This window comes from Mangrovimonas sp. CR14 (assembly GCF_011764015.1).
GTDB classification, from domain to species: Bacteria; Bacteroidota; Bacteroidia; order Flavobacteriales; family Flavobacteriaceae; genus Mangrovimonas; species Mangrovimonas futianensis.
The window spans coordinates 80,362-195,704 of the sequence record NZ_JAAFZY010000007.1; the positions used below are offsets into that span (position 1 = coordinate 80,362).

Annotated in this window: 87 protein-coding genes and 1 pseudogene (1 of these 88 running past the window's edge); 32 read left to right on the top strand and 56 right to left on the bottom strand. The window is 36.2% G+C overall.

Features of this window, described 5'->3' with window-relative positions; translation table 11 throughout:
* The 11 genes and pseudogenes from GZ212_RS16090 to GZ212_RS14015 form a co-directional block, all read right to left on the bottom strand.
* Positions 1 to 878, bottom strand: a pseudogene (locus GZ212_RS16090) (hypothetical protein); the annotation flags it as partial.
* A gap of 203 nt (positions 879 to 1,081) precedes the next feature.
* On the bottom strand, positions 1,082 to 2,572 hold the full coding sequence (locus GZ212_RS13970; protein WP_166961476.1) for an aminotransferase class V-fold PLP-dependent enzyme: 1,491 nt from the start codon (positions 2,570 to 2,572) through the stop codon (positions 1,082 to 1,084).
* Between the two features lie 20 nt (positions 2,573 to 2,592).
* Positions 2,593 to 4,587 (bottom strand): protein-disulfide reductase DsbD, encoded by a 1,995-nt coding sequence (locus tag GZ212_RS13975; RefSeq protein ID WP_166961479.1) that lies wholly within the window; start codon positions 4,585 to 4,587, stop codon positions 2,593 to 2,595.
* A gap of 27 nt (positions 4,588 to 4,614) precedes the next feature.
* Complete coding sequence (locus GZ212_RS13980; RefSeq protein ID WP_166961482.1) at positions 4,615 to 7,569, bottom strand: pitrilysin family protein; 2,955 nt, start codon at positions 7,567 to 7,569, stop codon at positions 4,615 to 4,617.
* A 256-nt stretch (positions 7,570 to 7,825) separates the two neighbouring features.
* A complete protein-coding gene (locus GZ212_RS13985; protein ID WP_166961485.1) occupies positions 7,826 to 9,208 on the bottom strand; it encodes a TlpA disulfide reductase family protein in 1,383 nt (460 codons plus the stop codon).
* A 49-nt stretch (positions 9,209 to 9,257) separates the two neighbouring features.
* The gene (locus tag GZ212_RS13990) at positions 9,258 to 10,469 is read right to left on the bottom strand and encodes a TlpA disulfide reductase family protein (RefSeq protein ID WP_166961488.1); all 1,212 of its coding nucleotides are present in this window, start codon (positions 10,467 to 10,469) and stop codon (positions 9,258 to 9,260) included.
* Positions 10,470 to 10,573: 104 nt separating this feature from the next.
* Positions 10,574 to 11,548 (bottom strand): hypothetical protein, encoded by a 975-nt coding sequence (locus tag GZ212_RS13995; RefSeq protein WP_166961491.1) that lies wholly within the window; start codon positions 11,546 to 11,548, stop codon positions 10,574 to 10,576.
* A gap of 75 nt (positions 11,549 to 11,623) precedes the next feature.
* The gene (locus tag GZ212_RS14000) at positions 11,624 to 13,036 is read right to left on the bottom strand and encodes a RagB/SusD family nutrient uptake outer membrane protein (protein WP_166961494.1); all 1,413 of its coding nucleotides are present in this window, start codon (positions 13,034 to 13,036) and stop codon (positions 11,624 to 11,626) included.
* 33 nt (positions 13,037 to 13,069) lie between these two features.
* Complete coding sequence (locus tag GZ212_RS14005) at positions 13,070 to 16,699, bottom strand: SusC/RagA family TonB-linked outer membrane protein (protein WP_166961497.1); 3,630 nt, start codon at positions 16,697 to 16,699, stop codon at positions 13,070 to 13,072.
* A gap of 102 nt (positions 16,700 to 16,801) precedes the next feature.
* Positions 16,802 to 17,926, bottom strand: a complete 1,125-nt coding sequence (locus tag GZ212_RS14010) for a FecR family protein (RefSeq protein ID WP_166961500.1) — start codon at positions 17,924 to 17,926, stop codon at positions 16,802 to 16,804.
* Between the two features lie 120 nt (positions 17,927 to 18,046).
* The gene (locus GZ212_RS14015) at positions 18,047 to 18,604 is read right to left on the bottom strand and encodes an RNA polymerase sigma factor (protein WP_166961504.1); all 558 of its coding nucleotides are present in this window, start codon (positions 18,602 to 18,604) and stop codon (positions 18,047 to 18,049) included.
* A gap of 408 nt (positions 18,605 to 19,012) precedes the next feature.
* Here GZ212_RS14015 and GZ212_RS14020 point away from each other — a divergent pair, with 408 nt between their 5' ends.
* Positions 19,013 to 19,162 carry an AraC family transcriptional regulator gene (locus tag GZ212_RS14020; RefSeq protein ID WP_206080454.1) on the top strand — a complete coding sequence of 50 codons (150 nt, stop codon included), beginning with the start codon at positions 19,013 to 19,015 and terminating at the stop codon, positions 19,160 to 19,162.
* Between the two features lie 19 nt (positions 19,163 to 19,181).
* Here the strand turns inward: GZ212_RS14020 and GZ212_RS14025 are convergent, their stop codons facing one another.
* Positions 19,182 to 22,790, bottom strand: coding sequence for a metallophosphatase (locus tag GZ212_RS14025; RefSeq protein ID WP_166961507.1), 3,609 nt, complete (start codon positions 22,788 to 22,790; stop codon positions 19,182 to 19,184).
* A gap of 400 nt (positions 22,791 to 23,190) precedes the next feature.
* Between GZ212_RS14025 and GZ212_RS14030 the strand changes: the two genes are divergently transcribed.
* The 16 genes from GZ212_RS14030 (at position 23,191) to GZ212_RS14105 (ending at position 38,717) form a co-directional block, all read left to right on the top strand.
* Positions 23,191 to 23,571, top strand: coding sequence for a hypothetical protein (locus GZ212_RS14030; RefSeq protein ID WP_166961510.1), 381 nt, complete (start codon positions 23,191 to 23,193; stop codon positions 23,569 to 23,571).
* Between the two features lie 134 nt (positions 23,572 to 23,705).
* Positions 23,706 to 24,590, top strand: a complete 885-nt coding sequence (locus GZ212_RS14035) for a hypothetical protein (RefSeq protein WP_166961513.1) — start codon at positions 23,706 to 23,708, stop codon at positions 24,588 to 24,590.
* 109 nt (positions 24,591 to 24,699) lie between these two features.
* Complete coding sequence (locus tag GZ212_RS14040) at positions 24,700 to 25,431, top strand: phytanoyl-CoA dioxygenase family protein (RefSeq protein WP_166961516.1); 732 nt, start codon at positions 24,700 to 24,702, stop codon at positions 25,429 to 25,431.
* 136 nt (positions 25,432 to 25,567) lie between these two features.
* Positions 25,568 to 25,939, top strand: a complete 372-nt coding sequence (locus tag GZ212_RS14045) for a DoxX family protein (protein ID WP_166961519.1) — start codon at positions 25,568 to 25,570, stop codon at positions 25,937 to 25,939.
* 478 nt (positions 25,940 to 26,417) lie between these two features.
* The gene (locus GZ212_RS14050; protein ID WP_166961522.1) at positions 26,418 to 26,996 is read left to right on the top strand and encodes a hypothetical protein; all 579 of its coding nucleotides are present in this window, start codon (positions 26,418 to 26,420) and stop codon (positions 26,994 to 26,996) included.
* A gap of 4 nt (positions 26,997 to 27,000) precedes the next feature.
* The gene (locus GZ212_RS14055; protein ID WP_166961525.1) at positions 27,001 to 27,360 is read left to right on the top strand and encodes a VOC family protein; all 360 of its coding nucleotides are present in this window, start codon (positions 27,001 to 27,003) and stop codon (positions 27,358 to 27,360) included.
* 36 nt (positions 27,361 to 27,396) lie between these two features.
* Positions 27,397 to 30,015, top strand: coding sequence for a glycoside hydrolase family 3 C-terminal domain-containing protein (locus tag GZ212_RS14060; RefSeq protein WP_166961528.1), 2,619 nt, complete (start codon positions 27,397 to 27,399; stop codon positions 30,013 to 30,015).
* A 128-nt stretch (positions 30,016 to 30,143) separates the two neighbouring features.
* Positions 30,144 to 30,977, top strand: coding sequence for an AraC family transcriptional regulator (locus GZ212_RS14065; RefSeq protein ID WP_166961530.1), 834 nt, complete (start codon positions 30,144 to 30,146; stop codon positions 30,975 to 30,977).
* A gap of 85 nt (positions 30,978 to 31,062) precedes the next feature.
* Positions 31,063 to 31,659 carry a YceI family protein gene (locus GZ212_RS14070; RefSeq protein WP_166961532.1) on the top strand — a complete coding sequence of 199 codons (597 nt, stop codon included), beginning with the start codon at positions 31,063 to 31,065 and terminating at the stop codon, positions 31,657 to 31,659.
* A gap of 6 nt (positions 31,660 to 31,665) precedes the next feature.
* Positions 31,666 to 32,094, top strand: coding sequence for a DoxX family protein (locus tag GZ212_RS14075; protein ID WP_166961534.1), 429 nt, complete (start codon positions 31,666 to 31,668; stop codon positions 32,092 to 32,094).
* 99 nt (positions 32,095 to 32,193) lie between these two features.
* Entirely contained in the window at positions 32,194 to 32,781 is a 588-nt protein-coding gene (locus tag GZ212_RS14080) for an ester cyclase (RefSeq protein WP_166961536.1), read from the top strand.
* 27 nt (positions 32,782 to 32,808) lie between these two features.
* A complete protein-coding gene (locus GZ212_RS14085) occupies positions 32,809 to 33,333 on the top strand; it encodes a YceI family protein (RefSeq protein WP_166961538.1) in 525 nt (174 codons plus the stop codon).
* A gap of 12 nt (positions 33,334 to 33,345) precedes the next feature.
* Positions 33,346 to 34,191: an SDR family oxidoreductase gene (locus GZ212_RS14090; RefSeq protein ID WP_166961540.1), complete on the top strand. Its 846-nt coding sequence runs from the start codon at positions 33,346 to 33,348 to the stop codon at positions 34,189 to 34,191.
* Positions 34,192 to 34,217: 26 nt separating this feature from the next.
* The gene (gene ygiD, locus GZ212_RS14095) at positions 34,218 to 35,099 is read left to right on the top strand and encodes a 4,5-DOPA dioxygenase extradiol (RefSeq protein WP_166961542.1); all 882 of its coding nucleotides are present in this window, start codon (positions 34,218 to 34,220) and stop codon (positions 35,097 to 35,099) included.
* 167 nt (positions 35,100 to 35,266) lie between these two features.
* Entirely contained in the window at positions 35,267 to 36,781 is a 1,515-nt protein-coding gene (locus tag GZ212_RS14100; protein ID WP_166961545.1) for a family 43 glycosylhydrolase, read from the top strand.
* A 169-nt stretch (positions 36,782 to 36,950) separates the two neighbouring features.
* Complete coding sequence (locus tag GZ212_RS14105; RefSeq protein WP_240923822.1) at positions 36,951 to 38,717, top strand: glycoside hydrolase family 2 protein; 1,767 nt, start codon at positions 36,951 to 36,953, stop codon at positions 38,715 to 38,717.
* A 112-nt stretch (positions 38,718 to 38,829) separates the two neighbouring features.
* Here GZ212_RS14105 and GZ212_RS14110 read toward each other — a convergent pair whose 3' ends face one another.
* The 4 genes from GZ212_RS14110 to GZ212_RS14125 form a co-directional block, all read right to left on the bottom strand.
* Positions 38,830 to 39,252, bottom strand: a complete 423-nt coding sequence (locus GZ212_RS14110; protein ID WP_166961551.1) for a DoxX family protein — start codon at positions 39,250 to 39,252, stop codon at positions 38,830 to 38,832.
* A 32-nt stretch (positions 39,253 to 39,284) separates the two neighbouring features.
* The gene (locus GZ212_RS14115; protein ID WP_166961554.1) at positions 39,285 to 40,532 is read right to left on the bottom strand and encodes a TlpA disulfide reductase family protein; all 1,248 of its coding nucleotides are present in this window, start codon (positions 40,530 to 40,532) and stop codon (positions 39,285 to 39,287) included.
* A gap of 229 nt (positions 40,533 to 40,761) precedes the next feature.
* Positions 40,762 to 41,730, bottom strand: coding sequence for an amidohydrolase family protein (locus GZ212_RS14120; RefSeq protein WP_166961557.1), 969 nt, complete (start codon positions 41,728 to 41,730; stop codon positions 40,762 to 40,764).
* 289 nt (positions 41,731 to 42,019) lie between these two features.
* A complete protein-coding gene (locus tag GZ212_RS14125) occupies positions 42,020 to 42,796 on the bottom strand; it encodes a DUF6090 family protein (protein ID WP_166961560.1) in 777 nt (258 codons plus the stop codon).
* Positions 42,797 to 43,165: 369 nt separating this feature from the next.
* Here GZ212_RS14125 and GZ212_RS14130 point away from each other — a divergent pair, with 369 nt between their 5' ends.
* Positions 43,166 to 45,664: a sugar-binding domain-containing protein gene (locus GZ212_RS14130; protein WP_240923823.1), complete on the top strand. Its 2,499-nt coding sequence runs from the start codon at positions 43,166 to 43,168 to the stop codon at positions 45,662 to 45,664.
* Positions 45,665 to 45,746: 82 nt separating this feature from the next.
* Here GZ212_RS14130 and GZ212_RS14135 read toward each other — a convergent pair whose 3' ends face one another.
* The 17 genes from GZ212_RS14135 to GZ212_RS14215 all read right to left on the bottom strand — a co-directional run bounded on the left by GZ212_RS14135 (position 45,747) and on the right by GZ212_RS14215 (position 58,433).
* Entirely contained in the window at positions 45,747 to 46,670 is a 924-nt protein-coding gene (locus tag GZ212_RS14135) for a DMT family transporter (RefSeq protein ID WP_166961563.1), read from the bottom strand.
* Between the two features lie 11 nt (positions 46,671 to 46,681).
* On the bottom strand, positions 46,682 to 47,059 hold the full coding sequence (locus tag GZ212_RS14140) for a DUF2255 family protein (protein ID WP_166961566.1): 378 nt from the start codon (positions 47,057 to 47,059) through the stop codon (positions 46,682 to 46,684).
* Between the two features lie 8 nt (positions 47,060 to 47,067).
* Positions 47,068 to 47,295, bottom strand: coding sequence for a tautomerase family protein (locus GZ212_RS14145; RefSeq protein WP_166961569.1), 228 nt, complete (start codon positions 47,293 to 47,295; stop codon positions 47,068 to 47,070).
* 18 nt (positions 47,296 to 47,313) lie between these two features.
* Positions 47,314 to 48,030: an SDR family NAD(P)-dependent oxidoreductase gene (locus GZ212_RS14150; protein ID WP_166961573.1), complete on the bottom strand. Its 717-nt coding sequence runs from the start codon at positions 48,028 to 48,030 to the stop codon at positions 47,314 to 47,316.
* Positions 48,031 to 48,107: 77 nt separating this feature from the next.
* Complete coding sequence (locus tag GZ212_RS14155; protein WP_166961576.1) at positions 48,108 to 48,506, bottom strand: cupin domain-containing protein; 399 nt, start codon at positions 48,504 to 48,506, stop codon at positions 48,108 to 48,110.
* 30 nt (positions 48,507 to 48,536) lie between these two features.
* Positions 48,537 to 49,394 carry an aldo/keto reductase gene (locus GZ212_RS14160; protein ID WP_166961579.1) on the bottom strand — a complete coding sequence of 286 codons (858 nt, stop codon included), beginning with the start codon at positions 49,392 to 49,394 and terminating at the stop codon, positions 48,537 to 48,539.
* Positions 49,395 to 49,417: 23 nt separating this feature from the next.
* Positions 49,418 to 50,644 carry an NAD(P)-dependent alcohol dehydrogenase gene (locus GZ212_RS14165; RefSeq protein WP_166961582.1) on the bottom strand — a complete coding sequence of 409 codons (1,227 nt, stop codon included), beginning with the start codon at positions 50,642 to 50,644 and terminating at the stop codon, positions 49,418 to 49,420.
* 10 nt (positions 50,645 to 50,654) lie between these two features.
* On the bottom strand, positions 50,655 to 51,188 hold the full coding sequence (locus tag GZ212_RS14170) for a cupin domain-containing protein (RefSeq protein ID WP_166961585.1): 534 nt from the start codon (positions 51,186 to 51,188) through the stop codon (positions 50,655 to 50,657).
* A 329-nt stretch (positions 51,189 to 51,517) separates the two neighbouring features.
* Positions 51,518 to 52,174 (bottom strand): SDR family oxidoreductase, encoded by a 657-nt coding sequence (locus tag GZ212_RS14175; protein WP_166961588.1) that lies wholly within the window; start codon positions 52,172 to 52,174, stop codon positions 51,518 to 51,520.
* A gap of 15 nt (positions 52,175 to 52,189) precedes the next feature.
* Positions 52,190 to 52,651: a cyclophilin-like fold protein gene (locus GZ212_RS14180; protein WP_206080455.1), complete on the bottom strand. Its 462-nt coding sequence runs from the start codon at positions 52,649 to 52,651 to the stop codon at positions 52,190 to 52,192.
* Between the two features lie 68 nt (positions 52,652 to 52,719).
* On the bottom strand, positions 52,720 to 53,679 hold the full coding sequence (locus GZ212_RS14185; protein ID WP_240923825.1) for an alpha/beta hydrolase: 960 nt from the start codon (positions 53,677 to 53,679) through the stop codon (positions 52,720 to 52,722).
* A 95-nt stretch (positions 53,680 to 53,774) separates the two neighbouring features.
* A complete protein-coding gene (locus tag GZ212_RS14190) occupies positions 53,775 to 54,353 on the bottom strand; it encodes a DapH/DapD/GlmU-related protein (RefSeq protein WP_166961597.1) in 579 nt (192 codons plus the stop codon).
* 90 nt (positions 54,354 to 54,443) lie between these two features.
* Entirely contained in the window at positions 54,444 to 55,316 is an 873-nt protein-coding gene (locus GZ212_RS14195; RefSeq protein WP_166961600.1) for an AraC family transcriptional regulator, read from the bottom strand.
* 102 nt (positions 55,317 to 55,418) lie between these two features.
* Positions 55,419 to 56,522: an MBL fold metallo-hydrolase gene (locus GZ212_RS14200; protein WP_166961603.1), complete on the bottom strand. Its 1,104-nt coding sequence runs from the start codon at positions 56,520 to 56,522 to the stop codon at positions 55,419 to 55,421.
* A 172-nt stretch (positions 56,523 to 56,694) separates the two neighbouring features.
* Entirely contained in the window at positions 56,695 to 57,243 is a 549-nt protein-coding gene (locus tag GZ212_RS14205; RefSeq protein WP_166961606.1) for an NADPH-dependent FMN reductase, read from the bottom strand.
* The gene (locus GZ212_RS14210) at positions 57,240 to 57,740 is read right to left on the bottom strand and encodes a DUF2480 family protein (RefSeq protein ID WP_166961609.1); all 501 of its coding nucleotides are present in this window, start codon (positions 57,738 to 57,740) and stop codon (positions 57,240 to 57,242) included. Before GZ212_RS14210 ends, GZ212_RS14205 begins: the two co-directional genes overlap by 4 nt.
* 72 nt (positions 57,741 to 57,812) lie before the next feature.
* Positions 57,813 to 58,433: a superoxide dismutase gene (locus GZ212_RS14215; protein WP_166961613.1), complete on the bottom strand. Its 621-nt coding sequence runs from the start codon at positions 58,431 to 58,433 to the stop codon at positions 57,813 to 57,815.
* Positions 58,434 to 58,592: 159 nt separating this feature from the next.
* On the opposite strand from GZ212_RS14215, the gene GZ212_RS14220 reads away from it, so the two are divergent.
* Positions 58,593 to 59,219 carry a metalloregulator ArsR/SmtB family transcription factor gene (locus GZ212_RS14220; RefSeq protein WP_166961616.1) on the top strand — a complete coding sequence of 209 codons (627 nt, stop codon included), beginning with the start codon at positions 58,593 to 58,595 and terminating at the stop codon, positions 59,217 to 59,219.
* Positions 59,220 to 59,293: 74 nt separating this feature from the next.
* Here GZ212_RS14220 and GZ212_RS14225 read toward each other — a convergent pair whose 3' ends face one another.
* The 4 genes from GZ212_RS14225 to GZ212_RS14240 all read right to left on the bottom strand — a co-directional run bounded on the left by GZ212_RS14225 (position 59,294) and on the right by GZ212_RS14240 (position 62,844).
* A complete protein-coding gene (locus GZ212_RS14225; RefSeq protein ID WP_166961619.1) occupies positions 59,294 to 60,151 on the bottom strand; it encodes an HAEPLYID family protein in 858 nt (285 codons plus the stop codon).
* Positions 60,152 to 60,229: 78 nt separating this feature from the next.
* Positions 60,230 to 60,616: a hypothetical protein gene (locus tag GZ212_RS14230; protein ID WP_232405889.1), complete on the bottom strand. Its 387-nt coding sequence runs from the start codon at positions 60,614 to 60,616 to the stop codon at positions 60,230 to 60,232.
* A gap of 137 nt (positions 60,617 to 60,753) precedes the next feature.
* Complete coding sequence (locus tag GZ212_RS14235) at positions 60,754 to 61,905, bottom strand: iron-containing alcohol dehydrogenase (RefSeq protein ID WP_166961624.1); 1,152 nt, start codon at positions 61,903 to 61,905, stop codon at positions 60,754 to 60,756.
* Between the two features lie 66 nt (positions 61,906 to 61,971).
* Entirely contained in the window at positions 61,972 to 62,844 is an 873-nt protein-coding gene (locus GZ212_RS14240) for a helix-turn-helix domain-containing protein (protein WP_166961627.1), read from the bottom strand.
* Positions 62,845 to 63,091: 247 nt separating this feature from the next.
* Here GZ212_RS14240 and GZ212_RS14245 point away from each other — a divergent pair, with 247 nt between their 5' ends.
* Positions 63,092 to 64,696 carry a glycoside hydrolase family 43 protein gene (locus GZ212_RS14245; RefSeq protein ID WP_206080456.1) on the top strand — a complete coding sequence of 535 codons (1,605 nt, stop codon included), beginning with the start codon at positions 63,092 to 63,094 and terminating at the stop codon, positions 64,694 to 64,696.
* Between the two features lie 136 nt (positions 64,697 to 64,832).
* Here GZ212_RS14245 and GZ212_RS14250 read toward each other — a convergent pair whose 3' ends face one another.
* From GZ212_RS14250 to GZ212_RS14265, 4 genes are all read right to left on the bottom strand, one after another.
* Positions 64,833 to 67,187, bottom strand: coding sequence for a beta-glucosidase (locus tag GZ212_RS14250; protein ID WP_166961630.1), 2,355 nt, complete (start codon positions 67,185 to 67,187; stop codon positions 64,833 to 64,835).
* Positions 67,188 to 67,213: 26 nt separating this feature from the next.
* Entirely contained in the window at positions 67,214 to 68,107 is an 894-nt protein-coding gene (locus tag GZ212_RS14255) for an alpha/beta hydrolase (RefSeq protein WP_166961634.1), read from the bottom strand.
* A 2-nt stretch (positions 68,108 to 68,109) separates the two neighbouring features.
* Complete coding sequence (locus tag GZ212_RS14260) at positions 68,110 to 68,742, bottom strand: glycoside hydrolase family 3 C-terminal domain-containing protein (protein ID WP_166961637.1); 633 nt, start codon at positions 68,740 to 68,742, stop codon at positions 68,110 to 68,112.
* A gap of 128 nt (positions 68,743 to 68,870) precedes the next feature.
* The gene (locus tag GZ212_RS14265) at positions 68,871 to 71,120 is read right to left on the bottom strand and encodes a TonB-dependent receptor (RefSeq protein ID WP_166961640.1); all 2,250 of its coding nucleotides are present in this window, start codon (positions 71,118 to 71,120) and stop codon (positions 68,871 to 68,873) included.
* Positions 71,121 to 71,566: 446 nt separating this feature from the next.
* Here GZ212_RS14265 and GZ212_RS14270 point away from each other — a divergent pair, with 446 nt between their 5' ends.
* The 8 genes from GZ212_RS14270 to GZ212_RS14305 all read left to right on the top strand — a co-directional run bounded on the left by GZ212_RS14270 (position 71,567) and on the right by GZ212_RS14305 (position 82,902).
* On the top strand, positions 71,567 to 72,319 hold the full coding sequence (locus GZ212_RS14270) for an NUDIX domain-containing protein (RefSeq protein WP_166961643.1): 753 nt from the start codon (positions 71,567 to 71,569) through the stop codon (positions 72,317 to 72,319).
* Positions 72,320 to 72,504: 185 nt separating this feature from the next.
* Entirely contained in the window at positions 72,505 to 73,335 is an 831-nt protein-coding gene (locus tag GZ212_RS14275) for a cyclase family protein (RefSeq protein ID WP_166961646.1), read from the top strand.
* A gap of 153 nt (positions 73,336 to 73,488) precedes the next feature.
* Positions 73,489 to 74,988, top strand: coding sequence for an alpha-L-fucosidase (locus GZ212_RS14280; RefSeq protein WP_166961650.1), 1,500 nt, complete (start codon positions 73,489 to 73,491; stop codon positions 74,986 to 74,988).
* A 5-nt stretch (positions 74,989 to 74,993) separates the two neighbouring features.
* On the top strand, positions 74,994 to 76,856 hold the full coding sequence (locus GZ212_RS14285) for a glycoside hydrolase family 35 protein (RefSeq protein ID WP_166961653.1): 1,863 nt from the start codon (positions 74,994 to 74,996) through the stop codon (positions 76,854 to 76,856).
* Between the two features lie 2 nt (positions 76,857 to 76,858).
* Positions 76,859 to 78,349, top strand: a complete 1,491-nt coding sequence (locus GZ212_RS14290) for an alpha-L-fucosidase (protein WP_166961656.1) — start codon at positions 76,859 to 76,861, stop codon at positions 78,347 to 78,349.
* A gap of 8 nt (positions 78,350 to 78,357) precedes the next feature.
* Positions 78,358 to 81,048 carry a glycoside hydrolase family 3 N-terminal domain-containing protein gene (locus tag GZ212_RS14295; RefSeq protein ID WP_166961659.1) on the top strand — a complete coding sequence of 897 codons (2,691 nt, stop codon included), beginning with the start codon at positions 78,358 to 78,360 and terminating at the stop codon, positions 81,046 to 81,048.
* Positions 81,049 to 81,131: 83 nt separating this feature from the next.
* Entirely contained in the window at positions 81,132 to 81,734 is a 603-nt protein-coding gene (locus GZ212_RS14300; RefSeq protein ID WP_166961662.1) for a DUF4386 domain-containing protein, read from the top strand.
* 118 nt (positions 81,735 to 81,852) lie between these two features.
* The gene (locus GZ212_RS14305) at positions 81,853 to 82,902 is read left to right on the top strand and encodes a serine hydrolase (protein ID WP_166961665.1); all 1,050 of its coding nucleotides are present in this window, start codon (positions 81,853 to 81,855) and stop codon (positions 82,900 to 82,902) included.
* Between the two features lie 119 nt (positions 82,903 to 83,021).
* Here GZ212_RS14305 and GZ212_RS14310 read toward each other — a convergent pair whose 3' ends face one another.
* Positions 83,022 to 84,455, bottom strand: a complete 1,434-nt coding sequence (locus GZ212_RS14310) for an amidohydrolase family protein (protein WP_166961668.1) — start codon at positions 84,453 to 84,455, stop codon at positions 83,022 to 83,024.
* 164 nt (positions 84,456 to 84,619) lie between these two features.
* On the opposite strand from GZ212_RS14310, the gene GZ212_RS14315 reads away from it, so the two are divergent.
* Both GZ212_RS14315 and GZ212_RS14320 read left to right on the top strand, forming a co-directional pair.
* Positions 84,620 to 85,009 (top strand): iron chaperone, encoded by a 390-nt coding sequence (locus tag GZ212_RS14315; protein WP_166961671.1) that lies wholly within the window; start codon positions 84,620 to 84,622, stop codon positions 85,007 to 85,009.
* A 187-nt stretch (positions 85,010 to 85,196) separates the two neighbouring features.
* Positions 85,197 to 86,663, top strand: coding sequence for a hypothetical protein (locus tag GZ212_RS14320; protein ID WP_166961674.1), 1,467 nt, complete (start codon positions 85,197 to 85,199; stop codon positions 86,661 to 86,663).
* A 1-nt stretch (position 86,664) separates the two neighbouring features.
* Here GZ212_RS14320 and GZ212_RS14325 read toward each other — a convergent pair whose 3' ends face one another.
* Both GZ212_RS14325 and GZ212_RS14330 read right to left on the bottom strand, forming a co-directional pair.
* Entirely contained in the window at positions 86,665 to 88,224 is a 1,560-nt protein-coding gene (locus GZ212_RS14325; RefSeq protein ID WP_166961677.1) for a right-handed parallel beta-helix repeat-containing protein, read from the bottom strand.
* A 685-nt stretch (positions 88,225 to 88,909) separates the two neighbouring features.
* On the bottom strand, positions 88,910 to 89,992 hold the full coding sequence (locus tag GZ212_RS14330) for a S9 family peptidase (protein ID WP_166961680.1): 1,083 nt from the start codon (positions 89,990 to 89,992) through the stop codon (positions 88,910 to 88,912).
* Positions 89,993 to 90,239: 247 nt separating this feature from the next.
* Here GZ212_RS14330 and GZ212_RS14335 point away from each other — a divergent pair, with 247 nt between their 5' ends.
* Positions 90,240 to 90,596, top strand: a complete 357-nt coding sequence (locus tag GZ212_RS14335; RefSeq protein WP_166961683.1) for a PKD domain-containing protein — start codon at positions 90,240 to 90,242, stop codon at positions 90,594 to 90,596.
* Between the two features lie 133 nt (positions 90,597 to 90,729).
* Here the strand turns inward: GZ212_RS14335 and GZ212_RS14340 are convergent, their stop codons facing one another.
* The 12 genes from GZ212_RS14340 to xylE all read right to left on the bottom strand — a co-directional run bounded on the left by GZ212_RS14340 (position 90,730) and on the right by xylE (position 114,530).
* On the bottom strand, positions 90,730 to 92,691 hold the full coding sequence (locus tag GZ212_RS14340; protein ID WP_166961686.1) for a sialate O-acetylesterase: 1,962 nt from the start codon (positions 92,689 to 92,691) through the stop codon (positions 90,730 to 90,732).
* A gap of 5 nt (positions 92,692 to 92,696) precedes the next feature.
* Positions 92,697 to 94,205 (bottom strand): alpha-L-fucosidase, encoded by a 1,509-nt coding sequence (locus tag GZ212_RS14345; protein ID WP_166961689.1) that lies wholly within the window; start codon positions 94,203 to 94,205, stop codon positions 92,697 to 92,699.
* 9 nt (positions 94,206 to 94,214) lie between these two features.
* Positions 94,215 to 95,648: a cellulase family glycosylhydrolase gene (locus tag GZ212_RS14350; protein WP_166961692.1), complete on the bottom strand. Its 1,434-nt coding sequence runs from the start codon at positions 95,646 to 95,648 to the stop codon at positions 94,215 to 94,217.
* An 11-nt stretch (positions 95,649 to 95,659) separates the two neighbouring features.
* Complete coding sequence (locus GZ212_RS14355) at positions 95,660 to 97,906, bottom strand: glycoside hydrolase family 3 C-terminal domain-containing protein (RefSeq protein ID WP_166961695.1); 2,247 nt, start codon at positions 97,904 to 97,906, stop codon at positions 95,660 to 95,662.
* 37 nt (positions 97,907 to 97,943) lie between these two features.
* On the bottom strand, positions 97,944 to 100,817 hold the full coding sequence (locus GZ212_RS14360) for a TIM-barrel domain-containing protein (RefSeq protein WP_166961698.1): 2,874 nt from the start codon (positions 100,815 to 100,817) through the stop codon (positions 97,944 to 97,946).
* Positions 100,818 to 100,845: 28 nt separating this feature from the next.
* Positions 100,846 to 103,284 (bottom strand): beta-galactosidase GalB, encoded by a 2,439-nt coding sequence (gene galB / locus GZ212_RS14365; protein WP_166961701.1) that lies wholly within the window; start codon positions 103,282 to 103,284, stop codon positions 100,846 to 100,848.
* A gap of 150 nt (positions 103,285 to 103,434) precedes the next feature.
* Entirely contained in the window at positions 103,435 to 105,273 is a 1,839-nt protein-coding gene (locus tag GZ212_RS14370) for a hypothetical protein (RefSeq protein ID WP_166961704.1), read from the bottom strand.
* 23 nt (positions 105,274 to 105,296) lie between these two features.
* On the bottom strand, positions 105,297 to 106,901 hold the full coding sequence (locus GZ212_RS14375) for a RagB/SusD family nutrient uptake outer membrane protein (protein ID WP_166961707.1): 1,605 nt from the start codon (positions 106,899 to 106,901) through the stop codon (positions 105,297 to 105,299).
* A 10-nt stretch (positions 106,902 to 106,911) separates the two neighbouring features.
* Positions 106,912 to 110,043: a TonB-dependent receptor gene (locus GZ212_RS14380; RefSeq protein ID WP_166961710.1), complete on the bottom strand. Its 3,132-nt coding sequence runs from the start codon at positions 110,041 to 110,043 to the stop codon at positions 106,912 to 106,914.
* A gap of 46 nt (positions 110,044 to 110,089) precedes the next feature.
* A complete protein-coding gene (gene xylA, locus GZ212_RS14385; protein ID WP_166961713.1) occupies positions 110,090 to 111,415 on the bottom strand; it encodes a xylose isomerase in 1,326 nt (441 codons plus the stop codon).
* A gap of 4 nt (positions 111,416 to 111,419) precedes the next feature.
* Positions 111,420 to 112,913: an FGGY family carbohydrate kinase gene (locus GZ212_RS14390; protein ID WP_166961716.1), complete on the bottom strand. Its 1,494-nt coding sequence runs from the start codon at positions 112,911 to 112,913 to the stop codon at positions 111,420 to 111,422.
* A 6-nt stretch (positions 112,914 to 112,919) separates the two neighbouring features.
* Complete coding sequence (xylE, locus tag GZ212_RS14395) at positions 112,920 to 114,530, bottom strand: D-xylose transporter XylE (RefSeq protein WP_206080457.1); 1,611 nt, start codon at positions 114,528 to 114,530, stop codon at positions 112,920 to 112,922.
* A gap of 283 nt (positions 114,531 to 114,813) precedes the next feature.
* Between xylE and GZ212_RS14400 the strand changes: the two genes are divergently transcribed.
* A protein-coding gene (locus tag GZ212_RS14400) for an NUDIX domain-containing protein (protein WP_082316605.1) crosses the window boundary here: on the top strand, positions 114,814 to 115,343 show its 5' portion. The gene runs 193 nt beyond the window's last position; 530 of the gene's 723 nt are visible here — the first part of the coding sequence; the start codon lies at positions 114,814 to 114,816; its stop codon lies beyond the right edge, outside the window.

A 115,343-nucleotide genomic window follows, 5' to 3' on the forward strand; every position in this document is an offset into this window, starting at 1 on the left:
AGTTCGTCTAACTGTAATACTTCAACTTCTGTTGTAACGGTCTCTCCGCAAACATCCAATATCATTATCTGATAAGTCCCAGCGGCCAAAGGCATTATGTTTAGCTGCCCGTCTTCCAGACCAGAATTATAGCTCCAGCCGCCGCCCGGAAAGGATAAAGAAATGTTTTCTGCTGCACCGTTCCATTCCAGGTTTATGCTACCGGAATTGGATGCCTCTCCAAAACATATGTCATTTGAATAGGCTCCAGTAATGGCTAGTTCGTCTAACTGTAGTACTTCAACTTCAGTTGTAACGGTCTCTCCGCAATAATCCAATATCTCTATCTGATAGGTCCCAGCGGTCAAAGGCATTATGTTTAGCTGCCCGTCTTCCAGACCAGAATTATAGCTCCAGCCGCCGCCCGGAAAGGTCACCGATATATTTTCAGCATCACCCGTCCATTCAAGGTTTATGCTACCGGAATTGGATGCCTCTCCAAAGCAGATGTCATTTGAATAGGCAGAAACTATTTCTAAAGTTGGATTAGTAACTGTAACCGTTGCAGTACAGGTATCATCCCTACCCAAATCATCAGTAACTGTTAATATAACCTCTACAGGCGTACCAACATCATTACAATCAAAATCCGTTATATTTAAAGAAAGTGTCATTGAACTTCCATCATATACTGTAGATCCATTATCCAAATCGGCAGCCACAATGCTGACAGTTCCATTATTTCCCAATTGCACTGTAGCATCTTGACAAACTGCCGTAGGAGGTGGTCCAGCTTGACCATAGCTCACAAAAGTTCCTAATAATAAAAGCAATACCATTGCCATAGGTTTATATAAAAACCAAGACATGACATTACTTTTGAAAGTAATGTTTTTCATACTTAAAATAATTTTAATTAATAGCCAAATGTTATTTTACATAACAAAAATACCTAAATTGAGTTTATAATATCCTAAATTGAGATTATAAAATGTTGAGTACTTTTAATTTAGAATCAGTTTATATTATGATACATTTTCCTACATTAAAAATTAAGATTATGTTCATATTCCTAAACTAATAATATGCATTTATTTTCTACCTATATATCAAACCAATCATTGGTAATTAACTCTTCGGTATTCATGTTACTTACATGTAAAAATTCATTTTTGGAGGCGTTGTATGTATAATCCTTGCCCCACTCAGAAAAAGATTTGGATACTGCTTCAATGGCATCACATATACTTTCTAATTCCTCATTAGTCATGGTTGGATGAATGGACATCCTTACCCAACCTGGACGCTCCATAAGGCAACCCTCTAATATCTTCTGTTCTATGGCTTTTGAAGTCAACTGATCTACATGCAATAGGTAATGTCCATAGGTACCTGCACAAGAACAACCACCCCGGGTTTGTATCCCAAAGCGATCATTAAGTAACTTGACAACCAAATTGTAGTGCGCATTTTCAATATAAAATGAAAATACACCCAATCTGTCGGTGTGCTCTTCTGCTAAGATTGTTAGATTGTCAATTTTTGAAAGTCTATCAAAAACAATTTTATTGAGCTCGTGCTCTCTTTTCAAAATGTTTTCAACACCCATTTCTTCTTTTAACTGAATGGACAATGCGATTCTTATAGCCTGTAGAAACCCTGGTGTGCCACCATCTTCACGGGTTTCTATGTCATCGATGTAATCATGATCTCCCCACGGGTTTGTATAGGAAACTGTTCCGCCTCCAGGATTATCGGGCACTAGATTTTTATAAAGTTTTTTATTAAAAATCAATACGCCTGAAGACCCAGGTCCACCCAGAAATTTATGTGGTGAAAATGTAATGGCATCCAAATATTGCTCCTCATCCTCAGGATGCATATCAATAGCAACATAAGGTGCTGAACAGGCAAAATCAACAAAGCATAGCCCATTATTCTGATGCATCAATTTGGCAATATCATGATAATTGGTTCTAATACCGGTCACATTAGAACAACCTGTTATAGCAGCTATTTTTAAAGGAACCGATTGATGCTTTTTCAACAGTTCATTCAAGTTCTCCAAACAAGGCAACCCTTTTTCATCCGAAGGAATAACTTCTACCTTGGCAATGGTTTCCAGCCAAGAAGTCTGGTTGGAATGATGTTCCATGTGGGAAACAAAAATAACTGGTCTTTTCTCTGTTGGAACATTTGTGTGATCTTTCAGGTTCTCATTGAGCTTTATTCCCAAAATACGCTGAAATTTATTGATAGCTCCAGTCATGCCCGTTCCTGTCGTTATCAAAACGTCATCTGCAGAGGCATTGACATGCCTTTTGATAATCGTCCTGGCCTGATGGTAGGCCAAAGTCATGGCCGAACCTGTGATGGATGTCTCGGTATGTGTATTAGCCACAAATGGACCAATGTTATTGAGCAGTTTATCCTCTATTGGTCGATATAAGCGGCCACTGGCTGTCCAATCGGCATACAAGATTTTTTTCTTGCCATAAGGTGATTCAAATTCCTGATCATTGCCTACAATATGCTCCCTAAACTTTGAAAAATAAGCTTCAAGTTGCGTTGTATCTTTTACCTCTGAATCCATCTTTTAAAAATCCTTAAAAATTAACGCCTAATTTGTTTTTCAAAAACCTCTAATCCATTTTGCAGGAAAACCCCATATTCTTCTTCGCTTGGGGTATATCCCACGGGCTCTGTCAACACTTCATTTTTATTCGGATTGAACAAGACGTAGTACGGTTGGGAATTGGACTTAAAGAATTGGGTTTGAAAATTGGCCCATTTATGACCGTAATTTTTAAGTCGTCTTGTCCCCCCATTGACCCTGTTCACCTCTATTTGTTGATCCTCAGGAAGATCCTTTTTATCATCCACGTACAAGGAAATGAGTACGTATTCATTCCTTAAGTAATTGTCTATGTTTTCTAAAGGCCAAATATGCTCTTCCATCTTTCTACAATTCACACAGGCATATCCCGTAAAATCAATCATGATGGGTTTGTTGACCTGCTTAGCATAGGCAATACCTTCTTTCAAATCCTTAAAGGTTTTTAAATTATTTGTAGTTGTACTTGGCAAGATCCAACTGTATCCCACTGGTGGTGCCAAACCACTTAACAAGGTTAATGATGTAAACGTATTAGTCTCTTTATTTACCCTAAATCCCGATGCCAAATAAATGACAAAGCATGTAACCAAAATGCCTCCTGCTATTCTAGGGAATGATATTTTTTTGATAGGTGAATCATGAGGAAATTTAATTTTTCCAAAAAGATACAATGCCAGCCCTACAAAAATAATAATCCAAATGATCAAGAAAGGTTCTAACTTTAAGATCCCCCACCTTTTAACCAAATCGGCATTTGATAGGAACTTAAATGCCAAAGCCAATTCCAAAAATCCTAATATGACCTTGGTAGTATTAAGCCAACCACCCGATTTAGGTAAAGCATTCATCATATTAGGGAACATGGCAAACAAGGCAAAAGGTAAACCTAAAGCCAAACCAAAACCGGCCATACCTGTTGTAAGTTGCCACGCCCCACCATCAGCTGTCAATGAACCAGCCAACAACGAACCTAAAATAGGACCTGTACAAGAAAAAGACACTATAGCAAGGGTTAATGCCATAAAGAAAATTCCAATAATTCCACCAGCATTCTCTCCCTTGGTTGTTTTATTTGTCCAGCTTGCCGGTAATGTCAATTCATAATATCCAAAAAATGAAAAAGCGAAAAACATGAATATGGCAAAAAACACAATATTCAACCAGACATTGGTGGATATTTCATTTAAAATATCGGGGTTTACCGAATCTAAAAGATGAAACGGAACACTCAATATTAAATAAACCATTAATATAAAAAAACCATAAAGAAGAGCTTTTGAAACACCTGAGCTCTTATTCTGGTCTCCTTTTTTGGTGAAAAAGCTCACCGTTAAAGGAATCATTGGGAATACACAAGGTGTCAAAAGTGCTAGTAATCCCCCTAAAAAGCCTAAACCAAATATACTCCAAAATGATTTTTGTTCAACTGAAGTATTTGTAGTTAACTGAATATCCTCTGGAACCATCCCATACAATAACTTATTTGTTTGATTATTATCAACAGTATTGTTTTCTAGATTTTGTCCAGCTTGGGTTGTACCTTCAACAAGATTAAAAACCAATTCAACTTCGGTAGGTGGCAAACATTTACTATCATCGCACACCATAAACTCCACAAATCCTTTAATAGTTTTGAACTCCTTATCTACATGTATTTTTTGTTTAAAAACGGTTGATTTTTCAAAATACTTGATTTTCATTTTAAAAACCGGATCGTCCACAATATGGCCTTCTTCTTCGGAAGTGTTTCCTAATATTTTAAAGCTCTCCTCTCCATTCTCATAGGTAAACGTTGTCGCAATAGGGCCGTTTTCTGGAACTGTTTGAGAATACAAATGCCATCCCGCCTCAATATCTGCAACTGTTATCAAATGATACTCTGTTTCAGAAATTTGTTCCACAGAGGTCTTCCACTTTACTGGATCATGTATTTGCGAAGATGCATGGAATCCATAAAAAATTAATAAGATAAGTATCCAGTACTTTTTCATCACTTCAAATTGTTTTTCTTGTTTACATTAATATCCAAATAGTTCTTCCAAGCTTACCATTTGAAGTTCTCCTATTTTCTCAAGATCTTCAGTAGTAATATGATCTTTTGAACCAACTATACAATAGGTATAGAACTTATTTGCAACCTTTTGATTATGAAAATCTTTAATTTGCTCAAAATCAATCATATCTACAGCTTCATAAATAGATTTTCTTAAATCATAATCAATTCCTTTTTTTAGAGCGTTGTAATATAATCTAATAGGCTCGCCTTCTGTAATTCTTTGTGTCTGAATGGATTTCTTTATAGCTTCTTTAGCCAATTTAAATGATTCTTTATCCTCAGGTAAATCATTTAATAGCTCATTCATGGCAGCCACGGCTTCTAACATTTTATCTGATTGACTCCCAACATAAGCACTCATTTGAAACATCTGTTCCTTTTTGTATGGAATGGTATAGGATGCATAAGTAGAATAGGCCAATGCCTTAGACTCTCTAATAGTTTGAAAAACGATAGATCCCATTCCACCACCAAAATATTCATTGAAAATGGATATCATAGGCTCTTGAGAAACATCATATTGCTCTACATTTCTTACCCATCTTATTTCACTTTGTACCATGTCATAGTCAACAAACAATACCTTGTTTTCTAACTGCTTGGTATAATTAAATGTTTTCTTTTGCGGGTAGGAATTAAAAGTTTTAGGTAATGGGTGATTGACTTTCAACTTAGTTTCAAGCTCCTTAACCGTTAATGGACCATAGTAGGACACTTCATGTTTAAACTTTAACAATGAATGTAATAAGTCAACCAATTTTTTTGATGTAATGTTTTGAATATCCTCATTGGACAACACATCGTTGAACGGGTTTTTCTCACCATAAACTGCATAATTGTTCAAACCAGAAAAAATATTTCTCTTATTTGATTTATTATCTTTCCTAATTTTAAAAATTCTTGATTTTAATTCTTCTAAAGCATTTTCATTGGCTTCGCAATTGGAGATAACATATTCAAACAATGAGATTAGCTCATCAAAATTCTCATTAAGCCCATAAAAATTTACTGTAGTTTCCTCATTACTAACACTAATAGAATAATTACTCGCCAACGCGTATAATTTTTTATTCAATTCTTCTGACGAATATTTATTGGTAGATAAATATTTAAAATAACTTATTGCTAAAGGCAAATAAGCATTGTGATATTCTCCCATATCGAAACGATATGTCATATTGAATAATTGATTTTCATCATTATGCACATATAGCAATTCGGTATTCCCATAGGATACTTTTTGAAGGTCCTTTTTAAAATCAACCCAGCTTGGTTGAATGGGTTCCTCCTTCATTGATTTTATATTTTTCACAAAAGCCGACTGTTTACCTGCATTAGTTTCAATAGGAGTAATTGGCGGCTTTTCTACATTCATTATACTCTTATCCGTTCCCTTTCTTTTATATACAGCTACATAATTTTCTCTGAAGTATTTATTTGCTACCCTAACAACATCTTCCTTCGTTATTTTTGACAAATTGGTTAATGAGGCCACTTCCTCATCCCATGCATTAGAATTACTTTTTATATATACGCTAAGTAAAGAACTCAATCTTCCATTATTAAATTTTAATGCTTGTTGCTCCTGAAGTTTGTAATTAGATATTATAGCTGCTAGAAGGTCACTACTGAAATCCCCTTTCTTTAACTTCTCAATCTCCCCCATCAAAATATCTTTAACTTCATCTAAAGATTGACCTTCCTTTGGGGTTCCTGCAACGGCAAACACTCCATAATCCTTAAGTTGCATATGGAAGTTATAGGCCTCCTGCAAAACCTGTTTTTGCTTGATATTAATATCAAGTAATCCTGCCTTTCCATTACTCAAAACATTTGAAATTAAAGATAAGATTCTGGCATCTTTTGAATTATATTCAGGAGTCCTCCAAGCAATACGTATATTTTCGGCTGTTGGACCAAAGACCTCTCTTGTAATTGGTTCACTTATTGGTTTCTCTGGTTTTGGATTATAGCCATCAAATGTTTTAGCCGCCATATAGGAAAAATGATTGTCTATTTTTTCTATTAGCAAGTCTGGATTAAAATCGCCTACCATGATGATAGCCATGTTATTTGGCACATAGTAGGTTTGATAATAGTCTTTAATGGCAGATATAGAAGGGTTTTTTAAGTGTTCTATGGTACCTATCGTCGTTTGTTGCCCATAATTGTGCGTAGGAAAAAGAGCATCACTCATTTTTTCCATCACTTTTCTACCATCATTGTCTGAGGATCTATTTTTTTCTTCATAAACGGCTTCTAATTCTGTATGAAAAAGTCTAACTACAGGATTCCTAAAACGTTCTGCCTGTATATCTAAAAACTTATCAATAGCATTTGATGGTATATCTTCTTTATAAACTGTTTCCTCTACCCAAGTATGAGCATTTGTACTTTGAGAACCAATTTCTGTCATGAGCTTATCATACTCTCCTGCAATTGCATATTTTGACGCTTCATTTGATACTTGGTCTATTTTAGTATAAATTTCTTTCCGCTCATCTGGATCTGTTGTTTTATTATATACTTCATAAAGTTCTTCAATTTCCTGCAACAAGGGAGCTTCCTTTTCCCAATCTAATGAACCAAACTTATCAGTCCCTTTAAAAAGGATATGCTCTAAATAATGAGCCAACCCTGTATGTTCTTTAGGATCATTGTTACTTCCTGCTCTAACTGCAATATTTACAGCTATTCGAGGTTCCTTTTGATTGACACTTAAGATAACCTGCAATCCATTATCTAGGGTATAAAACCTTGCCTGCATGGGGTCATTAGAGACATATTTATACGTATAACCATTTGAAGTTTTCTCTTCCCAATGAAAATCATTTTGTTGGGAGAAGCCTTTAAATAAGCCCAAAAAAAATAGGACCAAAAGGAGTGACTTGTTGTTTTTAAAATTTATATGTTTCATATTCATTAAGGTTGTGTTTGCATTTAAGTAGTAAAATTTAATTCATTGCTTAAAGAACCGCCTCAAAATAATATGGTCTGAGGCGGCCTTCCTTTTAAACAAAAAACTAAAAACTACTTGTTACTTATAATTATTGAAATGGGATTATTTAGTTTTTTATAACACCCTCAGCTAAAGTAAACTGAAGGTGTTATGGACTAATTCAAATAATTCCCTTTGTTATTGAAAAATTTCTGTGAATAGTTTGTGTAATTACTTAATCCAGGAGTTGCTCTAAAATTTTCTCTAATTCTGAATTGGAAGGTCTTGGTGCATTTGCCATAATTATATTACTTTCTGGATCCAATAAAATAAACCTTGGAATACCTTTAATGTAGTAATCTTGAACAAACTGAGATTTAAAATCATTATCAGCCATTAATTGAACGCCTTCTAAATTTTCATCTTTCACCATTTTTTTCCATTTATCACGATCTTGTTTCCTGTCTATGGAAATACTAATAAATTCTATGTCTTTATCATGATATTTCTCTTCAACTCTTTTTAGATGTGGTATTTCTGCTTTACATGGTCCACACCATGTAGCCCAAACGTCTATATAAATGTACTTACCCTTAAAATCTTCTAAAGAGGAAGTTCCTCCCTTAAAATTTTCATAATCTAGGAACTTAGGTGAAGGATTCCCTTTTGCCACTTTTCTGAGCTCATGATAACTATTGGTAATTTCCTTTTTATGTTCTTCATTACTCGATCCTTTCATAAATTCTTCATAGTAAGCTTCTAATTCGTTGGTATAAGTAATACCAAATTGAGCTTTTTTATAGAGTAATAAATCTTTAATGGTTTGATTAGATAAGGTATTATAAGTCTTTAATATTGCCAGGTCTTCAGCAATACCGGTAGCTTCTGATAGTTCATTGGCTTCTCTTTTACAATAATCATTCAACAAAGAATAATATGCATAAGAAAATAAAAAGTCTTCTTCTCTATTGTAGTCAAAATTGTCAAGTTCCTTCAAAAATCCTTGGGAAACTTTAAAAGTTGAATCTTTAGCATAATAAGCATGGTTAGCTTCATAGTTAGAAAGATTACTTAAATAGGTATATTCTATATTTCTTCTTTCCTTTTCTATATACTTTTCTGGTAAATTCTCAGTAACATCAAGTAAAGCCTTAGAAACATTACGAACTTCATCTTGCTTTGATTTAAATGTTGATTCGTCTAAAAGGTATTTATTCACATCCTTTCCAATAACTTCCTTTTCTTTCCTCCTTTTTGAAATTAAGTAACTATTGATTTCTGATCCAACACCTTTAAATTGAATGGTTTCATTAAAATTCTCACTATCATAGTTAATTTCTAAGTCATCCCCTGCTTCTAAATATAAATACAAGAGATTGCTGCCATCATAAACCATCAAGTTCTCGGCCTTAATTCTTAAGGTATCTTTAAATGTTCCTGTACTATCTAAATCAATGGTTTTTGACAAGGAGTTTATCATACCACTGAACTGTAACTTATTCGTTCTTGAATTTAAAATAGTTCCATTGATAAGAACATAGTCTTTCTTTTCTGTTTCTTGAGAACAGGAAAGAAAAGCAAGAGGGGCAAAAACTAGCAAATAAAATAACTTCTTCATTTTAATAATTACTTTTAATTAGAGGATGGAATGTTATAACTAACCTTCTTTATTTAGTAGAAAAAATATCATCTAACATTTGATACATATCAATCTTTTCTGGATTCTTAGAGCTATAAATAATTTTGCCTTTTGGATCTAAAACAATTTTTGTTGGGAAAGAATTGACATTAAAAGGAATTAAGAGATTCGTTTCATTGGTGCTTCTTATGTGGGTCCAATCATAATTTTCTTTTTCAATAATATCCCTCCATTTTTTATCTGTATCTCCTTGATTTACCCCTACAACCGTAAAATTTTTATTGGCATATTTTTGACTATACTCCTTAATTTTTGGAATTTCCGCCATACAAGGACCACACCACGTTCCCCAGTAATCCAGTAGAACATAGTTACCTTTTAATTCTGACAATTTAAATTCTTTACCATTTAAGGTGTTCAATGTAGTGAGTTCTGGAGCAGACATTCCGATTCCTGTATTTTCAACTGCTGAAATTCGCTCTTTAGCTTCTTCATAAAAAGGAGTACCGTCCAAAGTTGAGCTATCAAAACCATTAAATAGAGCCTTTGCTTCTTCATGTGTAAAGTATCTTCTGTAGTAGGCATCATTAAAGACATAGGATGCAGCAATAGATTTGGGATGCGACTTAATAAAATCCGTTTTTAGGACAGTTACTTCCTTACCTAACTTATCCCTTCTTTCATATAGGCTTTTTACCTCTTCTTCATTTAAATCACTAGTAGAAATAGCTACTGAAATAGAATCCATGGTATTCAAAAGAGGGAATATTTGTGAGTTAATCAGCGCTAAATCATTATTAATACCTAATGAATCTGAAGGATATGCATCTACCATATAATCTACTATTTTTCCATTATAGGAGATTTTAGCTCCAGGAAAACCAATGAACCATAATCGGCTTAAATGTGCTTTGACCGAAGCTTGATATTCCTTGTCCCCTACCTTTACCTTATAACTTCTTAGAGCTTCAGGAACACCTATGTAATATAACTTATAACCCTCTATAGAATCCTTGAAAGTAAATTTTTGATCTTTTATCCAAAGGGTATCTCTATGATAACCAGACGGATCCTTATCATCTTTTTCATAGTATACCAAATAATCGCTCTCAAGTCCTTTTATATTAGCATTTAATGTGAATGTTTTTGGTGTTTCTCTCACTTCTTCACCAGACTTGTTTGACTTACAATTAAGCATAAGAATGGCCGTAAGCAAAAGGAGGTTTGCTTTAATATTCATGTCTATATGTTTTTTGGAAACCAAAACGAAGATTTTTTTCACCTTCGTTTTGGCAAGGTTTAATAACTTATAATCTAGATATTGATTGTTATTTAAAAAGGACTCTAATTGGTATAAATATTTGAAGGCCAATCTTGACCATCTGTTCTGGTAAGGGTAAATGTTCCATATTCATCATAGGAAACAGTGTAATAATAGGTCCATTCCACTGTAATTGTTGGGCCATCAACATCAATAATATTCCATTGTTGCTGCCTCCAAGTGTCATCTATAATTTCCACTAAACCAGTATCATAACTGTAACTAAGAGCTCCTGGTCCTCCGTAATAATAATCACAAGATAAATCACTTACGTCATAAACAGTAAAACTACCTGGTTGAAGTGCCATAGAAATGGTTCCTGTTTGGCCTACCTCTACATCACCCCAAGTAACACCTCCAGCAGAAACCTCAATCCATTCATAATCATAGGTACCTTCCCAAATAGGAGGAGCAATTTCCACAATTCTAGACCCCATAGAATAGGTACAATTAAAGTCAAAACAATCCTTACGAGTATCCACAACAGCACCATCTTGCCCAGTAATAACCCATTTAAATTCAAATATATCGCTTACCAAAACGTCCCCGTTATGGTTAGGTGAAAATTCACTACTAAAAAGGTCTGCGAGTTGGTCTTTGGTTACAGTAATCATAAATGTGCTTTCTGGGTCTACTATTGTTTCAAGTAACTTTCCTTCAGAACCACCCAAATAATTAAATGTTCCATCATTGTTTTCCTCTGCAAAAGCATAAATTTCAACTTTACTTATATCAGAAATAGGGAAATCTCCTATTTCCAATGACACTTCATAATCGATTGAGGTTAAGTACCAATACTCCTCACCTCCGGTCTCCAATTCAACATAATATTCAAATTGGTTTGACCCATTTTCATTAGAAGGTGTAAATTTCAAATAAGCATCATCTCTCCATGTGATTTCATAAGGATCTGGCATTTTCACATCATCATTTTCTTCACAAGATTGAACAATTGGAAGCAATAATAAGCCCAGACATAACAAAATTATTTTTTTCATTACTAATGTTTTTTAATTAAAGTTATAGGTTATATACTTTGGGTGTTCCTTAAAGAACATCCCTCAACTTGTGATTTAGTTTAAATTGGGGTTTACATCTCTTATGGATTGAGCAATTCTAACCACATAGCCATCATCTCCTGGACTTAAAGTAAACTCTTCTCCTGTTAAAGGATGAATTCTTGTATAGACAGGTACTTCGTCGCCATACACATGGTATCTTTTTTGGTCAAATAGATTTAAAGATGAGCCCGCTAATTCCTTTCTTCTTTCATCCTTCACCAATTGTAAGGTTGTAGCATTGTCAGTAAAAGCAAGTGGCGTAAAGGATTCTAATCTATTAGGCAGCAAAACATTTAACATATCAATAGCACCTTGACCATCTCCAGTGCGCACCTTGGCTTCAGCATTTGTTAGCATTAATCTAGGTACACTTAGCCCATTACATCGCTCTGAATTGGCGTACATGTAAATATAATTTGGAGACACATCAATACCCGTACTTGATGTTTGAGTTGCAAATAAATACCATCTTCGATCATTATCCTGATCATAAAGTGAAACCAAATCTGGAGAATAGAGATGAAATGGATTTGCAAATGACCAATAGATATATCGGTCCCATATAACTTCCTTATTTAGCGTACTAGAGTACCATTGACTTCCATTGTTATAACCAGACCATGGATTTGATGGATTTGTAAAATCAATAGTGTTGTAGTCATACAGAAAATCATATTGCTCTAAAGCAAGATTAGAGTTTTCAACTGCTTCTTCAAAATTGCCCATATACAAATTAACTTCTGCAAGTAAAGCATATAATGAAGCACGACCTGGTCTAAAATTAGCATAGGAATTAATGGCATCATAATTTGAATCCAATAAGGCTATAGCTTCATTTAAATCTGTTAAAATTTGAGCATAAACTTCACTAACCGAAGATCTCCCCAATAATGCCTGAAGATCAATTTCTAAAGGCATCGCTACCCCTGGTTCATCTGGGTTTGATGGATCAAAATGATGTGCATACTGATTAACTGTTAAAAAATATTCAAAAGCTCTTTGAGCCAATGCCTCTGCTTTAATGTTATTTCTTTTCGAGGGGTCAAAATTTCCAGGCTCAGCAGTATCTACATCTTCCAAAATTTGATTCATAACGTGGATGTAATAATAAAAATTATTGTAATCGCTATCTGCATCATCTGGATTGAAAATATCATGCTGCCAAGTATATGCATTCACACTTGGTGTGCTATTGGAAATACTATTAAAACTTTCCTCCGTGTGGTATACATCAGGATCTATAAACCTTGCATTTGTGCCAACAGAACGTAATATGGCATAATCGAGTAACATTTTGTCATAATCCTCCAATGTTGAGGGAATAATATAACCTGTTGGTTCAACATCCAAAAAGTCATCGGGACTTTGACATGATGTAAATGATACGAATATGATTACTATATAAATAATATATTTTGCTTTCATAGTTTTGCTCTTTTTATATTGTTTTAACATCATTTAAAAGGAGACTCTCACTCCAAAAGTGTAACTAGTTAAATTTGTATAAGCCTCTGAATTAGGTGCAATAGGATCTACTCCTAAATCATTAGCCACCCACAAGAAAGGATTGGCAACCTGCATAGTCAATCGAAGATTGGTTAAGAACGTACGATCTAAAAATTTCTTTGGCATTGTATACCCCAAAATAATATCTTGAACTCTTAGGTAATCCCCTTTGTGAACATTTCGATTAGATTGATTCCAAATGCGGTGCATTGCGCTTGTATCATATCTATTTTCATATTCTCCGGTCATAGGATTTAAACCATTATAGAATACTTTTGGAACATCTGTGAATGCTTCATCACCAGGATTCATCCAACGGTTTGCCCACTCTTGATGTAGTCTAATATTCCCAAACCCATAATCATAGTTATTGTAAGAGCCATAGCCTGCAGATGCATAGTTATAAGACATTCTGAAAACATAATCAGCTTGATAGTTCATATTAACAGTAAGATCCAAACCTTTATAATTGAAGGTTGTAGAAAGACCACCATAGTGTTGAGGCACTGTAGTTCCCACGTACTCCAATTCATCAATATCAACCGTTCCTCTCCAAGATCTTGTATTACCATTAGCATCATAAAGTAGCACTTCCCCATTGTCATCTAAACCAGCAAAATTATAAGCATAAAGCCCACCAATTGGCATACCTTCTTCATATGCATTTCCTCCTGTATAACTATCAGCTGTAGGAGCATTGGTTAATTTTGCCTTAGCTAAAATATTTTTATTGTAATTGAAATTGGCTCTAACCGACCATGTAAAATCATTACTTCTAATGACATCTGCATTCAATTGCAACTCCACACCTTTATTATCAATATCTGCATAATTTACTCTTGCTGTTGACCAACCTACAGTGGGGTCAATTACTTTTGATGTATAGACATCAGTACTCTTTTTAATATAATAATCTATACTTCCAGATAGCCTGTTGTTGAAAAAAGCAAAGTCAACACCTAAATTGGTAGTTGCGGTTTCCTCCCATTTCAAATCGGAATTTCCAGGTTGACTAAGTACTAAACTATTATAGGTATTACCCCATGTAATGTTTCGAACTCGAGCAGTAGGTTCTGGATAAACTCCAATCAAACTATTTCCTCCAAGTCCATAGGTAGCTCTCACCTTCAATCGGTTAATCCAATTTGCATTATCCAAAAAAGCTTCTTTAGCTGCATCCCATGCTACACCCACCGACCATAAGGGTTTGTATCTAAAATCTGGATTACTTCCAAAAATATTTGCTTGATCAATTCTGAAACTTCCGTTTAGGGTATACTTATTTTTGAAAGTGTACCCCATATTAGAAAAATAACTTACAAAGCGATTATCTTGATTGTTGATATCAAACAATTCAGCTGCATAGAAATCATATAATCTAGCTCCAGTCCAATCGACTAAATTATAACTCAACAAAGCTGCTTCATTAATTGGCAAATAGGTAGTTGATTCTTTATCATACCCAAATTGTCTATTGCGCAAAAACTCTGTAAATCTCCTAGAGTATTCTCCTCCAGCAAATACATTCAATTGGTGATCACCCCATTCCTTATCCCAATTCAATGTGTTCTGAAAGACCCATCCTTTGGAATATGTACGCTCTTGCAAATATTGTGATCCTTTTGGAATACCATATTGATACGAATCTGTATTACTGTCATAGATATAGAAATCATTGACCATATTACGCCAAGAAGGCAAATTCATTGATTTAAAGGAATCATAATCATTCGTATTACGCTCATACCTAAAAGAACTACTAAGAGTTAAATCTTTAAGTATCTCTACATCTAATTTAAAATCAGCCCTAATATCTAATAAGGTTCTATCATTGTCCAGATTTCTGTGTTCTTCTAAATAATTATAGGTGTAGGGAGCTCCAACAAGCGGTTCACGGTCTTGAGACATCCAAGGGTTCCAGCTATAATACTTTTGAATATACTGCCCATTTTCATCAACCAATTGATCATAAGGCTGCGCCATATAAAACATATCTATTGGGTTAAAAGCTCCATATTGAGTATCAAAACTGTTATCATTCTGTTGCCTTAAAACAGCTGTCATACCAGCAGTGAAAGCAATTTTATCATTAAAATCAAAGGTGTTACGCATATTCATGGTATACCTTTCTTGATCATCGCCAATGGTTTGCCCTTCAACATCCGTATATGACAGTGACCCGAAAAAAGCATTACGTTCACCTCCTCCTGAAAGAGATAAATTATAGGTCTTTTGCATAGCATTTCTTATAAAATACTTTTCCCAATCGTTCTCAATATTTCTCCTTCTCAATTCATTCATATAGTTATTATAGGTGTTTTGAGACCAAGTAACACCATCAGGAGAAAGCCCATTCCTATATATTTGAGCCATATGAAAATCATTGATACTGGAATTACTGCCTACCAATCCATTGATATTTGTCCATCCCTTATCAATAAATTCTTGATCTAAATCCATTTCTTGAGAAGTAGACATAAGGTTTAAGTCACTTAAGTCAACTTTATTTTCCATTTTGACAAAACTTGAAAAATCTACTTTCAAGGGTTGGTTTTTTCCTCCTCTTTTAGTTACAATTACAACCACACCATTTGAGGCCCTAGACCCCCAAATTGATGATGCAGATGCATCCTTCAAAATGGTGATAGATTCAACATCTTCTGGATTGATTGACTCTAAATTTTGTTGTTCTGCTAAAGGGAAGCCGTCAACAATTATTAAAGGATTGGCAAAGGCACTTAATATGGTAGAACGCCCTCTTATTTCAAAATTGTTGAACCTCGGGTTTATATTCAAACCTGCAACTTGACCAGTGATTCTCTCAATAATATTTGTTCCAGAAGGTCGCTGTTCAAGTTGGCTTGCCCCAACTTGTGTGAAAGACCCCGCTGTTCTCTCTTCAGAAAGCTCCTGATAACCAGTTAAAACAACTTCATCTAGAGAATTAATGGACTCCTTTAAAACTACATTAATAACATTATCCGAAGAATAATTATTTAAGTTAGATATATCTATTTTTCTTGTTGTAAATCCAACATAAGAAAATTCTAATACAGCTTGTACATCCGAAACCTTAATAGTATAATTCCCTGAAAAATCAGTAGCAACCCCATTTCGAGTATTGGCTTCCAAAACTGTTACACCAGGCAATGGAATACCATTTTCATCTGTTACTTTTCCTGAAATCTGTATTCCTTGAGCTGTAGCAGAATAATTATTTTTAATAATCTGAATGGTATTATGCTCACCCATGACATAATTTAAATTGCTATTTTTTAAACTTTCGTTTAATAAATCTCCAACAAAAAACTCACCTTTTTTGAGTTGAACTTTGGGTGCATCCTGAAACAAATTTTTAGGATAAATGAAATGATAATCAGTTTGTTGTTTGATTATTTGAAATACTTCATCCACAGATACTGATTTATTATCATCAATAGTAATTTTTTGCTGTGCAAATGAGTCTTTGCCATTTAAACCAAAAACGGTGACGCAAAAAAGAAAAATAAACATTCTCATAGATAAAAGAAGAAGTCGCCTTCCAAACAAACCTGAAGGCACATGATTTAATTTAATTTTCATAAATTTGAATTGTGTTAGTTAGACATCCGATTAATTAATACATCAATTAATAGCGAAGAGACCTCACACCGCCAAATGTTAAGCTCTTCGCTTTTTTTATTTTTATTCTATAGTTATTAGTTTTCCTTCAATTTTAAAATTGGTAATAAGTCCGTAGTTTTTAATACTTTTCAGAACATCAACAATAGTTTGATCTCTTCCTAAAACACCTACAAACTGCTCATCCATAATTTTTTTGTTTTCAAAAACAATATCAAAATCATACCACCTCGAAAGCACTTTCATAATATCCTTTAATGATTTTCCATCAAAACTAAAAATACCTTCCTTCCATGAGATTTCAGGCTCAATATCAACATCAGCTATTGCCAAATTTTCTTTCACTAAATTTATGGTTGATTGTTGTCCTGGCATAAGAATTTGGTTATACTCCTCATAAGCAACCTGTACTTTACCATGAACTAAAGTGGTGTAAATAAAGGTTTCATCCTTGTAAGCCTTCACATTGAATCCTGTTCCTAAAACTTCAATTTTTTGATTTGTGTTAGAAACAACAAATTTAGACCCGTTATTTTGGGAGCTAGGTGTAACCTCAAAATAGGCTTCACCATAGACTAATTCAACTTCTCTATCTTGGTTATTTAAAAATGCAACAGGGAATTTTAATTGAGAATCAGAATTTAACCAAACCTGAGTTCCATCTGATAAACTTAAGGTAAACTGACCACCTCTAGGAATGGTTAAATAATTATATTCCAGGTTGCCCCCTTCTGTACCAGAACTATATACTAATTCCTCTCCATCACTTTTGACATACTCGGTCTCATATAACTTTCCTTTTTCAAGTTCTACAAATGAACCATCTCCTAAGGTTAATACTGCCTTGTCAGTTCCTGTAAGGATTTGATTATCTACAATAACTGGCTCTATTAAAGAAGGTTTATTTTTGGAATTAAAGTATATAGAAACAGCAAAGAAGCAAGCAACTGATGCTGCCACTGCAAATTTCCAATATATATTTTTAGAACTTTTTGGTTTAATACTTTTTTGAAGCCTCTTCCATTCACCTTCAAGATTTATATTGAGTGAATCTGCATTGTAATTTGTCTTTACATTTTCAAAATACCTTTTATGGTGTTCAGACTCTTGGTACCATTTGGAGAATACAATCTCCTCCTCAGGAGTGAGGTTATTATTTATTTTCTTAATTATTAATCTAAATTCCATTTCGGATTTATTTGGCCTTTATATGTTAGACAAATAAAACCTAAAAAAGGGTGACAAAAAATTTAAAAAAAATTAAAAAAACAGAAATTTAGATAAAAAATTAGTTTAAAAACACCTTCTTTATTGATGGGATTCAAACATAATAGCCAAAATAGATATGATTTCCGCAATTTTAAGTTTTGCTCTTTTCAATTGTGTTTTTACTGTATTGACGGAAATATTAAGTTCCAAAGCTATTTCAGAATATTTGTAATTGTTAAGATATTTTAATTTGACGATTTCTTGCATACGATCGGGTAAAGAAGTAAGAGCTTTAGACACTTGCTGATTTAGTATTTTTCTCTCGTCTTCATCACTAAGAGAAATTTCGTGCTCAGAAACCAAATTTAAAGCTAAATCCAAAAGCTCGTAATCATCGGTGATCTTTATTGTTTTTAAGAAGTTTAAGCAACGGTTTCTTACCATTGTATAAGAATAACTTTTTAAGGACACTTGAATATCAATGGATTTGGCATTCTCCCATATATAAATAAATACTTCTTGTACTAAATCCTGACTAGAATCTTGGTCAAAAAGAAATCCATTAGCATAGATAACTAAATCTTCATAGTTCTTCTCGAAAAAAGATTTGAAGACACTTTGATCTCCTTTACGAATAGACTCAAATACAAGATCCATTGGTTTAGTTAATATATTGTAAAGTTTACACCAAATCTAACAAAAAGCAACAATTCCTATAACTATCAGTTGTTTTATTTAATTTTTTTTTAAAATATCTTAAAATTAATATTATGAAAAATGGAAGCCTAAAAAAATAGATGATTTTATTAAAATATGTCATTTTCAACAGAATACTTCTAATGGTTATAGGAAATCAAATATGTTTTTTTAAATCTCAATATTATTTTAAATTGCAATAAAATCATTAATTAATCCTTAGGTTAAATTTGCATACAAAAGTGCATACGATTTAAAATTTTTAATTTTTGTAACTCACTAAAAAACAGTCTTTTAGTTTATTAAAAGCGGAGTTCATAACCCGAAAACCCTAGCTGATTTTGCCACGCCGGTTCACACTGCGTGCTCATGTCATGCCACAAAACCATCAAAGAAATTGCCTATGAATTAGGTTATAACGATGAATATTATTTCAGCAGATTCTTTAAAAAGCAAACTGATATATCACCTCAACTATTCAGGGAAACAATTGGTTTTGATTTTGGCCAATCTGCATAGTACATTTACTCCATGCTTTCTAAAAAGTAAATCCTAAAGAAAATGTAAATCTGTTACCATCTGCTCCGTGATACAGTCCCAAATTACCCGATAGAGCATTAAACCCATTAATAAAAATAGAGCCTCCATAGTTGTTATGCCACACCTGAGACTGGTCATCTTCGACCCAAATCCGACCATAGTCAAAACCTGCAGTAACTCCCATTCTTATAGGAACAAAATTAGTTCTGAACTTGGCTATTCCCACTCTTAAATCTGTACTTTGGTAGAAAGCTGTCTTTCCATTAAAACGTTCGTTTCGATACCCTCTAAGGCTAAAATTCCCACCTAAGGTCGCACCGTGATAAAACTCATAATTATCACCAAATACCATCTGGCTGCCTATTTTGGTTGCTAACACGGCTATGCCACTTTCATGAATGGGATAGTCAATGGATAGCGAAGGTTTTAAATACAGAAATTCATTATTAAATTCATCTATATTGGTTTTGTAACCCGTAGTCAAGTCAAACTGAAAACCCCGTCTTACAAAGGCTAATTGATTGCCCTTGTTTTTATATTGGAAAGATATTTCACCTCCGGCATACATTTGACTTTCAAATACATCGTTTTCTGGGTTGAAAAATTCTCCTGTGGCTTCTTGGGCATTGTAATCTACCTTATGAGATTCAACTATCGGTTTTATAGTGAACTTCATACCGTGCTCGTTTCTATAAATGAGGGAAGGTGCTACATACCATTGGGCAATCCCAATTCGATTGTATTGTTTGTCTACGGCATTATCATCATACGCACTTTCATTTCCAAAACCAAAAAAGTTCATGGCATAATTGGGACTGGTAAATCCGGCTTCAATACCAAAATTCCAATTGTGGAACACATGTGCAAATTCTCCAGAATATGTGAACTCATATCCCGAGGTTGCTGAAAAATAGGCAACTCCAAAAGTATGTTGTGATTTAAAAGGATTGTTTGCTAGTCCATAGGTTGTAAAAGTATCTGAAAATCCTACCTTAAAGCCAGCATCTGGATCCCACCCTATGGCAGGAAAAACCGTATTGGTTGTATACTTCTTCTTTTCAGAATTGTAATTGTTAATATCATAATCGTCTACCAACCATTTTTTACTATGTCCTTTGATGGTGTTCTTTTTACTTTTATAATCATAAAGTTTCGCCTTACGATTGTTTTCAAAATTATATGTGTCATTATTTTCTCCTCCCATCAGTTTCAGCTTGATTAAATGATCCCCCTCCCCTACTATTTGAAACTCGTCTTTACCATCCAAACCATATAGCCATATTTCTTTGGTAAGGCCTTTGTTATAGGTATGCTCAAAAACCAATTTATCATCACTTTCAATTGAAACCTTTGTTTTACCTTCTGGCAGCCGCGTAATTAAAAACATATCATCATCCTCTGTTCCCGTAATGATTTGAACCCGATTCAAATACTCATAATATGCACGTGCCGGCTCAGCCAATTCATCTCGACGCTTTTTTAAAGCTATTTTAATGTCCTCTGTGTATTGGTCCTGAACCGCATTGGGCAAAACCTTAAAAGAATCTTCAATAACCTGATCGCTTAATCTATTTTGGATCAATTCTACCTGCTTGTTCCAATCCTCCCATGAGAGATTCTTTATAAAAGCCTGATCTAATGAATACCCATCAAAATTGAGCCATTTTATGTTTTTATATCCTTTTTCAAAATCTTGCATTTTTCTGAAGTCAACAATCACCAACTTGAGCAATTTAAGTAGCAGGCCGTCATATCTTGGAAAAGCTTGATCACGATCACGACGTATGGGCCTATATAACTTGATATCATTATCTTGTTCAAACTCTGAAAAACGCCATTGGTCAGAATGTCGGTCCCAATCGCCAATTAACATATCCACCAATCGGGCTTTTATCCATTCAGATTCCATAATCTGATATTCTTTGGATTCGCTCATATCCTTCAGCAAGTCTGAAGTCGATACGATATCATCGGGAGCTCCAAATTTGGGATTATCTTTATTCTCATCACCTGCATGGGTTTCCATCATGTAAAGCTTATCACCATAATCTTCATTAAAAATGTTCAGGTTTTTTTGTTTAGGCAAGTAATAAATTTCAGGTTCAGCATTATAAATGTTGAGAGTGTCAAGCATAGGGTTAAGTGCAAAAGGGGCATACGGATGGGCGGTGGTATAAAAATCCTGAACCAGTCTTTCGGCCACCGTATTATCCATATAATCTTCTACATAATGATCTGTCACCACCGATTGAATAAACCGCACCGCGCTTTTACGAAGCTCTCTTAAGGTATATTCATGATCCTCTTCATCTTTAATGCGAACTGAACGGGATTGATTTCCACCTCCTTCTGAAATAGCTACTGGATTACCCGGTAATTTACTTAAATCCAATACAGGGACTTCCACTTCTTTACTGTAAACCTCTCGATAATGGGTGCCCCAAAAGAAATTGTAAAGCAAACTTTTAGAGGTCTCCTCTGAAGTGTAAATCGATGCTTTTTTGGTTGCTGGCCAGTCACTAATATCGTGGAAGGACACCTCATCCATGGTAGTTTGTTGTCTTTTTATGATGTTACTGAATACCTTTTGAGCGGTCCCATTTTCAACCGAATAAAACGCTACCTCTGAGCTGTTATCGTTATAAACGGTCAGTTTAGCAAAGCCATGATCACGTGACGCAAATTGTCCATCTTTCTTATCAGCTTTAGCCTTTCTTGTTTTTTTCCCTCCTGTACCACTAATAATTTGTGGGATACCGTCATCTGAAAGATATTGTAGATTTTCATCACTGGCTGAAACAAAAATCACATCTGGAAACATACTGGCCATGGTTTCTAAAGCACCTCGTAGTTTTTTACGCTGCTGACTGTAATAATCTTCCTTTTTGACACCTCCAATTTTTTCAAGGAATCCGCGTCTGGTATTACTCAATATTGGATGATGGATGGCTACAATAACCGTTTTGTTTTGTTCATCCTTTAGGTCGTCTTTAAATTTTGAAAAAAATTGCTCTCTGGTTTTAATATCACATTTATTGTTGATGTACAATTGTTCATCCCAATCTTCCAAAAACCACTGGGAATCAATCATAAGAAGTTCCACATTATCGGTATCCAAATCTTCTATTTCTCTCACACAACCATCATTTGGCCAAAATTCAGCTTTGCTATTATCTTGAATAAAAGACTCCATATCATCTATATTCTCATGGCCATTCTTGTTCCATTCATTTTTCCCAGGGGTATAAATGACGCGTCCATTAAAATTTTGCATGGGTTCCATCAAGGTTTTCTGTAAGAGCTCTTCCGCTCTTTTCCGGGCTTTCTTTTTAGGAGGGAATCCATTTTTACCCGTTATATTACCTATAGCCACAAAGGTAGCTTTGTCATCAGCTTGAGACATCTGGGAAATGGCAGAAAGAACTTCTTGAGTATAATGAGATTCATCTACCCCTGTATTCCCAGTGAAATAGAAAACTTGAGAAATTTTCCTAACTCCTTCCTGTGCATGGGAATGCGTAAAACTGAAGATAAGGATGAGACAAAATGGGAAATAAATTTTATGAGTATTTAAAAGACTTTGCAAAAACGTAAAAATATTCACCATAGACATGCTTTAATTTAATGCTCAGGGGGAGCTTGTTAACAGGAAATTTCAACAAAAAAAAAGAGATATGCATAAATTTTAACTATCTATAACATTTTTAAGACCTAAAAAGGGATACAATAGGGAGTGAAACCAATTAATCAATTACTTTTTTATTTTAAACAGAAAACAGATACTGTCTCCAAACAGAATTCAACAAGCCCCTTTTATAAACCAAAAATCCTACTTTGAAATTTTAAATAGTTTTGGTTTCTTCGTTTTACTGACCGACAATAATAATTTAGCCGATTCCATGTTTTCAAATTCCTTTTACTTGTAGGTATTTCTTTATATTTGGGTGCACCTATCAGAGAATAAACACAGCCGTGGGATTATATCGTTTTTATTTGCAAGCTAAAAAATGACATTCGAAGATTTTAAAATATTGCATCAAAAATTCACTTCTGACTTAAATGCGAATGTGAAATGGAATGACCCTAATTATATTAGATATATCGAAGAGATTAACGATAATATAGAATTTCAAGAATGGACTTTAGAGGAAAAATTCCGCAAAAATAAATTTGATTCGGAATCCATATGTTGCTTAAAAATGGCAGACCAAATATTCGAAAGTTTAGACAAAAAAGGAAATATAAAATATGGAGATGTCGATGTTGTGATTAATAAAAGGACCGATGGAACTTACGGAATTCCTATTCACGATGGAGGAACTTCTATAATTGAAATTAACTTTTGTCCTTGGTGTGGACAGAATTTAACCGACAAAGAAGCCAACTGATGAAACGGTATATTTAGTGCAGAAACCGAAAGTAAGATATATAACCAGCTTGATCTCTCTTCGGATAATCTTGCGTATTATTCCATACCGAAATCATTAGAGACAAACCATTAGCAACAATAATGAAAAACCAAATGCAGAAAATTAAAACATTTACATTATTAATCTCGATTGCGACAATCGTTTCTTGCCAATTTAACCAATCAGTAGAAAAAGATTTGACTACAGGAGCTTATTCCAGAGGTGATGGAATTGGAGTTGATGATATTATTATAGAAATTAACGGAGAAACTGACAATAGAAATGAATTTGTGTTTGGAGAAAAAGTTAACCTTATATTTAATAATGTTACTGGACTAACTTATTCTGATGGGAAAACCTATCCAGAATTATCAATGTACATTGTAAAAAATGAGAAAGACACTGTTTTATCTAATCCAAACCTATTAAAAAGCTTGAAGAACGGGACCGAACTTTCGCCACTCCAATTACAAGCAAATTTCATAACTGCTTTACCAAATTACGATAATGAAAAATACAAAGTCTATGTAGAAATTACCGATAAAAAAGGAAATGGAGCATTTAACTATGAACTGCCATTTACAGTTAAGAAAAACGACCTATTAGATATCAAAAGCAACGGTATAGAGTATTCTACAATTTATCTATGGAATGAAACTTTAAAACAACCTGTTTTTGACAATGAAGTAAGCTCGGAACATCTATTTATCTTAATTCTTAATGAAATAGAAGGTTTGGAACTAACTAATGACAAGGTATTTCCTATTTTCTCAATTGACTTAAAAGACAACAATGGTAATGAAATACTTTCCAACCCTAACCTATTAAGTGCCTACGAAGAAGAAGGAGTGAATTATAAAGACGTGAAAAGTCAAGTTACAGCTAAACTTACTTTTGCAAAAGGTCAAATTAACAACCCTTGCAAATTGACTGCAAAACTAAAAGATAAAAATTCAGAAAAAGAGGTTAATATTTCAGCTGTATTGAATATAAATTAAAATTACTACCAATAACTGTAAGTAATTAAGCGTTCTTGACTACTTCTTACAAGCCAACGGGTTTTGAATCAAAAAACTGGATACATACCGTTTTTGTACTTGCTAAAAAATGAACTACGAAAAGAATAAAATAGAACTAGAAGAAAATGGATTTTCCGTTTTAGATAACTTGTATTCCGACAATGAAATAAACGGAATTTTAGCTTGTATCGAAAATGCCGAACAAGACGGGAATACGTTTATGAAAACAAAGGATTTATTTGCGATTAGGCAATTAATCAAAAATATACCTGAATTGAGTGTCTTGCTGTTTAACGAAAAGTTGATTGAATTAATTTCTGACCTTTCTGAATCTGAATATTTTCTGACCAAAGCAATCTATTTTGACAAACCAAGCAAATCGAATTGGTTTGTTGCTTATCATCAAGATTTGAGCATTTCGGTTGACCAAAAAATGGAATTGGAAAATTATACAAATTGGACTTTTAAAAAAGGTCAATACGGTGTTCAACCACCAATTGAGGTTTTGGAAGACACCATAACAATCCGAATTCATTTAGACAAAACAAATAGAAATAATGGCGCTTTAAAGGTAATCCCTAAATCTCACCTAAATGGAATAGTTCGTGCTGAATCAAAAGATTGGAATTTAGACAAAGAGTATGTTTGTGAGGTGGAAAAAGGTGGAGCCATGTTAATGAAACCTTTGACTTTACACGCTTCAAATAGAACCACAAACGGCATGAAAAGACGAGTAATACATTTAGAATTTAATAAACATAATCTGACTGAACCGCTTGCTTGGTTAGAACGCTATGGAATAAAAAAAACAAGTAAATAAGATTGTATCATACTAATTTTCTTAACCACTCGCTAAGCTTTAGTTACCAGATTGGATGACATCTGCATCACTAAGATCTTTACCAAAAAGAAAACAAATATGAATCTCAAAAGAGAAATAAATAAATTTTAAAATAATGAAAAGAAACTTTAATGATTTAGCACTGTTAATTTTAAGAGTTGGATTTGGGGGCTTTATGCTAACCCATGGAATACCGAAAATGGGTATGTTATCAAATCCCTCCGATTTTGGTGATCCAATGGGTGTTGGCTCAACAATATCTTTAATTTTAGCACTTATTGGAGAAGTGGTTGCCCCCATTTTGTTGATAATTGGCTTCAAAACGAAATGGGCTGCAATTCCTGCTGCAATTACCATGGCAGTTGCTGCATTTGTAGTACATGCCAAAGACGATCTAGCAACCAAAGAACATGCTTTATTGTTTTTAATTGCTTTTGTTGTGATATTTCTAGCAGGGGCTGGAAAATATTCAATTGACAAAGGCTAAAGAGGTTTGCTACTTCCAAACTCTAAATTGGGATGAACAAAGATTTGGTATATAAATGACAGTGAAAATATAACCTGATGCTAACATTGCCTGTTAGTAATGTTTATATTCAAAAAATACTTTTGGTATTAACCTTAAGTAATGAAGGGAATGAACATTGCTTGGTGAAAATGGAATCATGTTCGTACTTGTTACTGGTGTCTTTGGAATTTATTTTTGGTGGAAAGCCATCAACGAAAAAATGTAAAGTGAGAAACAATTTTACCAAAGTTAGGTTCCTGATTTCTGCTTTTACTACGGAAAATCCTCACAATTTTCATATCTTCGGTTTGCTGCAAAATTCTTAACAGATTTTGCTTGCTTGAAGAACTTCATCGACCTTGAAAAGTCACTTTTAAAATACACTATGAATAAATTCTTGTTAATTTTTGTTCTACTACCTTTTACAATGCTATTTAGTCAAACATTGAGGTTTGATATGATGGTTACATATGCTATTGACTACAAAAACTCAAATTATGAGTTTAGCACCTACGGAATATCCACAAATGATAATTATCTAATGAATATTCACAATAATCATGACGGAAGTCAAGATGCAAGTGTTTATGATTTTAAATCTATGAAAATACATCACTATAAAGTAACCCATAATACATCCAATAAAGCAGATAATATTGATAATTTTGATTTTGTCTACTCTTTTACAAACTCATTTAGCGACTATTTCCCCAAACAATCCTATGATAACAATATTCATTTTGATTTTAAAAAAGTTGCCACTGAGGAAGATAAAGAAACCGTTGATTTGATTTTCTATAAAAACAAAGCCAAAACTAGGTCAAAAAGCAAGTTGGAGTTACAAATATTAAATTCAGAACTTAATTTATTTCCCCTATTTCGCTTTACCTGTTTACATCCTATGGAGTGTATTCAAGACCTTAATTATGACAAATCAGGGTTAGTCCTCTCTGCCATATCAGAAAATGAAACAGAAAAATATACTTTAAAATCCTTTAAGGAGACAAGTTTAGAAATAGTATTACCAAAACAATAAAGACATGCTTGGTTTAAGAACAACAATTTATAAAGTAGGTGACATTCAAAAAGCAACCGAATGGTATACCAAAGCTTTTGAAACTCCCCCTTACTTCAATGAACCCTATTATGTCGGCTTCAATATTGGTGGCTACGAATTGGGACTTCAACCCGAAGAAAACCCCACCACAGATAAAATTGAGAGCGTTGTTTCCTATTGGGGAGTTGACAAAATTGAGGAAGTTTATGATCGCCTCATTCAAATAGGAGCCACAGCACATGAAAAACCATATAATGTGGGAGGTGAATTAATGACGGCTACAGTGAAAGACCCTTTCGGAAATATCATTGGGCTTATTTATAATCCGTATTTTAAAATTTAGAAGATCAAGAACCTCAGACTGAAAATCACTCACTAAATGAAATCTTTTTACTCTCTTCTTATCGTTTGCATTTTTGGCCTTCCTATTAATGCCCAAAATAGCAGTGTCGATTTTTCCTATTTAGACCAAAATCTTTCTTTTGAAAAACGGGTGGATATTTTGGTAAACCAAATGACCAACGAAGAAAAAATTAGTCAATTAGTGAATGAAGCTGACGCTATTCCTAGATTAAAAGTACCCGCATATAATTGGTGGAACGAATGTTTACACGGGGTTGCCAGAGCTGGTTATGCTACGGTATTTCCTCAATCTATTTCTGTAGCAGCTTCGTTTAATAAATCGCTTTTAAGGGAAATTGGCGATGTGATATCTGATGAAGCCAGAGCCAAACATCATGAATTTGTTAGAAACAATAAACGAGGAATCTATACGGGTCTGGATTTTTGGTCACCCAATATCAATATATTTCGTGATCCTCGTTGGGGACGCGGACATGAAACCTATGGAGAGGATCCTTTTTTAACAGGAGAGTTAGCTTCTCAGTTTATTCTAGGACTTCAAGGTGAAGATTCTAAATATTTAAAAACAATCGCTACTTCAAAGCATTTTGCGGTTCACTCGGGGCCGGAAGCATTAAGACATTCTTTTGATGTGGATGTAAGTGACAGAGATTTATACGAAACCTATCTACCGGCTTTCAGAAAAACAGTTTTTGATGCTAAGGTACACTCCATCATGGGGGCTTACAACCGATTTAGAGGTGAATCGTGTAGCGGCAGTGATTTCTTATTAAACAAGATATTAAGAGACGATTGGGGCTTTGATGGTTATGTTGTCTCCGATTGTGGTGCTATTCGAGATATTCATACAGGCCACCATATTGCAAAAACCGAAGCGGAAGCTGCCTCCATTGGACTAAAAGGAGGTTGTGACCTAAACTGCGGAAGTTACTACAACTATTTAACAGAAGCTTTAGAGGAAGGTTTGGTAAGTGAAGAAGACATCAATATTGCAGTAAAGCGCACTTTGCTAGCACGATTTAAACTGGGGATGTTTGATAGTGAAAATGACGTTGAATTTTCAAAAATCCCATATAGTATTGTTTGTTCCGATGCGAACAACAGTTTAGCTAAAAAAGCGGCGCTGGAAAGTATTATCCTTTTAAAAAATAGCGATAATTTATTGCCTTTAGACAAAAATAAACTTAACAAAATTGCCATTATTGGTCCCAATGCAGACAATTGGGAATCGCTTTTAGGTAACTACCACGGTACTCCTAAAAATCCGGTTACCTTTTTAACAGGCTTAAAAAATAAAGTAGAGCCTGTTATTGAAATATCATATGCTGAAGGCTGTCACCTTTCGGAAGAAAAATTAAACCTGAAGCCCATTCCTTCGGTGTTTTTTGAAACTCTTGACGGTAAACAAGGTTTAGAGGCTTCATATTTTAATAATGTCAAATGGGATGGCTCACCTGTTTTACAACGTATAGATGATAATATTGATTTTTCATGGCAAAACGATCCGATCTCTGTTGATTTAGACGATAACTTCTCTGTGCTTTGGAAAGGTTACTTGGTGCCACAAACATCAGGTTCTTATGAATTAGCGATTTTATCAAAACGAGGGATGTCCTTAAAAATTGAAGGACAAGATATTACTAATGGTAAAGGTTCTGCGCATCACCCTAAATACGCCACCAGCATTTTAAATCTAGAAGCCGGAAAAAAATATGAAATTGAGGTTAGATATTTTAGTGACGAAACCAATGCTTTGGCGCAGATGCTTTGGGCTAGAACAGATACCGATAAAATTCAAGAAGCCGTTGAAATAGCTAACAATGCAGATCTTTCTGTTGTCGTATTAGGATTATCACAGCGCCTAGAAGGCGAAGGGGGTGATAAAAAAGACTTAGATTTACCACGACAACAAACCGAACTACTTAAAGCCATAAAAGCCACTGGTAAGCCCGTAATTTTAGTTATTAATGCGGGAAGTGCACTGGCTATTAATTGGGCAAAGGAACATGTAGATGCCATTATTAATGTGGGATATCCTGGTGAAGAAGGCGGTAATGCGCTGGCAGATGTCATTTTTGGAGATTATAATCCTGCTGGAAGATTACCAATTACCTATTATAATTCACTGGAAGATTTACCACCTTTTGAAGATTACAACATGAAAGGGAGAACCTATCGTTATTTTGAAGGCGAGCCGCTTTATCCTTTCGGATATGGCTTAAGCTATACGACGTTTAAATATTCTGATTTAAAATTTCCAAAGCAAATCAAAGCTGGAGAAAGCCTTGACGTATCTGTTACCGTTACAAACTCAGGAAACCGCTCTGGTGATGAAGTCATTCAAGTGTATTTAACCGACGAGAAAGCATCAACTCCAAGACCAATTAGACAGCTAGTAGCATTCGACCGTATCCACCTAAAACCAAACGAATCTAAATCCATTAGTTTTACAATAACTCCACGACAGCTTTCATTAATAAATAAGCAAACAAAACGAGTTATTGAGTCTGGTGATTTCACCCTTTTTGTTGGTGGTGAACAACCAGGTTTTAAAGGAACAAACCAAGCAACCTCTACCGAAGTAATTTCTGGAATGTTTAAAGTTAAAGGCACATTAGAAATAGAAGGACTTTAGAAAATGACCTATTGAAAAACCAAAAGAAAACCATAAGGTCTTTCCCTTTTTATTATCTTTATACTAATAATTTCAAAAGCTCCTTCTTGGATTATATCCATTCCCTAACTTAACCAATCAAGGTTTCAATGAATAAATTATTTCACATATTTAAGGTTGATGTTGAGGAAGCCAACAGAATTGCTGAATTATCTGAAGAGCCGCACAACCATGATTTCGAAGAATTATTAATCGGAATAAAAGGGGAACTAGAGCATTTTATAGATTTCAACACAACACAAACACAAGCCCCATTTGTGAGTTTTGTATCCAAAGGAAAAGTACATAAACTTCTCCCTAAACCACTAAACGGAGATTGCGAAATTTGGGGCATTCGATTTAAAAGTGAATTTATTCCTGAGACCACTTTTCAACTGTATTCACTTTATCACAATCAAGCCAACTTATCTCTGGAGGAAGGCTTCTGTTTTCAGAGATTGGTCACTTTATGCCAAATGATATATGATGAAACCCAACAGGAAATGGTTGACTACGCCATTATCAGACAGTTGTTAGGGGTATTACTTACTATGATTGAGACGGAACGAAAAAAATTGACACCACCTGATCAAACCATTCAAAAAACACAACACATATCCTTTGGAAACTTTTTGAACATCCTAGAAGAAAACTTTAGGAGACCAGTGGGAGTTGAATTCTATGCCGAAAAACTCTTTATGTCCTCAAGAAACCTCAACTTGATCTGCCACAATATTATGGAACAAAGTGTTTCTGAAATTATAGAAACCCGTAAGTTGATAGAAGCCAAAAACCTCCTTATTTCTACTGATAAGACCATCTCAGAAATAGCTTATGAGTTGGGCTACAACGAAAACTCTTATTTCTCAAAAGTCTTCAAAAAGAAAGCTGGTCAATCACCAAATGAGTTTCGTGAAGAAATGAAAAGCACCCTCATTTCCTAAAATTACCATTCGTTTACCGAATTGTGTAAGACCACAGGCGCCTGTTGTTTCCATCTTTGCATTGTCAATTTAAAACAAGTAAAAGATGAAAAAAACAATTCTAATTTTAGTAGCCGTATTTTTAATTAATAACCTAACTGCAACAGCACAGTCTGAAAAGCAAATCTGGACCAATGATCCGCCACACTCCCAATTATATTTTACAGTAACACATTTAGGGTTTAACGATATCAGTGGGACTTTTGACAATGCAACTATTAAGGTTAGCGCGTCAAAACCTGATTTTAGTGATGCCACTTTTGAGTTAACCGCCCAAACAAATTCCATTAATACCTTAGTGGAAGCTAGAAACAACCACTTGAAAAGTGCTGATTTTTTTGATGTTGAAAAATTTCCAACATTGTCCTTTAAAACCACTGAATTAAAAGCAAAAGGAAAAGGAAAATTCAAATTAACAGGGGACCTTACCATGCACGGAGTAACCAAATCAGTTACTCTTGATCTTATTTACAGAGGTCAAACTACCAACCCTATGAGTTCTAAACTTACCACCTCGTTTCAGGTGACTGGTGTTATCAAACGTTCAGATTTCTCAGTAGGTGACAAATTCCCTGAGGTAATTGTAAGTGATGAAGTAAGAATCAAATTCTCAGGAGAATTTATTCAACCTGACAAACAATAAATCGTCATGCTAGATTATTTATTAGAGATCTTAAAAGTAAATCAGAGTGCTACAAATATTGATGTGGCACTCTTGATCTTGAGAGTAGCAATTGGAATATTAATGCTTCAACATGGGATTCCAAAAGTTAAGAAGCTCATGTCAGGAGAATCCATCCAATTTTTTGCAACCTTTGGTTTAAGTGAGCGTAACTCCCTTAAAATGGCAGCTTTCGTGGAAGTATTTTTCTCAATCTGTGTCATTTTAGGCCTAGGCACCACCATTACCGTGATTCCGTTATTGTTCACCATGATTATAGCCGCTTTTCACACATTGAAATCTCAACCTTTTGACAAAAAAGAAGTACCTATTTTATATCTGTTAGTTTATGTGGCCTTATGTCTTTCAGGAAGCGGTACATTCTCATTGGATTACCTACTATTCGGACTGAGTTAACTCTAATTTCCTAAAATTACCATTCATTTACCGAAAAGTATAAGACACTAAACACCTAATATTCTGACCTTTGTAACATCAATTTAAAACACATTAAAAATGAAATCAACCTTAAAAACCTTAAGCAAAATAGCAACAGTAGCTTTCGTCTTCATGACTTTTCTTGCTAGCTGTTCAAATGACAAAACCACCGAATTGGAAGAAAAAATAGCCACTTTGGAAGCAGAACTACAAACATATAAGGATGCCGAAGCTATAACCCAAGAACGTTTGGTAGCGTTTGATTCTTTGGATTTTGAATTTTATACCAACCAAAAATGGGAAAACTTTAGCCACAGCCATACCGATGATATCGTAGTTTACAATGCTGATGGAAGTATTTCAAAAGGACTGTATCCAAACCACATCAATGACTTAAAACCCATGTTTGTTTTCGCACCAGATACCAAAATAAAAACACATCCAGTAAAATTTGGAACAGGTGACTGGACTGCTGTTATTGGTGAATTAGAAGGGACATTCACAGAACCAATGCCTATTGGTGATGGAAAAACAATTCCTCCAACTGGAAAAACATTCAAATTAAGAATGGCTACAATCGGACACTGGGATGGTTCAAAAATGACCGAAGAATACCTGTTCTATGATAATCTATCCTTTATGAAACAAATAGGATTGGCTGAATAAATTAAAAATTAATAAAAACATCAAATCATGGCAAATACAACATGGGCAATCGACCCAACACATAGTGAAATAGGTTTTAAAGTAAAACACCTTATGATTTCTAATGTCAAAGGGTTCTTTACAAATTATCAAGCTTCCATTGAGGGAGAAGATTTAACAAAATCACCTGTAAATGTGCAAATTGAATCTAGCTCTATAAGTACAAACAATACAGATAGAGACAACCACTTGAAAAGTGCAGATTTCTTTGACACCGAAAACTTCCCCACTATTACCTTTAAGAGTCAATCATTTACAAAAATAGATGATGACACATACAAACTTTCGGGAATCCTAACCATTAAGGATGTGAGCAAGGAAATTGAATTGGATGTTGAGTATGGTGGAACCAACAAGGATCCTTGGGGTAATGAAAAACTAGCTTTGGAAGTGACTGGAAAAATAAACCGTAAAGACTTCGGACTAAATTGGAATGCAGCTTTAGAAACAGGAGGCGTTTTGGTTGGTGATGACGTGAAGCTTCATGCAGAAGTTCAATTTGTTAAACAATAAAACCGAATTAAAATGAAAGTAGGAATAACAGGAGCTTCTGGAAAGCTAGGACAATGGGTCATTACCAAACTTAAGGAAAGAATGGCTTCAGAAGACATTGTTGCTTTGGTTCGTACACCAGAAAAAATGGAAGGTGTAGGTATTGAAGCTAGAACTTTTGATTATAACGAACCTGATCAATTGGCAAAAGCCTTAACAGGTATAGATAAACTCCTATTAATTTCTGGAAATGAAATAGGAAAACGCTTTGAACAACATGCAGCCGTTATCAAAGCAGCCCAGGAAGCTGGCGTTAAACATCTTGTCTACACCAGTTTGTTAAGAGCAGACGCTTCTACCCTAGTTTTGGCTCCAGAACATTTAGAGACCGAAAAAGCTATTAAAGATTCGGGTATAGAATATACTATTTTGCGAAACGGTTGGTATAATGAAAATTACACAGAGGCGGTAAAAGACACCATTTCCCAAGGCACGTTATATGGTAGTTCTGGAGATGGTAAAATCTCATCAGCTGCACGTGAAGATTTCGCAGAAGCTGCTGCCATTGTATTAAGTGAGGATAGTCATAAAAATAAAACTTATGAGCTTTCTGGAGACCAATCCTATACGATGACTGACTATGCTTCAGAGATTTCAAAATTAGTGAAAACGGATATTCCTTATGTGAATTTACCGGAAGCTGAGTTTGCCAACGCTTTAGAGCAAGCTGGACTACCTACCCCAGTGGCAGCCTTTTTTGCTGGAACACATACCGCAACCTTAAATGGTGACTTGTATGATAATGATAACCAACTTAGTAAGTTAATAGATAGACCCACTACCTCGATTTCCGAATCACTTGCTAAGGAATTGTCTTAAAAAAAAAATCAACTAGGAGACCTCAAATGAAAAGAAAGCAATTTTTAAAATCACTAGCTTTATTGCCTTTAATCGGTTCGACAATGCACTTAAGAGATTTAAATAAAATGACCTCCAACATGAGTAATACAGGCAAAATGCCTGTATTATTCCTGGGTCATGGCAGTCCGATGAATGCCATCGAGGAGAACGAGTTTGTAGAAGGATTTAGAACAATAGGAAGAAGTCTTCAAAAGCCCAACGCCATTCTTTGCGTATCCGCTCATTGGGAAACCCGTGGCACCTTCGTAACAGCCATGAACAACCCGAAAACCATCCATGATTTTGGTGGCTTTCCACAGGCTTTGTTTGATGTAGAATATCCCGCTCCTGGAAGTCCAGATTTAGCTTTGGAAACACAAAAACTCATTACCAAAACCCATGTGGAATTAGACCATAAATGGGGTCTAGATCATGGCGCATGGAGTGTGATTAAACATCTGTATCCAAATGCTGATGTACCTGTTATTCAAATGAGTATTGATTATTCCAAGCCAGGTCGTCACCACTATGAATTGGCTCAAGAGTTAAACCGTTTACGCCACAAAGGAGTGTTGATTATTGGAAGTGGGAATATGGTGCACAATTTGCGAAAAGTAGCTTGGAACAAACTTCATGAAAACTATGCTTTTGAATGGGCAACTGAAGCCAATGAAACCATGAAAAAGCACATTTTGAATGGGGACCATCAAAAGCTCATCGATTTTAAATCACAAGGTACCGCCTTTGATCTGGCTATTCCAACTCCAGAACATTACATCCCCATGCTTTATGCCTTAGGGTTAAAAGACGAAAACGAAACCGTCAGGCTATTTAATGATAAAGCCGTGGGAGGTTCTTTAACCATGACTTCGTTTATTGCAGGATAATTTGTCAAATCGATACTGCACTCAATAAGAAATCAGGCTATCTTGAATTAGGTTTTATTGTGGCTGAGCTGTTCTAAAATTAAATTGAAAATCGTATATTTACGGTCAATATGACCATAAGTCGTATTGCACACAGCTCACACAATACTAATTTAATAGACACCTTCATGAAGCGGATCATTTTATCATGGTTACTAGGCCTCGTAGCCTTGACCTTTCAGGCGCAAAATCAGAATTACAGACAAGACAATCCCAAAGGCACTTACACCAATCCTATTTTTCCCGGAGACTATCCAGACCCCAGTATTTTAAGGGATGGTGAAGACTTTTATATGGTACACTCATCCTTTGAGTACTATCCAGGATTACTAATTTGGCATTCCACCGACTTAATTAATTGGGAACCTATCACGAATGCCTTAAATACCTATGTGGGCTCTGTCTGGGCACCAGACTTGGTAAAATATGAAGACAAATACTATATCTATTTTCCTGCCAGTGATACCAATTATGTCATCGTAGCCGATGATATTAAAGGACCTTGGAGCAAACCCAAGGAACTTAAAATTACTATGATTGATCCAGGTCATATTACCGATAAAGATGGCAACAGATTTCTATATTTTAGCAGCGGTAGCTACGTACCTTTATCTAAGGACGGTCTGACAGTAACGGGGGAACCCAAACATGTTTATGATGGTTGGGAAATTCCTCGAGAATGGAGTATAGAATGTTTTTGTATGGAAGGTCCCAAGCTATTTAAGCGCGGAGAGTATTACTATTTAACTGTTGCCGAAGGAGGTACTGCCGGTCCTGCTACAGGACATATGGTTATTTCAGCCCGTTCCAAATCACCTTTGGGACCTTGGGAAAATGCTCCACATAATCCTATTTTAAGAACCCAATCTGTAGATGAACCTTGGTGGTCTATGGGACACGCCACCATTTTTGATGATGGTCAAGATAACTGGTACATGCTATTCCATGGCTATGAAAAGGACTTTTATAATATGGGTAGACAAACCATGCTGGTTCCCGTAGAATGGACCAAAGATGGCTGGTACCGCATTCCTGATAATATTTCGGTTAATAAACCTATAAAACTACCTAATCTTGAAAATGAGCTTAAGTCTTCGTTTTCACTTAGTGATTCTTTCCAAGGTCCCGATTTAAATCCCCAATGGAGTTTCTTTAAAGAAAGTAATAGTGAACGCTTTCAGTTTGCCAACCAAGGACTTGAAATTCAAGGCAAAGGTAATAGTGTAGCTGGATGCTCCCCCTTATTAACCATGCCTTCCAACCATTCCTACACGGCGGATGTAGAATTGGAAATTGAGGGTGATGCGACAGGAGGTTTGGTGTTATTTTATAACGAACGAGCCTTTTCCGGTATTCTTGCAGATAAAAGCAATGCCTTGGCCAACTTAAGGGGGTGGCAATTTACAACCGAGGCCAATGTTATTAAAAGACATGTTTATTTACGTCTTAAAAACACCAATAATTTGGTGGATATGTATTATAGTTTGAATGGTACTGATTGGGTGAAAATCGAAAATTCCTTTGATGCTTCGGCATACCATCACAACGTACTAAGTGGTTTTATGGCACTACGCATTGGACTTTGCTCTATGGGCGAAGGTCAAGTGAGGTTTAAGAATTTTGTGTACACACCTTTAGATTAAAATATTATAAGAAAAGCGTTATGTAAGAACATGACGCTTTTTTATCTTCTCATCTTTAAAAATTGCAATCTTCTTAGCATTTTAAGATATTGCACTTATATATCACAAACTAATTAATTCTCCTACGATGTTAAATTCATCCTTCAAACTAGTGTTGTCATTAACCATAATGATTTGGACACTGGTTCCTCAAGCTCAAAACACCTTTATTTCAAATACTGAAAACCGCACTTTCACCAATCTCAATGGAAAATGGAACTATGTATTAGATCCGTACATGACTGGTGGTATGGGAGGTAGAGCCATTATGGACAATTATGAACCCACAGATAAAACTGGAAGAGTGGAATATGGCTTTACACCAGACAGAACCTTATATGTTCCTGGAGGTTGGAATACACAAAAGCCGGAACTAGCTTATTTTGAAGCTGCTATTTGGTACCGTAAAACTTTTGACAAGCCAGATTTTGATGAGAGCAAACGCTATTTTGTATATATAGAAGCCGCCAACCAAACAGCGACGGTCACCTTTAACGGAAAAGAATTAGGAAAACATGAGGGAGGCTACACACCTTTTAGTTTTGAAGTAACCAACTTAATAAAGAAACAAGACAACTTCTTAATCATTGGGGTGAACAACCAAAGAGACGCCAGTGATATTCCAGCCAAAGTTCACGATTGGTACAACCATGGTGGTATAACAAGAGATGTCAGACTGATTGAAGTCCCAAAAAACTTTATAAACAATTACTTCCTTTCGCTAGATCGTGAATCGTTAAATAAAAAAAATAAAACGATTAAAGGAAAGCTGGAACTTGCAGGTAACTCACTGCCAGAAAACGCTCAAATATTAATTCCTGAATTACATATTGAGCAGAACATTGCCGTAAATCCTAAAGGAGCCACTGCGTTTGAAGTGACTGTAAAAAACTTGAAATTGTGGTCACCAAACAGTCCGAAATTATATGACATCATCATCAAAGCTGGCGATGATGAAATACGTGACCAAATTGGGTTTAGAACCGTTGAAACCAAAGGCAAAGAAATTCTACTTAATGGCGAACCTATCTTTTTAAAGGGGATTTGCTTACATGATGAAAACCCTTTAAGAAAAGACCGAGGAAACTCAATTGAAGATGCCCAATTACTTTTGGGATGGGCCCAGGAATTAGGATGTAATTTTATACGTTTGGCTCATTATCCGCATCAAGAAAAGTTAGTCAGACTAGCAGATAAATTAGGCATTCTTCTCTGGGAAGAACTGCCTTTATACTGGGGCATTCAATGGGAAAACCCAGAGGTGTTAAAAAAGGCCAAAGAACAATATACTGAATTAATTTATCGAGACTATAACCGTGCTAGTTCCATAGTATGGTCCATTGCAAACGAGACAGCTCCAATTCCTTCTCGCAATGAATTTTTATCTGAAATGGCAGATCATGTAAGGTCTCTAGACCCTACCAGATTAATTTCTGCTGCCATTAAAAAAGATCAAGAATTGGATGGACATCCAGATAGTGTTTATACCTACAACGACCCCTTGATAGAGAAACTAGACATCTTAAGCATTAATGAATACTTGGGATGGTATGGTGGATTACCAGACCAATGCAGAACTAAATCCTTTACCTCCGGTTTTGAAAAGCCCATAATCATCAGTGAATTTGGTGGTGGTGCCTTACAAGGTTTTCATGGGGATAAATTGACCCGTTGGAGTGAAGAGTTTCAAGCCTATTTGTATGAGGAAAGCATTGCTATGTTTGACAAGATTGACGGTATGGTAGGAATGACTCCATGGATTTTGGTAGATTTTATGTCGCCCTTGCGTCAATTGCCAGGTGTGCAGGATGGCTGGAACCGCAAAGGTCTCATTTCTGAAAAAGGGATTAAGAAAAAGGCCTTTTTTGTTTTAAAGGATTATTACAGTAAGAAGTAGAAGACTTACCTATACCTGTTTTTTGGCTTTCCAGTCAATAACTAACAGCATGTAAGACTTTATCACAAACGGCATAACTTTGTTTTAGCTAACAAGTTTATGCCGTTTTTAATTATACCCTAATCAGATTATCAAGTTCTAAAAACTTTTCTTTCATGAGACTTAGTGCAAAGGCTGCGGCAGAGGCTGTATATACCGAATAATCAAAGGCTCCTTTGATACCCGATGAAAACGTCATGGACAAGGCAAAGATTAAAAGAAGGAATCCGCTCCATTTTGCTGTTTGTTCCGTTTTAAAACCAATTATTAAGAAGATGGCGAATATAATTTCAGCTCCTGTAGCCAAGATTCCAATGGTTGGGATGAGGGCCTCAGGAAGCCACGGATTGATGTACTGGGTATATTCTAGAAAGCTATCCCAATTTCCCCAGACTGAGACGTCCTTGCTCCACATTCCAAATCGGTCTGCCACTGCAGATAAAAAGGCAGTGGATAGGGCTAGTCGTAAAAAGAGCTTAATGATTTTAGAATTCATGGTTGTATATCGTTTTAAGTCAATCTAATCACTTAATTCAATCGCGTCTCCAGTACCTTCCTAACTTCTTCTGCTGTCGGGTCTTTAGCCAAAATAATCCCTTGTTCATCAACAAGGAACATACCTCCTCCACCTCCATCTACACCATATTTCTGCCATATACCATTCTTTCTATCAAGCTCAACCAGATTAAGCCACTCCCATTTTTCTTTGTCAAGGAACTTGACGAGATTATCTGTATTTCTGAATTCTCCAGCGACTCCCACAATAGTAAATCCTTTATCTTTATAATCATTATAAACCGGAACCATCGTTCTACTTTTAGCGATACATGGTCCACACCAAGTAGCCCACAAATCCAAAAGGGCTATTTTTCCGTTTATTTTGTCAGAAAGATTTATCGCGTTTCCATTTAAGTCGAGGGCTGAAAAGTCGGTAAATTCCTTACCTATTTTTACATTTTCTATGGCATTAATTAAATTGGAAGCAAGTTCATTGTAAGGATGGTTTGGATTGGCTTTTGATAGAATTTGATAGGATTTTTTAGCCTCTTGGATATCTATTGCTTCTTTGTCGAAAATCAGACTTTCCAATAAAAAAGAATAGGAAACCAAGGTTGGATTTTCTCTTATATAATCTTGCTGAAATACCTTTTGCTCTTCATAAATGGGTTTTATTTTATCCTTTAAAGCTTGGGCTTGAGGACTTAAATATTGCCTCGATCTTTGCAAACCATCAATTTTTCTATAAATGGGCACTTTTTCATCTTGACTTTTGGCCTCCCTTAGTTCCTCAAAAAGCAATTTAGCCTGATCACTTTTGTATTGATCTCTATCAGAGAGAGCCATTAAACTGTCTTGAAGTGGTTTTAAACGTTGCTCAAATTTTTCATCTAGACTTTGTTTATAGGCCTTATACTGTGCATTCAACTCCCCTCCTTCTACGAGGTTTTTATCAAACTCGTCTTGATCGTAAATGGTAAGATTCATTTTTTCGTTCTCAAGAAACAATGGCATAAATCTTCCCAAATCTTTCGTTAGAAATAAGCTCACTGCCTCAGGATGCTCCAATTTGGATTCATAATGAAACTTTCCATCTATGACAGGTATCTCAATAATGGAATCGAATCTAGTATCTTGATTGGGTTTTAATAAAATAATGGATGTGGTTTCCGTGCCGATTGTTTTACCATCAATTTCCAGAATATGCTCCTTTTCTTGGAAACAATTAAAGAAAACCATAAAAGTTAAGAACAAGGTTAGTTTAAGGGTCCATCTCATGTTATACTTGGGGTTTAATATTGACCTAATTATTTTACATATCTAAAATACAGGTTTAATAATAGTTGCAATAGAAAAAGGAGATATTTTTCTTACCCTTTATTGCGTAAAAAGAGATTCAACTATTTCCAAGCCGCTTGAGCCGTTTGAGCCGTTTGAAAGATTTACTATCAGCTCACAAATTTAAAAGGAGGCACTTTTATATATTCTCGGTAAAAGTCAAATTCAATTACTTCCTACCTTTCTTATGCTTTTTAATCTCCTCCTCAGACAATCCCAAAAATTCTGCAGCATTATCATAAAAGATATCTTCTTTTTGATCTAGAGTCAGAAAATCGGCTGAGTTGATTGTTTCAATACCAACATCTATGGTTTGAGGCCAAACCATTTGGTCACTTCCATACATGATGCGATTGCCAAAACCTGCATCTATAAGATCCTCTAAAAATTTATAGCATTCCTTTTTAGGTAAAATCCAATTAATTACCGCAATATCCAAGTATAGATTAGGATGTGCATACATCATAGCCTTTACATCTTCAATGTATGGCCATCCCCCATGCATCATATACAGTTTCAAATTTGGAAATCTTACAAAAACCTCCTCCAATTGCAACGGATTTGCATTATAAACACGCATTCCACCAAGCATTTCCGGCATCAGGTGGAACCCATAATTAGGGCCGCCTGGAAGCACGTGAAACCCTACTGGAATATTTAACTTTTGAGCCAGTTCAAAATAGGGCATCTGAGTGGAATCGGATGCCTTCATTCCGGCATAGAAAGGAGCCATCTCTGCTATAACTTTTAACTTTCCATCTCTAAACTGTTTTTCTAATGAATCAATTGGTTTATTAGCACCTCCCACTAGAATTCTATCAGAATCATCATTTAACCAAACTTCGCCATTTCCCACTACTGCTTTAACGATATGGTATTTTTCAAACCTCTTTAGCACCTCTTGTTTTAGTTCTTCGACAGTTTTTACACCTTCAAAGGTTTGACCTCTTAAGGTTGGTGGATGTGTTTGACCGAATAGTGGATTTTCATCTTTATAAGCATGTAAGTGCATATCTATAATAGGACCATTATAGGCTTGGTTTAAGTTTGCATGCAACTCTTTCTCATGATTGGTTTGATTACAACCTAGCATGAGCAGTATTATCAATAAATAAAATATTCGTAGTTGTGATTTCATAACTGTTTAAATTTTTGAATTCATCTATAAGCTTTCATACGTCTACACAAGACGCATCCATGAGAACTTTTAAATGGAAACCCTATTACATTAAAGATAATAAATTTAAAACAAGTCATTAAAAATCAGTTAATTGAGGTCAATTAAAACAATAATCACTTTATTTATTTTCATAAATGTTTGCTCATCTTTTAATAGAGTTGATGTGATTTTCACCAAAGGCTATAGATGTTTCTTCACCTTCAAAAAATTCTTTTAGAGAGGATAAGTATGCCAATTATCCAATCTATCACTGGGCCAGTATGGTAGTAATTTCTTCCTGAATGCTTCGCCCTAGCTGGTTAATAATTTCTATGGAGCCAAGGCGGTCTTTGTGTTTGTCAATCATTTCATAAAGCTGGGGGTTTAGGCTTTTATTTTCTCTGAATGCCTTTAGGTCATATTCTGCCTCGTATCCTTCTTCTATAGCTCCCGAGAAATTGGATACGTTTTGAGATTCCAATTCATTTGAGGGAATAATGATATAGTATTGAGACAACTCCAAAATTAAATGGTCTATGGTGCGATTACCTTCATCTGAATAGGTTTTAAGAAACTCGATTTGCCCGTAGTAATCGTTTAAATTTTCCTTGAGCGATTCTGATCTCAGTGTATTTAAAAGGCCCGATGTGGTTAACTCTTTGTAGGCATTTTTAGAAAACTTTATTGCTGGAGTAAAGGCGGACAGCCTAAAGGCCATTCCCAACACGGAATCGTTTTCAACTACATACTCTGGATCGGCATGCACCTTGAACAACAACTCTGCAGCTGTCAAGAAGTTCTCTTTTTCTACCTTGTAGACATTGTTGAAATAGAAGTTATCCTGCTTTAATTCTTCTGATAAATTTTCAATTAGCGAAATGGCGCGTAACCGGTCTTTTTTTAAATCATTTTGATTGTTAATACCTAAAGCAATCAAAATACCAATAACTACCAGAATGATTTCACCTATGGCATACAGCATGTATTTACCAAACCTGTTTGAATAGGCAGAGTTCTGTCTTAATTTTCTAAAGAATTTTATCATATGGTATCACGGTATAATATGATGATGTTTTTTAATGGGTTCCCACTTAATAGATTTATCCAAAACTTTGCCAAGAGGTAGTTTAAAATTTAAGTAGCTAGGGGATTTGATTTCAAGAGATTGTAATTTAACAATTTAAAGTTGGTTTTTAAAATTCATTTGAAGTTTTATCTAACCATGTTCTTTGCAACCAAAATGGACGTTCCTTTATCCTTTTTTATTAGTTTACTATAAAACTGAAACAGTTCTAAATTTTACAAAAAATAGAATCTTAATGAAATAGTCTTGAATATTTTACTCAAGATTATTATTACTTTTTCTTCTATAAGCTTAACTTTGTAAAACCTATTATTTTCTAACACATTACCCTTGAAATCAATTAATATCCTCCCCGCTTTCGCCATTGTATGTTTGTTCTTTCTAGCTCTCACTCCAAGTGCAGCACAAGTATCTTTTGGCAGTCCAGAGTTGATTAATAACTCTTGGTTGTTCCAATTGGGAGACATACCAGATGCCTCCTCCCATTCCCTTGATGATTCTAAATGGCAAGCTGTTGACCTTCCTCATGATTGGAGCGTTCAAGCACCTTTAAGTCCTTCTTTGGCAAGTGCCACCGGATATTTACCAGGTGGAATAGGCTGGTATCGAAAACACTTAAGCATTCCTACTGAGAAGAGCGGTGACAAGGTGTATCTTTATTTTGAAGGGATTTACAATCGAAGCGAAGTCTTTGTGAACGGACAATCATTGGGAAAGCATCCCAATGGATATGTATCATTCCTTTTGGATGCAACACCTTACATACGATATGGTCAAGACAATCTCATCTCAGTCAGGGTGGATCACAGCCAATCTGTTGATTCCAGATGGTATACAGGATCTGGTATTTACCGCGATGCATGGGTGGTATATGCCAATCCCATTCATATTGCCGAATGGGGTGTCTACGCTTATCCTGAAAAACAGAATAAGAACTACCAATTACAAGTAGAGGTTGCTCTAACCAATGATACCGAGAACAATCAAGAGGTTCAGGTAGAACATGAGCTGCTATCTCCAGAAGGTTTAGTAGTTGCAACTTCCTCTAAATCTATGAGCGTAAAAGCTCATACAAATAATCAAATCCAAACGTCATTAAAAGTGAAACGTCCGAAGTTATGGTCTATAGATTCCCCAAATCTTTATACTTTAAGAACTCGAGTTTTAACAGGTTCTGAAATACTAGATGAAACTATCACTACTACTGGTTTTAGAGATTTTACTTTTGATGCCAACCGAGGTTTTGCACTTAATGGGGAATGGATGAAAATAAAAGGCGTTTGTCTACATCATGATGGTGGCGTTTTAGGAGCAGCTGTACCTAGAGCTGTATGGAAACGACGTTTGCTTACACTAAAAGAACTAGGGGTTAATGCTGTAAGAACAAGTCACAATCCACAAGCACCAGATTTGTATGAGTTATGTGATGAACTGGGTCTTTTGGTATTGGATGAAGCTTTTGACGAATGGGAATACCCAAAACGAAAGTGGATTGAAGGCTGGAATGTAGGCACTCCAGGATACCAAGGTTCTTATGATTTCTTTGACGAATGGGCTGATAAAGACCTAGCTAATATGATAAAACGGGATAGAAATCATCCTTCCATTTTTGCATGGAGTATTGGTAACGAGGTCGATTATCCTAACGATCCTTACTCCCATCCTGTTTTGGATGGTGGTGAAAAAACAGGCTTTACACAACCCATTTTTGGTGGTTATAAAGAAGATGCTCCCGATGCGAATCGTTTGGGTGATATTGCCAAACGCCTCGTTGCAGTAGTCAAAACCTATGACCGCTCCCGACCAACCACAGCCGGACTGGCTGGAGTGGCTATGTCTAATCAAACCGAGTACCCCTTTGCTTTGGACATTACAGGATATAATTACACCGAAAGCTTATATGACCATGACCATGATGCATATCCCAATCGCGTGATTTTTGGGAGCGAAAATGGCCATGACTACAGTGCTTGGGAAGCGGTTACTTCTCGTGATTTTGTATTCGGTCAATTTCTTTGGACAGGGATTGATTACCTTGGGGAATCTGGTTCCTGGCCATCCCGCGGTTTTTATTCAGGTCTTTTGGATTTTGGTGGTTTTATTAAACCTAGGGGCTTTTTTAGACAATCATTGTGGAGTGACCAACCGATGGCTTACTTGGGAACTTATCCAACCCCAGGTAAAGGCAGTAAAAATCAGGCCGAAGATGTTTGGTCTCAACTAGATGCTGACAATGAGGATTATGAAGAAACCACCCCATCAAAGGATGCTTGGGCCATTTGGAACTATTCAGAAGGGCAACTTATCAGAGTTGTATGCTATACCAATGCCGCACAAGCTGAACTTTATCTTAATGATGAACTAGTTGGAGAACGTAAGTCCTACGACTCTACCAATGGTATTATTTATTGGGATATACCCTACACCAAGGGCAAGCTAGAAGTTCTAGGACTTGATCAAGAAGGGAATACCATAAGTAAAGATGCCATTGTTTCGTCTGATCGACCAGAAGCCCTGAAAATTATTTCGGAAATACCAGATAACCTTGAGCCTGGTGATGTGGCTCAAATCATACTACAGGTTGTTGACAAAGACGGCGTACCTGTCATGCTATCTGATAACGAGGTGACCTGTTCTATAACGGGAGATGCCTTTTTATTAGGCTTGGAGGCTAGCAATAACAAAGACATGAGTGATTATACGGATAACAAACATCGTGTTTACCACGGTCGACTAATTGCTTATGTGAAATTAGGCAGTGATCCTAAAGATGTGATTGTAAGATTCTCGTCACCTTGGCTAAAGCCCACCGAAGTTAAAATCAAATAAAAAAATAAAAGGCGTAGAATGCATTCTGCGCCTCATTTAAACTCCCCTTTTAGAAGTTAAGCTATTAATCAGTTAAGGGAGTTCATATTTTATTATATGCCATTTTTTTTCGCTTTCTTTTTGATTGTGTGGTCACCAAATACACACCAACGACCACCAAAATAACCGCTAAAGGCTTGTCCCATGTAAAACGATCTTGGCCCACTAACATAGCCACTATTGAAGCAATTATAGGTTGTAAGTTCATAAAGATACTTACAGTACTTGCTTCTAATCTTTTTAAAGCATAAGGCATTAAGAAAAAGGCCAATGTTGTTGAAAACAACAAGGCAAACGCCAAGAAAGCATAAGCTAAAACGGTAGCCTCACTTGAATAAATTCTTTGATTCTCAAGCCCTGAAAAACTAAACGGAATAGCCACCAAAGCTGAAATCAAAAACATCCATTTGGCAATAGTGACAGGTTGGTATGTCATGGACACCTTTCTCGTCATCACTAAATATCCAGCATAGCAGAGTACACACAAAACAGAAAACAAGATTCCTAAAAACTGATTTCCTGCTATCTCATTTCCCGTATTACTCAGCACGATTATAAGAATAGCTCCAGAAATACTGATAGCAATACCGATAATCTTTCTCAAAGAAACTTTTTCCTTTAGAAATAGCGATGATAGTACCAAAACCACTACCGGTGTAAGTGCCATGAGTAAAGAAAAAATAACGGGAGAGGTATATTGTAATGCTTTTGAAAAAAGGAATTGGGTCCCAACAAAACCCATAAGACCTCCTAATAAAATGATAGGAAAATCTTTTTTATGGACTTGCTCCCTTTTTAAAAACGATGCTATGACCCAAAAAATAAAGACGCCAAAGAACATTCTAGTTACCGTATAGCCAATGGGGGTCATCCATGATTCCATGAGCGCCTTGGTAATCGGTATATTAAGTCCGAAAATGGTATTAGCACCTAAAATGGCCCACAACCCTTGTTGTTTTTCCTTCATATTTTATCGAACTAAAACACTTTAACTGTAGCTGTTTTAGCTCTTTCACTAATCATGGATCCCAAATACGGACTCCCCGAATACTTTAGTTTATAGGCTTCATCAATTTGATCATTTACAGCTCCCGAAACAGGCTCAAATTTTACTGCTCTTTCCAAACCAGCAGCTTTAATTTTTCCAGCTTTTTGTTGTATAGCTGCTTCGTACCATCTAGAACGTGTACCACTGTAAGCCCTCACATACAACTCTCCCTGGACCTCAACAACCCAAATCCAAGTTAAGGTACCATAGGTTTCTCCGTCTTCGCGAAAGGGTGCAATGTGAAAATCGTTGCGTTCAGCAATAGTAGTAATGTCCTCTTGCGTTAAATGATTTAATTCTTTACTCATAAGTTCCTTTACATTTGATATCCTGGCTTCTTAACCAAGATGGTTTCATCACCCATAATTTTATTAGGGTAAACGTCTTCTTTCCATTGATCTAAGGTAAATTCTTCAATGGATACCGAATAGGAATCATCTCCCATTCCAATCGTTTTTTGAGCCGCTTTAATAACTTCGGTTACTAATGCTTTTTTCTGTTCTTCTGTTTTGCCTTCTAACAGATTAATTTGAAAATGTGGCATATTTTTTTTGTTATGTTTTTATTCTCTACTGTATGCTTCACAGACTGCGAGCAATCTTTCCTGAAAAGCTTCATTATCTATAAGGGAATTTGGTATTTGCTGCTTTTTATGATAGAAGTATTTTCCTGAAACCAAAACTTCTCGATCCTGGCCAGTTGCCAACCAAACTTGTGTTTCATAACCTTTCTTCAAATCGTCTGGGGCACTACTCCCTCCCATTTTTGTGGGTACCCAACCTGGATCTACTGCATTAATATACAGCTCTGGATTTTTCTGAGCGAACACTCGCATCAAAGTTGTGAGATACAATTTTGAATCGGAATAATTTACCTCTTGGAGGTTTAATTCGGATTCAAATGCGTTTCCCCCTCTATGCAAACTAGAACTTAAGTAAACGAGACGTTCGGGTTTTTCAACCAATTTAGTCAACAGGTAAGGAGCCAAAACATTTACTGTAAAGATTACTTCAGAAGGCACCGAAATAACTCCTGCATTGTGAATAATGGCATCATACGGTCCAAAATCATTCAGCTCTCGAGCCAACCTCCTGATTTGATTTATATCAGAAAGGTCGGCCGTAAGAACTGGAGCTTCTTTTTCAAGTTTCTGTCTTAAATCACTGGCACGTTTATCATTTCGAGCATGGAGATGCACTTCATGCCCTTCTTTAAGCAATTGCTTAGCTGCTAAGAAGCCTATACCATCTGTTGATCCTGTTATAAAAATTTTTGACATCTATATTTTCAGTTTTAACTGGATAAAATTATTGGTTAAGCCTCCCATACCTTAAAAAGAGTTATACTTTATTACCCTTATTTTGAGTATTGCTCATCTGACACCTTTTCCATCCAAGTCACTACTTCCCCATTTACTTCTTCTTGAATAGCAATGTGACTCATGGCTTTATTGGCGGAAGCACCATGCCAGTGTTTTTCATTAGGTTCGAAGTAAACGATATCCCCAGGTCTAATTTCTTCGATGGGTCCACCTTCTTTTTGAATCCAACCTAATCCCGATTGCACAATTAACGTTTGTCCGGCAGGGTGTGTATGCCAAGCTGTTCTTGCTCCTGGAGCAAAGGTAACTAAAGCTGCAGCCCCTTTGGTTACATTTTCAATATTTTGATATAAAGGGTCTACAATAACATCTCCTGTAAACCATTCATCTGGTCCTTTCATGGATGGGATTTCCCCGTTTTTATAAATTTTCATTTCTATGTTTTTATAATTCTATTTTTAAGCTTATTTGGCAAATACTGGAAAATTACTAGCCTCTCCGTAATCTTTAATCTCTTCCATGTCATTTAATGTTTCCATGTCCTCTGCTGAAATTTCAAAATCAACCTCTGCGTTAGACTTCATGTGCGCCGGTGTTTGGGTTTTTGGCAACGGAAGTAAGCCCAATTGCAAATCATATCTAATTGCCAATTGAGGTACAGATACCCCGTATTTATCTGCTATCGCCTTGACTTCTTCATTTTTGAATAATTCGCCATGTCCTAATGGTGAAAATGCTTCAATTAAAATGTCTTTAGATTTAGCATACGCGATCATATCTGTTGGCACGTTTGTGATGTGCGCCAAAATTTGATTGACTTGAGGCCTTACTTTAGCATTTTCTAAAATGTTATCTAAATCTTCTTTTTTGAAGTTTGAAACTCCGATAGCTTTTAGTTTTCCTGCTTCGTAAGCTTCTTCTAAAGCTTTCCAAGCTTCTAGATTTCCTTCAAAATATCGGTCTTCGTTTTGAAATTCTTGCCAAGGTTTTGGACTATGAATAATCATCATGTCTATATACTCTAAGCCCATGGTTTTTAAAGATTCGTCTATTGATTTTACAGCTTCGTCATAAGATTTTACCTCCGCCGCTAATTTTGTTGTTACAAACAAATCTTCTCTTGCTACATCACTTTCTTTAATAGCTTTACCAACACCTTCTTCGTTTTGGTATGCTTGAGCGGTATCGATATGCGTGTAACCAACGTTAATTGCAGTTTTTACAGCATCGACAACAGCATCATTATCTATCATCCAAGTCCCATAACCTATTTTAGGAATTTCTACTCCATTATTTAATTTATATGTTTCTTGTAAAATCATTTTTTCTCTTTTTTTATTGTTAATTAAAATGTTGAAGCATCGATAACATATCTGTATCTTGCTTCTTTGTTAACCACTTTATCCCAAGCATTGTTAATCTGGTTTGCATCAATAATCTCAATACTTGGTTTTATACCATTATCGGCACAATAGTGAACGACTTCTTGAGTTTCTGGAATACCTCCAATTAAAGATGAATTGAAATTAACTCGTGCAAATGCTAACATTAGGTTGTTGATCGTGATTTCTGATCCTTCTGGCATACCAACAAATGTGAACGTACCTCCAGGTTTTAAACACATGACGTATGGCGTCACGTTAAATTGATACGGAATGGTAGAAATCATATAATCTAAAGTTTTGTTGTAAGCTTGCATGTTTTTAAATTCATCATCTACAACAATAACTTCTTTTACACCCCAAGATTTAATGTCTTCTACTTTATCTGGTGTTGTTGTAAACGCATAAACTTCTGCGCCTTTGGACACTGCAATTTTAACAGCTAAATGTCCTAAACCACCAATACCTGCAACACCAACTTTGTCTCCTACTTTAAATTGAGCTCTCATTAATGGCGAGTAAGTTGTGATACCAGCACATAAAAGTGGCGCAGCTTCTTCAAAAGTGATATGATCTGGAATATGAACAGCAAAATGGTCTCTAACAACTAACTTGTCTGAATAACCTCCTTGAGTAATTCCTGTTGGTTCTGCTTCAGTTTTGTTTCCATATGTGAATAATGTTTGGCCTCTATCGCAAAAATGTTCTTCACCGTGGGTACAGCTTTCACACTCCATACAGCTATCTACCATACAACCAACACCTGCTCTATCTCCTACTTTAAATTTAGTGACGTTTTTACCAACTGCTGTTACTACACCAACAATTTCGTGACCAGGTACCTGAGGGTACTGTTGCTTTCCCCAATGTCCTTTTTCTTGGTGAATATCAGAATGGCAGATACTGGCAAATTTGATATCAATCAAAATATCATCATCCCCTACTGGTCTTCTTTCAAATTCCCATGGACTTAATTTCCCAGATTCGTCTTTGGCTGCGTAGCCTTTTGTTTTTATATTTTTACTCATATCTATAATCGTGTTTGTATCGTTTGATGTATTGGTGTTAAAGGCATTTCCTAAAAAAGGCATAGACCCCATTAACATGGCCCCAGCTCCTACAGTGCCAGATTGTTTGATAAAATTTCTTCTAGATTGTCCTTTACCTTCAGGTTTGTTCTGATCTTTCATATTCAAAATTTTACAGATTATTATATTGCTCATCGGTTACGGGCTCCATCCATTCTACCACACCTTTTTCGATATTAGGAACGATGTACATTTGTTGTAAACCACTATCTTTACTTGCACCATGCCAATGTCTGGTATCTGGTGGGCATGTTACGGCATCACCCTTTTTAATAACCTCAATAGGTTGTCCTTCAATCTGATGATATCCTACCCCATCGGTTATGACTAAAATTTGGCCCGCTGGATGTTTATGCCAATTACTTCTTGCTCCCGGTTCGAAATACACATTACCCACGATAGTGGTTAAGGTTGTATCCATCACTATCCCATAATTGTATGCGTTGCCTGTAAAATTTTTATCGGGACCCTTTTGACCTTTAGGAAAAATAAAATTCAAATCAGAAACAGCCTGATTTGTAGTTGCTGGCTTCTCTTCTGGTTGATTTGTTAATTCTTCTTGCTTTTCAGGTGCTTGTTTACAACTTTGGAAAAGAACTAAAAATCCAATCGATATGACTAATAAGGAAAACTTGAAATACTTCATATTTTTTAATGTTTAGTGTTATTGATTTATTTTAAGGCTATCTTAACTCAATCTTATAATTAAATTAAGATTTAAGAACATTGAAATAGTTTTGGAGCAACTACCTAAATTCTTAAAATGATTTTAAGGGACTCTCAATTGGAAAAAGAATATTCAATTACCCGCTTAAAATCAGTTGATTACTCAACTAAAAATGATATTACTAAGGTACAACTTAAATCATCCGTGGTTTTAATAAATTCAAACCGATACTTATGAAATTCAAACCAAACCTCATTTTATCCCCATTTCTGATCCTTATTTGGTCGAACGTAACAAAAATGGCAACTCTATTCTAACTGGCTTAGGGCTTCTTGAATACTCAACTCTCCTTCACTCATTTCTATTATCCTTTGGGAAACTCGTGGGGCATCCAAAACAGCCAAAACGGTTTCTGCCACAGCTTCTCTTGGAATTTCTTCATTCAAAGTGAAAGGATTTGATGTCATCTTAACCTTTCCTGCTTGCTCGTCATCAGTCAAACGAACAGGTCTTAGGACTGTATAGTCCAATCCACTTCTAATGAGTTCTTTATCTGCCAAATGTTTAGCTATATAGTATGGTTTCATTCCCGGTTGTTTCCAGTATTCAGGAACATCTGAAAACGCGGCCCCTACCATAACAAACCGCTTCACATGATTTTTTTTGGAGGCTTCTATGATTTTTACAGCACCATAAAGGTCAATTTCTATTGTTTTATCATAACCCGTAGAACCACCCGAACCTGCTGAAAAAACGACCGCGTCAAAGCCTTCAATCACTTTCGAAAGGTGCTCCTCAGAATTTTCCAAACTATCAATAAGAACTGGAATTCCCAAGTTTTCAAAATAAGCTTTCTGATCTTCATTTCTAATAAAAGCCGTAGGTTGAAATTCCTTAGATGCCTTCATTTTTTGACTTATTAATCGTCCCACTTTTCCGTTCGCTCCTATTATTACTACTTTCATATTTTTTATTTTTAATTAATCAGAAATCAATTCAAAAGTTACCTGTTCCTTTCCTACCTTCTTTAGTAAGTCAATACCATTACCATCTATCGTTCCCAAGCTAATAAGACCGCCAGCAGGACCAAAATCCTTGTAAAATATAGCCACATCGCCCCAAGGTGCATAATAGGTTATATCACCTTTTGAGGGTTGATAGCCATTTGGAGCTCCCTCAGACGTTAGTTTTCTTTCAGGATAGAATATTTTCTCAGTATTGGCATAATCTTCTAATTCTATGGTTAAGGGAAGTAACGAGACAAAATCCCTAGCCGTGGGATTATCGTAAATCGTGGCCGATAACTCCGTATCTGAAAAAGTAATTTTCAACTTCATATCTTGTATGTTTATGTGATGAAAAGATGTCTTCTCTACTGGTTTTGTTCTAAAAAACCAAAATCCCAAACACCCCAAAAGGAACAGGACTAAAATCGTCTTCATAATGTTATTGATTGCTGACATCTTTCAATAGATATTAGAAAAACAAGGCCCATATGGGCCTTGTCATTTTATTTTAGATTTTCGGTAAAAAAGGATTCCAACTTGTCAAATGGAATCACATCCAATTGATCATATAAATCGGTGTGAACTTTACCTGGAATAATCATAAGCTCCTTAGGTTCATTAGCTGCTTTGTAGGCATCTTCACTGAAATATCGGGAGTGTGCATTTTCACCTGCAATTATCAAAATTGGTCTTGGTGAAATCTCTTTGATGTAGGTCAAAATTGGCATATTCATAAGAGAAAACCCATTGGTTTTTGTCCAAGAACTATTCGAATTAATAGAGCGTGGGTGAAAACCTCTTTCAGTTTTGTAGTAATTAAAGTAACCTTGTACAAATTCTGGTTCTTCACCAGTTATTTTCTCTGGTAATCCTAAACCTGATAATTCCGATGTTCCATTCTCAGCATCCACCCAACGTTGTTGGCTCATTTGCTCCAACATTTGACTGCGTTGTTCTGGTGTCATGGAATCAAAATATCCTTGCGCTGTAACCCTTGACATATCGTACATACTAGTTGTTGCCACGGCTTTAACACGCTTGTCTACAGCTGTTGCATTAAGTGCAAATCCTCCAAAACCGCATATTCCGATGATTCCTATTTTTTCTCTATCAACTTGGGTTTGCAATCCTAGAAAATCAATAGCAGCACTAAAATCTTCTGTATTAATATCAGGTGATGCCACGTGACGAGGCTCTCCGCCACTTTCACCCGTATAGGACGGATCGAAAGCAAGAACCACGAATCCACGTTCTGCCATTTGATTGGCATATAACCCTGAAGCTTGCTCTTTGACAGCTCCGTAAGGACCACTAATGGCCAGGGCAGCTAATTTCCGTTCACTATTTTTTGGTGTGTATAAATCACCAGATAATGTAATTCCGTAGCGATTTTTAAAGGTTACTTTCTTTCTGGTTACGTTATCACTTAACGTAAACGTATAATGTTCTGCTGTTGCACTCATGTTTTTTAATTTTTTATTTGTTTGACCTATGGTTGCCGTTAAGGAAAACATCATGGCCATAGTTATTAATATGATATTTCTCATTTTGATTTGTTTTAGATTGTTTTAATTACTTTGGCCGGAACACCCCCAACAACGGTACGGTTTGGAACATCCTTGGAAACCACTGCTCCAGCAGCCACAACGGCGTGTTCTCCTACGGTGACACCTGGAAGAATGGTAGCGCCAGCACCTATCCAAGCATGCCTTTTTATATGAATGGGTTTGCCAATCAATGCCTCTCTTTGTTCCGGTTCGACAGGGTGAGTTTCAGAAAGTAGATTCACACGCGGACCTATCATAACATCATCTTCAATAGTAATCCCCCCTAAATCCAACATTTGGCAATTTTGGTTGATAAAAATATTTTTACCAAGTTTTAGATTCTTGCCGTAATTAATGCTGAATGGGGTGTAAATGGTAGTCGTATCATCTACCTTGCTCTCTGTAAGTTCACTTAGATTCTTTCTGATATCGTCTAGTGTTTTGGAAGCATTAAGCCCTACCAACGACCCTATTGCTCGCTCTGACTGTAAAGCGAGTTTATAAAAATCGGGGTCTGTGTATGATACCACTTCCCCAGATTTTATCCTATCAAAAATATCTTGCTTGTTTTCTGTATTCAATTTGCTCATAATTTCTACTTAAAAACTATGGTACAAAGGTACAGGCGTTAACCGCTTAAGAGATAACGAAAATCAAATCAAAAATTATAATATTCAAACCTAATCGACTCTAATGGTCTTAGGAGTCATTCCCGTTTGCTTTTTAAAGAAATTGTTAAAATAGGTAGGATACTCAAAACCAAGCGCATAGCCCACTTCACTAACATTCCAATTGGTATATTGTAAAAGTGCTTTTGCTTCACTAACAATACGCTCTGTGATATGTGTAGAAGTAGATTTACCTGTTATAGACTTTACTGCACGATTTAAATAATTGACATGAACCGAAAGTCTATCTGCATACTGCTGAGCGGTAGTGAGCTTTAATGGAGCCTCTGCAGTTTCTATGGGAAACTGTCTCTCAAGAAGCTCTAAAAACACGGAAGTTAATCTGGATGCAGCATTACCATATTGCTCATAGGTATCTGATGGTTCCATTTTCATGGCCTCATGAAGCATCAATTGAATATAATTCCTCATTAAGTCATCCTTAAAGGCATATTCTCCCTCTTGTTCCTCCATCATTTTCAAGAAGATACTATTAAGAAACAAGCGTTGCTCCTCTGAAATTTTTAAAATGGGAGTACCTCCAATCTTAAACAAAGGCGATTGTTGCAAGCTCTCAGAGCGTTCAGAAAGTTTTAAAAACTCCTCAGAAAAAAGACAAGTATACCCTTCATATTTAGTTGAAATGGTTTCCCAAGAGTATGGAATATGTGGGTTTCCGAAGAACAGGATAGTTCCCTCATGCTCATAGCTTTTGTCTGCATAGTGAATGATACTTTTACCCGTAGAAAGACAAATTTTATAAAAGTCCTTACGACTATAGATTTTAGTAGCACTACTATCCTCTGCTATACTAAAAACATTAAAACCCTTGAGCTTAAGCTCACTATTAAATGGGGATACTGAACGCTGTGTTTTTACTTCCATCTCACAAAATTAAGAAAATCAAACCTAATTCCCTTAGTCTCGTTAACGCTATTTTAACAAAGTTTCCAATCTATTAATAGATAATTGAAGAGTAAAAGAGCCTCATTTTAAATCTTTCCACCAGGAAGAAAATACCTGGGTACTATCGTTTAAGCTCACCACCTCTCCTACCATAGGAGTTACCAAAGCAATTTCGGATTCTTTATTTTCTAAAGCCGCATTCAAAGGTTCATACCAAGGGTGACCAGAAAGTGCAAACTTGGAATTGTGCACAGGAAATACGCGCTGTACATTTAAGTCTTCGGCCACCTGAAACAATTGCTTGGGCAACAAATGAATTTGGTTCCAGTCTTCACTATATTGTCCCTGTTCAATAATTGCCAGATCAAAAGGACCATACTTAGATCCAATTTCTTTGTAAAAAGGATCATACCCACTATCACCACCGATATAGAAATTATAACTTGGGGTTTTAAGCACATATGAAGCCCAAAGGGTTTTATTTCGACGCAGACCTCTACCTGAAAAATGACGCGCTGGTGTTGCCGTAAAATTTACATCTCCAAAGGAGATGCCTTCATACCAATCCAATTCATGTATCATGGTAGTTTCATACCCCCAATACTCCAAATGTTGTCCCACACCCAAAGCACAAACCACTTGTTTGACTTTAGGCTTCAACTGCAATATGGTTTCATAATCCAAATGATCCCAATGATCATGTGATATGATTAAATAATCAATATTAGGCAAATCATCCACATGGTAATTATTCGTTCCTTTATAGGCTTTATTCATAAAAGAAAAAGGCGCTGCATAACCACAAAATACAGGATCTACCAAATAAGTTCTTCCATCTATTCTCATAAAGTAAGAGGAGTGTCCGAACCATACCAATATGTCCTCTTCTTGATTGAGGTTCTTAAGATTGGTTTTAACAAAAGGTAAGGAATCGGTAGGTGTTACATCCACCTTTTTGGAAAGCATAAAATCCAACATGGTCCGAAAGGTCCCTTTATCAGAGGTCATCACCTTGGTATCGCTAAGGTTTTTAAAGGCACCATCTTGATAGTTAGCAGATTTTTTGATGCGCTCTAAACGCTCTCCTTTTGGGTGCTGTCCGAATTTAGACTGATTGAGTATCCCCATAGTAATTAAAGATAAAAATAAAATTAAGCCCAATAAGACTTTTAAAATGCGCTTCATGCCAATAACAATTAAATAACCTGATTCAGGAAAAGCCTTTATAATTTTCTAATTGCAGGCAAAGGTACGCAGATGATTCACAAACCCACTTATCTTGATTACAGAGAATACTACCCAAATTACAGATTGTCCAGATAATTTAAGTTAAAAACCTATTTTCTATAACATTAACCTATACTCTCTTAAAAGAAGATTGCAGAAGCAGGTCAATCAGCATATTTACTCGTTTGCCATATTTATCGCTAATTTCCCCTTCCTCATTAAACAATTCATTTCTCTGGATGGGAATACTCAAAGGTGCCGTCCAGGCGCGTAAGGCCTTAGCCACCGAATCCATCGCGTTAATTCCCTGCATAGCCTGAACCCCATCAGCCCAACACATCAACCCTACCAACTTCCCCGTCAAATATGGTTTTGGCATATTGGCACTGTATTGCAACCAATCCAAACAATTCTTCATGACTCCTGTCATACTTCCATGATAAAGAGGCGTTATCCAAATGTGAACATCTGCATCACGAAAAATATGATTCATGAGTTCTACTGATTTAGGCGTGTTCTGTAAGGAAACATCAAAAAGAGGAATCCCAGAATCTGCTATTTTAAAGACAGTGACCTCAACCCCTTGTTTTTGAAGTTGTTCATATAAGTAGCGTGTTAACCGCTCGGATGTTGCATTTTCTCTACGTTCTAAAGCGCCGTTAAATATTAATACTTTCATTCTAATTTTTTATTTTTTAAAATCACTTTCGGCAATCCAGCTTCTCCATACATTAAAGTTCTCACCAATGGTTTTAATTTACTTGTAATGGCGATATATAACTCTGGTGGCACTTGTTGACTTTGTCTGACAACAACTTTTTGATGGGATAGATGATTAAAATCCGTAGACAAAATATTAGTCCTCCAAAGATCGATATCCAATTGCTCTGGGGGAGAATAAGCATAACCTGAAGCCACCTCGCTTAATTTATCGGCTATAACCATGTAAGCCCACAAAGGAACAATAGCATCACTTGTGCAACCAATAGCTACATATTTATTTCTAAAGATTTCCCAATCAATTTCAGATAAAAAGGCTCTAAACTCCTTTTCTTTGAGAAGCAATTCCATAAACAACCCTTCCTTAATATCGAAAAGCAAGCTTTTTTCCTTTGGTTTAAAGTCAAGCAAATCGACCGTAACCATATCGTTGCTGTTGATTTTATTGATGAACATTTTTTGAGACATGATAAAAAAAAGGCAAGGTTAACTTTACGCACCTTGCCCTTTTACAATGTATTTTAGTTATTAAAATGCGGCAAGCACCTCTTCATATTTCTTCTCAACAGCCGACCAATCCAAAACAGACCAGAAAGCATCCAAATAATCAGCTCTCTTATTTTGGTATTTTAAATAATACGCATGTTCCCAAACATCAACCCCTAGAATTGGGAAACCTTGATCAGTTAGATTGGTATCCATTAATGGGTTATCTTGATTTGCCGTTCCTGAAACTGCAAGCGTACCGTTATGCTTTACATATAACCAAGCCCAACCAGAACCAAATTGTTTTAATCCTGCTTGAGTTAACTGCTCTTTCAAGCCGTCTAAGCCTCCAAAAAACTTATTAATTTCATCTGCTAAAGGACTTTCTGGAGCGGTTTTAGGAGATGGTGATAAAATACTCCAAAACAAAGAGTGGTTAAAGTGACCTCCTCCATTATTTCTTACAGCCGTACTGTATTTGCTTACATTACGTAAAAGATCTTCTAAAGTTTCACCTTCTAATCCGCCATCTTTAACGGCTTGATTTAAATTATTTACATAGCCTTGGTGGTGGCGTTGGTGATGAATAGTCATTGTTTCTTTATCAAAATAGTTATCCAATGCATCATAGGCATATGGCAACTCTGGCAATACAAAACTCATATTTTTAAATTTTAAGGTTAATACTGGTACAAAATTAAAGAGATACAAACAATAAAACAAGTTTTTACTTGTTTTATTTGAGTTAAAATATTCACAAAGGCCATTAAATTATAATTCAATACCTTTGTAGGACAAATAAAACAATGATTTTATTGTAAAATGAAAAAAACAGCAACAGACAAAATATTATTGATTCTCAAAATGCAAGGAGAAGTATCTCTAAATTCCCTAGCCTCAGAGTTGGGAATTACTAAAGAAGGAGCTCGCTTGCATTTAGTAAAACTTATTGATAAGAAGCTGGTAGAAACCAATTCGAGAAAAGAAGGTGTGGGTCGACCAGTCACTTATTATTCCTTAAGTAAAGAAAGTGCTTCTGAATTTCCTGATTCCCATGCTCAGGTTACTGTAGAATTGTTACAATCTGTAAAAAAACTATTAGGAAATAATGCCTTGGAATTGCTTATTAATGACCGTGAATCAAAAATATACAGCCACTACCAAAAAGCTTTAGAACATAGCAACTCGATTGAAAGTCGATTGGAACAATTGAGTCAAATACGTTCTAAGGAGGGCTATTTAGCCGAATGGAAAAAGGAAAATGACGCCTACTATTTAATAGAAAACCACTGCCCTATTTGTGCAGCAGCCACTGAATGCCAAGGTTTTTGTAAAAGTGAATTAAAAAATTTCCAACAGTTATTGGGTGATGAATTTATTGTAGAGCGTATGGAACATATGGTATCTGGCGGACAACGATGCACCTATAGAATAAGAGCAAAGCAATAAACACAATGGCTATAAAACAAAGAAGTTGCCTCCGTTTCATCGGAAACAACTTCCTTATTGTTTAAATAGGTATCCTAACCCTTTTCCTTTGGCTCCCAAATAAGCCTGATAAAGGAGCTTAAACGCTCTTCTTCTCTATTTATAGGAATTCCGCCAACAATACCTACCAGTAGGTTTTCGGCCACCCCTACCCGCATTTGCGGGCGGATGGTCATATCAAAATCAGTTCCATCAAAGGTCTTATTAAATTCGACCCCAATAAAATTCCTCGTTCCAGAAATCATATAATGGAAACTGGTATTCACATCATAAGTGGTGTGAAAATCATTGGTTTCAAAATGCTGAGAAACCATGGGACCGGTATAAACTAACGAGTGAAAATGAGTGCCCCAACGTTTGGCCACAACCAAAAAAGGATTGTAAACATTTCCGGTTACTAAAGGAGAACCAAAACTTCTAAAATCTGACAATTCAAATTCGTTGATATATCCTATAGCCATGGAAGTAGCCATACGCTCATTTACAAAAAATGACCATTGAGTAGCAATCTTGATACTGTTTAAGCGGTTTGATGGAATAGTTACATTTTGAGTTCCATCCACATGTGTATAAAACGTAAAAGGAAATTCAACTTCCAACCCAAGCCGATCAATGGGCGCCCACTCATATTCAATTAGAGCCTCATAAGAATCAAAGGTTAAATTATCGGTCATTCCCAATCCTAAGTTCCATTCCCTTTCGCCCTTTCTAGCACCTAAATCTCGAATGAGGTCGATATAAAGAGGTTCGGCATGGAATACCTTTACAGGTTGTTCATCCACCTCAGTTTGTTGAATGTAAATACTATCTAATTCGGTTTTTGTTTGTTGCGCTGTAGCACAGCTTAGTTTTGCCAATACAACGACCAGCACAAATATTTTTTTTAAATACATGATTAATTTGTTGAAATAATGATACAATGCTCCGATACCCTAAAAACAGGTATGGATCTAATACATTCTAAAAACAAATTAAACTTTAGGAGGCGGTGTGTCTATTTCAAAATACCCCAATGGCAAAAAGGCATTTCGAAAACCAAAATGTTGATTTTGATCAATAAACTGAACATTTTCAAGGTGGTTTGAATGGGCGTAAGGTATTAACAAATTAATTTTAACTTGCTTGCCATTGCTGTGTTCTTCGGTGTCATTGTCATCATATTCTTCGAATGCATTTTCAAAGCCCAATACTTTTTCTATTACAATCTCAACAATGCTTTCTTGATCATTAAATGATAAGTCTTCTGGAATCCAATGAGGTTGGATATCGGATGGATCAACACTTATATTCAACAAATACAGGGCCATAAAACCCCATAACCATCTTGTTGATTTATTTTGTCTTAATGTTTTGAACACGATTGTAAATTAACTCAATATTTAAGAACTTAAAAAATCCATTTATTATAAATAATGTTAATCTTTTACAACTACATTTAAAAAAAAACCAGTTCATTTTGAACTGGTTTTTTTACTAACTAAAAGCCCATTAACACTTAGAAATTAACAATTTCTCCGTTATAACATGCATTGTAAATATCTTTCAACTCTTCAACTGTTGGTTTTCTTGGATTGAAACCTGTACAAGGATCTAAGAATGCATTGTTAGCAATGTAATCTAAGTTTTTATCCCAGTCTTCTTGAGAGATTCCAAATTCTTTAATGGTTCCTTGGTTATTTACATCAGCTCTTAAAGTTTCTACAGCCACCGCTAAATCTTCAGCAGTTTCTTTCCCTATAATTTTAGCTAAATCTGGGAAACGATTAGAAGCTTTTGAGTTAAATCGAATCACGTTTGGCAAGAAAATAGCATTTGATGCGCCGTGAGGAATTCCATAAAGTGCTCCTACTTGGTGAGACAATGAGTGAACAATACCTAACCAAGCATTGTTAAATGCCAAACCTCCCATAAACGATGCATCGTGCATGTTTTGACGTGCCTTCAAGTTATCAGGATTGGTTACAGCTTCCTTTAGGTTATTAAATACAATCTCTAAACCTCCTTTTGATAAGGCATCAGCATAGTTATCATCAATGTTTGAAACGTAAGCTTCAACACAGTGTGTTAAGGCATCTAAACCAGTGTTTGATGTTACGTGAGCAGGCATGGTTGAACATATTTCACCGTCAACGATAGCGATATCTGGTGTTAATTCGTAAGATACGATTGGGTATTTAACACCTTTCTCACGATCTGTTATTACAGCCAAACCAGTCGTTTCGGTTCCAGTTCCACTTGTAGAAGGAATAGCTACAAATTTTGCTTTCGTTCTCAGAGTTGGAACCGAAAACGGTTTTGTCATAGCATCAAAATCCGCATCTGGATACTCATAAAACACCCACATCATTTTTGCGGCATCAATGGCTGAACATCCACCAATACCAACAATCCAATCTGGTTGGAAGGCTTTCATGACTTCAGCTCCTTTTAAACATGTAGCAGATGATGGATCTTCCTCTACACCTTCAAAAACTTTTGTTTCTATACCCGCTTCATTTAAGTATGAAACAGCCTTATCTAAAGCACCACTTTTTTTCATTGAACTTCCACCAGTCACAAGAACTGCTTTCTGCCCCTTAATATTTTTCAATTCTTCCAAGGTACCAACACCATGAAAAACTTCACTAGCAATAAATAATTTACTCATCTTTTATATTTTTTTGATGAGGCAAAATTAGATAAGCAAGGAAGGCTTTAGATTATAAAAATGATCCTAATACTTATAAATTTGGGACAAGGATTCTTTTAACTCACTTGGAGTCTCTTTAAGTTTGGCATAAACAAACTTGTTTAAGGCAGATGGCGAATCGAAACCCAATTCAAAGGCAATTTCTTTATGGTTCTTTCCAGAGAACAGGAGCAAACGTTTTATTTCTGTAAGAATACGTTCGTGAATAATATTTAATGCCGTATTGCCTGTTTTACTTTTACAAATTTCATTGAGTTTTTTTGAGGTGATCTGCAATTCATCTTTGTAATAAGCCACCGTTCGTTTTGATTTAAAATTCGCTTCAATTAAGGTTTTAAATCGTGCAAAAACATCAAGTTGATCAGGTGCTTGAAAACCTTGGTAATTTTGATGAGCAGCCTCAATAATTTCAAGCAGCATAATTTTTATATAAAACCGAATCTGCTCTTTTTTTATGGGTGATAAATTTTGAAACAACTCGAGAATTTGGATGGCATAGTTGTTAATTTTTGAAAACTCACCAGCATCCAAAATAACATGATTTAACTTATTCATCAAATCGTTATTATAGGAAATAAGCTCATTCTTTAATAAATCTGAGCAGAACAAAACCTCATCAAATTGTACGACAATCCCTTTGGCATTTTTAGTCAGTTCAAACGCATTAATTTGATGTGGAAACACTACCGAAATCTGATTATTTAACAACTGTAAACTTTGGTGCTCTATGTGTTGCTTTACTTCCCCTTCTTGCACAAGAATGACTTGAAAATAATCACTTCTATGTAGTTGTTCATCCTTTTTGACATCATCATTTAAACTGTAAACATTAAAAGAAAGACAGGGTGATTTTTTTTGATCAAAATATTCCTTGAGAGTATAATTCGCAATTTCCATTTACATCATAAATTTTAAGACGGCAAAGTTATGAAGAATTAATAGGTTCATCTCCAACAATTCCATTTATTAAATGCTCTGATACGATCATTTTCAGTCCATTCCATATGACATGATTCAAGAAGATATGTCCGAATTTTTACACACTATTTTAGTATCTTTAACATCACCTTTTAAACACATAAAAATCATGCTTTTTAATGTGCTTATCCTCAACATTATCTGATATAAAGAAGACAATTAGAACATGCTAAAATCAAAACAAATTGCCCTGATCATGATGGTTTTAATGACCTGGGTTTCTTTACCAGCTCAAAACGCACCAACAACTTTTGAAAACCCCATTTTACCTGGATACCATCCAGATCCCTCCATTTGCCGAGTTGGAGATGATTATTATTTGGTTAATTCTACGTTTGTATGGTTTCCGGGACTCCCCATTTATCACAGTAAAGATTTAGTTAATTGGGAACTTATAGGTCATGCCATTGACCGACCAGACCAAATGGATTTTGATGGCTTACCCGATATGCTCGGATTGTTTGCCCCAACCATTAGATATCATGAAGGGACCTTTTACATTATTAATACCTGTGTAGGCTGTGGGATGAACTTCTATTTAACAGCAAAGAATCCGGCAGGTCCTTGGTCTGACCCCAATTGGTTACCAGAAGCCGATGGTATTGACCCTTCTATTATGTGGGATGATGATGGCACTTGTTACTACACGGGTGTTGTAGGTGCTGAAAAACCGGAATGGAAAGACCAGGGTGTTATTTACAATCAAGTTTTGGACTTGGAACAAAAGAAATTGGTTGGTGAGCGTCATAATGCTACTTATGGACATGCCAACAATGCTTCTTATTCCGAAGGACCGCATTTATATAAAATAAACGGCAAATATTTATTGATGATTTCAGAAGGAGGCACGGGTGTTTACCATGCCCTTACAGTACACCATAGTGACTCGGTATTTGGGCCTTACACCACAGATTATATTAACCCCGTATTAAGCCACCGTCAATTTGGTTTGGATTATCCCGTTCATGCCATAGGACATGGCGATTTGGTACAAACCCAAAATGGAGATTGGTGGTGTGTTATGTTGGGAAAGCGACGCATTAATCGCTTAACAACACTTGCAAGAGAAACCTTTTTAGCTAAAGTAGAATTTGACGATCAGACTCCCGTTTTTAATCCGGGAGAGGGCAAAGTACTTATGACTCAAACTCGTCCAGATTTACCATGGACTCCATTTGAAAAGAAACCAGCTAAAGACGAATTTAATGGTGATAAACTGAATTTAAAATGGTGTACCATACGTACTCCAAAAAAGCCTTTTTATCAAGTAAACCAAGGAGCCCTTCATTTAAATTTACAAAAAGAGGTCATGGACAGTTTGGTACATTCCGCCACAGTCGTGCAACGTATCGAACACCATAATTTTGAAGCTAGCACCAAAATGTCATTTAAAACATCAAAAAACAATGAACAAGCAGGCCTAACTATATACCGAACCAATGAAAACCATTTTAACCTGTTAAAGGATAAAAACTCTTTGGTTTTGATTAAGGCCTTTAAAGGCGAACAAAAAGAAATAGCTAGAGTTCCTTATAAAAATAAAGACGTTTATTTTCATGTTGAAGGACATGGATTGGACATTCAATTTAGTTATGGCGAAAGCTTAGATGCTTTAAAACCTATCGGAGACAAACAAAACTTGATAGTCATTGCCGATTTACAAGGTAATGCCATGTTTAATGGTCCTGGAATAGGAATGTATGCTACCAGCAATGGGAAAGACTCAAAAAATCAAGCGGTTTTTGAATGGTTTTATTATGACGAGAAATAAAAGTTAATAGATAGAATACTTCTAGATGAAAAAAAGCACAGAAACTAAGTTCTGTGCTTTTTTAATTAAAATCAGCTATTAATCGATGCTATTCACATCAATACGGTAAGATGCATTTATTAAAATGCATTAAATTTTAATTTTTCAAAGTCGACATTTCTACATCCAAATCGAAAGTATTGTTCACTTTTTCCGCAGTAATGTCACTGAGTATTAGAAATTCTTTCTTTGCTTTAATATCTTCTGAAGAAGCCCCCACTTTTACCGTGTAAGTTCCTTTTTCTGCAATCCAAGCGCTTTGTTCATCAACAAACGAAGCCAAATCCTTAGCTTTTAAAATGAATTTCAAAGTTTCGCTTTTACCCGGTTTCAAGGTTTTAGTTTTTCCAAAGGCTTTTAATTCCTCTAAAGGTTTATCCACCAAATTAGCTGGAGCGCTTACATAAACCTGAACGACCTCTTTACCTTCCATGTTACCCGTGTTAGTCACTTTCACAGAAACTTCTATTTGATCGTTAAACGTAGTTTGGTTCAATTTGATATCGCCGTATTCAAATGAAGTATAGGATTTACCGTAACCAAAACTATAGGATATTTCAACATCAAAAGTATTGAAGTACCGGTACCCCACATATATACCTTCTTTGTAATATACATCGGTTGGTTTTTCAACAGGAACGCCTAACCAATTCGCTGCAGAGGCATGGTGATTATAATCGATAGGGAATGTCATCGTCAACTTACCACTTGGGTTTACTACACCACTAAAGACATCAGCTACAGAGTTTCCTCCTTCTTGCCCTGGTTGCCAAGCTAGTAAAATAGCATCTACTTTATCTTTCCAAGAAGCGGTTTCAATAACGCCTCCAATATTCAAAATCACGACCACTTTTTTACCTTCTGCATGAAATGCTTTGCTAACAGTATTAATCAATTTTACTTCGTCTTGACCTAAATAGAAATCATCATCAATTTTTCTATCAAATTGCTCTCCAGAATTTCTACCTAAGGTAATGACTGCTATCGCAGACGATTTTGCTTTTGAAGCAACCAAATCTGTATTTAGCAACATTTCTGGCAAACGTTTGTTATCTGCTAATAAACCAACTGCTTCCCGCCGCTTGTTTTCGTTTTCTACCGCTTTGGCTACAAATGGCTCATATAAATCTTGTAACTCTTTATCAACTGTATAACCAGCGTTGTTTAATCCTTCTAAAAGGGAAATGCTATAAGCCTCATTCACATCACCACTACCTGTTCCACCAGCAATGAAGCTGTAAGAATGGTCTCCAAACACGGCAATGGTTTCTGATTTTTTGGTGAACGGAAGTGCATTATTGTCATTTTTCAGCAAGACCATTCCTTCCGCAGCAGCTTTTCTTGCCACCTCGGCATGTGCTTTTAAATCTGGCTTGTTGCTGTATTTGTACTTATTAGTCGTTGGCGTTTTTTGAAGGTACTCTAAAATACGTCTTAAACTTGCATTTACAGCGGCTTCATTTATGGTTCCGTCTTCAATGGCTTTTGCCAAAACTTCACGTTGCGCTTCAGTTCCCGGCATCAACAAGTCGTTACCAGCATTTATTTGTGCAACTACATCACTTACAGACCCTTCTTCCAAAATCGATTCAAATCCAGGATAACCACCAAACCAGTCAGTCATGACCAATCCTTTATAACCCCATTCTTCCCTTAAAATAGTGGTCAATAAATCGTTACTAGCAGATGCATAATTTCCGTTTATTTTATTGTAGGCAGTCATTACTGTCCAAGGCTCTGATTCTTTAATTGCAATCTCAAAACCTCTTAAATAAATTTCACGCATCGCACGTTCAGTGATATGTGCATTAACCGCCAAACGGTTTGTTTCTTGATTATTGGCCGCAAAGTGCTTAATCGAAGTACCTACATTATTTGACTGAATCCCCTGAATGTAAGCACTAGCAATTTTACCAGCTACTAAAGGATCTTCAGAATAGTATTCAAAGTTTCTACCGTTTAATGGGTTCCTGTGAATGTTTAAAGCAGGTGCCAGTAAAACATCAACTCCATACTCCTTCACTTCTTCTCCCATGGCTTTACCTACAGATTTGATCAAATCAATATTCCATGTAGATGCAAGTGAAGTTCCTACTGGAAATGCCGTAGCATAAAAAGTATTTGGATTATTTTGTCTTTTTGGTTGAATGCGCAATCCTGCAGGACCATCAGCAAAAACAGTTTCTGGTATTCCTAACCTATCTATTTTATCATTTCCGCCTGCTTGCCCCAACACACGCACATCAGGTTCCCCTTCTAAAGGCACTAACCCTGCATATCCCGGCATTCCAGGTCCAACTAGCAATATTGCTTTTTCTTCTGGCGTCATTCCTTCAATCAACTTATCTATGGAAGCTTTTCCAAATTGTGGTGCTTTTTGAGCACTTAACAATTGTAAACCTCCAAAGACAGCCATTAAAAACACACCTATTCTCAGTCTTTTAATTTTCATGATTCTCATTTTTATCAAATAATATGTTATAGAAATTTGAATTGCTGTAACCAATCTTCAAACCTCTTGTTCCAAGTATCTACAGGAAGCCCTTGCTTACCCATTCCAAATCCATGTCCTCCATTGGCATACATATGCAACTCTACTGGATAGCCACCCGACAACCATTTGTTGTACAGTAAAATGCTACTTGGAGCCAGACCTAATTGGTCATCGGTAGCTGCACAAATGAACAAGGGTATTTTTTCTGCCGGAAGATCTCTACTCAACAATTCCTGCGAAGCTCCTCCATAAATGGATGCCGCAAAATTAGGACGTGTTTCCTTTTCAGAACTTTTCAACACACTCTGCATAATGACCATTGCACCAGCAGAAAAACCGATAACTCCTACTTTTTCAGGGTCAATACGGTAAGCTTTAGCTTGTGAACGAACATGACCTATCGCTTTTCTGATGTCATTTCCTGCTAACTCTTGCACCATGGCTGTACGTTTGTTAAACTCGTCCCTTTTCGTTAAGTTATCCATCATTTCACGAGCAGGATCTTTGGTTTTAGTTTCCAATAAACGGTACTTTAAAACAAAAGCTGTGATGCCTTTTGCGGCTAATTCTTTCGCTAAAATTGTACCTTCCCTATTAATCGACAAGCTTTGAAAACCGCCTCCAGGCGCAATAATTATTGAAGTCCCATTACCTTTTCCAGCTTCTGGTTTGAACACCAACATTTCGGGTGATGTGACATTGTAAACAACTTCAGTTCCGAATAAATCAGAATACATCTCCGCTTCCTTCCAGTCCCATTCTTCAGACCCTGGAGCCACCCCATCGTATAATTTAACAACTTGATCTTGCGCCTTTAAAGCGTAATTTGCAGCCACAAGACAAAGCAATAACACCCACTTATATTTTTTGTTTCTCATGTTTAATTTATTTTATATTTTATTGTTCTTTCATCAGAGATGACACCCTTCCAATTAAGTCCATATCCAAAATCATAGGAATGCCCTTCTGAATCAGTATGCGGAATCATATCAAACGGAACGTCTTCTTGTTGTGCTTCGACGGTTTCCATATTGGCAGGCATTTGTATCGGCAACAATCCTGATGGATCATTTTTACCAGCAATAATGTCTAAAACCGCTTGATTTGATACTCCAAAATTGAGTACAATACCATCAACCAAACCTTCGAGTTCAGTGAAAATCATTGGTTTGTTAGCCGTTACCGAAACAATTACAGGTTTATCGCCCATGACCATTTTAGTATCTTCAATTGTACGCAAATCCATGATGTTAGAAGCCGTAGTTGTTTTTCCTAAATAGGTACGATCTTTAATTTCTGGATCAATTACAGGGTCGCCCGCAGCAATACTGTGCGCTCTAGCCGTAGTTGCTGTGTAAGAGTTGTATTGTATTGAAATGGGTACATATCCGTTACCGCCATTTTTGCGATCTACTTCACTATAGCTCTTTACAGATTTAATGTCTGCATCCTGAGCAAAAAGCGAAGCGCTTCCCAATAGCAAACAAACTCCTGTAACAATACTTTTTTTCATACCTAAATCTTATTAATAAAAATCAGAAATCAACATGATGAGTATCTGACTCCCACCAGCATTGGCATTTCTAACTTTACATCGCGATTACCAAAACTCATTTATATTTCAAAACTTTTCATTCTATCTTAGAAATTGAAGTTTACTGAAAGTTGGACGGTAAATGGTCTGATGTAAGACCCTGTTAATAATCTTCCGTAATACTGACTTGCATCGTTGATCAACTCAGCACCGTTAATGGTTCCTTTTGCACCTGTTTGGTTTAAGAAGTTAACCACAGTAGCACCAAAACTTACATTATTATTATATTGATAATTGATTCCTCCGAAGTTTTCCCAACGTGGCGCAAAGTACAGGGCGTTGTTAATGTTTGCATATTGCTCACTGAAGTATCTGAAACTTGCCCAAAATCTCCATTTGTCTACTGTGTAACTAGGATCGATTTCCATTAAAACTTTAGAAATCTCCAATACCGTTTTGTCACTATAATCATAGTCTTGACCAAATGCATTAAACGTAAAGTTTTTATAGACCGGGTTTTGAAGTGTAATTAAGTAGTGTAAATTGAAGCCCTTGAACGGGGTAATCATCATATCGGTTGTCCAACCCACCGTTTGAATGTCATAGAAAATCGGTGTTTGCTGAGTTTCTGTATCGTCTGCTGGGTTTACTAAGTTGTATCTCGTTAAGTAGTTATTTTTAGTTAAATAGGTTGCTTGAGACACTAAGCTGAAATATTTAGTATTCCAGAAAACCCCTAATCCTGCTAACGGACTTCTACTTTTTACTACACTTGGTGGAATTGGAGAAGAATAGCTTTCTAACTTACCGTTTTCTTCTGTGTACAAGAAGTTAGCCAACGCTCCAAAATTTTTGGTAATATTATAGTTGGCATTGATGTTTCCTGCAATGTGGAAGAAACTGTGATTTATGTCTGTTAATTCCGCATCTGCTAAGGTAAAACCAACGGAACGCGGTGTTTGCGAATAATCTCCATTTACTAAATGAGATCTTAACATTAACCCGTATTTCACATTAAACCTATCAGAAACTTTCCAGTCATCTGAACCGTATACCGATAATTTGTTTTCAGATCCGTTGAAATATTCAGCACTACTGTTGTAACCGTAGAATCCGTATTCATCTGTTCCCGGCCCTACTAGCAATTGTGGTTGATCTTCCACCGTTTGAAAATACAAGGACCTATTTGAATTATACTTATCAATATTGTAGTATTGCTCTAAAATTCCGAAAGTTACATTGTGATTTTTGATTTGCTTATTGATAGAAAATCTTCCCATAATCGTTGTTGAGGGAATATCACGAGAGTTAAGTGCTATCTGTGTACCTACATTTCCTGAATATGCTTCTCCGGTGCTTTGAATGGTATATCCATCGGCTGCTTCTACATTGAAAATACTCAATGGAATTCCGTATAGCGAATTAGATTTAGCCAAATGTAAACGAGTTGAGTATTTAAAATCCCAACCGTTATCCATTTTATAATTACCAAAAACATCTATGTTATGAGAAGTATTGGTATTGTCTTCACCATCAAAAGCACCGTAATAATAATCACCAGAAACAATATCTTGGAATCTAACACTTCCGCTCCTTAGGAAATATGAATCCCTACCAATCTGAAAACCATCAATTTCCGAAGCTTCACCATTTGGTCCGTACTCAAATACAGCATAATTGGTATTCACATAGGAATCTGCATACTTATAGTAGATGTTGAATTCCCCTTTATCATCTTTAAAATATTTAGTAACTCCTGCTCTGAGTACTTTGGTTTGGTCTACGTATTTATTAAATCCAAGATCGTAAGTAGAAGGATCAAAGTTTACGAAAATTCCAGCAGAATATGTCCATCCATTTTTAGTCATCGGACCAGAAACATTGATATCTCCCTGAAGCCATCCAAAATGGCTTCCAGACAAATTACCTTTTACTTTAAAGTCTTTTGTTCCGTTTTGTGTATAAGAGTTTACGGCAAAACCAAGATCACCCATAGAGCTTGCTAAATCTTCCATCTTTAAAAGACCCGTATTTTTTAAAGAAACACTTTGTCTCCAAGTTTTATTAGGCAACTCTGGCCAGAAATAATAAACTACTGGCAAATCATTTTCAAGAATAGTAATCCCCCCTACAGTAGCAGGCAACCCAATATTGACATCTCGGGGACCAGAATTATTTGCTGCGTTAAGCATAACATTTCTGTCTCCACCTTTAGATTCATTGTCTATTTTACTTACTTGTTTACTAATTGCAACTGAATCCTTCTTCGATAGATTCTGATCCTGAGCAAATACGTTAGCGAAATTCAAATAAAGGCATCCTAACAAGACAAACACTAACTTTCTTACTTTCATCATTATATATTTTAAAATTTTTACAATCATTTAAAAAACACTCCATTACAGAACATTGAAGTTGCGTGTAGAAACCTATAATTATAACATTTACTATTCCCCAATTGAGGATTTCCAAGCCTCATAATTTATAAGACTGAGTTGCTATATGCAATATCGTTTTCGTTATAAAATTCCCATTGTTTCATTCTGAAGCAATATTAGGAAATATTTTTATTGCTTCAAAGAGAAACATTAATTTTTTGTTAATTTTGTGTGATTAAAAATGATAATTTGTAATTATGAAAGCATAGTTTTTATCATATAAGGACATAAGACGGCTTTTTATAGGAATTTGACAATCCCTTTTTTAACATAAAGGCACAAAAGATGAAATTGAAAACACAAAACCTTTTCATTCTATAGACTATTAATCTGTGAAGAATTATTTTTAATCTAAATTTGACGGTATGAAAGAGACTATAAGAGAACAGATTTACAAGGAATCTGAGGTATATTACAAGGACTATCTACCCCACATCTCTATAGATTGTATTGTTTTTGGATTTCATGAAGGCTCATTAAAAGTCCTACTTTTACAATTAATGGATTATGACATCTGGGCGGTACCAGGAGGCTATCTTAAAAAAGATGAGAACATGGATGACGCGGCCCACAGGATATTGCAAGAACGAACTGGAGTGACCGATATCTTTCTAAACCAGTTTAAAACGTTTGGAAAGTATCGAAGAACTGAAGATTTTTTTCAAGATTACGATGATACCCTTTGGCATAAGCAGCGTTTTATTTCAGTGGGGTACTACGCTTTAATTGATTACACATCGGTAACCCCAACCATGGATATTTATTCAAAGGATTGCAGATGGATCGATGTTGACGAGGTTCCATCTTTAATGATGGACCACAGACAAATTTTTGACCAAGCTCTTCTCGAACTTAGAAGAGATCTTAATTATAAACCGTTAGGCCTTAATTTGTTACCTGAAAAATTTACCATGTCAGAACTACAAAAGTTATATGAGATTATTTTAGATAAAGAATTAAACCGTGGTAACTTTTTTAGAAAAATGAAACGTTATGGCATTTTAACTAAACTTGACGAAACAAGGAAAGGTGGTGCCCATAAAGCTCCAGATTTGTATAGTTTCAATTTGGAAATCTATAAAAAAGCCCTAGAAAATGGGTTGCAGGAGAGTTGGTGATTTTATAAGACATAAAAAAATTCCCTCTGAAATCCAACTCAGTGAGATGGAGGTTTTAACGATGTTTTTTAAAATATTTTTGGTAGAAAACACCTATTGAAGGGTAAGAGAAATAGGAATTACTAGAAAACAGAACCAAATTTAAACTAACTTTAAAATTCTGTTTATTAAATCCTTATATACTCATGTTAGCACCTAGATTGATTTTCCTATACTTTCTAACCTTTTTCATTCTAATAGGTTGTAAAGATCATGCCACCAAATCAGAACTCAAGACTCTTGATACCAAAACAGCCAAAAAAATTGTGGATCTCACACATGACTTTTCGCGAGAAACCATTTATTGGGTTACCGCAAAAGAATTTGAACTCGATACCATCTTTGCTGGTCAAACCGATAACGGGTATTTTTACACAGCGAATAATTTTACAACAGCAGAACACGGCGGCACCCATATAGATGCTCCCATTCATTTTGCAAAAGGAAAACAGACCGTTGACCAAATCCCCTTGGAAAACTTGATGGGACCTGCCATCAAAATTGATGTTTCAGATTATGCCCTTAAAAACCCTGATTATCTCGTTTCTATTGATGATTTTAAATCTTGGGAAGCTCAGGAAAACATGCAAATTCCAGATGGAAGCATAATAGTTATCTACACCGATTATGAAAGCTATTACCCTGACAAAAAGAAATATTTAGGGACCGACAAACGTGGGGATGATGCCGTCAAACAACTTCACTTTCCGGGATTATCACCTGAAGCAGCTGCATGGTTGGTAACTGAACGACATATCAAGGCTATCGGACTTGATACAGCTAGTATCGATTACGGTCAGTCCACAACTTTTGATAGTCATGTGACATTATTATCAGCTAATATTCCTGCCTTTGAAAACCTTACTAACCTTAAAGATTTACCTAGTAGGGATTTTGAAATTATTGCATTGCCTATGAAAATAAAAGGTGGCAGCGGTGGTCCACTAAGGATTATCGCCTTGTTAGATTCCAATTAGCAGAAAGTTCATTCAGCAAGGAATAAAACAAGATATATCGTCATTAATCAATTCGTGACATTAAGAAATATCCTTCAAGCTCAATCGGAGTATTTCCTTAAAAATAGTATCTTTAGCCATCTGCTAAAAACACTATAATTACCAAACTAACCGATGAGAGTACTACTTTTCCTGAGTCTTTTTTTATTCAATTTATCAATCATTCAAGCCCAAGCTATTTTAGAAGATGAACGTTATGTTCCAGAAACCGATTCCTTGGTATTAAAAAAACTGGATCAATGGCAGGACCTTAAGTTTGGCCTACTAATGCATTGGGGACCCTACAGTCAGTGGGGAGTTGTTGAATCGTGGTCTATTTGTCCTGAAGATTACGGTTGGTGTGAACGAAAAAAAGGGCAACATCCGGATAATTATTACGAATACAAAAAAGAATATGAAGGCCTAAAAACAACATTCAATCCCGTAAAATTTGATCCAGAGAAATGGGCTCATGCTGCCCAAGAAGCAGGGATGCGCTATATGGTATTTACTACCAAACACCACGATGGTTTCTCGATGTTTGATTCTAAATACACCGATTATAAAGTAACAGACTCAGCTTGTGCCTTTAGCACCAACCCCAAAGCAAATATTACCAAAGAAGTTTTTGAAGCCTTTCGAGATAAAAACCTGTGGGTAGGTGCTTATTTTTCAAAGCCAGATTGGCATCATGAAAACTACTGGTCACCATACTGGCCTCCTCAAGACCGAAACGTGAATTATGATCCAACACTTTACCCTGAAAAGTGGGAAGAATATGTCCAATTCACCCATAATCAATTGATGGAATTACTTACGGACTATGGAGATGTGGACATTATTTGGCTTGATGGCGGCTGGGTCAAAAAAAGAGACCAACAAAATATTGATGAAAACTATGAAGAAAAGTTTTTAGAAAACGAAGCTAAAAACGGGTTCATCAAACATCGCGTTGTTTCCCAAGATATTAGAATGGATGAATTGGTAGAGAAAGCCCGTGAAAAGCAACCTGGTTTGATTGTGGTAGATCGAGCTGTTTATGGAAAAAATCAAAATTATTTGACTCCAGAAAATAGAGTACCAGAAAAAGAACTTCCCTACCCTTGGGAATCCTGTATCATTTCAGGAGGAGGCTGGTCCTATACACCAGATGCCAAATACATGAGTGGTCATGAAGGGGTACAAATGTTAGTGGATATTGTGGCAAAAGGAGGAAATCTGTTGCTCAACATAGCGCCTTCCCCAGAAGGAGAATGGCAAGAAGGTGCCTACCGATTACTTAACGACTATAAGGATTGGATGGCCATAAACAGTGAAGCCATTTACAACAGTCAAACGTTGGCTCCTTACAAAGAAAACAATATTTGCATGACACAGCAGAAGAATGGTACTACCTATTTCTTCTATATGGCGAATGAAGATGAAACCCAAATGCCTTCATCCATTACCATCAATTCGCACCAGCCTATCGAAGGAGCTACGGTCACACTTTTAGGAAGTAAAAAACCTCTTCAATGGGAGAAATTGAGTTCGGGATTTAAAGTATTTATCCCAAAAAACCTACAAAATAAACCTTCTAGTAAATTTGTTTGGACCATTAAGGTTTCACAATTAAAACAAAAACTTTCTCGTTAGGAATTATGATTTTTCAAAAGATACTTAAGTCCGTTTCATTGGTAACCCTTTGCCTTTTCTTAGTTGGATGCCATACGACACCAAACCAAAAAAAGGAATCAGAAACTGTGGAGCAGCCAGACCGGGGTGCAACCTTTGCCTTAGGCCAAAAGGAATTTCTTCTCAACGGAAGTCCTTTTCAAATCATTTCTGGAGAAATTCATTATGCCCGAGTGCCAAAAAAATATTGGCGTCATCGCATACAGATGGCCAAAGCGATGGGATGTAATACCATTGCCTCCTATGTATTTTGGAACTATCACGAAGTAGAAAAGGGTGTTTTTGATTTCACATCAGAAAACCGTGACCTAGAAGCGTTCATTCAGATTGTTAAAGAAGAAGGACTTTACATGCTTTTTAGACCAGGTCCTTATGTTTGCGGTGAATGGGATTTGGGTGGTATTCCCCCTTACCTATTGAGTATCCCAGATATCAAATTGCGATGTAGTGACTCTAGGTATATGGAAGCTGTAGAAAGATATATTAAAACCATATCTCAAATCGCTAAACCTCATCTGGTTACTAATGGAGGACCTATCATCATGCTTCAAATAGAAAATGAATATGGGAGTTATGGCAACGACAGAGCCTACTTAAAAACTATTAAAAACCTGTGGGATAGCCAAGGTATCGATGTGCCATATTATACCTCAGATGGACCAGCCGACTTTGCTTTGGAAGCCGGTACTTTACCTGGTGTGGCAGTTGGGCTTGATCCCGGTGCTAATGAACACAATTTTAATTTGGCGTATGATATGAATCCAGATGTTCCAGTCTTCAGTTCTGAAACTTATCCGGGTTGGTTAACCCATTGGAAAGAAAGCTGGATTAAACACGATACCACTTATTTGCTCAATGAAGTCAAATATTTAATGGATAATAATCTGTCGTTTAACTTCTACGTACTTCACGGCGGCACTAATTTTGGTTTTACGGCTGGCGCCAATTCGGGAGGTACAGGATATGAACCAGATGTTACTAGCTACGATTATGATGCGCCCATTAACGAACAGGGACAACCAACACTTAAATACCACGCCTTAAGAGATTTGATTGCATCTTATAAAAAGGATTCCACAAGCATTTCTCCTATTCCCAAAGAGATTGAAAGCATGACGGTGCCAGAAATAAAGATGGAAGCTTACTCTTCAATTTGGAATGAACTACCCGATCCTAATATTTCTGTTCAACCCAAACCCTTTGAAGCCTACAATCATTATTATGGATTTGCTATCTATAAAACAACTTTGGTGGGACGAAAACATGGGGAGTTAATGATAACAGACCTACATGATTATGCCACATTATTTGTGGATGGAACCCTTATTGGTACTATTGATCGATCAAAAGGAGAAAAGACCATTACCATTCCACAAGTGGAAAATCAAAATCCAGTATTGGAAATTTTGGTTGAAGGAATGGGGCGTATCAATTTTGGTGAAAAGCTAATTGACCGAAAAGGAATTACAGAAAGGGTTTCTTTAGATGGCCGAACATTGATGAATTGGGAAGTCTATTGTTTACCTATGGATACACCTTATCTTACCAATTTAAAAAAGACTGCTAACACATCAAAACCAGGGCTTTTCTTTAAAGGGCAATTCCATTTGGATCAACCTGCCGACACTTATATAGACCTGTCTAATTACCAAAAAGGTATCGTTTGGGTTAATGGTCACAATTTGGGTAGATACTGGAACGTGGGACCTCAATTTACCCTTTATTGCCCAGAACCATTCCTAAAACAAGGAGCTAACGAGATTCTAATTTTCGATTTACACCAACTTGAACCCAAGACAGTAAAAGGTGTCAAAACCCTCAATGACTAATTATGAACTTTTCTAAATTCTTTTATAATTCTGTACTCTATATTACATCTTTCTTTCTTGGCATATTACTAATAAGTTGCCATAACAGTGAAAAATCCCCTGAGGACATCACCCCTAATCAAGTGGTTCCTACACAACTTCAAATGGATTATCAAAAAATGGAGGTCATTGGATTTGTTCATTTCACTACCAATACTTTTACAGGCAAGGAATGGGGCTATGGAGATGAAAAGCCAACTATTTTTAATCCAACTCAGTTGGATACCGAACAATGGGTATTGACTGCTAAGGAAGCTGGAATAAAAGAATTAATATTGACAGCAAAACACCATGATGGCTTTTGCCTTTGGCCTAGTAAGTTTACAGAACACAGCATCAAAAACAGTCCGTATAAAGATGGGAAAGGCGATATTGTAAAGGAGTTTGTCGAAGCCTGTAAAAAACATGGAATGAAAGCTGGCTTATATTTATCTCCCTGGGATAGAAATCATGCATCCTATGGAAAGTCAGAGTATATCGACTATTACAAAAAGCAATTGGAAGAACTTCTATCCGATTATGGAGAAATCAATGAGATTTGGTTTGATGGAGCCAATGGTGGAGATGGTTATTATGGGGGTGCTAATGAGATGAGAAAAATAGATAGCCAATCATATTATCCTTGGAAGAAGATTTTCTCTTTGGCAAAAACTCTTCAACCCCAAATAAAAATATTTTCTGATATGGGTCCTGATGTCCATTGGATTGGAAATGAACAGGGATTTGCTGGTGACCCATTTTGGTCTACCATATCTACGGACAAACTGGTTGTAGGACATTCAGACACTTCTTATTTAAATACTGGAGATCCTGAAGGAAACCAATGGATCGTTGGGCAATGTGATGTTTCCATAAGACCGGGGTGGTTTTACCATCAAGATGAAGACCAATCAATAAAGTCTCCGGAAGAGCTTATGGAAATCTATTATAAATCGGTAGGGCGAAATGCCATCCTGCTTTTAAACATCCCTCCAGACCAAAGGGGATTATTCCATGAAAATGACATTCAAACCCTTAAGTCCTGGAAGCATTTACTGGATACCACTTTTGGGACCAATTTAGCTCAGAATGCCTCCATTTCAGCATCAAATTATCGGGTTAACCATGAAAAATTTAAGCCAAACAATCTTATAGACTCCTACAAAACAAATTATTGGGCCACTGACGATAGCATTCAGAGTGCTGAATTAACTATTAAACTACCACAGAAAACTCGGTTTGATATTATCCAGGTACAAGAACCGATTCAATTTGGTCAACGTATTGAAGAATTTGATATTCAAATTGAAAAAGATGGTTCATGGCAAACCATTTTCAAAGGCACAACCATTGGATATAAAAGAATTGCTAAAGTAGAACCGACTGAAGCTTCTAAAATCAGATTACGCATCTTAAAATCAAACAACACCATAGCCCTTTCAAATATTGAGGTCTATCAATCGGGAACCAAATAAATAGCATAATGAACCAGAAACACTTCCTCTTTAAACTAATTGCCTTAGGAACCGTTTGTCTAGTTCTTTTAACATGCCAAAAGGACAACCAACCATTAGTTTATAAAAACCCCAATGCGCCTATTGAAGAGCGGGTAGATGATTTGTTGTCCAGAATGACTTTAGAGGAAAAATTCTGGCAACTTTTTATGATTCCCGGAGATTTGTCAGATGGAAAGGAAAAATACAAACACGGCATTTTTGGTTTCCAAGTGGCCACAAAAAGCACTACTTCCAATGAATCTGAGCAACTTTTAGATTATTCTGAAGGCGGGTCCGCCCTGAATACCGCTGAACTGATAAACGACATTCAAAAGTACTTTGTTGAAGAAACTCGACTAGGCATCCCCATCATTCCTTTTGATGAAGCACTACATGGTTTAATAAGAAAAGAAGCCACAGCATTTCCCCAAGCCATAGGACTTGCTGCCTCTTTCAACACCCCATTAATGGATACTGTTGCAGCGGCCATAGCGACGGAAGTGCGGTCTAGGGGGATTCGCCAAAATTTATCTCCTGTAATTAATATAGCTAGAGATGTTCGCTGGGGTCGTGTGGAAGAAACTTATGGAGAAGACCCCTTTCTAACCTCCAAAATGGCCGTATCATACATTTCAGCTTTTGAAAAAAGAGGGGTTATTGCCACACCAAAACACTTTATTGCTAACGTTGGTGATGGCGGTAGGGACTCCTATCCCATTCATTATAATCAAAGGCTTTTAGAGGAAATTTACCTACCCGCTTTTAAGGCCAGTATTCAGGAGGCAGGTGCTAGTTCCATTATGACAGCATACAACTCTGTAGATGGTTCGCCAGCCACATCAAACAATTGGCTGCTCCAAGAAAAATTAAAAACAAAATGGGGTTTTGATGGATTTGTCATTTCAGATGCTGGGGCTACGGGTGGAGCCAATGTGCTACATTTCACATCTAAAGACTACGCCGAATCCACCAAACAAGCTATTGAAGGTGGTTTGGACGTGATTTTTCAAACTTCCTATGACCATTATCCGTTATTCTTTGATGCCTTTGAAAAAGGTATGATCGATGAATCATCTATCAATAAGGCTGTAAAACGGGTTCTAAAGGCTAAATTCAAACTTGGTCTATTTGAAAATCCCTATGTGGATATAGAAGCTTTGAAAAAAGATAGTGCAATCTCGCAACATAGAGAATTAGCTAAATTAGCAGCTCAAGAATCCATCGTTTTACTTAAAAATGAATCTCAAACACTTCCTTTCAGTAAAGATATTAAGTCCATTGCTGTTATCGGTCCCGAAGCTAAGGAAGCTCGTTTAGGTGGTTATTCTGGACCTGGAAATAAACCAGTGAGTATTTTAGAAGGAATACAACATGAGGTAAGTCAAAATATTACTATTAATTATTCCAAAGGAGTCGAAAGAATTTCAGAGTCGTTTGTAGCCATTCCAAAAGAAAATTTATCTCATGTCAAAAATGGAAAGCAAGTATCTGGTTTAGAAGCGGAGTATTATAATAACATTACTTTAGAGGGCACTCCTGCTCTTTCCAGAACTGACGATAATATTGATTTTAGATGGACGCTTTTTTCTCCTGATCAACAAAAAATAAACCAAGACTATTATTCCGCTCGTTGGAAAGGCAATTTAATTGCTCCACAGTCGGGACCAATAGAGATTGGTTTCAAGGGAGATGACGGCTATCGTTTATATATCAATGATGAATTGGTTATTGACAACTGGAAAAAGCAAACAGTACAACAAATAACAACACCTTACCATTTTGAAAAAGGTCAAAGCTATGACCTTAAGGTTGAATTTTTCTCCACCACTGGGAATGTCTGGTTTAAAATGATTTGGAATGCAGGAATAGATAATGATTGGGAAGATGGAATCTCTAAAGCAGTGGCCCAAGCTAAAAAATCGGATGTTGCCTTAGTTTGTGTGGGTATAGAAGAAGGTGAATTTCGTGATCGCGCCTTTTTATCTTTACCAGGCCACCAAGAAGAACTTATCAAACAAGTAACCGCTACAGGTATACCCACAATAGTTATTTTAGTTGGTGGCAGCGCTATCACCATGGAAAATTGGCAACATGAAGTTGATGCCATTTTGGATGTGTGGTATCCCGGAGATGAAGGCGGGAACGCCATCGCCGAAACCCTTTTTGGAAACTATAATCCAGCCGGAAGGCTTCCAATCACATTTCCTATTCATGAATCACAACTCCCCTTATATTACAACCACAAACCAACGGGACGGGGAGATGATTATTTGAATCTTACAGGAAAGCCATTGTACCCCTTCGGATTTGGTTTGAGCTATACACAATTTGAATATAGCAATCTCCAATTTGACAAAGACATCATTACTACGTCTGAAAGCTGCCTTGTTACATTAAAGGTGACCAATACAGGTCCTTATGATGGTGATGAAGTCGTTCAGCTTTATATAAAAGACGAATATGCTTCTGTAGCCAGACCAATTATGGAACTAAAGGGCTTTCAACGTATTCACTTAAAAAAAGGAGAGACCAAGGAGGTTTCTTTTGAAATTACTCCTGATCTTTTATCGATGCTGGACAAGAACTTAAAATGGGTAGTAGAACCAGGCGATTTCCGGATTATGATAGGTTCATCAAGTCTTGATATCAAATTACGATCTATCCTAACAGTAAAATAAGACCTTGATAGCGTGTTATTTAAAAATAGTATCTTGATCAAAAATCATTAACAACAAGATTATCAAGTAAACTCTAACCAACTATGAGAAAACTTTCTGTTATTGCCGGCATCAGCTATTTTATTATATTTTTCGCAGCCATTTTTGCTAATTTTTTTGTATTAGAATCCATTTCCAAGGACCCGGTGGTGGCCATACAAGAAAATGATTTGATGGTTCGATTTGGAATCATGGCATTTATAATAACAGTAGTATTTGACGTGGTTGTAGCTTGGGCTCTCTATGAGCTATACAAAAATCATGTCCTTTCCAGTTTGAGCACCTTATTTAGAATGATGCATGCCGCAGTAATGGGCGTAGCAATTTATGCGTTGGTATTAAGCTTAAAATCGAATAATGAAGCCGACATCCTATTTCAAGTATCCACCTTCAACACCATTTGGCTTATTGGACTTTTCTTTTTTGGAATCCACCTTATTCTATTATCGCGAATCCTTAAAAAGCCCAAATTCATTGCTTGGTTCCTAATAATTGCTGGAATGATGTATATAATAGATACATCGGCCCATTTTTTACTAGCCAATTATGATTCCTACAGCAACATTTTTCTAATGTTGGTAGCCATACCAAGTATTATTGGTGAAATGTCTTTTGCTGTATGGTTACTAAGAAAGAAGTCGTTTTGACAGAAAATAATGATGATGCTACACAACATAAATTGAAAATTGTCTTGGTAAAAGCACCTCAATATATTCCATATGAATATTTAAATCATCTTATCAACTTAAAATTTGTATACAAACCATGAATAAAAAGCAAAGACTAAACATCTTCAGGGTTTTCCTTTTCGCTGGAACCATCATCTCCCTATATTTTGTTCCCTGGATTTTAGTAAAAGCGTGGATACTTCCGTTACCTAAAACAATTGATGAGCAAATAAACCAATCTATTGAGCAGGGATTTGAAGGTATGATAGTATATGTTGACGAAGCAGGAAAGCAGCCTGTAACCTATACAGGAGGTTTTAAGAATAGAGAACAACAAGTACCAACTGATCCAGATGCTTTGTTTAAAATTGCTAGTATCAGCAAGTTATATGATGCTGTTGCTGTGACGAAATTGGTAGGTAAAGGTCAGTTATCTTTAGATGCAACATTGGCAGAGTTTCTACCAGAACTTGTTGGTAAAATAGAACATGCAGAAACAATCACTTTACGATTGATGATCCAACACCGAAGTGGCATTCCTAATTTTACAGATACACCTGACTTTTGGGCACATCCAACAACCTCTTTTGAAGAAAGTTTAGCATTAATTGAAGGAAAACCTGCAAATTTTAAACCCGGTAATAAGTATGAATATTGCAATACAAATTACTTATTAATAAACAAAATTATGGATGATGTGTTGGGATATCCTAATTTTCAATTTATCCAAGAAGAAATTCTAAACCCATTACAATTGCATAATACATTTAGTTCAGTGAATGAGGTAAATATTAACAACGTAATGGGTGGTTATCATGTTGGGTATCCTCATGATTTAAAAAACAATGATTTCGGAATGCATGCAACAGCAGAAGATGTAGGTAAGTTTATCAGAGCCTTAAATGAGGGTACTGTTTTTAAAAATGATGAAAAAGAAATATACGCTTCTATTTATGAATTTGAACATTCAGGTTGGGTGCCGGGTTACCAAAGTTTTGCTCACTATTATGAAGATATAGATACGGTTGTGGTTTGTTTTTATAACACCACCGACCCTAAGCTACTCTATTGGAACCTATCAGAAATTATTAATAAAAGAATTTTTAAGATCCTTAAAAAGAAAAACAAAACCAATCGGAACAACTAAATAGGGAATTCAATAAAAACACCTTTAAATTTGAAGGATTCAACTGGATTCAATCTAAAATATTTTATAATCAGATCGTCAAGATTTTAAAGAAAAGCTAACTGTGGTCAACATAGCGCTTAATACTTTTTAAGCATAAACTCGATATACCGAACAAGAGAGACTATGAGGTTATTTCTACCTGTCCCTTCTTCCTGAAACTTATTGAGAGTTGATTCATCCAGCATTCTTCCCTTGATAAAAACGATTGAAGGTTGTTTTAATGCGCTTAAGTCATTTAATGGATTGTCCTTTAGCAGTAATATGTTAGCCGTTTTCCCTGTTTCGATTGTTCCTAAATTTCTCATAAAATCATGGGTCTTAGCAGGGTTGATAGTGGCTGTTTCAAGCACTTCAAAATTAGACAATCCAGCTTCTGAATAAAACTGAAGTTCTTGATGGATAGAAGACCCTGGGACTGTTACTCCGATGCCTGCATCTGTGCCACAAATGATACTAACCCCAGCACGATTCAGTTTGTTTAAAGCCAGGAGATGAAAGTTATGCTGCGCCTCAATTTTACCAACTATGGAATCATTTTTATTTTTTTCTGAAGCCCATCTGTCATATTGAGCTTGACTATCTACTTTGCTTATCAGTGGATTTACTCCATTTAAATCCTGAGATTCCAAAATTTCATCATCCAGTAACAGTCTATGAATATTATGATAAACCGTCAATGTTGGACAAAAAGATGTGTTTTCAGCTTCTTTAAATGATGCAACCACCTCATTCAATTTTAAAGTATCCAAGGTATAGTTTAAAGGCTGCTGCACAATATCTTCAGCATGCTCTATGGAAACTATAGGTGATTTAAAATGATACCTGTAATCAACTAGATTAGAAGGATGGGCGACAATATCTAAATCATTCAGCTCTGCTTCCTCCATAATGATATCAAAGTATTCTTGAGGTAAGCCATAATAGGTCTTTATAAAATCATATCCTTTTTCTTTTGTACTTCTTACCACTTCTCGAGCTTCTTCAGCACTAAACAATTGGTAATTATCATCGCCTATAAATTCTGGTCCTGTCAGTTTAGGACCACTAGTAAAAAACAACGGACTATATATCTCATCATCCTCTATGGCCTCCTTCATTCTTAGGTGCATGGGTTGCCCCCACAAGTTTCTGACCGCAGTAATACCATTTGCTAAATACAATCCGAGCTCATATTCATCCCAAACGTGTACATGCATATCTATCAAACCAGGCATTAAAAATTGATTTGTTCCATCTATAATAGTCACTTCATCAAGGTCTATGTCATCTTCTATTTGGGTAATAATTCCTTTCTGTACTAAAACTGATTTATTGTTCATGACCGTATCCATGGTCATGGGAATGAGGTTGACATTTTTGATAAGAATTTTTTGGTCACTTTCTACGACATCTTTAGGTATGTGTAAATAGGATGTTTTTTGCCCATCAATTAAAAAAACACCTAAAATAATTAGAAATAAAATACCGATAATGACACCTATAACTTGGAAGATTCTTTTGATGAACCTCATAACTTTTAAAGAATTTGGGATTACCTTTTAAACCAAACAACCATTGATCCTTTGGACCTAGCTTTCAGAAAAAATAATCATAAGTTGAAGTAAATTTAGCACATACTTTAGTAACTTGAAACTCAATACACCATATTTATTTTTACCTCACTAAAAAGATATCCATGGGAAAAAAGGGACCGATGCCCACCTATAAAACGGTGGACGATTATATAGCACACCAACCACAAGAAGTCCAACAGGTTTTGGAAGAACTTAGAGCTATTATTAAGGAAGCTGCTCCAGAAGTGGTTGAAATATTAAATTACAAGATTCCTTGTTTTTCCTTCATTCCCAATGCCAAAAGAGACCAACAGATCATGATGGCAGGTTATGCAAAATTTGTTGGGTTTTACCCTTTTCCTACCACGATAGAAAAGTTTTCAGAAGCCTTGAAGGAATTTAAAAAAGGTAAAGGATCGGTTCAATTCCCTCTTGATAAACCTTTACCTAAGGATTTAATTAAAGAAATGGTTCAATACCGAAGGAAAGAACTTTTAAATGACGGTATTTAATCCTTTTGTTTAAAGCGTATAATTGGTGGCATAGTTAAAATATTCAGGAATTAAACAGAGGTCACTTTCCTTTCAAAAATTAAAATGGGTGATTTTAATAGACAGACAACCCAATTAATGGGTGATTTGACCTTGTCACTTCAAGTGAGCCTATCTATTTTTGATTTGATAATCAACCATATAATCGATGACCCTTTTAGAAACCATACTTCTTATTGTTATTACCATTCTGCCTTTTATAAAGCGTTGGATTTTCAAATTTGTAAAACCCCTTTATTGTTCCATTTGTATAGGTATAATAATGGGTCTTCATTTATTGATTGATGGCTATCGTTGGCAAATGATTCCGGCATACGTGATGGCTCTCATTGTAGTTTGGAGGATTCAAACCTTAAACCTACAAAAGCCCAAACGTTTATCGTTCCTTAAAATTTTAGGGTTTACCTCATTGCTCATAATAGCTACTTTAGCTTGGTCCGTTCCCAAAATACTACCTGTCTTCTCATTACCAGAACCAAGAGGAAACTATCAGGTTGGAACACAAGATATTCACATCACAACCGACAGGAATGAACCTATTACAAAGGATTCGACTGATAAACGCTCATTTATGTGTAAGATTTGGTATCCAAGCGATCAAGAGGTTTCCAGTAAGAAAAGTGAGCCTTATATAGATGAAGCCAGTCGGGAAGGTTTTGCTACAAAATATGGACTGCCAGCCTCGGCTTTGAATTATTTGGACCATATTAAAACTTATGTGTATCCGAACATAGCTGTAGCTAATAAAAAATTTCCTGTTCTAATTTTTTCTCATGGCTACGGATCAAAGGCGACGGGGTACTATGCTTTGTTGACCGAAATAGCCAGTCAAGGGTACATCGTTGTCAACATGAACCATACCTATGAGAGCCTGGGAACAACCTATCCTGATAGCAGCAAAGCCTTTTTTGATTATGATTTCCAAAGATCCATATCTGCCGATGCGATGTCAACCATAGAGCCAATTGCTAAAGCATTTAAAAGCAACCTGAGTTATGAACAAAGACATCCCATCGTTAAAAAGGCGATTGCTCATTATTTTGAAGGAAACATACAAAACAGGTGGGCAGCAGATATTATCAGTGTCTTAGACCTACTCGAAAGCTGGAATGCAGAAGGTACCTTTAAAGATCATTTAGACCTCAATAAAATAGGTGTTTTAGGACATTCTGTTGGGGGTGGAACAGCCGGTAATGTTGCCATGAAAGATTCTCGGATAAAAGCTGCAGCCAATTTAGATGGTATTCAGTGGGGAACAATGATTGATAGCACTTACCAAATTCCCTATCTATACATTTCTGCTGATTGGCCTGCCGACCATGAAGACATAAATTCACACATTTACATCAACAAAAGCCATGACTATTTCTATGAAGCAAAGCTTTTGAATTCAGGACATCCCAATTTTATGGATATCCCATTTATGATTCCCGTTCCTGATTTGGCAGGAACGGGAACTATTGATCCCTATTTGGGAATGGAAATCGTTACTAAAACAGTCCTTACCTTTTTTGACAAACATTTAAAAAATCAAGTTGATGCTAATCCTCAAGACTTAGCGAATCAATATGAGCTTTTAGAGATGCAAACATTTAAAGGAGACTCTATTCGTTAGACTATAATGTTTCTGGAAATTCATGTGCACCTATATCTTGTGAGCTACCCACCAAATGTGGATTTCCGAAATAATCCTGCACATTGACGTCCAAATCTAAATTGACACCAGCATCTATTAGTGGTGAATTTGAATCTAATTGGTAATTGAACAAGTTAGGATTTTCATAGGAATTTCCTTCAAACTGAATTTTGTTATGGGCGTCAATACCACCATACAAAATGTTATTCTTTACTTGTACTACATTTTGATTCCAATTATTATAAGACATAAACGCCAAATTTTCGTTTTGAATCACTGTATTATTAAAGAAATAAATACCAGAAATGGAGTTTGGTGAAGCCATATTGAAAACAAATAAACTACCACTATAACCATTGGCATCATTATCTGAAATATTATATCTCACCATGATGTTTGACATATCTCTGGCACCTTCAAATTGTCCTACCTGAAATCCAGCTCCAAAATTATCATGAGAATAGTTGTACTGCATAGTTCCATTAACAACTCCTCCATCCAAATCAAAGGCTGCTCCATCACAACCTTGACTCATGATATTATAGACCTCATTGTGCTCTATAAGCACATCTTTAGCATCCCAATACCAGATACCGCAGTTACCACCACAATGCGTATTGTCGTAACCACTGTCATGTACTTCACTACTGGAGATTGATGAATATTGCACATCAGATAGTACAATACCATTACCACTATGGCTCCAGGCATTATCCCATCCACTTATGTTGTAAACATGGCAATCTGAAACATGAATATTTTCATGAGAGTATCCCACTTTACTTTGACTGAAAAATCCCTTTGATTGAATACCACTTTCCATACAATCAAAAACCGTACAATCTGTTATAAGAACCTCAGAAAATCCAGAAGTATCATTAACTCCTTCGATTTGAATACCTGTATAGGCACCACTAACATTTAAATTGGCTAATGAAATATCTTCCAATTTGGTATTTCCTTGTAAGTCATTTAGTAGGTTAATTCCATTTCTTGGAAATTCACCAGGTGCAACCGAAGGAACAGCCACATTAAAACCTATTAATTCCAAACCAGAAGTATTAATAACGTCTACCCCTTGTAAGGTAGCTGTTCCTGATCCATAAGAACTAACCATAATTTTATTGTTTGGGTCTCCCCCATCATTAGAATCCAATGTTAGGACGCCATAAGTGGCTCCTCCTTGGAACATGATTGAAAATCCTGGGTTCACATGTTCTTCACTAGCTCTTTCACTAGTTTTCCAAGCCGTTTCAGGGCTTAACCCATCATTGGCGTCATTACCTGTGGGTGAAATAAAAAAGGTATTAGTAACTGCAGGTGTATCCTCTGAAGATTCACTGACATCTTCCTGGTTTTCTGCAAGTACCTCTTCGGTTTCTAAACCTTGCTCAACAAGATCCTCTGTTTCTGAAGTACACCCAAAGAACATGGGTACTAACATAATGATTCCGAACTTGGCAGTTGTTCTATAAGAACTACCTAATTGCTGGGTTAACCATGCTCGGGTACTGGAGTGATTTTTTTTGGGGCTAATCATTCTCTAATCCGTTTAAAAATTAATATGTCTCTTAAATGATTTCTTAAAAACCTAGAAAAGAAATACGTTTCTACACGGTTTAGAATAAAACAATTGAACTACAGTGCTTATTAAATTACATCTTATCATTATGGGATTGAACTTTCAACCTTGAATGCTATTGATAAATTCTATAAGACAAAGAACCATTGTTAATTACTAAAAGGTGCTCCCCAATTGGGAAAAAATTTAGGGAGTGGTCGCTATTAATTAATCATTTCTTGTTGCCAAATGTATTTATATATTTTAAAAAAACAAACAAAAAAGTGTATTTTATCGTCAAAAAAGTGTTTTTAATCGATATTTAAGGAATTTTCTTACCGATATAACGTTTCTTGTTCGATCAAGAATATGATATCACCCCTATTTATGTATTTCAGTGGCTATATCACCCATTAATTCTTTGGTAGTTTGTCTTATATTTTGATACCATACAAGAAGTCAATTTTGCTAACGAATGCCATAGTTATGATTTCTACATCTACACTCGGAAAGCAATGGTATTAAGTTATTCTTACATTGAATGTGCTTTCAATTGGAAAAACCTCCAACTTATTCTAAAAGGGAAATTGTTTTACACCACAATTGAAAAGAATGAGTTGGTTTTAGTAAATCTGAAATTTCTACCAACCATTTTTGGGATCTCTTATTCCGTTCTTTCTTTAATCCAGTCAAGCACAATAGCCATTGCTTGTGGTGAAAAAGTTTGCTCTATGGTTCCATATTCATTTGGTAAACCTGTTTCACTTTCTTGAAATAAATGGTTCAATTTTTCAAGCTCCAAAACAGTCACATCCTTATTGCCATTCTCATGGAGTATTTTCTCAATAGCTGCTAGATTTTCTTTGGGTGGCACTTGTAAATCATTTGAGCCATTTAAGGCCAAAACAGGGCAAGTGGTTTTACTCAAAACTGTTTGCGGGTCAAACTTTATAAAGTCAGTTAACCATGGCCAAGACATCTGCTCTGAAAGAGTATTAATTTGATTTTCTGGCAACATGGCCCCAAATATTTTTGTGAAGTAATCTTTTAGTTCTCCTTGTAATTGCACTCTATCCTCTAATTTTATAATAAGGTCATAAGCCCCCTTCATATTATTTTGTCCCTGTGCAATTCCAAATTCTGGAACACCCGCTTTTCTCTCAATTAATTCTTTTTGCAATAACATCAATTGATCACCCCTTATACCAGAACCAGCAAGTAGTACAATAAAAGCAACCCCTTTATTTTCACTTGCCACAATGGGTGCAATGACGCCTCCTAAACTATGTCCTATCAACCCAATTTGAGAGTGATTCAGTTCTTTTCTGGATTTTAAATATTGAAAAGCACTTTCAGTATCGTTTACAAAGCCATCCAAACCTGTGTAATTATAACTACCCTGTGATTCACCTGTCTCTCTATCATCAACGCGTAAGACAGCTAATCCATTATTAGTCAAATAATCAGAAATGACCAGAAATGGTTTATGTTTTAAGAGCTCTGAATTTCTATCTTGAGGCCCGCTTCCACTTATCAGAATAACTGCAGGGAAGTTGGAACCCTTTTTTGGATATGTTAAGGTCCCAGCCAAAGAAATATGATCCACCTTGTTTTCAAAAACGACATTTTCAGAAACATAATCAAATGGCTCTTTCGGCTCTTGCGGTCTATTGGTTTGCGCAAATAGACATAGGGAGGTGGATATTAACAACAAAAACAGGGAGATGGTTTTCTTATTTAAATTCATACCTTAAAAGATTTTGAAAACTAATACTTAAATGATTGAAACGGGTCCTTTCAAAGATAGATAAAGAAGCTATTTAACTCTTGGAATTCTTAAAGAAATCAAGAAACCAAACCTTATATACTTCTTCTTCAAAAAGTAAAAAATCAAAAAAAGGATAATACTTTCCATAGGAAAGAAATTTTAAAAAATAGAAATACTTGTCAAATAAAAATCTATTTTTAAGCTCATAACAAAAATCCTTATGACCATGAAAATCAAATTTTTATACTTAATGATCATTACTTTATCTACTATCATTTTATCATGTAGTGATGATGATGCTGATAGCTTTTTCAGTTGCCTTGGAGAAACATCGATAACTCACATAATACATAATATTGATTCAAATAATGCCCTACAAGTAAATTTTGAGATTGAATACAATGGGGACTATAGTTTATCAAATGTTCAATGGGATTTTGGAGATGGTTCATCAGGATCAGGAGCAACTACTTCTCACACCTACAATTCGGCTGGAACCTACTTAATAAAAGCAAGTGTTTCTGTAAATGAAGAAGGTAACAATTGTTCTTTCACGAAAGACAAGTCAATTACGGTAGACTAGAAAATCTCCTTTAATCCTATTGTATTAAAAGAATCCTATATACGTGACTTTTTTCCAAGCACTATTTAATCTTCAAAACAAAAAAGCTATCAAATTTAAATTTGATAGCTTTTTTTTAAGTTCACGTATTCCTCTATTTCAAATCTGAAATCATATAAGATTCTTTTGCTGTGGACAATTCCCAATCATCTGTTCTAAAAGGCTCCATAGGGAATCCTGCCTTATTATATACATTACACGCGCTAGCATCATCTGCCCAACCATATCTAACGGCAACCGGATTTGATATGCTATCATTAGAAATCAGAAGTTTTCCGTTTTTAATTTCAACTTGTGCTGGCACAAATTTTTTGTCAGCTCCTGCTACCTCAAATCCTTTTGGAATACCTTGTTCATCTTTTACCTTGAACCCGTCCTTGACATGCTCAAAGGATAAAACCACTTGATTTCCTTTAATGGTGTGCGATTTAAAAGTAGGTCCCTGATAAGTGACTTTCTTTCCATAATCCTTATTTAAGGCAATGGCTGCCAAACGTAAACCAACATCCTGTTTGTTTCTTGGATGTATGTCCTTAGGATTACCAATATCAACCGTTACACACATTTCTGTGTTCTTTACATTCTCTACGGTGTAGGCTTGTGCTTCCCTTAATTCGGCCCATTTACTGCCCACATTGCTATTTCCATTAAATTCATTAAAACTGGACAATTGCACAAAATAGAATGGAAAAGCACCTTCCCCCCATTTATTTCTCCAATTTTCAATCATCAAAGGAAAAGACTTTTTGTATTCTACTGCTCTATGAACATTGGCTTCTCCCTGATACCAAATCACCCCTTTAACCGCATATGGAATTAATGGGTTTACCATGGCATTATAGAGTAAAGAAGGAAAGCTATTGGGAGAAAATTGGGTTACTACCTCAGCAACGTTAAATTTCCATAAGCCTGCTAGGGAAATATCAGAACCTTCAACGGTTAACTTCAAGTCAGTTGGAGATCCATAAATTCCGCCTCCACCAATGTAATCGGTCACTTTTACGGTGATGGTATTTTCACCTGCTTTTAAAATACCGGTTGGAATTTTATACAATCTGCTTACGTCATAACCAGCAGTCGTTCCTATTTCTATGCCATTCAAATAAGTGATATCATCGTCATCAATTTTTGACAAGTGCAATACCGCCTCTTTTCCTGCCAAGTCAGAATCAATATTAAAAGTTTTTCTAAACCATACTTCTCCATCCAAATTAGGAAGCATTCTATTTTCCCATAGCTCAGGTAAATTCATCTCGGGCCAGCTTGAGTCTTCATAAACGGACTTAATCACTTCTGAAGGATTGTCATTTAACAGTTTCTGACCTTGCAACATTTCTACAGTGCCTATCAACTTTTGTTTTTGGATTTTAAGCATACTGTCAATATCCAAGTTCGGCAGATTTGACATGAAATGTGCAAATTCAGGCACTTCTTCCAAAGCATCTTTACTCGTCCAAGTTTCTACACAAGTACCACCCCAAGTGGTGTTAATGATACCTATTGGCACTCCCAATTCTTGATAAAGCTTTTTGGCAAACATAAATCCTACAGCAGTAAACTCACCAATATTTTCAGGATTACTCTCTTTCCATTGTCCTTCTGTCAAACGATCTTTTGGTACGGTGCTCATTTCACTTGGAACCAAGAATTGTCTGATTTCTGGATAGTTGGAATCCTTCTGTTCGACATCGGCATTCTGAATATTACTCATTGCCCATTCCATATTGGATTGACCACTTGCAATCCAAACTTCACCTACTAAGACATTTTCAATTTTAATGGTATTGTTCCCTTTAACGGTAAGTGTAAAAGGACCTCCATGTTTTTCGGGATTCAAGGTCACACGCCATTTACCATGTTCATCTCCCTGGGTTTTTATGTTTTGTGCTTTGAAATGGACTTCAATATTCTCTCCTGGTTTAGCCCAACCCCAAACAGGAATTGCTTGGTCTCTTTGCATAACCATTCCGTTTGAGAACATAAGCGGAAGTTCCACATCTGCCAAAGCATTTAAGGAAATTAGCCCTATTAAGAGTGTTAAAATATGTTTTATCATGGCATTTATTTATCTATTGCAATTTTAATGACAAAAGCTTTGTCATCTATCATTTGATTAGGGGTTTGAATATGTAATCCATCTGGGTTTAATTCAAAAGACACTTCTTTATCATATCCCAAAATAGAAACATTTGATACTTGACTATTTGTATTTGAAAAAGATTCTAGAACCACTTCTACATCATTCCCAGGCCACCCTAGGACAATGGCATAGATATGATTGTCTTTTCTAGTATATCGAACATCTTGAGCGGTATATGACAGTTTATCCAAAAACATCCCTGATTTTTCCTGTCTTGTGGGGCCTTCACCAAAAACATCCCAAGTTGAAGAAGCATAGATGGCTTCTCCATTTACTTTGAGCCATTCCCCAATAGTCAATAAAATTTCTTGTTGATCTTGAGGAATTTCCCCACTAGGTTTGGGTGATACATTTAGCATCATAGCCCCATTTTTACTAACAATATCAGCCAGCAAATCAACAATTTCATCGGCTGTTTTTAATCCCAAATTATTTACATAACTCCAACTACCTACTGATACGGTCTCGTCTGTTAACCAATAATCCTCTGTGATTTTATTCATTCTCCCTTTCTCAAAATCCTCCAAGCTAACAGATTTTGGCAATTCCCCTTCTTTGTGGGTTATCACTACCTTTTGTCCTCTAGCTAAAGATTCATTGATATAATAAGCAGCAAAATCACGTTTATAGGCATCAGGAATTTTATCCAATTTGCTATCGAAATAAATTAAATCGGGATGGTAACCGTCAATAACTTCTTTAAGTTCGCCCAACCAGTTTTTGTAGAACTGTTCCTTCGGAATATTTCCATACATAACACTAATTATAGAGTCTTCCGAAGAAGTTGCCATATTAGGATTGTAGGGAAAATATGAAGTATCTTCTAACCACTTGGTAGAGTCATTTTTAAAAATTTGAAGATTTCTTGCTTTATGGAAAGATGTGACAAATTTCATTCCTTTACTGTGAATTGCCTCTCCTAGCTCTCCTAAAATATCTCTATGAGGTCCTTTATCCATGGAATTCCAAGGATTGATTTTGCTATCCCAATTGGACCATCCGTCATGATGGATGGCTACAATACCACCAAACTTAGCGCCAGCTTTTTCAAAAAGATCAGCCCATTCTTTAGCATTAAAGTTTTCGGCCTTAAACATGGGCACAAAATCATGATAACCAAATTCTGATAACGGTCCGTAAGTTTCTACTTGGTGTCTGTTTTCGTCAGTGCCTTCTAAATGCATGTTTCTAGGATACCAATCATTGGCATAAGACGGAACAGATAACAATCCCCAGTGGGCATAAATTCCGAATTTAGCCTCTTTGAACCACTTTGGAGCTTCATCATAGGAGGCCAAAGAATCCCAATTGGAAGCATAATGAGGAACACTAACCTCATTATGCTTTTCATTGGGTTTACAACTAAAAAAAAGACTAACTACAAATAAAATGTAAACGTAATGTTGTAATATGTTTGATGTCCTAGACATACTTTGCTATTAAAGATTAATGGTTATAGCGTCAATGATTACAGGAAAATATTCCTCCCCATTGGCGCGATTAAATAAGCCCATTTGGTGATCATCTGGATATCCATTATCCCAAATAATTGGAACCAATTGATGCTGTAATGCGGATTCTGTTGTTTTTTGATAGTAATATTCACGGTAAATTTCAGCATCATCAACATTGGCTCTATAACTAGCGCCATATTCACCTAAAATCACACCGATTCCTTGACTCACATAATTGTCATACATTTTTTGGAATTGTGTATCTAACCAATCTTCATTTCCCCAACCTGCAGTTGCCGATGGATCGGTAGCAATAGCGCCCCATTGCCAAGTATCATCATTACTAACGTTTAATGTATAATCATAAGGGTCATAGTAATGAACTTCCATCAACATACGGTTTTCAGTGGGGTCACTTGGAATGGTTGCAAAATTCACGGTATGATCAATATTGGTGTTGAATCCTTGTACCGTTAAATAACGGTAAGCATTGCGTCCACCAGTTTCTCTCACTGTAGATATAAATGTTTGGTTGAAACTATTTTGAACCGTATAATATTCCTCAGTAGGGGTTCCGTAATCTCCTTCTACCATCACCTCATTGGTTCCAGCAAAAAGAAGGTGGTAATCATAATCTCTAAAATGGATGGCTATTTGTTGCCACATTTTGCTCAATCGGTCATTAACATAGTCTTGATCATCATAAGTTGGTTGCATCCAACCGCCATCCCAATGGATATTTAAAACCACATACATATCGTTATCCAACACATAATTAACAACTTCTTCTACTCTATTCAAGCCTTCCAAACTAATGGTATAATTAGCATCTCCTTCCTGAATGTAGTTACTCCAAGCTACTGGAATTCTCACGGTGTTGAAACCTGCTGCTTTCACACCGTCCATTAACTGTTGGTTAATCGCTGGATTTCCCCAAGCAGTTTCTCCTCCAACGGCATCCAATGAATTCCCAACATTCCATCCAACTCCCATCAGTGAAGTCAATTCAACAGCCGTATAATCACTCATACCACTTGAATCTGGAGGCAAGGTTGTTATAGATGCCATTTGTGTTACTTGAATCGTCAAGGTTTTTTCTGAAGTAATCACGTTAATAACAGCAGATCTTCCCTGTGCAGTTGGATTAGCCTCAGCGACAACTTCAATGGTTGCGCTTGCCAAACCAGAAGTTTGAGAGAAACGCAACCATTCTGCATTAGAACTCACTCCCCAAGCGATGCTCATGGAAGCATTAATGTCAAAAGAGTCGGTTCCTCCATTGGATACAAATTCTATGGGGGTATTATCGATTGAAATATCACTTTTGGCAATATCCCCATCATCATCGTTACAAGACATAACCCCTAAAAGCAATGCTACTAGCCATGTCATTTTTAATAATTGATTGAAAGCCTTCATTTGAAAATTTTTTATTTAATGGTTATTTGAACCTTTGATAATATGTTTCTAGATGAGTTACCCACTTGAATAGTATATGCTCCTTTTTCCACTTCCCAAGATTTGGTATCGACATTATAAAAAGCCAATTCCTTTACAGGAATTTCAACAGTAGTATTCTTTGTACTTCCAGCTTCAACTTCTACTTTGCTAAACCCTTTTAATTCTTGAGCTGCACGCTCCACATTAGATTCAGGTTTGGACACATATACTTGAACTACTTCTTTACCTGATACTTCTCCTGTATTTTCAACAGAAACTTCTACGGTAATGGTGTCATTCAAACCATAATCAGATTTGTCTGTTTTCAAATTAGAAAGTGAAAAATCAGTGTACGATAAGCCATATCCGAAAGGATAAAGCGGCTCCACATTTTTGGTATCAAACCAACGATATCCAACCAAAATACCTTCGTCATAAGAAACAGTTTGATCTCCCGGAAAGCTATTGGTAGCGTGAGCTGGCGAATCTTCTAATTTTACAGGCATGGTCCATGGCAATTTACCAGAAGGATTCACGGTTCCTAAAATAACATCTGCCAAGGCATTACCTCCTTCAGAACCATTAAACCAAGACCAGATAACAGCTTTTGATTGATCTGCTGCTTTTTTGATATCAAATGGTGCTCCCGCAATAAAAACCACTATGGTATTAGGATTGACTGCCAACACTTTTTCGATTAATTCTTCTTGACCAAAAGGAAGGGCCAAACTAGCTCTATCTGAAGCTTCTGTCTCATAATCACGGTTGGATCCAGCAAACACAATCGCCATATCAGAGTTTTTGGCAGCTTCTAAAGCTTCTTCCAACATTTTTGGATCTAATTCATTAATAGTCACCGGACCGTTTAGCGTAATATCTCCTAATTTAGCCTTTTCATTATTGGAATAGCGCTCCAAATAGCCTTCTGCATAATTAATCGTAATGTCTGCTGGCAATCTATTTTGAAGTCCTTCCAAAGGTGTTACTTCTCTTTTTGTTTTTACACCAGCACCAAATCCGCCAAGAGCATTTTTCTTTTTAGCATTATTACCTATAACGGCAATACTTTTAACTCCTTCTGTTTTTAATGGCAATAGGTTGTTTTCATTTTTCAAAAGCACCACACTTTCTGCTGCAATGGCATAAGCATCTTGGAAATGTGCCTCGGTGCTGATACTTCCCTTAGCGCGACCTTTATCATCAACACTTTTTAGAGTGTACATCATTCTTAAGATGCGCTTAACAGACTTATCAACTTGTTTTTCATCAATTTTTCCATCTTTAACAGCTTGAATCAAAGCATCTGCAAAATAAAATTCGTTGAAAGGTTTTGGAGTTCCCATTTCAATATCGGTTCCACTTTCCAAAGCTTTTTTAGTATCGTGAACTGCTGCCCAATCGGAAATAACGATTCCCTCAAATCCCCATTCGTCTCTCAACACTTGATTAAGCATGTAATCATTCTCACATAAATAGTCTCCTCTAAACTTGTTGTAAGCTCCCATAAAGCTGTAAGCATGCGCTTCTTCTACCGCTGCCTTAAATGCAGGCAAATAGATTTCCCTTAAAGTTCTTTCGTCTATTTGAACATCCACAAAATCACGATTTGTTTCTTGGTTATTGGCAGCAAAATGCTTCACACAAGCGGCTACATCATTTTCTTGAAGACCAACAATAAATGGCACTGTTAGCTTTTTATTAAGGAAAGGATCTTCTGTAAAGTATTCATAGGTTCTTCCTCCTAATGGTGTTCTTATTATATTGATAGCTGGAGATAACAAAACATCTTTGTCTCTTGCTATGGTTTCTTCCCCTACACTGTTTCCAAAAACATAGGCTAATTCTGTGTTCCAGGTTGCTGCTACTCCCCCTCCTGCTGGGTAATAGGTAGCAAAGTCATTATCCCAACCTGCGGGAGCCCAAGAGTCTAATGAAATCTCTTCCCTAACGCCTAGAGGTCCATCTGCCATGGTTAACTCAGGAATTCCCAATCTTTCCACTGCCGCAGTTGCAAACATGGTACTACCATGCAACATTCCTGCTTTTTCCTCTAAAGTCATGGCGGAAACCAAACTGTCAATTTTAGAATCAAATTCCTTGGTAATCGGGGTACCTTGATAAGTCTTTGATTTCTCAACCTGAACCGAAGCGGTTTCCTCAGTCTTTTGTTCATTTTTACAGGATGTAAAAACCATGGCTACAGCCAGTACAGAACTATATATAAGTTTGTTATTCATTATAGTGTGTTTTATAATACTTTTTCTTTAACTTTTTTTATTGTAATTGAATGGTCTGAGACGCTCCGTCATATTCAACAGTTTGCCCTTGATTATCAAAGGTCATTCCTACCTGATGCTCCTTGTCAACTGATACTATGGTGAACTTTCTATTGGTCAACATACCTTCAAATGATCCTTCTCTTTTACCTATGGTCAAAGTCCCTTCCGTGTCATTGTATTCAAATGGAATGTTGGTGTGCTTCCCTTTCTCGTAATTATAGTTAACCGCTTCATCTTCATACAAATTGAATTTGCCATCAGCACCACGATATACATAAATCATTAAGTGATCTGCCGGTTTTTCATCAGTATATTGAATTTGTGGTCCTGTTGGAATAATGGCTCCTTCACGAACATAAAGAGGGATTCTTCCATAAGGCGCTTCTACAGTTTTGGTTTGACCACCCTGGATCCAAGTTCCTGTATAAAAATCATACCAATTGCTTGTACTTGGGAAGTAAACCTCACGACTACGAGCTTCGTACTCATATACTGGGTTCACCATAAGTGACGGACCAAACATAAATTGGTCACTGATATTTTCAACTTTTCCATCTTGAGCGAAATCCATAACCAATGGACGCATGATGGTGTAATCATCAAAATAGGTTTTACCTGCCAATGTATAGATGTAAGGCATTAACCTATATCTCAAATTGGTGTAGTACAAGATAGATTCATAAGCTGGATGCCCTTCACGAGCAATGTTCCAAGCCTCTCTAAATGGATATTGACCATGAGCACGGTATAATGGTGCAAAGGCACCAAATTGATACCAACGAGCATTTAATTCTCTCCATTCTTTGTAATCGGCATTTTCCTTTCCATTCCCATTATAAGCTATTTGAGCAGCTACATAACGATCCTCTACACAAAAACCACCTATATCCATAGTCCAGTATGGTATTCCAGAAACAGCAAAGTTCAATCCTGCAGAAATTTGGGCTTTCATATCTTCCCATCTGGTGGCGATATCTCCACTCCATGTAGCGGTAGAGTAACGTTGTAATCCTGCAAAACCGGATCTTGTCAACAAGAATACACGCTTGTTTGGTGCCACACTTCTTTGACCATCATAAATGGCTTCAGCATTCATTAAGGCATAGGTATTAAAATATTCGGTTGAAGGTCCTAGTGCTGTTGGTCCTTGTAAAGCCTTACGGTACTCCATGTCGGTACAATCCAAAACATTTGGCTCACTGGCATCCATCCACCACGCATCTATATTTAATGGGTAGTAATGCTCATAAATTTGATTCCAGAACAATTTTCTAGCTCCAGCTGAATAGGCATCATAAAAAGATCCTATGTAACCAGGTCCTACCCAGTCACGAATACTATCCTTTATAGCCTGTTGATACATCCATCCTTTTTCATCAAATTCTTTGAAGTGTTCGGTATTTTTGTAGAATTTAGGCCAAACTGAAATCATCATTTTTCCATTCATTTGGTGGATGGAATCGACCATTCCTTGAGGGTCCGGAAAACGAGCTTTATCAAATTCATGGCTTCCCCATTGGTCTTCTTCCCAGTGGTTCCAATCCAATACGATATTATCAATTGGAATGTTTCTTTCTCTAAATTCTTTTAGGGTGCCTAAAATCTCATCTTGGGTTTTATAGCGCTCTCTACTCTGCCAGTACCCCATGGCCCATTTAGGCATGACTTGAGATTTTCCAGTTAACGTACGGTAACCTTTAATGATTTCGTCCATATTGCCTCCATAAACAAAATAATAGTCCATTTTTTTGTTCATTTCGCTCCACCACACTTGATTCCCTTTTTCCTCTTCCAATTGTGGTTTTCTTACGCGAAGCCCACAATAGGAACTTCCTCCATCAGGTTTCCATTCAATTCGCAATGGTACACGCTTTCCTGCCTCCATATTGAAATTGAATTTATAGCTGTTAGGATTCCAAGCGGTTCTCCAACGTTCAGGAACCATCAATTCGTCATTTAAATAGACTTTTATGTACCCGGCATAGTAAAGGATAAATTTGAATTCACCACTTTGAGAAGCTTCAATATCACCTTCATAAAGCACATCGGCCTTTTTCAAAGGAAAGTTTTGTGGTAAATTCTTGATACTTTTTACATCTTCAAAGAAAATAGAAGGCTCGTCCCTAACAATGGTTTGACCTCCATTTTCTGGAGTTTTGTAGGTTCCTGTCAAGGCATTTTCCTTTCCTTCCTTATCATAAAGTTTAAAAACTTCATTAAGTTGCTCATAGGGTCTGCTGTCTCCAAAACGGCTTAAGGCATAGCTATCCCAAAGCAACCCATAATTCTTATTTGAAACAATAAAAGGCACAGACACCTTGGTGTTATATTGAAATAGTTCTTCACTTTTATCCTTATAATTAAATTCATCAGACTGATGTTGCCCCAAACCATAAAATGCTTCATCCTCTGGAGAATCAAATATTTGACGAACAGAATAACCATCAGTACCTTCTACTTGTATGGGCTCAAAAGTTTTTCCGCCTCCTTCTTGTTCAGACAAAATAACTTTTCCTTCTTTATCTTTAAAAGTAATCCCTCCATCTACCGAAGAAACCAAAACATTCAAGGCTTTGGTAGAAACCGAAATAGAATCCCCTTGTTGGGACACATCAAAAGAAGCTGGTTTTAAACCAGGAAGTATAATTAAGCTAGAATCCTTAGGAAATTCCTTTTGGGGTGTTGCTGAAACATGCACCAAACCATCACCCAATACCTGCAAGCTTAATGTTGATGCTCCATGCTCCTTTGGTTGGCTGAGATTGACCACAATCCCATCATCTGTTTTTTGATATGGTGCTTGTTCCTTATTACAAGAAGCTAAAAGCACTCCTGTCAACAAGCCTAGATATAATCTACTTCTTTTCATTTTATTTATATTTTCTTCCTTTTACGTTTTATTTTTTTGTTGTTACCAATATGCTGGCATCCTTTAATCCATCGGATGATACATTGATTTTAATCTCACCTTCTTTTTTAGTTGCTTGAACTACCACTAAGCACTTTCCGTTTAATGCTTTATGTGAAGTTCCCTTAAACGATTCATGGTTGGTAGGATCGCCATTAGCTACCCCAACAATAGCTCCTTCTCCTTCAATTGAGAAATTCAACTGATTTTGAGCCGTTGGAACAAAATTGCCTTCAGCATCCACCACATCTACTGTAATAAATGATAAATCCTTACCGTCTGCAGAAATGCTGGTTCTATCTGCCGTTAATTTTACCGTGGCTGGTTCTCCAGCTGTTTTAATATCCTTTTCTAAAACAACCTGACCATCTTTTCTTGAAACCGCTTTTAGAGTTCCTTCTTCAAAAGGAACGCGCCACATAACATGCAAGTCATCCCCTTCCTTTTTCTTAATACCCTTAGATGTTCCGTTAACGAACAATTCCACCTCATCGGCATGGTTGTAATAAGCCCAGATATCTACCGAATCTCCTTCGGTATAATTCCAATGCGGAAAAATGTGAAGCACATCTTTATCGGTCCACTCGCTTTGGTACATGTAATACACGTCTTTTGGAAAACCGGCCAAATCTACAATTCCGAAGTAAGAACTTCTGGATGGCCACACATAAGGTGTTGGTTCACCTATGTAATCAAAACCAGTCCAGATATACAATCCTGAAAGGAAATCGTATTTTTTCATGATTTTCCAAGTTTCCTCATGGGTTGAGCCCCAAGGCGTGCTTACTTGATCGTAGGCCGAAACAGTATTTCCTGGATTTCCACCATCAAATGGAATATCCCAGCGAACGGGCCACCTTTTTAAGGTATCAGATTTGGCATCATAATATCCTCTTGTCTGCAAACCAGAAGTCGTTTCTGTGGCAATAAAAGGCGTGTTCGGGAAATTTTGTTGGTGATATGGAAATGTGTTGTGTGCATAATTATATCCAATTAAATCCAAGACACCAGAAGCTGCTAAGGGATTTAAACTAGCCTTTTCCACATCAAATTGAGTCGTTACATCAGCATTGGGCATATTTACCGGAGGATTCATAGCTACGGTAATAGGTCTCGTGGTATCCAAAGATTGCACAATTGCCTTTAGCTCCTTGGCTGTAGCAACCCCTTGTTCGTTCCATTGCTCCTGAATCTCATTACCTACACTCCACATAAAAATACTAGGATGGTTACGGTCACGAGTGATAAAATCTTCCAAATCCTTTTTATGCCACTTTTTCCAAACGGTTGCATAGTCATGCTCTGTTTTGTTATTGTTCCACATATCAAATGATTCATCCATGACGATAAACCCCATTTGATCACATAAATCCAATAATTCAGGAGTGGGTGGATTGTGAGCGGTTCTGATACCATTAACGCCCATCTCTTTCATAATTTGAAGTTGGCGCTCAATGGCTCTATAATTGATGGCGGCACCAAGAGGTCCTAAATCGTGGTGCATACATACGCCTTTAATTTTCACTTGTCCTCCATTCAGAATAAATCCTCTTTCTAGGTCAAATTGGAATGATCTTATTCCGAAGGGTGTTTTATAAGTATCTACAACAGCTCCGTCTACCTTGATGTCGGTAACGGCTGTGTAAAGTGTTGGTTGGTCTACAGACCATAATTTTGGTTTCTCAACGGTTAAGTCTTGAGAAATATTTTTGTTTTCGTTTTGATTGATTGTTACTTCTGAAGTATTAGAAGTTACCTCTTGACCACCATGAATAATGGTGGTAGTAATTGTTGCCGTTTTTGACTCCTTGTATTGATTAGCAACTTTAATTTCTAAAGCCACCCTAGCTGATTCCTGACTTACTTCAGGAGTTGTAATATAAGTTCCCCACGATGCTACATGGAGTTTATCTAAAGATTTTAACCATACATTCCTGTATATACCCGATCCGGAATACCATCTGGAATTGGGCTGGTTAGAATTATTGGCTTTTACCAATATCTCATTGGTTTCCCCTTCTGGATTTAAAAATGGCGTTAATTCATATTCAAAAGAAATATATCCATTTGGTCTGTTACCTAAAAAATGGCCGTTGATCCAAACGTCACTATCCATATAAACACCATCAAATTGTATGAATAACTGTTTGTTGGTGCTTTCTGTTTTAAATGATTTTTTATACCATCCCATGCCTCCTGGTAGATAACCTCCTCCTAAATCGGCAGGATTGTCTTGGCTAAATGCCCCTTCAATGCTCCAATCATGAGGAAGGTCTAATTTTCTCCAATCTTTTGATTGGGCTGCCTTTAAAGAATCACCTAAGTAAAAAGACCATCCATCAGAAAACGGAATATTTCTTTCTGAAATTTGAAGTAAATCCTGCTTATCAGCACATGAAATAAACAGAAATAAACCGCTTAAAATCATGTAAAATTTAATATAAGAAAAGGAGCTAGACACTATAAAAATCTTAGTTTTTTCATTTTTTTAAATAGGTAAGAAGCAGTTTTGAGGCTGCTTCTTACCAAAATATTTAACCATATAACCTCATTCATTAAGAGGCTTAAAATTCTTTAATTAATACACGGTTATACTTTCCACAGTAGCAGAAACAGCTTCTAAATCTGTTATATCTGTTGCCATACCGGCAACATCTATTACAAATACAATCACCCCTTCTACTAAAGTACCTGGATCATAAGAAACAGTATAAGTTCCATCTCCGTTAACTGTAATTGCACTTCCATTTCCATTTGGATTCCAATCAGAATCCGCATAATACATGGAAGCATTATAAGAACCTACAGCTCCTGCATTCAAAGTAATTCCACTCAATGTAAAAGTTACTTCAACTGATTCAAAGGAGGCCAAGTCTGCAGTGTTTAGTCCTGGATCATTAAAGGTGGAACCAAATTCATTGTAAATTTCCAATCTTAAGTTTCCATTTCCTTCCAAATCACCATAGACCAGCTTGGAATTATCGAAGGGTACATCTGTACCTTCATTTCCACCTCCACCACCTGAAGAGTTGCCAACATTTGGCACTAGGTGGTAAGCCATATATTCTGTTCCTTCGGCATTGATAGCTCCAAGCCACATATCAGAAATATTTCCGCTGGCATCTGTTGAAATATCAAGAATTCTTAACTGATTATTAGCATCAGCTGAAAAACTTGCCCAATTAATTACTGTAAAAGTTGGTACACCCACACTGAAAGAATAGATACCAGAACCATTAATTGAATAGGTTCCTTCAGTTACAGATCCATCAGGTGTTAAGAAAATTACTGAGTTATCTTGTGAGTCCATAATCATGGAAAAATCTCCATAAACTTCAGGATCTGGTGTTCCTAACCAATCTGGATAATCCTCTGGTGTTTGCCATCCATTTAACATGGAACCATTTAATCCTGCCCAATCAAGTGGATTACTTTCAGATAATTTCCATTCAATAGCTGTAGTAGTAATTTGAGAAATAATATCCTCCCATCCATCAGGAAGCGTTGGTTCTTCAGGACCTGTTTCTTCTGGAACCCAGTTATCACTATATTCCTGAGAAATAAAATTGAAAGATAGCATTGCTGGGTCACAGTCTCTAATTACACCTAACTGCATTGTATCTTCAGTAAGTGACAGAATAACCAATGAGTTCCAATTACTTACACACTCTTCATAAACAGCGTCATGCAAAATGGTAGCGTTTGAAGTTGTTAAAGTGTGATTATCCTTATCCAAATAATATGTTCCTGATTGTTCTCCATATTGAGGCAGAGTAAGATGGTTTACTGTCATGTATGGTCCTCCTTCTAAACTGAATGTCATCTCACCAAAATCTGCTGGTCCAGAGAATCCCCATCCTTGAATACTATTTAAGTCTGGAGACCAATTCCAACAATCATCTCCATAACAACCGCCTTCTCCTCCTTCTAACCAACCATTATCGGTGCCATAGAAGAACATTGGACCAACAAAATACTTGGATACCCCTTCTGCATCAACATCCAATAACCATGTTTTAGAATTTCCTACTCCTCCAGAGAGCATGGTCCATAATGGATCGTTAACATAATTCAGGTTATCTTCTGTAACTGTTATAACAATAGGTTCAGCTTCTACAATACCTCCATCGGTTACAGCAGAAAATTGAATGGTGTAATCTCCAGCAAAAGCATAATGAATTGTATCGATTGCTCTGTTAGAAATTCCTGTTTCATAATCCCAAACAGGAACAGTCTCTGGAGTATTATTCCTTAAAATAACAGTATTACCCCCTGCATCTATAGAATAGTCTTGAACTACAGAGAAGTTAAGTTCTGAAGGATCTAGTTTCCTTCCCAGCTCGTGATCGTCTTCACTACAAGAGGCAAAGGAAACCAGGACCCCGATTAACATAAATATTTTAAAAATTCTTTTCATAATTCTAATCTTTAATTAGTTAATTACCATCCAGCATTTTGCTGTAATACATTACCTGACAATGTAATTTGTGTGTTCGGAATTTGAGAAAGTCCTTGTGTTGCTTGGAAATTAGCGCCAGAAATAATTTTTGTTTCTTCAATACTACCTGTTAAAACGGTTGTATTTTCTTCAAGTTCTGATGCCGCAACGCCCAGACCTTGACGCATTAAATCCCAATATCTTATTCCCTCAAGAGCAAACTCTAAATGTCTTTCTTTTAATAAATTTTCAGCAGTTACCGCAAGTGGTGTAAAGTTATTACCGTAAGCACGTTGTCTTACTTGGTCAAAGTAACTTTGAGCACTTCCACTACCTAATTCGGCAGCCATCAATAAAACATCTGAATATCTAATTGCAAAGTAATCTTGGAACTGTTCAATTTGAAAATCTCCAGTTGCTACTATTTGCGTAGTACTTACCAAGTTTCCTGATTCATCATAGGCAGACATAGGTGTATATTTCTTGTTATAATAACCTGTATACTCTCTTTGTCCTTCTTGATTATCAAATGGAATTTCCTCTTCATCTACACCTATAACGGTAGCAAAACGTCTAGAATCTCCTTCATTGTATAAGTCATACAATTTTTGGGTGGCGGTTATTCCCCAACCATTCCCGTAAGGGAAACTCATAAACTCACGCATCCCAAATAAAACCATCCAATGGTTACCGTCTGTATTTCCGTTATAATCACTAGTATAAGTATATTTAATAGAAAATACAATTTCCTCATTACTTTCACCTGCATATGTGGATCCGTCTTCCGTAGTGCTAGCAGCAGGCCATAGATTTGCAAAATCAGAAACCAAACCGTGTCCGCTAGATGCAATGACATCTTCCATATGTTGTAAAGCTTCACTTTGAGAAACTAATCCCACTAAATCAGACTGTCCATAATATCCAGTATAGTATAAATAAACGCGCCCTAACATGGCTTTAGCAGCCCATCTTGTAACGCGACCATTAGGTACTGAATTATAACTTTCCGCTGGAATATTTTCTGCAGCATAAAGTAAATCCTCAGCGATTACAGCATAAACCTCATCTGGGTCTGCTTGAGGTAGATTCTCTGTTGAAGGCTCTGTCAATAAAGGAATGTGACCCCATAGGCGTACCATATCAAAATAAAGGTAGGCTCTAATAAAACGGGCTTCACCTACATAACGATTTCTTAAGGCTTCATTATCAGTCCAATCTATTTGATCAATTCTTTGTATTAACACATTACAACGATATAGCGCTTGATAGTATTTGATCCAAGTATCATTGTACAAATCCTGATAGGCAGGAGCCACACTCATATCAAACTCATCAATAGCTTGATAATCTGGGTTATCAGAATATCCCAGTCCACTAAAACAGTCATCAGACATCACTTCTGATGCCGTATAAAACGTTCTGCCAGAAGCACCAGTAACCACTTGTAGGCCATCATAACATCCTATCAATGCAGAATATGCATGCTCAGGAATTTGGTAAAAGCTTTCGTCTGTTGTATCGGTAATTGGCGCTGTATCTAAAAAGTCATCGCCGCATCCCCATACAAGCATTCCTAAAGCAACTAAATATAAATTAATTCTTTTCATGATTCAATTTTTAAAATTTAAAGTTTACCCCTAACATATAGGTTCTAGGTCTTGGGTAATACCCAACATCCACTCCAGATGAAAAGTTGTAATTTCCATCTGAAATTCCAAATCCTACTTCTGGATCCATACCATCGTAACTAGTGAAGGTGTAAAGATTCAAAACAGAAGCGTAGATTCTTAACTGTTCTGCAAAGAAAGTCTTGCTCTTAATACCCTTTGCTATGTCATAACCAAGAGTAACAGTACTAATTCTTAAAAAATCACCATCGTGAACAAAAATATCTGAGAACTGGTTATAATTTCTATTATCAACAGTTACTCGGGGTAAGGTATTAGAAGACCCCGGTCCATGCCAACGGTCTAAAATAGCTCCTGTCCAGTTTTGATTTGCTCCCGTATTTCGATACGACTGTACAATTTGGTTTCCTGCTACGCCGTTTGCTTGCATTGCAAAGTCAAAGGCCTTATAATTGAATCCAAGAGAGAATCCATAAGTGAAATCAGGATTAGGATCTCCTATTTCTGTTCTATCATCTCCATTAATAACACCGTCACCATTGTGATCTACATAAATTAAATCTCCTGGTTGCGCATCTGGCAATAATAATTCACCATTAGAATTCACATAGTTATTCACATCTGCTTCTGTTTGGAAGACACCTGCAGTTTCATATCCCCAAAAATATCCTAAAGGATGTCCGTCCTCAGCTCTATAAAATTCCTGAGAATTATCCCAAAGTTGGTTATTTAACCCGTGAATAATGCCATCCTCGGTTGGAATTTCACCAACTTCATTTTTGTTGTAAGCACCGTTAAAACTAAAGTTATAACTAAAGTCGTCTCCTATATCACCATTGTAACCTAATACGACTTCAACACCAGAGTTAACCACACTTCCTCCATTAATATATGGTGCCTCAGCACCTGCGATTGCAGGAATTGGAGCCAATACTAACCAATCTTTCTGTTCTTTACGGTACCAATCGAAAGCAAGGGTTAATTTAGAATTGAAGAATCTGGCATCAAAACCAAAATCCAATTCTTCTGCTGTTTCCCATTGCAATTCAGAGTTTGGTAATCTGTATGGATACGCTCCTGGAGTTAATACGCCTTCTTCATCTCCAAAACTGTAATTGGTATTTTGAGTTCTTACTAAACCAAGGAATTGGAAATTACCAACATTTTGGTTACCCACTTGTCCCCAACTTCCTCTAAGTTTCAAATAATTCATCCAATTTTCTACACCTCCCATAAAATCTTCTCTAGAAATAACCCAACCGGCTGAAACTGATGGGAAATAACCCCAACGATTCCCTCTAGCAAATTGTGAAGAACCATCTGCTCTAAAAGTGGCATTTAAAAGAAGTTTTCCTTTATAGTTATAATTTAAACGGCCAAAATAAGACATTCTTTTACTAATTGGATTTGGTCCACCTGAAAGTGAAATTTGAGTACCGTCTGCATTCGTTGCATTGCTTAACCAAGCATGATTTAAATCATCATAGATTAAATCCACATTTGAACCAGACATAAAGTGACCATCATATTTAAAGGCCTCAGTACCTAACATGGTTTCGAAGTGGTGATCTTCTCCCAAATCAAAATTATAGGTCAATAAATTAGTCCATATCATGCTTTTACCTTTACTCATGTTTTGGTTTACACTTCTTAAGTTACTAAATGCATAAATGGATAATTCATAAATAGGTGAAAAACTGTGTCCTTGACTCGCATAATAGTCAATACCTAAATTGGTTCTGAAATTCAATCCTTTAGCTAGTTCAAAATCGAAATACACATTACCGATCAATTTCTGGGTATCACTTTCGTTTTGATTGGAATAAACCATTTGAGCATATGGATTAGACACACCTTGTAACCAAGGTTCACTATATCCTGTTGAATTAAAATATGCCCCATTGGCATCATACATTGGGAATAATGGGTTTGTCTGGAAAGCACCTCTCAAAGAGTTGTTATACTGATTACCAACTCCTATACCATTATTGTTAATCCAAGCGAAGCTAAAGTTTTCACCAAACTTTATTTTGTCTTTATACAATTTGTGCTCAGAGTTAAACCTAAAATTGTATCTCTCATAATAGGAATAATCTTTTCCTCCAACAATACCAGCTTGATTTAAGTAAGAAAGTGATGACGAATAAGTAGACATTTCATTTCCTCCTGTAACACCTAAAGTATAGTTTTCTGTCGGTGCAGTTGTAAACATTTCGTCCATCCAATCGGTACCAGCTCCAGCATTGGCAATATCCTCATCTGAAAACTGTCTTGCCAATCCAGAATTGATTCTCGACTCATTAATAATCGTCATATACTCAGGAGCATTAAGCATGTCAATTTTTTTAGCTAAAGTCTGAACCCCATAAAACTGATCAAAAGTAATTTGGGTTTTTCCTTCTTTACCCTTTTTGGTAGTTACTAAAACCACACCATTGGCGGCCTGTGAACCATAAATAGCTGCAGAAGCAGCATCCTTTAACACCGAGATGCTTTCAATGTCTGCGTTATTAAGATACGAAATATCTCCTGTTTGTACTCCATCAACAACATACAAAGGTGCATTGCTACCTGCAGAACCCAAACCACGTATCACAACGTTCATAGATTCTCCCGGTTGACCAGAGGTTGAAGTAATTTGCACCCCTGCTGCTTGACCTTGCATTGCTTGAAGTGCGTTAGTCGTACTTTGCTTTTGAAGAGCCGCTCCCTCAACTTGAAGATTGGCACCCGTAGTTAGTTCTTTCTTTTGAACACCATATCCAACAACCACTACTTCACCAAGTGCTTCAACACTAGCTTCAATTTGAATGGTTAAAGTTGTTTGGCCATTGACTTCCACATCGAGTGTTGAATACCCTATGTAGCTTACCTGCAAAACAGCATTAGATGGTACTTCTAAAACGAAGTTTCCATCAAAATCTGTTGAAGTTCCCTTGGTTTGATCTCCCCTTAAGATTACCGAAGCACCTGGGACTGGCATGCCATCAGAGGCATCTGTCACTGTACCCGAAACCGTAATATTTTCTTGCGCAAAACCCGTTTGAGAGCCGAGGACAAAAAAGAATACTACAGCAAAAAAGGTGAAAAACCTTGTAGATTCATAAAATTTACTTCTCATAATGAAAAAAGTTAGTTAAATACTTATTGTTTGAGTTTGAAATAGTCTAATAAGCGTTTGCAATGATTTGCTCATACAATTCTTGCCTACCACTTATAATTTTTGGTTCTCCATTGGCTCTAGCAATTTTACTTAAGTCTTCTAAAGAAAGGTCTCCTTTTTCAAACTTGGCTCCATTACCTGAGTCAAAAGATTCATATCGTTCTTTTCTTAATTTTAAATAGTCTGTATTCTTAAGAATTTCGTCTGCACAAATTAATCCTCGCGCAAATACATCCATTCCTGCTATGTGAGCGATAAATTTATCTTCTAAATCGGTTGAATTTCTTCTCACTTTAGCATCAAAATTGATACCTCCGCCTTGAATACCTCCACCTTCTAATATGACTAACATAGCTTGGGTGATTTCATAAACATTGATTGGGAATTGATCGGTATCCCATCCATTTTGATAATCACCTCTATTTGCATCAATACTTCCTAAAAGGCCAGCATCAACAGCTACTTGAAGTTCGTGTTGAAAGGTATGACCTGCCAAAGTCGCATGGTTTACTTCCAAGTTTAACTTGAAGTCTTCCTGCAATCCATATTTATTAATAAAGCCAATAGAAGTAGCTGCGTCAAAATCATATTGATGTTTCGTAGGCTCCATAGGTTTTGGCTCAATCAAGAAAGTTCCGTTAAAACCTTCCTTACGTGCATAATCTCTACACATAGTTAGAAATCTAGCCAAATGGTCTTGCTCACGCTTCATATCGGTATTCAAAAGGCTCATGTACCCTTCTCTACCTCCCCAGAACACATAGTTCTGTCCGCCTAGTGCAATGGTAGCATCTATAGCCAATTTTGCTTGTCCACCGGCATAAGCAACCACGTCAAAGTTTGGATTGGTAGAAGCACCGTTCATAAATCTCGGATTTGAAAAAAGGTTTGAAGTACCCCATAACAATTCAATTCCGGTATCCGCTTGTTTTTGTTTCGCATAATCAACCATATGCTGAATTCTGGTTTCAAACTCAGCTAAAGTTGGAGCTTCATCTACTAAATCGACATCATGAAAACAATAAAATGGAATACCCAGTTTGCTCATAAATTCAAACCCTGCATCCATTTTTAATCGTGCTCTTTCTAAAACGTTTTCGGAATTGTCCCAAGAAAAAGTTTCAGTTTGCTTACCAAAAGGATCATCTCCTTTATTACATAGTGTATGCCAATAAGCCATTGCAAATCGCAAATGCTCCTTTAAAGTCTTACCAGCCACTACGCGGTTTTCATCATACCACTTAAAGGCCAAAGGGTTATCGCTCTCTCTGCCTTCATACTTTACAGCATCGATTCCCTTAAAAAAACTTTGTAACGTTGTTGTATTCATAATCTTAATCTTGAATTTTAATTTGTTCTTTCCAATGTTGATAAACATCTTGATATTGATTCACCAAATTTCTATTTGGCTCTAACTCTTCCATTAATTTAATATTCCCAAAAGCTTCCTTCAAGGAGTTATAATAGCCCCAACCGTAAGCTGCTCCTCTTGCTGCTCCATCGGCACCTGAAGTTTCATATAGGTTTAAAACGGTATTGGTTGTGTTTACAAAAATCTCCCGGAATAAAGGGCTTAAAAACAGATTGGCATAAGAAGCCTTAACTGCACTTCCAGATGCTCCAATGGATTTCATTACATCAAAGCCATAATTCATGGCAAAAACAATCCCTTCACAGGCAGCTCTTACCACATGTTCTGGTTGATGAATATTGAAGTTTAAGAATTCAATACCTGAATTCACTTCCTTATTATCAAAGATGCGCTCTACGCCATTTCCAAATGGATAAAATCTCAATCCCTCACTACCTAACGGTGCTTTGGTAGCTAGACCGTTAAGTAGGTCATAAGGTATCGAAGCTGTGGCTCCTACGGACATCAATTTTCTTAGCCATTGGTATAAAATACCAGACCCATTGATACATAAAAGCACACCATTACGTTTATGCTCTTTTGTGTTGTTCACATGAAGAAATGTATTGACTCTATTGTTTTTATCGAAGGCATCTTGATCGGTTACCGAATAAATAACTGCAGAAGTACCAGCATTGGCACCTACCTCACCAGGATTTAAAACCTGCAAAGACAAGGCATTATTTGGTTGGTCTCCTGCCCGATAAGTCACTTTAACTTGCGTATCCAAACCTAATTCTGAAGCTATCTTGGAGTCAATAGTTGCTTGATGTCCAAATGTGGGCACAACCTCTGGAATTAATTTCTCTGACAACCCCATTCCATTCAAAATACCATTAGCTAGACCGCCTTCTTTGAAATTCCATAAGGCGGCTTCAGAAAGTCCAGAAGTACTAGTCTGGGCAACACCCGTAAACTTAGCTGCAATAAAATCACCAGGAAGCATCATATAAGCAGCCTTTTCAAAAATTTCAGGTTGATTTTCTTGAACCCATTTTAATTTAGATGCTGTGAAATTTCCAGGGCTTCCTAATATTTGACTTTGACAGGCATCAACACCAATGGTTTGATACCATTGCCTTCCAATTTCAGCCGCACGTCCATCACACCATATAATTGAAGATCTTACAGGCTCTAAATTTTCATCCACCAAAACCAATCCATGCATTTGATAACCGATGCCAATTCCCTGAATTTTACTGATATCAATTCCTTCTTGATGCCTTAATTTTAAAATGCCATCCTTAATGTATTGCCACCATAAATTAGGGTCTTGTTCTGCCCACCCAGATTGAGGTGAAAGAATAGGTGTTTCAAAATCAGGAACCGTAATTGCTTTTATTTCCAGTCCAATTTCAGCATTGAAAACTGATAGTTTAATGGATGAACTGCCTATATCGACACCTAAAAAATACATTCTAAACTATTTATTGTTTTTATCCCACAATTGTTCCATCTCCTCTAGGGTCTTCCCTTTTGTCTCTGGCACAAACTTCCAAATGAAGAGTGCCGATAAAATGGCCATAAATCCATAAATCCAATATGAAAAGCCATTATGGAACAATTCGGTTAATTTTATATTATTATTCATCATAGGGAAGGTCCATGAGACCACTAAATTGGCCAACCACTGTGCAGCCACTGCAACGGCCAGAACTCCCTTAATTTTATTAGGAAAAATTTCTGAAAGCAACACCCAGGTTACAGGCCCCCAAGACATGGCAAAAGCGGCTATATAACCCAACATAAATAAAAGTGAAGCGATACCCGTAGATTGCATAAACAAAGAGAAACCAAGACCTATCATACTAATGGCCATAACCACACTTCCTATCAACATCAATTTCTTTCTTCCAAAATTGTCTACAGTAAAAATGGCTAATACTGTAAACAACAAGTTAATAGCACCTACAATAATGGTTTGAAGCATGGAAGCATCGGTCTCCATACCCATGCCTTTAAAGATTTCGGGAGCATAATAAAGCACCACGTTAATACCTACAAATTGCTGGAACACTGATAATAAAATTCCGATGATTACTATACCCCAACCATAGGTGAGCCAATGTGCTTTCTTCTGATTAAATGAATTTTTAATTTCCTGAATGATTTTCAAGGCTTTTTCCTTACCATTCAACTTGGCAAGAACCTCTACCGCGTCTTCGTCATGACCTTTCATCACTTGGAACCTTGGCGTTTTTGGCACCAAAAACAGACAAACTAGAAACAGTATCGCTGGAACATTTTCTGAGAGGAACATGTTTCTCCAACCGATAGTATTAATCCACTCAGCCGTTTGACCTTTAACGATAAAATAATTTACAAAATAGACGATAAGCATCCCACCTACTATGGCAAACTGATTAAAGGAAACTAATTTCCCTCTTATATTGGCTGGCGCCATTTCTGCTATATATAAAGGAGATAGCATACTAGCTAATCCCACTCCAATTCCTCCAATAATCCTAAAAATTATAAAAGAAGTAAGCGCGTTACCTCCAAAGACATTCAAGCTATCAGGATATCCAGACCCACAGGCTGAAATAATAAATAAAACCGCAGCTATTAACAAGCCATTTCGACGACCGATCGAGTTGGCTATTTTGTCTCCCATAGATGCCCCTATGATACACCCTACAAGGGCACTACTTACCATAAAGCCAAAAATCGAGTTCTTTAAATTATCAGTTAATCCATCTGAAGAATTCAAAAACCCGAAATAATAAAAGGCACCAACAATGAAGAAAAACAATACTACAATTATGGTTGCTGTCTTTTTATTATAGAACTTATAGATAAAAGAGCTGAGTAACCCAAAAATAGTCAGCAAACATAATGTCAAGATAATTTTAAAATGAAAAATAGATTGCGTTGCCATTTCAGCACTGGAATCCAAGGCTTTTACAAAGAATGTTTCAAGCGCCCCTACAGCTCCAGAAATAACTGCTGTATCATACCCAAATAACAATCCCCCCAAACTTGCTACAATGGTAATTAGGTAGGTAGATTTTAAACTTTGAGAGGTAGCATTCATATTTATTGTCATTTAAACCATATCTTATGGTAAATTTGACTACAAGTTTACGAAGGATTTTTCATTTTGACAATTATTTCAATTGTTTTTTTAAGATTTCTTTAAATAATTCTATAGTTTTTATTAACACCATAAATTTCAACTACCTTTTTCTTACAATCTCAACATAATCCTTGTTAATAATTAAACAATTATCGACCTTTGAATGATTTTTAAAAAGGGTTTTTCTGCATGAAGTGAGCACTTAAATCTTATAAGTCTATATTTACCTTTATTTAATAAAATGATTTTCAAGAAATTTTTTGATGAGGAATCTGGTAAGATCATAGAAAGTTCTGTGATGAATGCCATAACAATTGACTGTGTGATTTTCGGATTTGACAAGGGATCCTTAAAGGTTTTGTTAATTGAACATGCTGAAGGGATTAGTAAAGGAAAATGGGCACTGCCTGGTGGATGGATAAAAGAAGAAGAAAGTATTGATCATGCAGCACAACGCTTATTAAAAGAACTAACAGGATTAAGCAACATCTACCTAGAACAATTAAAAGCCTTTGGAGAACCAGATCGTTTCCCTTTAGGCAGAGTTATTACTATAGGTTATTATGCCCTTATTAAAATTGACGATTTTGATATTAAAGCGGGTTTCACAGCATCTGATGTCAAATGGTATAACATTAAAGATGTTCCTGAGCTTATTTACGACCACAACACGATTTTAAATTACAGCCTCAAACACTTAAGGAATAGAGTAAAACAAGCTCCTATCGGGTTTAATCTTCTCCCTAAAAAATTCACGCTCCTGGAACTCAT

Coding starts and splice junctions, on each gene's coding strand:
- GZ212_RS13970 (WP_166961476.1), bottom strand. CDS start 2,572: ATGGATTCAGAGGTAAAAGATACAACGCAACTTGAAGCTTATTTTTCA.
- GZ212_RS13975 (WP_166961479.1), bottom strand. CDS start 4,587: ATGAAAAAGTACTGGATACTTATCTTATTAATTTTTTATGGATTCCAT.
- GZ212_RS13980 (WP_166961482.1), bottom strand. CDS start 7,569: ATGAAACATATAAATTTTAAAAACAACAAGTCACTCCTTTTGGTCCTA.
- GZ212_RS13985 (WP_166961485.1), bottom strand. CDS start 9,208: ATGAAGAAGTTATTTTATTTGCTAGTTTTTGCCCCTCTTGCTTTTCTT.
- GZ212_RS13990 (WP_166961488.1), bottom strand. CDS start 10,469: ATGAATATTAAAGCAAACCTCCTTTTGCTTACGGCCATTCTTATGCTT.
- GZ212_RS13995 (WP_166961491.1), bottom strand. CDS start 11,548: ATGAAAAAAATAATTTTGTTATGTCTGGGCTTATTATTGCTTCCAATT.
- GZ212_RS14000 (WP_166961494.1), bottom strand. CDS start 13,036: ATGAAAGCAAAATATATTATTTATATAGTAATCATATTCGTATCATTT.
- GZ212_RS14005 (WP_166961497.1), bottom strand. CDS start 16,699: ATGAAAATTAAATTAAATCATGTGCCTTCAGGTTTGTTTGGAAGGCGA.
- GZ212_RS14010 (WP_166961500.1), bottom strand. CDS start 17,926: ATGGAATTTAGATTAATAATTAAGAAAATAAATAATAACCTCACTCCT.
- GZ212_RS14015 (WP_166961504.1), bottom strand. CDS start 18,604: ATGGATCTTGTATTTGAGTCTATTCGTAAAGGAGATCAAAGTGTCTTC.
- GZ212_RS14020 (WP_206080454.1), top strand. CDS start 19,013: ATGTCATGCCACAAAACCATCAAAGAAATTGCCTATGAATTAGGTTAT.
- GZ212_RS14025 (WP_166961507.1), bottom strand. CDS start 22,790: ATGGTGAATATTTTTACGTTTTTGCAAAGTCTTTTAAATACTCATAAA.
- GZ212_RS14030 (WP_166961510.1), top strand. CDS start 23,191: ATGACATTCGAAGATTTTAAAATATTGCATCAAAAATTCACTTCTGAC.
- GZ212_RS14035 (WP_166961513.1), top strand. CDS start 23,706: ATGCAGAAAATTAAAACATTTACATTATTAATCTCGATTGCGACAATC.
- GZ212_RS14040 (WP_166961516.1), top strand. CDS start 24,700: ATGAACTACGAAAAGAATAAAATAGAACTAGAAGAAAATGGATTTTCC.
- GZ212_RS14045 (WP_166961519.1), top strand. CDS start 25,568: ATGAAAAGAAACTTTAATGATTTAGCACTGTTAATTTTAAGAGTTGGA.
- GZ212_RS14050 (WP_166961522.1), top strand. CDS start 26,418: ATGATGGTTACATATGCTATTGACTACAAAAACTCAAATTATGAGTTT.
- GZ212_RS14055 (WP_166961525.1), top strand. CDS start 27,001: ATGCTTGGTTTAAGAACAACAATTTATAAAGTAGGTGACATTCAAAAA.
- GZ212_RS14060 (WP_166961528.1), top strand. CDS start 27,397: ATGAAATCTTTTTACTCTCTTCTTATCGTTTGCATTTTTGGCCTTCCT.
- GZ212_RS14065 (WP_166961530.1), top strand. CDS start 30,144: ATGAATAAATTATTTCACATATTTAAGGTTGATGTTGAGGAAGCCAAC.
- GZ212_RS14070 (WP_166961532.1), top strand. CDS start 31,063: ATGAAAAAAACAATTCTAATTTTAGTAGCCGTATTTTTAATTAATAAC.
- GZ212_RS14075 (WP_166961534.1), top strand. CDS start 31,666: ATGCTAGATTATTTATTAGAGATCTTAAAAGTAAATCAGAGTGCTACA.
- GZ212_RS14080 (WP_166961536.1), top strand. CDS start 32,194: ATGAAATCAACCTTAAAAACCTTAAGCAAAATAGCAACAGTAGCTTTC.
- GZ212_RS14085 (WP_166961538.1), top strand. CDS start 32,809: ATGGCAAATACAACATGGGCAATCGACCCAACACATAGTGAAATAGGT.
- GZ212_RS14090 (WP_166961540.1), top strand. CDS start 33,346: ATGAAAGTAGGAATAACAGGAGCTTCTGGAAAGCTAGGACAATGGGTC.
- ygiD (WP_166961542.1), top strand. CDS start 34,218: ATGAAAAGAAAGCAATTTTTAAAATCACTAGCTTTATTGCCTTTAATC.
- GZ212_RS14100 (WP_166961545.1), top strand. CDS start 35,267: ATGAAGCGGATCATTTTATCATGGTTACTAGGCCTCGTAGCCTTGACC.
- GZ212_RS14105 (WP_240923822.1), top strand. CDS start 36,951: ATGATTTGGACACTGGTTCCTCAAGCTCAAAACACCTTTATTTCAAAT.
- GZ212_RS14110 (WP_166961551.1), bottom strand. CDS start 39,252: ATGAATTCTAAAATCATTAAGCTCTTTTTACGACTAGCCCTATCCACT.
- GZ212_RS14115 (WP_166961554.1), bottom strand. CDS start 40,532: ATGAGATGGACCCTTAAACTAACCTTGTTCTTAACTTTTATGGTTTTC.
- GZ212_RS14120 (WP_166961557.1), bottom strand. CDS start 41,730: ATGAAATCACAACTACGAATATTTTATTTATTGATAATACTGCTCATG.
- GZ212_RS14125 (WP_166961560.1), bottom strand. CDS start 42,796: ATGATAAAATTCTTTAGAAAATTAAGACAGAACTCTGCCTATTCAAAC.
- GZ212_RS14135 (WP_166961563.1), bottom strand. CDS start 46,670: ATGAAGGAAAAACAACAAGGGTTGTGGGCCATTTTAGGTGCTAATACC.
- GZ212_RS14140 (WP_166961566.1), bottom strand. CDS start 47,059: ATGAGTAAAGAATTAAATCATTTAACGCAAGAGGACATTACTACTATT.
- GZ212_RS14145 (WP_166961569.1), bottom strand. CDS start 47,295: ATGCCACATTTTCAAATTAATCTGTTAGAAGGCAAAACAGAAGAACAG.
- GZ212_RS14150 (WP_166961573.1), bottom strand. CDS start 48,030: ATGTCAAAAATTTTTATAACAGGATCAACAGATGGTATAGGCTTCTTA.
- GZ212_RS14155 (WP_166961576.1), bottom strand. CDS start 48,506: ATGAAAATTTATAAAAACGGGGAAATCCCATCCATGAAAGGACCAGAT.
- GZ212_RS14160 (WP_166961579.1), bottom strand. CDS start 49,394: ATGATTTTACAAGAAACATATAAATTAAATAATGGAGTAGAAATTCCT.
- GZ212_RS14165 (WP_166961582.1), bottom strand. CDS start 50,644: ATGAAAGATCAGAACAAACCTGAAGGTAAAGGACAATCTAGAAGAAAT.
- GZ212_RS14170 (WP_166961585.1), bottom strand. CDS start 51,188: ATGAAGTATTTCAAGTTTTCCTTATTAGTCATATCGATTGGATTTTTA.
- GZ212_RS14175 (WP_166961588.1), bottom strand. CDS start 52,174: ATGAAAGTAGTAATAATAGGAGCGAACGGAAAAGTGGGACGATTAATA.
- GZ212_RS14180 (WP_206080455.1), bottom strand. CDS start 52,651: ATGAAGACGATTTTAGTCCTGTTCCTTTTGGGGTGTTTGGGATTTTGG.
- GZ212_RS14185 (WP_240923825.1), bottom strand. CDS start 53,679: ATGAGTGCAACAGCAGAACATTATACGTTTACGTTAAGTGATAACGTA.
- GZ212_RS14190 (WP_166961597.1), bottom strand. CDS start 54,353: ATGAGCAAATTGAATACAGAAAACAAGCAAGATATTTTTGATAGGATA.
- GZ212_RS14195 (WP_166961600.1), bottom strand. CDS start 55,316: ATGGAAGTAAAAACACAGCGTTCAGTATCCCCATTTAATAGTGAGCTT.
- GZ212_RS14200 (WP_166961603.1), bottom strand. CDS start 56,522: ATGAAGCGCATTTTAAAAGTCTTATTGGGCTTAATTTTATTTTTATCT.
- GZ212_RS14205 (WP_166961606.1), bottom strand. CDS start 57,243: ATGAAAGTATTAATATTTAACGGCGCTTTAGAACGTAGAGAAAATGCA.
- GZ212_RS14210 (WP_166961609.1), bottom strand. CDS start 57,740: ATGTTCATCAATAAAATCAACAGCAACGATATGGTTACGGTCGATTTG.
- GZ212_RS14215 (WP_166961613.1), bottom strand. CDS start 58,433: ATGAGTTTTGTATTGCCAGAGTTGCCATATGCCTATGATGCATTGGAT.
- GZ212_RS14220 (WP_166961616.1), top strand. CDS start 58,593: ATGAAAAAAACAGCAACAGACAAAATATTATTGATTCTCAAAATGCAA.
- GZ212_RS14225 (WP_166961619.1), bottom strand. CDS start 60,151: ATGTATTTAAAAAAAATATTTGTGCTGGTCGTTGTATTGGCAAAACTA.
- GZ212_RS14235 (WP_166961624.1), bottom strand. CDS start 61,905: ATGAGTAAATTATTTATTGCTAGTGAAGTTTTTCATGGTGTTGGTACC.
- GZ212_RS14240 (WP_166961627.1), bottom strand. CDS start 62,844: ATGGAAATTGCGAATTATACTCTCAAGGAATATTTTGATCAAAAAAAA.
- GZ212_RS14245 (WP_206080456.1), top strand. CDS start 63,092: ATGCTAAAATCAAAACAAATTGCCCTGATCATGATGGTTTTAATGACC.
- GZ212_RS14250 (WP_166961630.1), bottom strand. CDS start 67,187: ATGAAAATTAAAAGACTGAGAATAGGTGTGTTTTTAATGGCTGTCTTT.
- GZ212_RS14255 (WP_166961634.1), bottom strand. CDS start 68,107: ATGAGAAACAAAAAATATAAGTGGGTGTTATTGCTTTGTCTTGTGGCT.
- GZ212_RS14260 (WP_166961637.1), bottom strand. CDS start 68,742: ATGAAAAAAAGTATTGTTACAGGAGTTTGTTTGCTATTGGGAAGCGCT.
- GZ212_RS14265 (WP_166961640.1), bottom strand. CDS start 71,120: ATGATGAAAGTAAGAAAGTTAGTGTTTGTCTTGTTAGGATGCCTTTAT.
- GZ212_RS14270 (WP_166961643.1), top strand. CDS start 71,567: ATGAAAGAGACTATAAGAGAACAGATTTACAAGGAATCTGAGGTATAT.
- GZ212_RS14275 (WP_166961646.1), top strand. CDS start 72,505: ATGTTAGCACCTAGATTGATTTTCCTATACTTTCTAACCTTTTTCATT.
- GZ212_RS14280 (WP_166961650.1), top strand. CDS start 73,489: ATGAGAGTACTACTTTTCCTGAGTCTTTTTTTATTCAATTTATCAATC.
- GZ212_RS14285 (WP_166961653.1), top strand. CDS start 74,994: ATGATTTTTCAAAAGATACTTAAGTCCGTTTCATTGGTAACCCTTTGC.
- GZ212_RS14290 (WP_166961656.1), top strand. CDS start 76,859: ATGAACTTTTCTAAATTCTTTTATAATTCTGTACTCTATATTACATCT.
- GZ212_RS14295 (WP_166961659.1), top strand. CDS start 78,358: ATGAACCAGAAACACTTCCTCTTTAAACTAATTGCCTTAGGAACCGTT.
- GZ212_RS14300 (WP_166961662.1), top strand. CDS start 81,132: ATGAGAAAACTTTCTGTTATTGCCGGCATCAGCTATTTTATTATATTT.
- GZ212_RS14305 (WP_166961665.1), top strand. CDS start 81,853: ATGAATAAAAAGCAAAGACTAAACATCTTCAGGGTTTTCCTTTTCGCT.
- GZ212_RS14310 (WP_166961668.1), bottom strand. CDS start 84,455: ATGAGGTTCATCAAAAGAATCTTCCAAGTTATAGGTGTCATTATCGGT.
- GZ212_RS14315 (WP_166961671.1), top strand. CDS start 84,620: ATGGGAAAAAAGGGACCGATGCCCACCTATAAAACGGTGGACGATTAT.
- GZ212_RS14320 (WP_166961674.1), top strand. CDS start 85,197: ATGACCCTTTTAGAAACCATACTTCTTATTGTTATTACCATTCTGCCT.
- GZ212_RS14325 (WP_166961677.1), bottom strand. CDS start 88,224: ATGATTAGCCCCAAAAAAAATCACTCCAGTACCCGAGCATGGTTAACC.
- GZ212_RS14330 (WP_166961680.1), bottom strand. CDS start 89,992: ATGAATTTAAATAAGAAAACCATCTCCCTGTTTTTGTTGTTAATATCC.
- GZ212_RS14335 (WP_166961683.1), top strand. CDS start 90,240: ATGAAAATCAAATTTTTATACTTAATGATCATTACTTTATCTACTATC.
- GZ212_RS14340 (WP_166961686.1), bottom strand. CDS start 92,691: ATGATAAAACATATTTTAACACTCTTAATAGGGCTAATTTCCTTAAAT.
- GZ212_RS14345 (WP_166961689.1), bottom strand. CDS start 94,205: ATGTCTAGGACATCAAACATATTACAACATTACGTTTACATTTTATTT.
- GZ212_RS14350 (WP_166961692.1), bottom strand. CDS start 95,648: ATGAAGGCTTTCAATCAATTATTAAAAATGACATGGCTAGTAGCATTG.
- GZ212_RS14355 (WP_166961695.1), bottom strand. CDS start 97,906: ATGAATAACAAACTTATATATAGTTCTGTACTGGCTGTAGCCATGGTT.
- GZ212_RS14360 (WP_166961698.1), bottom strand. CDS start 100,817: ATGAAAAGAAGTAGATTATATCTAGGCTTGTTGACAGGAGTGCTTTTA.
- galB (WP_166961701.1), bottom strand. CDS start 103,284: ATGATTTTAAGCGGTTTATTTCTGTTTATTTCATGTGCTGATAAGCAG.
- GZ212_RS14370 (WP_166961704.1), bottom strand. CDS start 105,273: ATGAAAAGAATTTTTAAAATATTTATGTTAATCGGGGTCCTGGTTTCC.
- GZ212_RS14375 (WP_166961707.1), bottom strand. CDS start 106,901: ATGAAAAGAATTAATTTATATTTAGTTGCTTTAGGAATGCTTGTATGG.
- GZ212_RS14380 (WP_166961710.1), bottom strand. CDS start 110,043: ATGAGAAGTAAATTTTATGAATCTACAAGGTTTTTCACCTTTTTTGCT.
- xylA (WP_166961713.1), bottom strand. CDS start 111,415: ATGAATACAACAACGTTACAAAGTTTTTTTAAGGGAATCGATGCTGTA.
- GZ212_RS14390 (WP_166961716.1), bottom strand. CDS start 112,913: ATGTATTTTTTAGGTGTCGATATAGGCAGTTCATCCATTAAACTATCA.
- xylE (WP_206080457.1), bottom strand. CDS start 114,530: ATGAATGCTACCTCTCAAAGTTTAAAATCTACCTACCTAATTACCATT.